The organism is Caballeronia sordidicola, from assembly GCF_000729995.1.
GTDB lineage: Bacteria > Pseudomonadota > Gammaproteobacteria > Burkholderiales > Burkholderiaceae > Caballeronia > Caballeronia sordidicola_A.
In genome coordinates this window covers 1-81,124 of record NZ_JNFG01000034.1, presented here as the reverse complement: position 1 = coordinate 81,124, position 81,124 = coordinate 1, and the positions used below count along the sequence as shown (strand labels likewise).

Annotated in this window: 57 protein-coding genes, 1 tRNA gene and 7 pseudogenes; 34 read left to right on the top strand and 31 right to left on the bottom strand. The window is 58.2% G+C overall.

Going from position 1 to position 81,124, the window contains the following annotated elements; genetic code table 11:
* Positions 1-216: 216 nt before the first annotated feature.
* Both FH08_RS0127680 and FH08_RS52050 read right to left on the bottom strand, forming a co-directional pair.
* A pseudogene (locus tag FH08_RS0127680) lies at positions 217-918 on the bottom strand (polysaccharide biosynthesis protein); the annotation flags it as partial.
* A gap of 2,136 nt (positions 919-3,054) precedes the next feature.
* Positions 3,055-3,270: a hypothetical protein gene (locus FH08_RS52050; RefSeq protein ID WP_152602935.1), complete on the bottom strand. Its 216-nt coding sequence runs from the start codon at positions 3,268-3,270 to the stop codon at positions 3,055-3,057.
* Between the two features lie 592 nt (positions 3,271-3,862).
* On the opposite strand from FH08_RS52050, the gene FH08_RS0127665 reads away from it, so the two are divergent.
* The 5 genes from FH08_RS0127665 (at position 3,863) to FH08_RS0127645 (ending at position 10,580) form a co-directional block, all read left to right on the top strand.
* Complete coding sequence (locus tag FH08_RS0127665; protein ID WP_235210519.1) at positions 3,863-4,456, top strand: transposase; 594 nt, start codon at positions 3,863-3,865, stop codon at positions 4,454-4,456.
* A 796-nt stretch (positions 4,457-5,252) separates the two neighbouring features.
* A complete protein-coding gene (locus FH08_RS0127660) occupies positions 5,253-7,220 on the top strand; it encodes an acid phosphatase (RefSeq protein ID WP_031361462.1) in 1,968 nt (655 codons plus the stop codon).
* A gap of 543 nt (positions 7,221-7,763) precedes the next feature.
* Positions 7,764-8,447 carry an N-acetylmuramoyl-L-alanine amidase family protein gene (locus FH08_RS0127655; protein ID WP_035567266.1) on the top strand — a complete coding sequence of 228 codons (684 nt, stop codon included), beginning with the start codon at positions 7,764-7,766 and terminating at the stop codon, positions 8,445-8,447.
* A gap of 57 nt (positions 8,448-8,504) precedes the next feature.
* On the top strand, positions 8,505-8,882 hold the full coding sequence (locus tag FH08_RS0127650) for a lysozyme inhibitor LprI family protein (RefSeq protein ID WP_031361460.1): 378 nt from the start codon (positions 8,505-8,507) through the stop codon (positions 8,880-8,882).
* Positions 8,883-9,365: 483 nt separating this feature from the next.
* Complete coding sequence (locus FH08_RS0127645; protein WP_051888592.1) at positions 9,366-10,580, top strand: MFS transporter; 1,215 nt, start codon at positions 9,366-9,368, stop codon at positions 10,578-10,580.
* Between the two features lie 352 nt (positions 10,581-10,932).
* Here FH08_RS0127645 and FH08_RS0127640 read toward each other — a convergent pair whose 3' ends face one another.
* A complete protein-coding gene (locus tag FH08_RS0127640; protein ID WP_031361458.1) occupies positions 10,933-11,904 on the bottom strand; it encodes a quinone oxidoreductase family protein in 972 nt (323 codons plus the stop codon).
* 92 nt (positions 11,905-11,996) lie between these two features.
* Here FH08_RS0127640 and FH08_RS0127635 point away from each other — a divergent pair, with 92 nt between their 5' ends.
* Positions 11,997-12,851, top strand: coding sequence for a LysR family transcriptional regulator (locus FH08_RS0127635; protein ID WP_031361457.1), 855 nt, complete (start codon positions 11,997-11,999; stop codon positions 12,849-12,851).
* 381 nt (positions 12,852-13,232) lie between these two features.
* Here FH08_RS0127635 and FH08_RS0127630 read toward each other — a convergent pair whose 3' ends face one another.
* A complete protein-coding gene (locus FH08_RS0127630) occupies positions 13,233-13,682 on the bottom strand; it encodes a type II 3-dehydroquinate dehydratase (RefSeq protein ID WP_031361456.1) in 450 nt (149 codons plus the stop codon).
* A gap of 24 nt (positions 13,683-13,706) precedes the next feature.
* Positions 13,707-15,074, bottom strand: a complete 1,368-nt coding sequence (locus FH08_RS0127625; protein WP_031361455.1) for an MFS transporter — start codon at positions 15,072-15,074, stop codon at positions 13,707-13,709.
* A 241-nt stretch (positions 15,075-15,315) separates the two neighbouring features.
* On the opposite strand from FH08_RS0127625, the gene FH08_RS0127620 reads away from it, so the two are divergent.
* On the top strand, positions 15,316-16,098 hold the full coding sequence (locus tag FH08_RS0127620; RefSeq protein WP_031361454.1) for an IclR family transcriptional regulator: 783 nt from the start codon (positions 15,316-15,318) through the stop codon (positions 16,096-16,098).
* Between the two features lie 621 nt (positions 16,099-16,719).
* Positions 16,720-18,366: an eCIS core domain-containing protein gene (locus FH08_RS49645; RefSeq protein WP_051888591.1), complete on the top strand. Its 1,647-nt coding sequence runs from the start codon at positions 16,720-16,722 to the stop codon at positions 18,364-18,366.
* An 11-nt stretch (positions 18,367-18,377) separates the two neighbouring features.
* On the opposite strand, the gene FH08_RS52040 is transcribed toward FH08_RS49645, so the two are convergent.
* The 4 genes from FH08_RS52040 to FH08_RS0127590 all read right to left on the bottom strand — a co-directional run bounded on the left by FH08_RS52040 (position 18,378) and on the right by FH08_RS0127590 (position 21,859).
* Positions 18,378-18,710: a hypothetical protein gene (locus FH08_RS52040; RefSeq protein ID WP_152602934.1), complete on the bottom strand. Its 333-nt coding sequence runs from the start codon at positions 18,708-18,710 to the stop codon at positions 18,378-18,380.
* Between the two features lie 377 nt (positions 18,711-19,087).
* Complete coding sequence (locus FH08_RS0127600; protein WP_031361450.1) at positions 19,088-20,143, bottom strand: Fic family protein; 1,056 nt, start codon at positions 20,141-20,143, stop codon at positions 19,088-19,090.
* Positions 20,144-20,716: 573 nt separating this feature from the next.
* Positions 20,717-21,022 (bottom strand): hypothetical protein, encoded by a 306-nt coding sequence (locus tag FH08_RS0127595; protein WP_051888590.1) that lies wholly within the window; start codon positions 21,020-21,022, stop codon positions 20,717-20,719.
* 519 nt (positions 21,023-21,541) lie between these two features.
* Positions 21,542-21,859, bottom strand: a complete 318-nt coding sequence (locus FH08_RS0127590; RefSeq protein ID WP_235210518.1) for a hypothetical protein — start codon at positions 21,857-21,859, stop codon at positions 21,542-21,544.
* Positions 21,860-22,663: 804 nt separating this feature from the next.
* Here FH08_RS0127590 and FH08_RS0127585 point away from each other — a divergent pair.
* The 5 genes from FH08_RS0127585 (at position 22,664) to FH08_RS0127560 (ending at position 33,166) form a co-directional block, all read left to right on the top strand.
* A complete protein-coding gene (locus tag FH08_RS0127585) occupies positions 22,664-25,327 on the top strand; it encodes a DEAD/DEAH box helicase (protein ID WP_031361447.1) in 2,664 nt (887 codons plus the stop codon).
* 19 nt (positions 25,328-25,346) lie between these two features.
* Complete coding sequence (locus FH08_RS0127580) at positions 25,347-26,366, top strand: hypothetical protein (protein ID WP_031361446.1); 1,020 nt, start codon at positions 25,347-25,349, stop codon at positions 26,364-26,366.
* A gap of 1,423 nt (positions 26,367-27,789) precedes the next feature.
* On the top strand, positions 27,790-28,710 hold the full coding sequence (locus FH08_RS0127570; protein ID WP_031361444.1) for a glutaminase: 921 nt from the start codon (positions 27,790-27,792) through the stop codon (positions 28,708-28,710).
* 748 nt (positions 28,711-29,458) lie between these two features.
* Positions 29,459-30,442 (top strand): hypothetical protein, encoded by a 984-nt coding sequence (locus FH08_RS0127565; RefSeq protein ID WP_031361443.1) that lies wholly within the window; start codon positions 29,459-29,461, stop codon positions 30,440-30,442.
* 1,164 nt (positions 30,443-31,606) lie between these two features.
* Positions 31,607-33,166 (top strand): FAD-dependent monooxygenase, encoded by a 1,560-nt coding sequence (locus FH08_RS0127560; RefSeq protein ID WP_031361442.1) that lies wholly within the window; start codon positions 31,607-31,609, stop codon positions 33,164-33,166.
* Positions 33,167-33,380: 214 nt separating this feature from the next.
* On the opposite strand, the gene FH08_RS0127555 is transcribed toward FH08_RS0127560, so the two are convergent.
* On the bottom strand, positions 33,381-34,046 hold the full coding sequence (locus FH08_RS0127555; RefSeq protein ID WP_051888589.1) for a cysteine hydrolase family protein: 666 nt from the start codon (positions 34,044-34,046) through the stop codon (positions 33,381-33,383).
* A gap of 438 nt (positions 34,047-34,484) precedes the next feature.
* Between FH08_RS0127555 and FH08_RS0127550 the strand changes: the two genes are divergently transcribed.
* Entirely contained in the window at positions 34,485-34,706 is a 222-nt protein-coding gene (locus FH08_RS0127550) for an arylamine N-acetyltransferase (protein WP_031361440.1), read from the top strand.
* A 47-nt stretch (positions 34,707-34,753) separates the two neighbouring features.
* Here FH08_RS0127550 and FH08_RS54040 read toward each other — a convergent pair whose 3' ends face one another.
* Positions 34,754-34,885 carry a hypothetical protein gene (locus FH08_RS54040; protein WP_268810835.1) on the bottom strand — a complete coding sequence of 44 codons (132 nt, stop codon included), beginning with the start codon at positions 34,883-34,885 and terminating at the stop codon, positions 34,754-34,756.
* A gap of 535 nt (positions 34,886-35,420) precedes the next feature.
* Here FH08_RS54040 and FH08_RS0127540 point away from each other — a divergent pair.
* From FH08_RS0127540 to FH08_RS0127515, 6 genes and pseudogenes are all read left to right on the top strand, one after another.
* Entirely contained in the window at positions 35,421-36,050 is a 630-nt protein-coding gene (locus FH08_RS0127540) for a glutathione S-transferase family protein (RefSeq protein ID WP_031361439.1), read from the top strand.
* Positions 36,051-36,096: 46 nt separating this feature from the next.
* Positions 36,097-36,732 (top strand): glutathione S-transferase family protein, encoded by a 636-nt coding sequence (locus tag FH08_RS0127535; protein WP_031361438.1) that lies wholly within the window; start codon positions 36,097-36,099, stop codon positions 36,730-36,732.
* 620 nt (positions 36,733-37,352) lie between these two features.
* A complete protein-coding gene (locus FH08_RS0127530) occupies positions 37,353-40,976 on the top strand; it encodes an adenylate/guanylate cyclase domain-containing protein (RefSeq protein ID WP_031361437.1) in 3,624 nt (1,207 codons plus the stop codon).
* A gap of 72 nt (positions 40,977-41,048) precedes the next feature.
* Entirely contained in the window at positions 41,049-41,306 is a 258-nt protein-coding gene (locus tag FH08_RS0127525) for a DUF4242 domain-containing protein (protein WP_031361436.1), read from the top strand.
* A 549-nt stretch (positions 41,307-41,855) separates the two neighbouring features.
* Positions 41,856-42,228 (top strand): annotated as a pseudogene (locus tag FH08_RS48650) (YciI family protein).
* A 542-nt stretch (positions 42,229-42,770) separates the two neighbouring features.
* Positions 42,771-44,252 (top strand): EAL domain-containing protein, encoded by a 1,482-nt coding sequence (locus FH08_RS0127515; RefSeq protein WP_235210517.1) that lies wholly within the window; start codon positions 42,771-42,773, stop codon positions 44,250-44,252.
* 98 nt (positions 44,253-44,350) lie between these two features.
* Here the strand turns inward: FH08_RS0127515 and FH08_RS0127510 are convergent, their stop codons facing one another.
* Positions 44,351-46,090, bottom strand: coding sequence for an IS1634 family transposase (locus FH08_RS0127510; protein WP_031361434.1), 1,740 nt, complete (start codon positions 46,088-46,090; stop codon positions 44,351-44,353).
* Positions 46,091-46,879: 789 nt separating this feature from the next.
* Here FH08_RS0127510 and FH08_RS52665 point away from each other — a divergent pair.
* The 4 genes from FH08_RS52665 to FH08_RS52660 all read left to right on the top strand — a co-directional run bounded on the left by FH08_RS52665 (position 46,880) and on the right by FH08_RS52660 (position 49,931).
* Positions 46,880-47,044 (top strand): hypothetical protein, encoded by a 165-nt coding sequence (locus FH08_RS52665; RefSeq protein ID WP_160172511.1) that lies wholly within the window; start codon positions 46,880-46,882, stop codon positions 47,042-47,044.
* Between the two features lie 850 nt (positions 47,045-47,894).
* Entirely contained in the window at positions 47,895-48,497 is a 603-nt protein-coding gene (locus FH08_RS0127495; RefSeq protein WP_031361432.1) for a TetR/AcrR family transcriptional regulator, read from the top strand.
* Between the two features lie 227 nt (positions 48,498-48,724).
* Complete coding sequence (locus tag FH08_RS0127490) at positions 48,725-49,591, top strand: SDR family NAD(P)-dependent oxidoreductase (RefSeq protein WP_031361431.1); 867 nt, start codon at positions 48,725-48,727, stop codon at positions 49,589-49,591.
* Between the two features lie 184 nt (positions 49,592-49,775).
* The gene (locus tag FH08_RS52660; protein ID WP_160172510.1) at positions 49,776-49,931 is read left to right on the top strand and encodes a hypothetical protein; all 156 of its coding nucleotides are present in this window, start codon (positions 49,776-49,778) and stop codon (positions 49,929-49,931) included.
* 183 nt (positions 49,932-50,114) lie between these two features.
* Here the strand turns inward: FH08_RS52660 and FH08_RS0127485 are convergent, their stop codons facing one another.
* From FH08_RS0127485 to FH08_RS0127470, 4 genes are all read right to left on the bottom strand, one after another.
* Complete coding sequence (locus FH08_RS0127485) at positions 50,115-51,011, bottom strand: Fic family protein (RefSeq protein ID WP_051888588.1); 897 nt, start codon at positions 51,009-51,011, stop codon at positions 50,115-50,117.
* Positions 50,995-51,354 (bottom strand): antitoxin VbhA family protein, encoded by a 360-nt coding sequence (locus FH08_RS0127480; RefSeq protein WP_235210516.1) that lies wholly within the window; start codon positions 51,352-51,354, stop codon positions 50,995-50,997. Before FH08_RS0127480 ends, FH08_RS0127485 begins: the two co-directional genes overlap by 17 nt.
* Positions 51,355-52,875: 1,521 nt before the next feature.
* Positions 52,876-53,256 carry a type II toxin-antitoxin system VapC family toxin gene (locus FH08_RS0127475; RefSeq protein ID WP_031361428.1) on the bottom strand — a complete coding sequence of 127 codons (381 nt, stop codon included), beginning with the start codon at positions 53,254-53,256 and terminating at the stop codon, positions 52,876-52,878.
* Complete coding sequence (locus tag FH08_RS0127470; protein ID WP_031361427.1) at positions 53,240-53,494, bottom strand: type II toxin-antitoxin system Phd/YefM family antitoxin; 255 nt, start codon at positions 53,492-53,494, stop codon at positions 53,240-53,242. The genes FH08_RS0127475 and FH08_RS0127470 overlap by 17 nt, the downstream gene beginning before the upstream one ends.
* Positions 53,495-53,929: 435 nt before the next feature.
* Between FH08_RS0127470 and FH08_RS53570 the strand changes: the two genes are divergently transcribed.
* On the top strand, positions 53,930-54,814 hold the full coding sequence (locus tag FH08_RS53570; RefSeq protein ID WP_051888587.1) for an SEC-C metal-binding domain-containing protein: 885 nt from the start codon (positions 53,930-53,932) through the stop codon (positions 54,812-54,814).
* A 121-nt stretch (positions 54,815-54,935) separates the two neighbouring features.
* Here the strand turns inward: FH08_RS53570 and FH08_RS0127460 are convergent, their stop codons facing one another.
* Both FH08_RS0127460 and FH08_RS0127455 read right to left on the bottom strand, forming a co-directional pair.
* The gene (locus tag FH08_RS0127460; protein ID WP_031361425.1) at positions 54,936-55,277 is read right to left on the bottom strand and encodes a DHCW motif cupin fold protein; all 342 of its coding nucleotides are present in this window, start codon (positions 55,275-55,277) and stop codon (positions 54,936-54,938) included.
* Between the two features lie 493 nt (positions 55,278-55,770).
* Entirely contained in the window at positions 55,771-56,631 is an 861-nt protein-coding gene (locus FH08_RS0127455) for an ornithine carbamoyltransferase (protein ID WP_063771235.1), read from the bottom strand.
* Between the two features lie 248 nt (positions 56,632-56,879).
* Here FH08_RS0127455 and FH08_RS54445 point away from each other — a divergent pair, with 248 nt between their 5' ends.
* Together FH08_RS54445 and FH08_RS0127445 are read left to right on the top strand one after the other, a co-directional pair.
* Positions 56,880-57,401: a DUF3592 domain-containing protein gene (locus FH08_RS54445; RefSeq protein WP_075583387.1), complete on the top strand. Its 522-nt coding sequence runs from the start codon at positions 56,880-56,882 to the stop codon at positions 57,399-57,401.
* A gap of 1,394 nt (positions 57,402-58,795) precedes the next feature.
* A complete protein-coding gene (locus FH08_RS0127445) occupies positions 58,796-60,604 on the top strand; it encodes a hypothetical protein (protein ID WP_031361422.1) in 1,809 nt (602 codons plus the stop codon).
* 494 nt (positions 60,605-61,098) lie between these two features.
* On the opposite strand, the gene FH08_RS0127440 is transcribed toward FH08_RS0127445, so the two are convergent.
* Positions 61,099-61,650 carry a shikimate kinase gene (locus tag FH08_RS0127440; protein ID WP_031361421.1) on the bottom strand — a complete coding sequence of 184 codons (552 nt, stop codon included), beginning with the start codon at positions 61,648-61,650 and terminating at the stop codon, positions 61,099-61,101.
* Positions 61,651-62,447: 797 nt separating this feature from the next.
* Positions 62,448-63,704 (bottom strand): hypothetical protein, encoded by a 1,257-nt coding sequence (locus FH08_RS0127430; RefSeq protein ID WP_031361419.1) that lies wholly within the window; start codon positions 63,702-63,704, stop codon positions 62,448-62,450.
* 81 nt (positions 63,705-63,785) lie between these two features.
* On the opposite strand from FH08_RS0127430, the gene FH08_RS52655 reads away from it, so the two are divergent.
* Positions 63,786-64,292: a hypothetical protein gene (locus FH08_RS52655; protein ID WP_160172509.1), complete on the top strand. Its 507-nt coding sequence runs from the start codon at positions 63,786-63,788 to the stop codon at positions 64,290-64,292.
* A gap of 221 nt (positions 64,293-64,513) precedes the next feature.
* Here FH08_RS52655 and FH08_RS0127410 read toward each other — a convergent pair whose 3' ends face one another.
* From FH08_RS0127410 to FH08_RS0127360, 8 genes and pseudogenes are all read right to left on the bottom strand, one after another.
* On the bottom strand, positions 64,514-65,389 hold the full coding sequence (locus FH08_RS0127410; RefSeq protein WP_035567251.1) for a GNAT family N-acetyltransferase: 876 nt from the start codon (positions 65,387-65,389) through the stop codon (positions 64,514-64,516).
* A gap of 65 nt (positions 65,390-65,454) precedes the next feature.
* A pseudogene (locus FH08_RS48640) lies at positions 65,455-65,866 on the bottom strand (helix-turn-helix domain-containing protein).
* Between the two features lie 446 nt (positions 65,867-66,312).
* A pseudogene (locus tag FH08_RS0127395) lies at positions 66,313-66,750 on the bottom strand (Lrp/AsnC family transcriptional regulator); the annotation flags it as partial.
* Positions 66,749-67,450: pseudogene (locus tag FH08_RS48635) on the bottom strand (IS4 family transposase); the annotation flags it as partial. The pseudogenes FH08_RS48635 and FH08_RS0127395, both read right to left, overlap by 2 nt.
* Positions 67,451-67,485: 35 nt before the next feature.
* Positions 67,486-68,928, bottom strand: a complete 1,443-nt coding sequence (locus FH08_RS0127385; RefSeq protein ID WP_031361415.1) for an ISKra4 family transposase — start codon at positions 68,926-68,928, stop codon at positions 67,486-67,488.
* Between the two features lie 302 nt (positions 68,929-69,230).
* Positions 69,231-72,161 (bottom strand): tetratricopeptide repeat protein, encoded by a 2,931-nt coding sequence (locus FH08_RS0127375; RefSeq protein ID WP_051888586.1) that lies wholly within the window; start codon positions 72,159-72,161, stop codon positions 69,231-69,233.
* Positions 72,158-73,732, bottom strand: a complete 1,575-nt coding sequence (locus FH08_RS0127370) for a tetratricopeptide repeat protein (RefSeq protein ID WP_031361412.1) — start codon at positions 73,730-73,732, stop codon at positions 72,158-72,160. Before FH08_RS0127370 ends, FH08_RS0127375 begins: the two co-directional genes overlap by 4 nt.
* 284 nt (positions 73,733-74,016) lie before the next feature.
* Entirely contained in the window at positions 74,017-74,526 is a 510-nt protein-coding gene (locus tag FH08_RS0127360; RefSeq protein WP_031361410.1) for a hypothetical protein, read from the bottom strand.
* 545 nt (positions 74,527-75,071) lie between these two features.
* Here FH08_RS0127360 and FH08_RS0127355 point away from each other — a divergent pair.
* From FH08_RS0127355 to FH08_RS0127345, 3 genes are all read left to right on the top strand, one after another.
* Positions 75,072-75,944: a 3-hydroxyacyl-CoA dehydrogenase gene (locus tag FH08_RS0127355; protein WP_235210515.1), complete on the top strand. Its 873-nt coding sequence runs from the start codon at positions 75,072-75,074 to the stop codon at positions 75,942-75,944.
* 21 nt (positions 75,945-75,965) lie between these two features.
* Entirely contained in the window at positions 75,966-76,919 is a 954-nt protein-coding gene (locus tag FH08_RS0127350) for a 3-hydroxyacyl-CoA dehydrogenase NAD-binding domain-containing protein (RefSeq protein ID WP_031361408.1), read from the top strand.
* A gap of 100 nt (positions 76,920-77,019) precedes the next feature.
* The gene (locus FH08_RS0127345; RefSeq protein ID WP_051888584.1) at positions 77,020-78,528 is read left to right on the top strand and encodes a CoA transferase; all 1,509 of its coding nucleotides are present in this window, start codon (positions 77,020-77,022) and stop codon (positions 78,526-78,528) included.
* 291 nt (positions 78,529-78,819) lie between these two features.
* Here FH08_RS0127345 and FH08_RS48630 read toward each other — a convergent pair.
* From FH08_RS48630 to FH08_RS0127325, 3 genes and pseudogenes are all read right to left on the bottom strand, one after another.
* Positions 78,820-79,212: pseudogene (locus FH08_RS48630) on the bottom strand (integrase); the annotation flags it as partial.
* A gap of 8 nt (positions 79,213-79,220) precedes the next feature.
* The gene (locus tag FH08_RS52025) at positions 79,221-79,541 is read right to left on the bottom strand and encodes an Arm DNA-binding domain-containing protein (protein ID WP_160172508.1); all 321 of its coding nucleotides are present in this window, start codon (positions 79,539-79,541) and stop codon (positions 79,221-79,223) included.
* Positions 79,542-79,651: 110 nt separating this feature from the next.
* Positions 79,652-79,728, bottom strand: a tRNA-Met gene (locus FH08_RS0127325).
* 168 nt (positions 79,729-79,896) lie between these two features.
* Here FH08_RS0127325 and FH08_RS0127320 point away from each other — a divergent pair.
* From FH08_RS0127320 to FH08_RS54440, 3 genes and pseudogenes are all read left to right on the top strand, one after another.
* A complete protein-coding gene (locus FH08_RS0127320; RefSeq protein ID WP_051888583.1) occupies positions 79,897-80,286 on the top strand; it encodes a hypothetical protein in 390 nt (129 codons plus the stop codon).
* Positions 80,279-80,810, top strand: a pseudogene (locus FH08_RS48625) (tyrosine-type recombinase/integrase); the annotation flags it as partial. The gene FH08_RS0127320 and the pseudogene FH08_RS48625, both read left to right, overlap by 8 nt.
* Before the next feature lie 37 nt (positions 80,811-80,847).
* Positions 80,848-80,904: a hypothetical protein gene (locus FH08_RS54440; protein ID WP_419178026.1), complete on the top strand. Its 57-nt coding sequence runs from the start codon at positions 80,848-80,850 to the stop codon at positions 80,902-80,904.
* Positions 80,905-81,124: the final 220 nt, after the last annotated feature.

Sequence of the window (81,124 nt, the reverse complement as noted above, 5' to 3'; positions counted from 1 at the left end):
CCGCATAGAAAATCTCTTGCCTGAGTCTGAGCACGGTCAGGCGACGCAGCGCCTTTGACCGGTGTTGAGGGCAACCTGCTCTTATCCAAATAGCTATCCACTTTTTTACGAGTCGCCCGACAAGCGACGGGAATTCCCGGGAGACGCCATCTGATCGTGGGGCTCGCAGCGGCGGTAATTGACTAACAGACGCAGCGCATCAGCGGCTGAGTACCTTCAACCATTTCGAACCGACTGAATGCTCTGCAACTTCGGCGGCATGGTCGTCTGATACTCCGGTACCCAGCGACGCAGGTCACGCCGCACCTCTTCGTCAGCCAGCACGCGATGCTGCATTAGCCACGGCAGCAGTTCATCGAGGAAGTGATCCGGCACTTCGCGCGCCCGTGCGATTCGCAGCTTCGGATGCGGCGTACGTGTGGTCGTTTCATCGTCAGCAAGCAACTCTTCGTACAGCTTCTCGCCCGGCCGCAAGCCCGTGAACACGATCCGGATCTGCTCCTCCGAGAATCCGTACAAGCGGATCAAATCGCGCGCCAGATCCACGATCCTCACCGGCTCACCCATATCCAGGATAAAGATCTCGCCGCCCCGGCCCATGCTCGACGCCTGCAACACCAGTTGCGCGGCCTCGGGAATCGTCATGAAGAAGCGCGTGATCTCCGGATGCGTGACCGTCACCGGGCCGCCCTTCGCAATCTGCTGCTGGAACTTCGGGATCACGCTGCCCGCGCTGCCCAGCACATTACCAAATCTCACCGTCTCGAACTGCGTGCGTGGAGAGGTCTGCTGCAACGCCTGACACGCCATCTCGGCCAGGCGCTTGCTCGCGCCCATCACGTTGGTCGGGTTAACGGCTTTATCGGTGGAGATCAGCACGAAATGGCTGACCTGATGACGGATCGCCGCGCGCGCCACTGTGGGCGAAGGCTGCGACATCGCCGAACCGATCATCACAATCAGCGCGCCGCTAGCAACCTCATTGGAAATCCGCATCAGAGCGGGCGAGCTCACCAACACTTACATGGCGCGATATAGCCCGATCACGCGGACCACTACTGCGTAAGCGGGCAACACCCACATCAGCGCTAGAAGTGCGCTAAGCGAGAAGTCAGCGGCATGGCCCCATCACACCCGACGGCATAAGCTGGCGACCACTCAGACATCGAACTCAATGAACTGACTGACAACTACGAAGCTTCATACCAAATCATTTGTGTGAACCTTTGATGTGCCCCAAAAAACGAACGGCATTTCGCAAGGGTAAAACATTCGCCGACGCAAGGCTTAAGCGTTGCCGAGCTTTCATCTGGCGAAAGCGAACTCCTCATGAAGGATTACTGAAGGCTACGGAACACCACATTATGCTCGGCACCATCGATTCTCAATTACATATGGCGAAAGCAAGCGATAAAGGAGCGCGGCTCGAACGTTAGTGATCGCGTAGGCACGATCGCCGCATGCTAGATTTCGTGCAAATAAATAGGCACAAAAAACCCGCTCGGGCGCCCGACTACGGGACTACATGACGTCATTCACTTATACAACGTGTCGCGTGGAATAGGGAATGATCCGGCCGTGGCGGTAGAGTAGGGATAACTCGAAACTCCATTTACAAAAAACGATATTCTCTAATACAGTGAAGTAGCTAAAGTTACTCGTGCTCAATATAAAAATTCGACTGGAATTCTTCCCTTCTACCAAGAATATCCTCAGCGATCGATTTTCTTCGCACTCGCCAACCCTCTCCTCCTCTGGTCAGCGTCGTCAACCGCAACGAAGGGTTGACGCTTGCTGCCACAAACGAAATTACGATATCTTTACCGACGGACATGAGCACCTGAAAGCAATAATCTGAATTTCAATCGATGCTAGTGTCGGTGAGATTAAATTATTATTACAGATAATTTAATTTCCTCTAAGCTTCAGGCACGCCATAAAAAAAGATTTGCAATTTATAATGATCACAGGGCAAACCTTCTAATCTCGATGCCGAATATAAGACACACCGAATTCTAGATAGATGACTCATCATGCAACCATATGGTGACCAAATCATAATCTTGTGGAAACTGAGTGGCGTTGCACACTATGTTCGAACTTCTTCCCACGAGCTTGCCATGGCTCTACCGCAATGAGAACAGTTAGATCGAATTCGGTGCCATTTTATTGACTGATTTTTATCGTTTTGGTTCTCATCAAACTTAGCAAGTCAATCTACTGTCCGTCCAGATTTTAATAATTAAAAGTACATTCAACGTGGAGTTTTGACATTTCTTTACGTAAAGTTCACCATAAAAGTTCGATGATTTCTGCATTTTTGCTCTTGATTATATTTACGCATCTTTACTCCTCGACAAGCATTCCAAGTCGGATCGAACGCTGCCGCATTCAATATTGTGGTGAATTTTGATTTAAATAATTCTGATGAGACAGCCTTACTGCAGCCCGCAGGTCCAAAACCACTACAATCTAGCACTCTCACTTTTTTGATGAATCGATTGATTCTTGTTATTATTGGAGACGATCCGCAGGAAGCGAAGCCAACGGAATGCCCTTGCTCCAGCGATTTCTCATAAGCGATATTATGCGAAAAACCTACGAAGATACAGCGATCGATCTTGATTACCCTAGTCGTTTCAAATTCGCATTTTCTTCGCTTCTTAGAGATCGCTCATAGTTACTGATGCTAATAAACATGCTGCCGTCTCCATGAAGATAAGTCGAGCTCTGTCCAGTTCTAATCCCATAGATGACATTTTATACTCCACGCAACGCGCAGCATTTGTGCGGCGCACGAATTTAATAAAAACTTCAGACTTTCACGAATTCCTATTGTTTGTGAGGGTGTTGTTTTCCTCTCTTGAACGAAGAGAGGACCGATTTGGGCAGCCGACGCAACCGCCTTAGCCGCGCACCCGCTTTGCAGAGAAGAGAATAGCGCTTTAGCGAAGCATGTCCAAAGGGTCAACAGTTGCAGCGTGATAATCAATTAAGCGAGAAAATAGATCAGTTCTATATCTGAAGGTGGGCAGCCGATCCGCGGTGGACAGGTTACTCGCTCTGCACATTCTCGGGCCGGTCGCTCACGCCCTCCACCACTGTCACCATCGATACCGGTATGATGAAAACGTGGTCCCGCGCAGATGGAACAAACCAGGCGCGCTGCTTAGTCCCATGCATTTTCAGTTCGGGCAACTCAGTGACATGCATGAAGCAGCGCACATCGTGCCCTGCTGCAACCGCATTTTCCAAGACCTCGCCCAGCAATCGGTCCTCGGCCTCTAACGCGCGTTTGAGAAACTTTATCTTCGCAACCGTATTACGCTTTGTCCGATCGCCTGAAAGAGCGAGTCGCCTTTTGAACGTCAGTACAAAAACGTTTGTTAGTTTTGCGATGGTCGCTTCACCGAAGTAGACCCGCTCCGCCCGAAAGCCGGATGGTAAGCAAACACTGGCAAACAGACGATCCAGAAGGTTCCCTTTGTTCCTTTTCGGGTGATCTGCAACGGAACCCGCTGGCGCAGCATGTCCGTCATTGTCAGATAGCTGTTCTTCTCCTGGCTAACGACGAATTCGGCGGGTTGCTCGGGTGCGCGGATTTGGTCAGGCGACAGGCGTGCTACGTCGGACGCAACGGCATGACCCGCCAGTAGTGCGCTGCCTACGGCACGGAGGCAAGATGTGAGCGTTCTGGCGAGCATGGAAGCAGACGGTAGACTGAGCCAATGAGATCGCGGACCTTTTGCGCTGTTGACGTGTGCGCTTCGGGTTGCGCGAGCACTCCCACGGCACATGTCCATACGAATGCTTACTCCTTTGGGACTCAGTTTCGTTGTCTGCACCGCAACCAATGGCACTTATGGCGCAGACTGCGCCGTCGCGTCAGTACGGCACGCGAATCACGAGCAATCAGGTCAAGAAACTGGACCAGGCCGCTGTCCACCAGCTGCATCTCCCATACGACGTAGCGCTCGCGGTCCGCGCGAACGTCGCGGTCATCACGACGCTCTCGGCACAGATCGCCATCGTGGAAAAGCGTCTTCAAGAAGAAGTCGCGCCACGTCCCGACTACGCCCTGCTGAGCACGGTGCCCGGCATTGGCCAAACGCTTGCCACCGTGATCGTACTGGAAACCGGCACCATCGAACGTTTCGCCAGCGCTGGCAACTTCGCCTCGTACGCGCGGTGCGTGGACAGCCAGCGCATGAGCAACGGCAAGAAGAAGGGCGAAGGCAACACCAGGAATGGAAATCCCTACCTGTGCTGGGCATTCATCGAAGCGGCCAACTTCGCGATGCACTTTAGCGCCGAAGCCAGGCAGTTCTACGAGCGCAAGAAAGCCAGGACGAATCCGATAATCGCGCGCAAGGCACTGGCGCACAAACTGGCGCGTGCGTGTTTCCACATGCTGAAGGAGCGAAAGCCATTTGATGTGACCCGCTGCTTCGCATAAGCGTTACGACGGCGACCGGCAAGCCCTGATCGTCGACTGCCGAGAAGCCACCGAGATTGAATGGGATGCCGTGCCGCCGTCCCCGATGTGCAGCAAAGCGGATCGCCTGCAACGCGAGCCAGGCCTGGATCGGTGCCGGACGTTTGGCAACCACGAGTATTGTGCGAATCCGATGGACGCGTTGCGGCACCAATGTTCTTCTGGGGTGGCAGAGCCACCAGGGCGACAGGCAACCGATGTACGCCGATCGCTTGATCCTGATGGGTGTCTGGCGCGATCCGTCGCAGCCATGAATCGAAGAAACGGGTGCGCTCGGCTACTGCATTCGGTCAGTGGAATCGAAATCGGCTGCTCAGGCAGTCGAGGGTATTGTTCGCTCATTTGACACCGGGCCCGCTAATGGGTGTCGACGATTCTTATACCGTCGTCGATGGTCAGCTTGTGGCCGGTTCGCGCCGATGGCGATTGTCTGGCGGTCTCCACTGACTCAGGCGCGCCAAGATGACGTCAAGGAGTAACTTGGGTGGCGAGCACGCAGTTGATAATCGCAATGGTGACAGTTCCGACGCGGTCTGCGGACGCCTCGTCGATGTTCGCATTAGTAGCTCTTGCAACGTCGCAACCTCAAGCCATGTTCCGGGATCGGCCGTAGCATCCAGTTTGACGCTCGCTTACCTTCCCGCATCAAGCACCACATTTCGCCCGAAGCAATAATTTGCCGTCAAGGTAATGAAAGCTTCATGCTGCCTCCATAAACTGCGCGCTTCCTTACCTACCCTTATCGGGAACGCTCGCCATGTCGTCATCGCAGATACGCACCATCCGCTTCCTCTTTGCCGCCCCCAGCATCGCGCTTTTGCTGGGTGCGTGTGGTGGCAATTCCGACAATGGCAACAACGCACCCGCCACGGTCTCGGCGGTTCCAGCGCCGCCCGCTGACCCGGGTTTCGTCGATAGCGCGCGGGTCCTGGCTTCGGTCGCCGCCTTTGTCGATAACGCGGCCACCAACCAACGTGGCGACGCACGCTACGCCACGATGGCGACGAACGCCGGCGTGCGCGTGCTCAACGGCTTCCGCACGTTGTGGCAACCGCTTACCGATATCGTGGATGCCGGCGTCTCTGCGCCGGCTGTCGGGAGTTTTCCGGCGGTTGTGGCATCGACCTGGACGGGGATCCCGACTGACGGCACGCCGAACGGCACCGCACTGAATTCGAGCTTGCTTGATGCCAATATCCAGCACGTCGTCGCGGCGACCACGCAACGCACAGACGCACAGGAACAAGCCGCCTATTACGACGACCGGCGCGGCAAGGGCTACAGCGTGTCGGACGGTATGGGCCCGCTCACCAATGCGTGGCGCAGCGCCGCACAGCAAACTACGAGCATCACCAGCATTCCGGCGAACGCGGTCACCACCGCCTACAACGACACCGGCAATAACACCGGCGTGGGAGGCACGGCGAACCCGCAGTTCGGTTCGGTTGTCGATTTCATCAACGCGATGGGCAACAATGGTTCGACTGAACCGGCCAAGCGTTTCTACAAATATGCCCGGCCGTTTCGTTGGAGCAGCAGCGTAGTCGTCGTGCCGACGCTCGTGCCTGCCGAAAGCACGACGCCGGCGACCGATGGCGGCTTTCCGAGCGGCCACTCGGCCGAAGCCATGCGCGATGCACTGGCGATGGCCTACGCGCTGCCCGAGCGCTATCAGGAGATGCTCAGTCGCGCTCTGGAGCTCGGCGAGAACCGTATCTTCGCTGGCATGCACTCGCCGCTCGATGTCATCGGCGGACGGATCCTGGCGGAAGCGGTGGTCGCCGCAAACCTCTCTGACAGCACAAACGCGACGCTCAAGCAAACAGCCGTGACGCAGACGCACAGCGCGCTGTATACGCTGACCAATACCGATGCCACGACGTTTCGCGCGCTGGCCGAATCCGGTACCGCGGCCACCGACCGCTTCGCCGACTACCCGACCAACAAGGCGAACTACACGCGGCGCCTGACCTTCGGGTTCGGCTCGACCGCAACGACCACTTCGGCTGCCGTAGTCCCGAAGGGCGCAGAGGTGCTGCTCGAAACCCGTCTTCCGTACTTGAGCGCCGATCAGCGTCGCGTAGTGCTCAAGACAACCGCGCTCACATCGGGCTTCCCTGTTCTCGACGACGCGGAAGGCTGGGGTCGCCTCAACCTGTTTGCTGCAGCGGACGGTTACGGCTCGTTTTCGGGCAACGTCGTTGTATCGATGGACGCATCGCTCGGCGGCTTCAGCGCGATCGATACGTGGCGCAACGACATAGCAGGCGCTGGCAAGCTGACGTTTAACGGCACCGGCTTGCTCACGCTCGCTGGATCGAATGCGTACAGCGGCGGCACGCAGTTACAGGGCGGAACGCTCGTCGCCGGTTCGACGAATGCGTTCGGTGTGGGCGACGTGTATGTCAGTGGCGGCACGGTTGCGGTGAACGCTGCCTCGCGCGTGACGATCGGTGGCAAGTTCACACAGCTCGCCGCCGGCGCGCTCGAGATCGATCGCGGTAACGGCGACCAGGGAAGGCTCGCAGTGAGCGGGCAGACTTCAATTGTCGGCGGGACGCTGCATGTAAAGCTCGCCGCAGGCTTCACGCCGAAAGTGGGTGACACAATCGCGCTCGTGGATTGCAACGGCTTGCAGGGGCGCTTTACGACGATTACAGTCGACGGCTTCAAGGCGACAGCGTTTTATAGTGCCACGGGTATACAACTTCACTTGGACGCGTGAGCGGTCGTAGCGGAATCAACATATCGAGTCAGCGGCGCTTCACAAAATGAACGCAGCCGCTGACGTGCCATTGACCTTCGCGGCAGCCTGGCACGCGGATGCGCAGGTCAAGTCCGCATTCAGGAAAACTGCCCAAGCTTCGGCACAGACCGGTGAGTGCCGTTAGGCGGCGAGCAGCTCTTGTCGACCCAGTTGAGACGATCAGCAGTTCCGATAGCGGACGTTCCCACTGCACATTCCGTCGTATCCGCTGTGCGATCGATTCTGTTGCTCCGAGCTCTCTTGCAGAGCTAAGCAATCGAATCGGCCGGTTGCAACCTCAGTGGTGCCATCAAGCACGCGACCTTCTCTGGAGCTTTGTAGGCGGAATTTCCGCCGGCTGCATGCTGGTTCTCGATGCTGGTTCTCGATTTTGCCTCAAAGGCCGGATTTCGCTACACTGCATGCCAAAATGTCAGCCGCATTCAGGTGCAACGCATTTTGGATACGCATCTCCGCTCTGCTCGATGACGGTCTATCAACCAACACCGCCGGCAAAATACAATGCTCAGAGTGCTGACTTCGACAATTATCCCATTTGCTTTCGTGTTGTGCGCCTCGCCTTGCCACGCAGACTGGGTCATCGTGGATGCGGGTCACACGCCTGCTCGTCCAGGTGCAACGGGGGCAAGCGGCAGGGTCGAGCATCTTTACAACCTGGATCTGAGCGCGGCAGTTGCGCGGGATCTTCAGGCCGACGGTGATCGCGTTTCACGCACCGGCGCCGACAATCGCGAAATCGCATTAGCCGATAGACCTAATGCCGAACCGGGCGCGAACCTGTTCGTTTCAATTCACCATGACTCGCTGCAGCAGGCGTGGATCGACGCGGGACGACGTCGTGAGTTCAAGGGCTACTCGATTTTCGTGTCCATGCTGAACCCGCATTATCAACAAAGCCTCGCCTGCGCAAAGGCGATTGGTGAGAAGCTGCTCGCTGCTGGCGAAACGCCCTCTCTTTATCACGCGACACCGATCAAGGGCGAAAACCGGCCGCTCATTGACCGGCGACTCGGCATTCACCGTTTCGACGATCTGATCGTGCTCAAGACGGCCCCAATGCCGGCTGTGCTCGTTGAAGCGGGTGTTATTGCCAATCCCGACGAGGAACCGCGCCTCCAGAACCCCGCAACGATTGCGAAGATCGCAAATGCAATTTCGGAAGGGGTCGTGGCTTGTGAGCCGTGACGTGCAGGAATATCTCTGCTCAGCCAAGAATTTCAACCAAGAGAAGTGAGCGCGAAGATGAAGAAAATTGCAATTGTCCTGATGGCGGTCGGTATCCCCCTCGGCGCACACGCTGCGGGCTGTGCCAAGCCCCGTAACGCTTTCGATCAGGTCTACTGTGCGGGCAACCTGTTCTCGCAGGCTGACCGCGACTTGAATCAGGAATACACGGGCCTGCGCAAGCATCTCAATCCAACGCAACAGAGCTCGCTGAAGAGTGGCCAGCTCGCCTGGATCAAGCAGCGCGACGATCAATGCAGCGAAGAGAAGCCGACCGGCTTCTTCGTCAATCTGGACTGCGCGGTCGACCTGACCCAGAAACGCATGGCATTCCTGCAGGAACGCGAACGTGAGTGCACCAGCACCGGCTGCGTCGAGTCAAAGCTCCGAGAGTAAGACTGCGCGAGGGACGTCGCAACGCACGGGGGCCCGTTTTCCCGCCATTGAGGCGCAAGGTTTCTATCATAGCGTCGCGGAAATCGCGCAAACGTCCGTTGACGGGAGGTCACTGCGGACGTCCCTTTATGGCCGGACAGCGTCCGATTACTGTCCTGGCAATCACCTCTCACACCTCAGTCTGCTCGGCCATCTCAAGCGCGTCGTCAACCTCGATACCGGGATATCGGACGGTACGTTCAAGCCTATTGACCGCAGTCAATAGGCTTGACTCTCTCCCGCACAGGACTATCTCCGGTGTTCACTGCTGGCCCTAGTCCGTCGTGGGCTCGACGCGTAACTGTGCAGAAGCAATTCGGCTCGACTGTACATTTCATTCCGGTTTTTCTGCAAACAGAATGCCTGAAATCCGTCGAAAGCGACGGATGTGAAAGTCGATAGGCTCTTGTATCGGTAAGAAACCTGCCACCGGACGCTAAGTTTATGGACACACCTGCTGATCAGCTTGCGTCCTCGCTTGACGCCGCTGCATTCATCCCATTTCTCCTCGCGAGCATCGCGCTCGCAGCCGCATACGGTGCAAGCTTTCTACTTGCCGACCATCTGCGTTATAGCGGACTTGATCCCGCAATGGCAGGTGCAGTCATCTCGACCGGCATCGTGACGATGATCGTTAGTTCTCTTTTCGCGGGATGGGCGGCGCAGCGGATCGGCCTAATGTCGACTATCGTCGCTGCTGCCGTCGTCATGTCTTTTTCGATGCTCGCGTTCAGCTTCGCACAAGTCGATTTGCGGATCACGTTCGTCGGTGGTCTGTTGTTGGGGTTGGGATGGTCCGCGTTTTATATCCTCGCGCCAATTCAAATCATTCATCACCTGAAGCCTGCCGCACGCATCAAATACTTAACCTTCCTGTCAGGCGGTCAAATGGCCGGACTGGGTCTCGCTTCACCTATCGGCCATTTCATAGCGAGCCGCTTTGGTTCGTTCTCGGGCGTGTATATTGGATTGGCGTGTGCCTGTTTGATCGCGGCGATTGCATTCTACGCAGTCCGAGATCGGATGAAGAAGACGCCACGCCTATCGGGAGCTTCAACAGGCCTGACGCCCGCGCTGGTCTCATCGATTTTACGAGACGTCACTTGGATGCCGATCGTAATGATTGGGCTTGCCGCTTGCGCCTTCTCTGCGCTGTCAACCTTTCAGACGGCCTATGCAGAGTCACGGCATCTCTCACCAGATCTTTTTTTTGTGACCTTCACATTGACGACAGTCGTTGCGCGGTTCACGCTTGCACCGACGATCAGCAGGTTACCCGTTCGAAGGTTGGCCTTCGCGCTTTTCAGCGCGACGCTTTCAGCGCTGGCGCTTTTCCTCTTCAATCGAGGAAGTGAAATCCTATATGTGATCAGCACGATCATCTTCGCAATCGGCTACGGGCTCAGCTATTCCACTCTGAACGGTATGGCTGTCAATCTGGCTGGCGAGCGGGCATTGTCCGCACCGGCGACTTCACAAGTCTTCACGATCGCTTACTTCACGGGCGTGTTTGGGTTTCCGTACGTCGCTGGAATGTTGGTAACCCATGGCGGCGTAAATTTAATGATCAGCGTAACCATTGCCATCATCGTTATCAACTTGCTGATGCTCGCAAACTCTATTCTTCGCGCCACTAACGCGCAGATCAAAGTGCGCTGACATGTACCGTGGCATCCAGCAGGGTACTCCACGGCTGTACTACGGTGATTCTTTTTATCAACCGGAGAGCGTTAATGCGATCGCTGACGGGACTCTGACAGCCGGCGTCGACACGTGAGCGGAGCGCAGTCGCCGCTGGAAGACGCGAAGATGGGGCCTCTGTATGGCTGCGCCTGTTTGGATGGCCGAACCCAGTCCGACGTTGAACTGGCGGAGCGGGCCGCCATTGATCGGTCCGCGTTGGGCAGAAGTCGACCCTCTAGAGTGCCACTCGGCTTTCTCCACAGGAGACGCTCGTCGCTACAGACAAATTCGGAAAAACACCCCAACTCACCGTAAATGGAAATGCCACTCATGGGATCAATAACAAACTGCCGGACGTGCGGCCGCCCTCGAGGTTAGCTTGTGCTAAAGCCGCTTCAGACAGCAAATATTCGCCGCCAATCTCAGCGACAACACCGGCTTGCATTGCCGTGATAAGTGCCTTGGATGCGACGGAATAAGTGTCCAGGTCTGCTGAATAGGCCATGATGCTTGGGCGAGCGAGCGACAGTGAGCGACGAGGCCCCAATTGATCGACACTGATCGGCGGTATCGGCCCAGCAGCTTGTCCTATGCTCGCGACTGTACCGAAGGAGCGAACACAAGCAAGCGTCTTTGAGAGCATGCTGCCGCCGATGCCATCAACCGCAAAATCAACACCGTGACTACCGGTCAGGGTGGCGACCTGGGACACGATATCGGCGTCTCGTCCGACAATCACATGATCGGCACCATGCATTTTGGCGATATGTGCCTTCTCGGCTGATCCAGTTGTGCCTATCACCGTTGCACCAAGATGTTTGGCCCACCGGACCAACATCACACCGAGACCGCCGGCTGCGGCATGAATGAAAATGGTGCTTTCTGAGCTGACGGGGTAAGTGCGCGTTAGCAGCATATGTGCGGTCAATCCTTTAAGCATAGAGGCTGCTGCAACGCGCAAGCTGATGTCGTTTGGTAAGAGAATCACTCGTGTTCGTGGTAGCAGCCGTGTCGCAGCATAGGCGCCAACCGGCGCGCCTGCGTAGGCGATACGATCGCCAATTGCGATATCTACAACCCCCTCTCCCACGGCTTCGACTATCCCCGCACCTTCGACACCAAGGACCGCCGGCAGCGGAAGTGGATACAAGCCGGTGCGGTGATAGATGTCGATGAAGTTGACCCCAACTGCCTCGTGCCGGATACGAACTTCGTCCGGTCCGGGGGGCTGTGGTTCGCAGAAAACGACTTCCAGTTGGTCTACGCCGCCAACACCTGTCATTCTGATCATCCGATCCATTGCGTTTCTCCGTCAAATTCAACGCATTTTCAATCAATGCCGCTTGCTTGAAAATTCCCTAAGATTTGCCATCGTATGTGCAAAAATTAACAATGGCAGACTGGGAAAATCTTCGGCATTTTGCAGCGCTGGCACAAGCGGGTACCTTGTCTGGTGCGGCTCGGCAGCTTCACGTCGAACATGCGACCGTCGCTCGCCGCATTGCCGCACTCGAAGCGGAACTCAACCTCAAGCTAATAGATCGGCGTGGCCGTAAGCTGTCGCTTACTGTTGACGGCGAGCGCATTGCGGCGTTGGTTGAGGGTATGGAGAGGGGTGCTCAAGCGATCGACCGCGCGGCGGAAGGTTCACGCTCTGAACTGGCGGGCAGTGTCACTATTAGCGCGCCACCGACCTTCGCGGCAGCAATGTTGGCACGGCCGCTTGTAAAAATGCGCAAGCAACATCCCGGTATCAAGATTTGCATTCTGGGCGAAACGCGCAGCGCCTCACTGGATCGTAGGGAAGCAGATATAGCCATCCGGCTCAGCCGCCCTACCGATGAGGATCTCAATGTCGTGAAGCTCACCGAGCTTTCATTCCAGTTGTACGGCAGCGCTGCGTATCTCAACCAAACGTCACCGGAGGACTGGGTCTTTATCGGATACGGCGAGAGCATGGACGTGACGGCTCAACAAGCTGCCCTGATCAAGCAGATGGGAGCACGATCGATCTGCTTTCGGGCGAGCACGCTTGAAATTCAGCACGCGTTAGTGCGTGAAAGCGGGGGCGTGGCGATGCTGCCGGATTTTATGGCAGGAAATGATTCAACTCTCGTGCTGGCAGCGTCCGACCAACAATTAGTGATGAGAGATGTTTGGCTCGTCTTACATCCAGATATGAAAGGTTCGGCCGTTATCCGCGCTGTCGTCAACGCTATTCTCGAAGATTTCCACGTGACGCTATGAATTAAAGTCACGACAATGCAGAACTCTCCACCCTACATCGACGTACCTTGCGAGGTAGTGGTGTAACAAATTCGCCGTCGAGCCATTGTCGATAATCTAGTCGACAGTGTCGAAGGTCGGCTTCCGGGCCGGCTTGTGCCGAACGCGGTCGGCCGAAGCCGACCCTGTATAGCGGCCACACGCCGGCCGAAAAGGTACGTCTGCTACGGTGCTAGCAGCAGACATTTGTTTGTACCTCGCACATTGCGACTCCAAAACTGTCGCGACATCTCAGAGCTCGCTGCTGCCGGTCTCGCGCATCCCTGAACAACGAAAAATGAGATATTTCGACGCTGTCCAGACATACTTCAAGCGCGATTAAGAACGCGCCCTAGCGCCGAGCTACGCTTGTACGCGCTGGGTGGCGCCTGCGACCGCGCGAACGGCGAGCAAGTATCCATCGACACCTAGGCCGCATATCACACCGCGCGCCGCCAGCGAGATCAGCGAATGTCTATACTGTTCGTCCCGCTGATGGATGTTGGTGATGTGCACCTCGATCACCGGCTGGCGAATCAGCTTGACTGCATCCAGCACCGGTATCGATGCAAACGAAAACCCGGCTGGGTTGATGACGACTGCCGCCTCCTTTTCGAAGGCCTCCTGCAGCCAGTCGACCATCACCCCTTCGTGGTTCGTCTGGCGGAAGTCGCAGTCAAGGCCAAGCTCGGCCGCAAGGGCCTCAGTACGCTCTTTCACCTGCGCCAAGGTCGTCGTACCGTACAAGTGCGGCTCACGCTTGCCGAGCATGTTCAGGTTCGAACCGTTCAAGACATAAACAAGTGGTTTCATTTGCATTGCCTGCTTTTCAGTCATTCAGTGAGATTGGGATTGCGTGGAAGCGTGCACCGATGAACCCATGACTTCTCCGGCAGAGTCGACCCGGTTCATGTCGATACCCAGCGTTTCGGGCGCGGTCAGAATTGCGGCCAGAGAAATGACGTTGAACGTGACGCACACCGCGACGACGCCCCAAGGCGAGCCATTGCAAAGAGCGAAGAGCCAGACTGCAAGAACAGGCATGGGACCGCCCGCGATCAGATTGGCGCCGGTGTAGGCCAGCGCCGAGCCTGAGTAGCGCACATTGGTTGGGAATGCTTCGGCGAACGCAACCGGTTGGATGCCGCTCTGGAATTGCGTGAAGCCGAGAAAGAAGCCCATTGCTGCCAGCATAGGCACAAAGCTCTTTGTATCGAGAATCTGAAAGTACACGAACAACATGAGCAAGGTGGCGATCGAGCCAATCGCAAGCGCTTTCCTACGACCGATCCGGTCGCTCAGCATGCCACCGGCCAGCGCGCCGACGATCGCGCACACATTCGCGCCCATCAACAGCAGGAAGCCCGTCTGCTTCGGCACGCCCAGCGTTTTCGTCACATAACTCAACGAGAACACAACGATCAGATAGAAGATCGCCGCGGGGCCGCAGAAGAACAGCATCCACCGGAGCACCGTTCGCCAGTGGAGGCGCAGAGCATCGCGCAGCGGACTGCCCACTCGGACGACTTCGGTTTTACGGAGCGCGACGAACGCAGGCGTCTCACTGACTCGCAGCCGGATGTAGATACCGACAATCACGAGAATGAAGCTCAGAATGAACGGAATGCGCCAGCCGTACTCGTCGAATGCCTGCGTGGACATCGCCGATGAAAGAGCAAGCAGTACGCCGTTGGCCATGATCTGGCTGAGCGGTGAACACAGTCCGAGAAGGCCCGAGTATTTGCCACGACGATCGGCACTCGCGTGCTCGATCGCCATCAACTGCGCCCCCGTCGATTCGCCACCCAGCGCGAAACCCTGCAAGATGCGAAGGGAAACGAGCAATATCGGCGCCCATACGCCGATGCTCGCATAGGTTGGCAGCAAGCCCATCAACATCGAGCAGACACCCATGATGGTGACGGTACCGAGCATCAGGTTACGCCGCCCCAGCTTGTCGCCAAGGTAACCACAAATGATGGCGCCCAGCGGTCTCGCCGCGAGGCCGACACCGAACGTGGCGAGCGATGCCAGCAACGCCGAAGTCGAATCCATCGACGGGAAAAAAAGCTTGGGCAGCACGGTGGCCGCCAGTGCGCCGTATAACGTGAAGTCAAACCATTCGAGTGCGGTTCCGATGGCCGCCGCGGTCACTGCGCGCGTGCGCATCGCCTGCTGCGCGGGGAGGTGCGATTGCTGATCCATGTTGTCTCCGTATTGTGTCCGTGCGCAAACCTGTGTCGGCGTCACGTCGCGGCGAACCTTGAGATATCGAGCCGCGCGTGGTCCGTCTTTTGTCATGCGTCTCATGCGATGGATTCGATGACGCATCCGGCTAGACGGCTTACTGGGCAGATTAACAGCGCTGCTGGGACAGTGTTCCAGGCTGGAATCTCATCCCATATCGTGCAATCATGGATGCTTGATCTAGCAGAAAAGGGTCTCCATGCCGGGCGTGACCGAAAGAACACTGGCGGTGCTGGAATTTCTCGCGACACAAATGGAAGGCACGCCGCTCGCGTTAATCTCGGATCAACTTGATATCCCTCGAAGTGCCTGCCATCGCCTGCTCGTCGATCTCAAGCAGTGCGGCTATGTACGTCAGTTACGCGAGCACGGCGACTATGTGCTGACCACGAAACTCGCCGGGCTGGGTCTCGGTTATCTAGCGACCTCCGGCATCATCGATATTGCGCAGACCCTGCTCGACCGTCTGGCTGAAACATCCGGAGAACTTGTACGGCTCGCGATTGTGGACGGAGACAGGCTGACGTGGATTGCGAAGGCGCAGGGCGCGCTGAAGGGGCTGCGATACGACCCGGACATGGGGATGGACACCATTCTGTCCTGCAGCGCGACCGGCCACGCCTGGATGATGACAATGACCGATGAGCGTGCGCTCGAGCTGGTGACGCGCCAGGGGTTCGGGCAACCGAAAGAGTACGGACCCAACGCACCGACTACTGTGAAGGCGCTGCTAGGGTTCGTCGATACCGCGCGCGCCCGTGGCTATGCAACGATTTATGAAGTGTTCGCGCCGGGGATGACGGCGATGGCCGCTCCGGTTCAACGACGAGGCTATCCTGCGATAGGGGTCATCAGCATTGCTGGGCCAGCCGTTAGATTGACGGAAAAGCGCATGGCCACACTCGGCCTTGCGCTTGTGGCGGCGGCAAACGAACTCGCGGCTGCAAGCCTGGCATCTCCGCTATTAAGTCGGATGCGCTAGTGTTTCGCGCGACCGGAACCCATTTGTTCGAATACGAGGGCTGCCCTATGGATCATCAACGGACACTCACCAATACTCTCGATTGTCCCTAAGTGGCTGAGCCCAGTCCGACGTTGAACCGGCGGAGTGGGCCGCCGTTGATCGGTCCGCGTCGGGCAGAGGTCGACCCATTGCGGAAGTAGCCTGGCCCGGATTGAGCGACCTAAAGCGGACATTGACAAGCGGATTCAAAGTAGCGGACACGTCGAGGATCGCAGTGCGGGCTACCGAGGGGCAACAAACGCGCCAGCGCCGTGCTACGCAGCACCGCTTGCCCCTCCAAACACAGCGCCAACGTACGGCAACCAAGTGTTTACCCTATCAATCACAAGGCTGTGTGAAATCCTCCACCCGAGCAGAACGGCAAAGTCGCGGTCAGCGGTTGGTTGCAGGCCACACGAATCACAAAGCTAGAGTCAAACACCGCATGCGGCGCGCGAGGCGTGCAGCGGATGAAGCGGGTTATCGCTGAATTGCATAGCGGCCGGTGATTGCCTTATATTTGGGGTCTTGATTCGACCAAGAGGGGTTGACTGTCGCCCAGCGTATATAAGTCGAACCGTAGCGGTGCAGGAGGCAGGCATGCGATCTTTTGCCAGACCCGAGTCGAAGCCCGTCCAATCGAAGCGCGACGCAGCGCCGGCGCGGACCTTCGCCCCACGCTCGGTCCATGAAACCCTCGCCACCCCAGGCCGCTCGCTCGACCCCGCCTCCCAGCAAAAGTTTGGCGCCGCGTTCGACTTCGACTTCAGCCGCGTCCGCATTCATGATGATTCGCGCAGCGCGCGCTCCGCGGATGACGTCGGTGCACGCGGCTATACTGTTGGGGAACACGTTGTCATGGGCCGCGAAAGCAATGCCCGCACGCTCCCGCATGAACTGGCGCACGTTGCGCAACAACCTACCGCGAGCCGTATTCCACCGCATTTGCCCATGGGCGATGCGCACTCCCCCGAAGAAGCCACCGCGCGCTACGCATCAGACGTGGTGACGGCCGGTGGACACATGCGCGTGCCACCCACCTATGGTGTCGTTGCCCTCCAGCGCGACCCCAAGCCCGGTGATCCGCCCGCACGGACCGGCGACGACAAAGGCGAAACGAAAAAAGAAGACCCGCCCGATCCCACAGCGTGGCTCACGCTCCAAGCGCAGGGTCTGCTTCAGTACTCGCGCGTCTATACCATTCCCAAGCCGCCGCCTTGGATGCTGGGCGCGCAACTCGCCGCGAACATCCAATTCCACGGAGCTCCCAACAGTACCGGATTTGAACTCGCGCTGGTGGGCCAGTACGGAAGAATCATGACCTGGAAAAGCAGCGCTACGGCCGCCGGAGACCAATGGTCCGGCGCGCTGCAGCCCTCGTATCTGTTTATCAACACCGGCGGCACTCAGCTTTCTTTGTTCGGCCAGGGCGGATTCGCCTCCACCTCCTCCAGCGATCCCAGTCTCGTGGGCAAGCAGTTCAGTCTGCTGGCCGGCCTTCAGGCAACGCGGGATATCGTGCCGTTGGGGCCGCTGAAGTTGCAAGTCGTGGCGTCCTTGGCTGGCGGTGGGGCGTGGTCAAAAGGACCCGCGGATGATCAATATTCCCGCTCTGGCACGTGGCAGGTGAACGTCGGATTCCAGCTCTCTTGGGACGCGGTGAAGCGCAAATCAGCCCCGCCTCCGGAAAGGGTGGAAGTGAAGCTACCCGACGAGGTGAAGTTGACTGTCGAAGATCCCAAGAAAACCGACGATCAACAGAAGCGCACTGAGGAAGCCAGGAAGACCGCAGATCAACCGGAGAACAAACCCGCCGACAAGCCCGCGATTCCGCCTCCGCCTTCGGACGCCACGTTTTTCTTCGTCAAGGATCGCCCGGCGCGCGGTCTGGGGAACGACAAAGGCGTTTTGGTGAGTGGAGATCTCAAAGGCCTCAAAGCGCAAATCGAAAAAGCGCTCGCGGCTGATCCTACCTTGAAGATCTCCATCTCTGGAGCCGCCTCCATTGAGGGACCAAACCCTGACTACAATCGCGATCTTGGATCGCGCCGCGCCGAATGGCTGCGGCAGCAATTGAACGTGCCCGTGGCCCGCGTTGCCGATCCCGAACCAAATTTGCTGGCAGGCGCTTGCGCCGATAGCGGCGGATTAATCAGCTTCGGTTCCACGAAAGCGGCCAACACCACCGACGAATCCAGACGCGCCGTGGACCGCTTCGCCGTGGTGCACTTCCACCACGGCAAGTAGACTGTGTTGGCTTACTTCGCCGGTGCCGGCGCTGGCGACGGCACAACCAGGTGCAGACGAACCTCTGCAACCAGCTGTTTTCCGAGTTTGTGACGCAGCTCAAGGCTATGTTTTGGCCAGCCTATACGCGCACCCAGCGCCTCGGGGAGCTGTATGAGTCCAGGCTCTTTGCGCAGGTAGAGGACGGCCGCGGCGACAAGGCCCGGTGGATGGACGACCAGAAGTTCCTGCCGCTGGGTGACGGACAGGGTCCACCCGAAATACGACAACTGGCGCCGGCGCAGCAAGGTGCCGAGCGCGTGCTCAGAAGCTGACAGCGGGCGGTTCGAATCAGCTGAATTCATCGCGTTACCGTACCCCAAAGCTGCCGGTCACGACCGGCCGAAATTGGCCGACTTCTGCCCTACGCTTGGAGCTTATGCGCACCCAGAGGCGCCATTGCCGCGGCATCTGCTCCGACGAGAATTACTTCCCTTCGATTCCCAGCTTTTCTCTGAGATCAAGAATGAGTGATGCGGCCGGATTTGAATTCCTGTCGAACCTGTTAGCTTCGGCACCCTCTTCTGTCACAAACTTGCCAAGTGAGATAACGGCGTCAGTCGCCGAGGCAACCGCAGCCACCGGCGGAATCAGGAGCGCCGCACCCTTCGAGGCCACACCCATGAACGGAAAAAACTTCTTGGACTGGGATCACAATCAGGAAGCATCCTTCCGAGCCGAATCATTTCATGCCAATGCCATACCACGCGCCACGCCCGCTGCCCTGCGGTTCCAGATGTTGTCTTTCGACCAGGTCGCGGAAGTGTTGCTTCAAGGTGTTGCGACTGCTACCGGTCAGCTTGATGGCCTCGGCCATGGTGATGCGCCCATGCTCGCGAGCGAACTCGACGATCTGTAAGGACAGTTCGGGTAGCGGTGCCAGCACGATTTTCTCGCGTTCGACTTTCTTCTCGAGCCGTCGCACCTGTTCGGCAAGTGTGCGAAGGAAAAACATCAGCCACGGTTGCCAGTTGGGAGCATCGCTGCGGATGGTTCCCTGCGTCTGGCGTAAGGCCAGATAGTAGCCTTCCTTGTTCGCCTCGATGACGCTTTCCAGCGAGCTATACGGCACATAGGCGTAGCCGGCCTGAAGCAGCAGCAAGGTCGTCAGCACGCGACTGAGCCGCCCATTCCCATCCTGGAACGGATGGATTTCCAGAAACACGACCACAAAAATGGAAACGATCAGCAGCGGGTGCAGGCGCGCTTTCGCGCGCTCATCGCTGACCCACGACACCAGTTCGGTCATCAGGCGCGGCGTGTCGAAAGGGGAGGCCGTTTCAAAGACGATGCCGATCTGTCTGCCATTTTCGTCAAAGGCGGCCACACTGTTGGTATTGGTCTTGTAGAGGCCCCTGTGCCGTTCGTCCTTCAGACTGTACTGGAGCAGGATGTGATGCAGCTGCTTGATGTGGTTCTCGTTGAAGGGGATGTCCTGCCACGAACTAAACATCAGGTCCATGACCTCGGCATACCCCGCCACTTCCTGCTCGTCTCTCGTTTCGAACTTCTGGATGGCCAGGTTCGACAGCAGTTGTTCGACCTCCCGGTCGGTGAGCTTGCTGCCCTCGATGCGGGTCGACGAGCCGATGCTCTCGATGGTCGCCACCCGTCGCAGGGACGACAACCGGTCTGGCGCAAGCGTGCCCAATGCACGCCATGCGCCTTTGAATTCGTCGATCCGGGCTATTAGGCCCAAGATCTCTGGTGTGATCTGAAGGGTGTCGGTTTTAAACATCAACCAATCTTACACCCATTTACACCCATTTCTGTAGTGCGGAATGGGCGTAAATGGGTGTGAGAATGGATCGACGGCAACGTCCTCCGCCCGTCACTGTTTCAGATGCCTCTCCAGAGCATGAAGCAAGACTACGGCTATATCGAAAACCGTCCAACTTCCCATAACATCTCTATCTGGCCTCGACAACATGTGTTGTATGTAACCGCCAGACCGTCCAGCGCGAGTTCACGACTGACGGCCAGCCGGCGGCCATCAAGCAATGCGTTGCGCCACGTCAGGCCGCGCTACAGCCGAACAGCCGGAACCTGTCTGATCGCCTTGACGGGCCGTGTCGACCCTCTCCGGCCGTTGGAGCCAGCGCGACGTGAACGGCGGCTTCCGAGGTCCAGCGGTCATTCGTGCACGTGTGCTGCCCGTCCAGTCATCGGCCGCCGTTCGGGTAACCACGAATTTTATCGCTCGCGAGTGGCGGCTTACGCGACGACCATATGATTTGCTCGCTTTCGACCCATCTCCGACACTCGAGAATCGAAAACTGGATACCGTAGTGCCGCCCCTTTGAGTGACCGCTTACAGGTGTCGGCACTGTCGTTGGCCCAACGCAGTCTGATCTATGACGCGCGCCAAAGCGCGTGACGGAACCCATTGGCCTCCCTGTGCAATGAATCGGGAGGTTGCGTCGACGACCGTCTGGTTGCTGTCATCATCGAACACGGCAAAGACAGGTGCGACGGCCGACTCCACGAGGGCAAATTGCTGCTTTTCGAATCTAGTCGGGTCGATGCGGCCTTCGTCATCGAAAGTGAGAATGGAAAACGTGTTCCGAACGACGCGCACCGGGTTTCTGGCCACAAGCTCGACCACGACGCTGGCCATTCGCGCTCGTTGCCCCGCAAAAACGGGCAGACAGTGGCTTGCCGGATCTCGCAGCATCCGGTCGAACTTAGTGCTTGACAGCCGCCAGAGGGTATCGTCACGAGCGATCAGAAACGTTCGGCAAGAAAAACCCATGGTTCTGCCCCTTGCATTAACGGTGATGCTCACCACGCTCGGCAAGATCCCACAACGTGCCTTCCCAGCAGGAGATTCGCCCCTGTACCTTACACCGCGGGCATGACCAGGCTTCGTGTCGTCTCGGTCGATGTCCGGCTCCGCTAGACCTTTCCTCCACGTGAAGCACGTTGCAGTCATCGCGCTCGTGGAGTCGAAGTCATTCGCGGAGGCGATCACGGTTGCGTGGAACCACGCCACGGGCTTGGCCGCGCCCCGCTGAGGGCCACACGCGACCTTCTCGTCCAGAAAGTGTCCTGCGTTAATGAATGCATGACTAAGGTCGGAATGAGGCGAGTAAGGAACGCCTTAACGCGAGGATGGAAGCGCTTGCCTCTTGACGTCTCACTGGATGATCTCGCCGCTCCACCGATCACGGTTGGCCCAGAACGAACACTGCGTGCATTTTTCGCCTTCCGGGTAGTCAATGCCTTCCTCATGCGGGCAGCCGATGATGCGATCGACGGCCACCACCGATTTGGCACCATGATGATCGATGAATCGAACGATTGCTTCGGTGACTTCTGGATCGATTCTCGCATCGGTTGTTTCGCAGAACCACCGCTCAACAGGGTCCGCGTCAGCACCTTCGTGCGCGACGATGCAAACAGAGACCTTCGTCGCTCTCGTGTCGTCTGGCCCGTAGAAGGCAACCGTTGCCACCGGATAGCCACAGAAGCCTTTGCCACGTTTTTTCGCAAACTTGCCCCGTTACCACTGAGCCTTGAATGTCATGACCCCTCCCTCGCATTCCTTGCCGGGTGACGTAAGCGGCGTCACCGAAGTACACAAAGCGTCCCACTTTTCTACGCCTTCACCGTCCGCCCGACAAGCGGGTTCGGGAAGTAATGGCTGCGTGGGCCGAGCAAGGGGGCGTTTGAAGCATAGGCGCGAGCGACCGCGATGGAGTGACTCACACCGGTCGGTGATCGGCGGTGTCCGCCATGAAGGGACGTCCAAAGGAGCAGCGTTGAACGTCTGTAGGTCGGTCCAACGAGACACTCTGCCATTTAGTCGTTTGTAACAAACGCGCCAACTGATTTTCGCCGCGCGGGCGGGAGCCGCCATCGGCACCCCACCTCGTATGACTCAGGTTTTGGTACCCTTTCATGGTGGGTCGTGTTTCTTTTGGCAGAATTCGGAGATTCGCGGGGACGGCCTTGAAGGTTGGCCAGCCGGCGGTAGAGCCGGGGCGAACTTCCGTGAGTTAATACGCAGCAATCAGGTTGTCCTACAGCAGATGAAAAGAAAGTTCGCGAGACATTCCCAACACAGCTGCCGCACCTACCCTGGCTGCTTGGCTCACCCCACAATTCGATCGGATCAGGCGCAAACGGAACTTCGCCCAGTTCGCTCTGGGCCGGTGGGCCTGCTGGTTGATTGCGAAACCGCTTTCCGTGAAAACAGGCGGCTGCAGCGCTTGCTGCGACAGCCCGACGGGGACGGGCGTTCTTGACTGCTCCCGATATGTTCGCGCCACACCTGACGCCCGGTGGTCACCTGCTCGCGGTGCCCGAGGACGCCGCGCCACTATTGGCGGATGAAGTACGACTGCGGCTAGGCAGTTCTTTTGCGCTTGGCACGGGGCATGCCCTACTGCATCTGGGAACGGTCGAAATCGGCCGCATTTTGCCACCCGCATGGGCCTGGTGGCGTGATTTTGCCGCGCGCTACGTCACTGCCTTGTGCGCCACTCCCGAAGGCGGCGAGATCGCAGTCGTCACGCCTGCTACCGAGGATTTCGATGCTCTGATTGCCAATGCGCCGCCGATGACAGGCGGGGAGTATCTAACGCCAGATGTGCTGGTCACACTGTGGGGCGAGATCGATACCGCCTTGCACGAGGAACTGGCTACCGAAAAAGTCTCGCTTCAGGATTTCCTCAAGTCTCGCCACCCTGCCTGGAATCTTGTCGGCCGCGTGCATTTCAACCTCGCTGAGAACCGCAAGGACCCGGAGTCACCGTTCGCTTTTCTTGCGACTTACACCTCGCGCCTGTCGGCCCATGGCAAAGCGCAACACCAGCCGCTGTCGCAAGCACTCGCGGAATTTTCGGATGCCAGGAGCCGGGCGCAGCTCTTGTCGCTCCTACTGCCGGTGCAGCGCGCCGCGCAAGACTGCGATTGGCTTCGCGACATGGTGGATACCGGCGAGATATACCATCCGCTGCGCTGGACGCCGGTTGATGCCTGCCGCTTTCTCAAAGACCTGCCCAAACTTGAAACCGCCGGGATTGTCGTTCGCATGCCAGGCGTCTGGCAGGCGGGCCGTCCGGCTCGTCCCGTTGTGAAAGCCAGCGTCGGCGCACGACCGCCTTCGCTCCTGGGTAAGGAGGCGTTGCTCGATTTCAGCATGGAGATGTCCCTCGACGGCGAGCATCTCAGCGCCTCCGAGATCAGGGATCTGCTCAAAGGCGCCGACGGCTTGCAACTCATCCGTGGTCGCTGGGTCGAGGTGGACCAAAAAAGGCTCGCTCGCCTCCTGAAGCGATTCGAGGCTATGGAAAAGGCGGCGAAAGCCGGTCTGCCCTTTAACGAGGCCCTGCGTCTTCTGGCGGGTGTTTCGCTGGACGATAGCGGCGACCCCGCTGATCGCGACTGGTCGCAGCTTGTTGCCGGGCCTTGGCTGGCCGATATCCTGCAGGAGTTGCGTCAGCCGGAAGGGTTGGCGCAGATCAGCCCGGGCGCCGAACTCAAGGCGAGCCTGCGGCCTTACCAGCAGGCTGGCGTGCGGTGGTTGTATCTGCTCACCCGGCTCGGCCTGGGCGCTTGCCTGGCAGACGATATGGGCCTGGGAAAGACCATGCAGGTACTCTCCCTGCTGCTGGTGCTCAAGCGCGAAAGCACCGAGGCGCGACCCAGCCTGCTGGTCGCTCCAGCATCGCTGCTGGACAACTGGGCGGCGGAGGCCGAGCGTTTTGCCCCCGGCCTGGCGTTGATGATTGCCCATCCATCGGCTATGCCGGCGGCCGATTTGCGCGCGCTCGATGCCGCGCGCCTTGCGGACATCGATCTCGTCATCACCAGCTTTGGCACGCTTGTTCGCCAGCCGGTACTTGCGACCATCCAATGGCGCGTTGCCATTGTTGATGAAGCGCAGGCGATCAAGAATCCCAGCGCCAAGCAAACGCGACAGGTCAAGCAGCTCCAGGCACAATCGCGCATCGCGCTTACCGGAACACCCGTGGAAAACCGTCTGTCCGATCTCTGGTCTATTTTCGATTTCACCCACCCCGGTTTGCTGGGCTCGGACAAAGTTTTCACCAACTTTACCAAGCGGCTGGCAAAGGCCGAGCACTTTGGCCCGCTGCGTGCGCTCGTACGGCCGTATATCCTGCGCCGCCTGAAGACCGACAAGCGGGTCATCGACGACCTTCCGGACAAGACCGAACTAAAGGCCTGGTGTCATCTGAGCCCGAGCCAGGCGGCGCTTTACCAGCGGGCGGTGAAGGACCTGGCCGCCGCGCTTGACGACGCCGAAGGCATCAGCCGCAAGGGTGTGGTGCTGAGCTTTCTGATGCGCTTCAAACAGATATGCAACCATCCCTCGCAATGGCTGGGCGACGCGGCGTGGAAGGCGGAAGACAGCGGCAAGTTCGCCCGCCTGCGCCAACTCGTCGAAGTGATCGCCGCCAAGCAGGAAAAGGTGCTGGTATTCACCCAGTTCCGCGAGACCACCGAGCCGCTGGCGGCATTCCTGGGCTCAATCTTTGGTCGCGAAGGTCTGGTGCTTCATGGTGGCACCCCGGTAGCCAAGCGCCGCGAACTGGTCAAGCGATTCCAGGAAGACGAGTTGATTCCCTTCTTCGTGCTCTCGCTAAAGGCGGGTGGGACGGGGTTGAATCTCACCGCCGCTTCCCACGTGATCCACTACGACCGCTGGTGGAATCCGGCCGTGGAAAATCAGGCGACCGACCGTGCGTTTCGTATTGGTCAGCAGAGGAACGTCCTGGTGCATAAGTTTATCTGCCGTGGCACGATTGAGGACCGTATCGACCAGTTGATCGAAGCGAAACAACAATTGGTGAAGGATGTGCTGGAGGGCGGCGCAGAACTCCTGCTCACCGAGATGAGCGATCGCGAATTGCTCGATCTCGTGAAGCTCGACGTTCACGCCGCGCAAGAAAACTGATCGTCAAGAGGCAAGCGCAATGGATGATTGGGGGTGGAAGCCGTATGTCTCGGTCGCCGCGCGCAAGAAAAAGGCCGAACTGGCCGCTGCCAAGGCGAAGAAGGCGGGTGCGGTGCTGTCACCCATCGCGTCGTATCGCGGCGCCATCGCCAAGACCTTTTGGGGCAAGGCCTGGTGTGACAATCTGGAACGCTACAGCGACTATGCCAACCGCCTGCCTCGCGGCCGTACCTATGTGCGCAATGGTTCCGTGATCGACCTCCAGATTACGGCGGGCGAAGTGCGAGCGCAGGTGATGGGTTCGCGCCTCTACACGGTCGCCATGACCGTGGCGGCGTGTCCGGAAAAGCAATGGCGAGCAATCGAAGCCGATTGCTCGGGGTCGATCGATTCGATCGTCGAACTCTTGCAGGGCAAGCTCTCGACGGCCGTGATGGAGCGCATCTGCAAACCTGGTATCGGTCTTTTTCCGGCGCCCAAGGAAATAACGTTCAATTGCAGTTGCCCGGACTGGGCGTCGATGTGCAAGCACGTTGCTGCCGTGCTCTACGGTGTCGGCGCACGGCTCGACCAACAGCCGGAATTCCTCTTCGCCTTGCGCCGGGTCGATGCCAACGATCTCATCCGTCAGGTCGGTACCGGTCTGCCTGAATCGAGAAAACGCCCGGCTACCGGCAAGGTGCTCGACGACGCGTTGGTGGCCGATGTTTTTGGCATCGAGATGGCCGAAGCTTACCCACCGGCCAAGCTTGCTGCCGGACGAAACAAGCCGTCGACAGGTAAGGTGACAGCGAAGAAGGCGGCCAAGCCGGCTATCTCGACAACCCGGAAGCCACCCGCGAGCGCGAAGACTGCGGCAGCGGACAATAAAGTGGTAACGAAGAAATTGCCAGTCAAGCCATCTGCTGGGCCACGTAAATCAACGTCTGGCAACGACGTTGCCGGTAAAGCAAAGGTGGCAAACTCGCCTGCAACGTCGAAGGAGCCTGCAACAAGGACGCGTGCCAGTGCTCGAGCGGTGAAGGGTAAGTCCCGCTGAACCCCGATTCCATCTCGCATGGCACGCAGGAAGCGAGTGACGTTGAGGAATGAAATTCTTTTCAGCGGGAAACCTCCGGCGTCTGGTGAGGTCTCCGGATCATCTTGAACGTTAGTGGACGTATCCGGTGCGGGATTTCACAGACCAGATTGAACCTCTTGAGCATTCGAGTTCGACCTTAACGTCGCGTTGAAGATGCCGGATGATTGACGGGATTTTCAATACTTGAACGGCCGCTTCGTGAACGTTGCGAACGGCCGGAATTGCCGACGACCCCGACTGACATCTTCTGCGCACGAAGGTCCGTTGTCTGGGCGGAACCGACGTTCAAATGTCCGCGCGAAGGCATGAGTCAACGTCCGAAGATGGCCGCTATGCGCCGGCCCTGTAAGAGCCGGTCTTCAGCGCATCGCTGCACCTTTGCCAAATGTGCCCGACGAGCGGGCTTTGGTAGTTCAGCGTCAACTCGTTCGTAAATAGCGTAAGCGCATCCGATTGACGCACTGCGTGTGAAGCGGCCAAGTGCTCGCGGGACAACTTTAGTGCCATTTGTCCAAGCATCAGCCGGTCAAGCCAGCTCGCCGACAACATGTTCCTAGCCAGCCAGATGCGTGCCGATTCGACGACGTAGTCGACGCGCCATGTTTTCGTCAATGCGTGCGATGCGAGCGCACTCGACACTAAATAGCAAAGTAGGTGGGTTCGCGCCGCTGGGCTAATCGACTGTCTTGGGCGTGGCATGTTTGATTCAGACTCCAGCGAAGGTGACGCGAAAAGGTAGGCGCATTTTATCGGCACTCGCACGTGCGATCCACGACGACGTGCGCAACAATGACGACCAAGAACTGAATTTATCGTCCCATCCCCCGCATTAAAGTTGTCAACTTGCGTTCGTTCTAGACCATGAATCCCGCTCGCAAGGTGGTTATGATGGTCAATCTGTCGAGTAGCTTCGAGCCGCTCACGTTGCCGCGTCCGCGAGGCGCGCACCGATACGATGGTTTCAGTCCGAAACTGGGGCGACGGTTGACGCTATGCAAGCGCCCCCCTTTTAGCCAGATTCACATGTCCGCTTTAGCGCGGCGAACTATATACGAGACGTTGCCTTTCAAACTGATGTGCGCCCCGACGCGTCTTGCCACCGGAGCTGCGCTGGCGCGGTGTGAGGCCAAGCTAGGCACCGAACTGCCGTCCGTTTCTGAAGACCTTTGCATCGGGCACGGTGGCGGCCAGCGCCCTGGAGGTCACCGGACTGATGCTGAGCAGTTCGCTGGCGCGTCTGGCAACGTCATTGCTTAACCGACAACCTCCCCGCCTTGTCCGGAGTCCGCTACAACGCGGGCTTTTTCGTTTCCACACCCGCTGCGCACGCTCTCTGAAGTATCATCGCAAGCCCACTGATTGACGTTCCGACCCATCCGCCATGACTCAAAACTATCAAGCGATCCTCGAACGGATTCATCGCGAGATCGAACCATGGCGCACCGCGGGTCGCGTTGCCGACTACATTCCCGAACTGGCAAAAGTCCCAGCCAACAGCTTCGGCATGGCGATCGCCACACCGGCCGGCGAAGTCTTCCGTACGGGCCAAGCCGACACTCGGTTTTCGATCCAAAGTATTTCGAAGCTATTCGCCTGCACGATGGCTTTCCGGCTGCTCGGAGATGAACTCTGGGAACGCGTCGGCCGCGAACCGTCCGGGACACCGTTCAATTCGCTGGTGCAACTCGAAGCCGAGCGGGGTAAGCCGCGTAATCCGTTCATCAACGCTGGCGCGCTGGTCGTCACCGACGTACTGTGCCGACGCTTCGTCAAGGCCGAGACCGCTCTGGTTGAGTTTCTGCGGCGGCTAACCGGGGAGGCAACAATCGACTACGATTTGCGCGTCGCACAGTCCGAACTGCGGCATGCAGATCGCAACCAAGCTATGGCGCATTTCATCGCGAGCTTTGGCAATATGGAAATGCCTGTCCATGCGGTAGTTGACGCGTATTGCCGGCAATGTGCGATCTCGATGAGTTGCGTCGAACTGGCGAAGGCTGCCCTGTTCCTGAGTAATGGCGGCGTCGTACCATCGACCGGGGAGCGCATCCTCGACAGCAGTTCGACCAAGCGTCTGTCTGCGCTGATGTTGACCTGCGGCACTTACGACGCTGCAGGCGACTTCGTCTTTCGCGTCGGCTTGCCAGCTAAGAGTGGCGTCGGCGGCGGCATCGTCGCGGTGCTGCCGGGTGAAATGGCGGTCTGCGTGTGGTCGCCCGGCCTCGACGCGAACGGCAACTCACTTGCCGGCGCGAAGTCACTGGAAACGTTGACCACACTTACCGGGCAGTCCATCTTTTAATACCGCCGTGGCGGATAGCCTTCGCGGTTTATCTTCACATAGCGCTGAAGCGAGCAGTGCCGAATATTTTCTCCGGCTGGAGTCGACCCACAGCTGCCGTTCGGACTGACGCAGCCTCAACGACCGCCTCCAAGGTATAGCGGTCATTCGGGCCGTCGTTTCCTCTGGCGAGCGATCGGCCGTCGCGGTTGGTCACAGAGTCCAGCCAGCGGCCCACCGATCTACGATCAGGCCGTCAGCTTCGAAAAAAAATTTCTAGACAACTGCGGAGGAGAACGATAAAAGACCGGACAATGCATGCGGCAATGCGTCCGTTGCTAAATCGCCGTCGCGCGAATGCACAGCAGGCTACGCCGGCTGTCTGTCCTCACCGCGGCACCGGTGCGCCAGCAACGTTCGGTGCCGGACACCCACACGAAGCCAACATATCGTCATTCCACAACGGCAGTCAGCCACGGCACGAGGAACGATGCGCTTTCCGCGGGTTACTTCGCCGCGGCGTGGCCTCCAATTATCCTCTGGTAGGTAGCGTTGGGATGTTCGGGCGGCCGCCTCGCATTCTGGCATTTACTTTCTCTGATTTCTCGCCTTTCATTGACTACAGCGATCTGCTCTGCGCGCGAACGAGAAACGCACCTATGGGATTCGCGGAATCCGGCACGTTTTGAAGTGACCGTGGCGTTAAGCGTCCATTTGGGCACGGCATGTATGCTTTGCCTCAGGTATCGTTGTTAGGAGAATCACGAAAATGAACATGCTTTCTTGGTTCTCATGCAAGTCGACCGATAGTCAATATAAAGCCTCGACCAATGGTGTGAACGACAAACGGTTTTTAAGCAGAATTCGAATCCTGCAAGAACTTCGCGAGTTTCTGCTTTACAGTGGAATAGCAATCCCGGAGCGATCGTCTCGTGTGGCGGTGCAGGCAGGCCGCCGCACGTACCATAAGAAAGGTGACGACCCCGATCCCACCGAAGTCGCGGACGTTGAGGCAGCACTTGAAATTTTGCTCTCCCTCTTGAGGGGACCGTTACGTAAAAAGTTTCTCCTTACCCAGTTCCCGAGATGGATGTCAATCTTAGCGGTTGCATGTCTCGCGCTGATAATAACGAGCCTTCTATTCTTAGTGCAACCGAAAGAATGGACGCTCTTACTCCCTCACGCCTTAATCCCGCTTCACCTCGTTGCATACTTAATATGGTTACCATCGATGGGAGCACTCGGCGCGATCTCGTTCGTTTCAATGAACGTCCTATCGGTCCAAGAGGATGTGACTTTCGACCTTACTAGCACCCGATTGCTGACTGTTCGATTCATTATTGGGGCACTGTTCGGCTTGGTGATGTCCTTGCCTTTTGGCCATGAAAAATTTGTTGCGTTTGGCGAAGAGCTCGTGCACTCGCGCGCCTTGTCCAATACAGACGCATTTGAACAGGCGCTCTTTCTCCTGCTGCCTTTCCTGTTGGGCTTCAGTACAACTTTGGTGATTTTTATCCTTAACCGTTTAGTCGATGGCGTTCAGACTCTCTTTGGCCTCCAGCAGGAAAAAAACTCCCGCCCGTCTGGCCCTTCACCCGAGTCCCAATGCCAAATGTTGCGAGTTGGAGGGAGAAAAGTCACTCGTGTCAGCACGCGACATGTCTACTTACAGCCGCGGAACGAGTTCTGGCCGTCAGCCGGGGCAAGCAGCCCACCCGGATCTCCTCCGGATCCGATCCGCCCGCCTCCGTAAACGCTAGCGGCGAGGATAGCGGAGCGCCCGGCACTATCTACGCACTTGAGACGTCAATGCATGGACAGCAGTAATCGGAGTTGGGCAGGCAAAACTATCAAGCATACCGGCAAGTAATTCCGTCAATCGGAAAGCTGCCGTTAAGGTCCGCTCTGACACTCGCAGATTCTTAAAATGAAAAGTGGAAAAACACCGCGCCGCGCGGTGCCTATATGACCGCCATTGAACACGGCGGTTATTATGAATCAGTGGAAATACCCGATCCGTCGAGTGCGGCTATCCGGTAGATACAATAGGCTAACGGCGTCTGAAGATGTCGATAGACTCAGGGTCCTATTGAAAGCAACCGGCAATATGGTCATGCGATTTTTAAGTGTGCGTGTAGAAGCGTTGAAACTATATCGCGTGCGGGCTTTGCGCTCCAGTGTCAGGTCATCGTATCTGACTCTCGGACAAGTCAACCGAGCGATCTTCGGTTTCCACCGCAAAAGTCGACGAAATGCGGATTTCAACAATGCTTACAATAAACGCTGTCCCCGCGTGCAACTGACTTCAATCAAAACAGTTGATGAGCGCTAAAACGAAAGAGACTGCTTTGAGAGACAATCCGACGACGAAATAGACGCAACGAAGGTCCGGTGTCTTGGTGGAACCGACGTTCGAATGGCCGTCATGGTGTGCGAGCGAGTGGAGGAAGATGGCCGGTCCCTGCCTGCCGGCGATGGACGGCACGCGACCCTTAAGGGTCGATCGTCAACGAACGCATCCGATGTCCGCTTGCAATATACAAAGGCCATTGGGTTCTCGGATCCGTCCGGCAGTTCAGCCAGTGGGTTGCAGCGGATCAATGCCGGGATCGCGGCGACCCGGACGTTGGCATCCTCACGCTGCCTTATGATCCGCAAACCGCTGATAAGCCCGATCACACCGACTGCCCGCCGCCCCCTGTTGCCGTCTCATCGTCACGATGCTATAAAGCTGTGTCGGAAAAGGCAGACTTGGTTTGGTAAGCCCAAGTCCTTTCGGTAACGAAAGCTCTGGTCTTTGGCCTCGCGCACGAAATCCCCACGACGAACATTTGACGCTGCATAGGCGTCTGAACGTTCGTCCGTGTGGATCTCAACCGAGAAACGCTCCGGTCGGACTTCGACACAGGAGTGGTTCATGCGCACACATCATTCAGATATCTACGACGTTGTAGTTGTCGGGGCTGGTCCGGTCGGCCTGTTCCTCGCCTGCGAGTTGCGCCTGTTTGACATCTCGGTCCTGGTGCTGGAGCAAGCCGAAAGCCCGCATTCCCCTTTAAAGCGCCTTCCATTCGGCATGCGCGGCCTCTCGGCGCTTACCCTGGACGCGCTGTATCGCCGTGGGCTGCTGGACGAGGTAGTCGCGGTGCAGCGTGAAAGCGATGCCGCAGGCAAGACAGCGAGCACCCCGCATTGGATGGGACAGCAGCGCCGACCGGCCGGCCATTTCGCTGGCATCCAGTTCTATCACGACAATATCGACATCTCGAAGTGGCCGTATCGCCTGCCAAGCCCGGCCGGCACCAGCATGGCGGTCACACTGGAAACACTCGAAACCGTCTTGGCCAACCGCGCCATTGCGATGGGGGCCAAGATCCGGCGCGGCTTAAGCATCGACGCAATTCATGCTTCAGACGACGAGGTGAGCGTTCACGCGGGCGGCCAAACTTTTGCTGGACAGTGGCTTGTCGGTTGCGATGGTGGCCGCAGCGCTGTACGCAAGGCAGGGGCGTTCGAATTCGTTGGCACCGATCCCGAGTTCACCGGGTATTCCGTCGAAGTCGATATGGCTAACCCCGAGGCACTTCGACCCGGCCGGCACTACACGCCGACCGGTATGTTCACCTATTCGCGGCCCGGCACCATCGCGATGGTGGAATTTGATGGCGGCGCCTTTCACCGAATCCACCCAATCACGCTTGCGCACGTGCAAGCGGTGTTGCGCCGGGTGTCCGGCGCGGATATCACCCTGACGAAACTTCAGCTCGCTACCACCTGGACGGATCGCGCTTTCCAGATGACAACCTACCGCAAAGGGCGCGTGCTTTTAGCGGGCGATGCTGCGCACATCCATTCTCCATTGGGCGGTCAAGGGCTCAATCTGGGGCTAGGAGACGCGATGAACTTGGGTTGGAAGCTGGCATCGACTATCCGCGGCGACGCGCCGGCCGATCTCCTCGACAGCTATCAGCGAGAGCGGCATCCGGCGGGGGCAGACGTTCTCGACTGGTCGCGCGCGCAGGTTGCACTTATGCGCCCCACGCAAAGCACGCGCGCGCTGGCAGCAGTCATCCGTGATCTGATCGAAGCCCGCGATGGCGCAACATATTTTGCTGAGCGTGTGTGGGGCGTATCGCTGCGCTACGACCTTGGCAGCGATCATATACTGGCCGGCCGCAGCGCGCCTGATTTCGAGCTGATCGACGGAACTAAGGTCGGCAGCCTTTTGCGCGATGGCAAGGGCCTGTTCCTGCAGTTCGACCCGAGCGCGTCGCTTCAGGCGCTTGCAAGCGTTTGGCGAGAGCAGGTTACCTATGTCGCAACCGATGCCAAGGAACGGCTAGGGTTAAGCGCTGTACTACTGCGTCCTGACGGATTCGTCGCTTGGGTGAGTGAAGCCACTCCTTGCGCCGAGGAATTTGCCGAGGCCTTGACGCGATGGTTCGGCGAATCCAGAAATGCGGTCGAATCCGCTTAATCGATAGCGTCATCGAGATGGCCGCTTTACCTGATACATCAGCCGTTTGGATGTCGCTTCGATCGTCCGAGCGGATGTCCCTTCATGGCCGCAAGCCGTTGCCGCGGATGGTGAGCGTCTCCTATCTGATCCCACTGCGGCCCCTCCCGGTGGGTGATGGGGCCGGCAGCCCATGGCCCAAAGCCGATCTTGCTGGCGCGACCGAGCGAGTCGCTCAGGCTGCGCGCGAGGGAAACTCCCCTGAGGGACCGCCGCTCACCACTCGGGCAGCCATATCGGCTACCGGCATCACATGGGCCGTCGACATCGCGAGTATGACGAGGGTCGCATGATGAATCTCTGCATTCGGCATCGAGCCGAAGCCGCGATCCGGATAATCGAACGTTGCCGTTGCGTCCGAGAGAAACACGACCCGATAGTTGCGAAACATCGCGTCGGGTGCCGTCGCATGACAGCAATTCTCAGTCGTCGTTCCCGAAATGATGACTGTGTCGACACGCCATTCCCGAAGGATGATATCGAGATCAGTGCAAAAGAAGGCGCTGTAGCGGTGCTTCTTGATCACATGTTCACCAGCCGCCGGAGCGAGCTCGGAGTAAATGTCCGCCCCCGGCGTGCCATCGACCATCGCATCGCGATTGGCGACCACCGGATGCAAGTCGTCGAACAGCCCCATATCGCAGCCGTCGCGGCGGTGCACATGGGCCGTATAGATCACTCGAATTCCAGCATCGCGGCATATCTTGAGGGCTTTCGCGAGCTTCGGCACCATGGCGCGGGCAGCCGACACCTCTATCGGCGCCCCACTGGCGACAAAATCATTTTGCATGTCCACCACGATCATGGCGGTCTTGATCGGGTCGAAGGTGTCGACTAGCATCGTCTTGCCTCCTCTGCTTGGGCGGGATCTATTTCTAGCGTTTCGCCCGTGTCCGAACGAAGATTAGCAGGGTAATAGGCGCAAACATAGGTCGCCGGCAGGTAGTCGGGCACGAGGAGCGCAACCGCTCGAACGACCGGAAACGGCGCATCCTTCTCGTTCCCGCGCATGTCTGGGAAGGTCGGCTTACCCCAAGGGAAAGCGGGCACTCCGTTTCGGCGGCGGGAACCATCCAAAATGCCCCAAGGCAGACCTTTCACGAGGATCTCCCCATAATTTCCCGATCCTGACTGACAAGCGCAGGGGCAGTGGACGGCGTGCCAATCAGGTCAATGCCGGGATCGAGCTGCGGGTGGCCTGGGACAAGCTGTGCGCGACCCGACTCGTCTTGCCGGGCGGAACGGGCGATGAGAAACTCCCACATCGGGAAGGTGGCGCATGTTAGTCGACAACTTCGATCTTGACGCGTATCACCACCGCATCGGCTATGCCGGGCCGCCCGAGCCGACATTGCCGGTACTGCGTTCAGTCGTTGCCGGCCATGCAACGACGATAGCGTTCGAGAACATCGACGTGTTCCGCGAACGCGGTGTGCGCATCGACGTCGTCTCGCTTCAGGACAAACTCGTGCTGCGGGGGCGCGGCGGATATCGCCATTAGCGCAAGCTGTGGACATGATTAGCATAATTAACGAACATCAACAGCTATTAGCGGTTATGAAGGGCTTCAACATCAAGCGCTCGATGATCGGCGAAATATGCAGTCGCATCGAGCTCGATCTCACCGACCAGCATGGCAAGTGCGAAGAGGGTATCGTCCTCAGGATATTCATCTGCCATTCTTCGCCGTGCCTGTCGGGCGTTGGACGCATGGCGGAGTTGCAGGCTTCCACAACATCGTTACGGAGCATGACGTCACGGCTATCGTCGAAGGGTCATCGCGCCAAGTGAAAGGCGCGAAACGCGGAGGCCCGAGCGGCCCAAGGTACTGTATTCCATGTCCATCTCCCGTTACTTTAAAGCTGCTCTGGTTGGCATATTCACGCCTGGAGCAGCGAACCGTCGCGGTATTGCGATTGTGTAAGCAGAAGATAAAGCAGTGGACAGCCGGGTCACAGAGCCCTGCGGTCAAATGAGAAATGACGTGATGTCATCGAAGTCACGGTCGAATGTCCTGACCGCATTGTGCCTATAGGAGTCAACAAGGGATTCTCAGCAATGGTACGGGGTACCGAATATCAGATTCAGTACTGCCGCGGCTTGGGACATGGGTCAGCGCAACTTCAGTCGAGACCGCAGCAGATGGCTGACTCTGGACGTTCGTGTATCGTTGACATGTTCCGCGAAATGCGGTGTTTCAACGGGGATGCTTCGAATGCTTACGATCTGGGGCCGAGCGAATTCGGTCAATGTGCAGAAGGTGCTGTGGTGCTGCGACGAACTTGGCTTGCCTTTCGAACGCATCGACGCGGGCCTGCAGTTCGGCCGAAACGGCGAGGCCGAGTATCTCGCGATGAATCCCACCGGCCGCATCCCGACCCTGGTCGATAGCGACTTCATGCTCTGGGAATCGAATTCGATTATCCGTTATCTCGCCATGGAGTACGGGCAAGGCGCCGCGCTGTACCCGGCCGATCCCAAACAGCGTGCGAGCGTCGATCGCTGGCTTGACTGGACACTTTCTACCTTGCAACCGGCAGAGAGGCCGGTCTTCTGGGGCTACGTGCGTACGCCCGCGGCCCAACGCGACATGACTAGCCTCAAAGCCGACGCGGGCACTTTGGCTCGCTTGTGGCACATTATCGACAGGCAGTTGCAAGGCCGCGAATTTCTTGAGACCGATGACTTCACGCTGGCCGATCTGGTGCTCGGCGCTTACGCGCGCCGCTGGTACGGTATCGAGGAAGAACTCGATCGGCCCACGCTGCCAAATGTTGAACGCTGGTATCGGCGCATTAGTACGCGTGCAGGATTTCACCGATACGTCGGCGTGCCGCTGAGTTGAACCGGGCGCCGCCATCGGCGCAATCTTTCACGAGGCACCGATTCCCATGACCATTACCCTGCATACCTGGAACACGCCGAACGGCCGCAAGATCAGCGTCGCGCTCGAAGAGATGGAAGTGCCCTATACCGTCAAGCCCGTGAATATATCGAAGGACGAGCAACACAGACCCGATTTCCTGCGCATCAGCCCGAACAACCGGATCCCGGCAATTGTCGATTTCGATGGACCCGACGGTCAACCGATCAGTGTCTTCGAATCCGGCGCGATCCTGCTCTACCTCGGCGAAAAGACAGGCAAGTTCCTGCCCCCTCGCTTGCGCGAGCGTGTGCCGGTCATCGAATGGCTGATGTGGCAGATGGGTGGCTTCGGACCAATGCCGGGACAGGTACATCACTTCCGCATGGTCGAGTCGGAGGCCGATCGGCGCTACGGGCTCAAGCGCTATTCAGAGGAAACGAGCCGCCTCTATGGCGTGCTGGACCGGCGGCTCGCGGATGTGGAATTCGTGGCCGGCGATCTCTCCGTCGCGGATTTCGCGGTGCTCGGCTGGGCATGGCGACACGAGCGCCACCAGATCTCACTTGATGACTTCCCGAACGTCAAACGTTGGTATGAGACCCTGTTTGCACGCCCCGGCGTGCAACGCGGTTTTGCCGTCAAGCTGGACGACGCGGTGTGAATTGAGCGACTAGCGGGTTCGAATCTGAGTTTGTTTGGACCGCCGAAGTACGCTTGCCGATCGCCATAGTGATCGCACGCATGAATTCGATGAGCGGCAGAAGTCGACCCTCAACAGTCGGTCGTCACCGCGCGCTTGCAATGGCCGCTTGCGAAGTACAACGGCCGTTCCTTTTCTGATTCGGCGGGCGGGTTGTCGGCCGAAGCCGCCGTTCGCTCTACCGATCTTATGAGCGTCCGCGAACGTCCGCTCCAGAAGAAGTCGAACGCTCACTTTCAACCCATGTGAGCCGATCGCGCAGTATCCGTGATCGGCCGCTTCGGGCCAACTTGAGTCGATCGCAGACGTCGTTCTGACTGGGGAAGCGCTCCGATCGGGGATTGCGCACTGCGTGCGAGTGCCCTGGACAAGTTGCGCCACCTCGCGGATCATAATCGTATAGGTGACCGGAGGCGAGTCGAAGGCTGACTGCTGAAACAGTGCGTCGAGCAACGTGCCGCGAGGTTGCCCCGACACACCTGGCCGTCCAGCACCGCGAGCCCTGGCAGGCAAAAAGCCGCGATGGAGTAGATCGAGACGACACGCCCGGGTGGTGTAGTGGTTCGACAAGAGATCACGCGATGGCCGACGATCTGACGAAATGGCTGGTGCAGGTTGGGCTCGGTGGGCACGCCGCGACGTTCGCTTCGCAAGGGATCGACTGGGATGTGCTTGGCGACCTCTCGGAACAGGACTTAAGAGAGCTTGGTCTGCCTCTGGGCGACCGGAAGCGGCTGCTGAAAGCGCTTGCGGCGCTGACCGACGCACGGACTCCATCGCGCAAACGCGAATTAGAGCCGCAGGAACAGCCTCCGGCGTCTGCGGCCGGAGCCTTAGAGGCTGAGAGGCGACAGCTCACCGTGATGTTCGTCGACTTGGTCGACTCGACGCCGCTCGCAGAGCGGTTCGATCCCGAGGACATGCGACGCGTGCTAGGGGTCTTCCACCAAGCCTGCGCAAGCGCGATCGAAGCCCATGAAGGCCATATCGCGCAGTATATCGGTGACGGACTACTCGTCTATTTCGGCTACCCCCACGCGCATGAAGACGATGCTGTGCGCGCCGTACTCGCTGGCCTCGCTGTCATCTCAGCGCTTCATCAGGCTAATGATCGTATCGAAGCCGAGGATGGCGTGCGGCTGCACGTGCGTATCGGAATCGAGACGGGCCTGGTCATCGCCGGCGAAATTGGCGCCGGATCCTCGTTGGATCACCACGCGGTCGTCGGAGAGTCCCCAATCGTCGCTGCAAGGCTACAATCTCTGGCTCCGCCCGACGCGATCGTCGTCGGCCCAGCCACGGAGCGGTTGATCGAAGGATCGTTTTTGCTTGAAAGCCTCGGCTGGCGCGAGTTGAAGGGTGTCTCTGGTCCTGTTCACGTCCATCGCGTGCTGGTGCAGACCGATGCTGTAGACCGCTTCGAAATCAGGGCGGCCCACGGGATGACGCCACTCATCGGCCGAACGGCCGAGCTCGACATGCTTCGGCAGCGCTGGAAACAGGGCGCCGACGGCGAAATGCGCTGCGTGCTGTTGATCGGTGAGCCGGGGATCGGAAAATCTCGCATGCTGCGGGCGTTACGCGACAGCATCAGTGCAGACGCGCATGAGGTCGTTTCGTTCCACTGTTCCTCGTATTATCGCGACAGCCCGTTCTGGCCGGTGTTACAACGGCTGCAGCGCGCCTTTGGCCTGGATCCCAAGGCGCTCACCGCTTCCGATGTCGAACGGCTGGAGACCGGGCTCGGCACGCTCGGCGTCGATATCGAGGAGACGATCCTCGTGCTCACGACCTTGCTCGGGATTCCGACGGCCCAACGGTATCCGGGGATTGACGCTTCCTCCCCTTCCTTCAAACGGCGAACCCTGGAAGTGCTCGTCGCCATGATCGAAAAGATGACGCATCTTCAGCCGGTTCTTGTCATCGTCGAAGACGTGCATTGGATCGATCCGTCGTCGCTGGAGTTCGTGCGGCTGATGCTGGAGCAACTGGTGGCGGATCGGCTGCTGGTGCTGCTCACGGCGCGGCCCGAGTTCAAGCCGGGGTGGACTTACCCTCATCTCGTGCAGGTCAATCTTGATCGGCTTTCGCGACGGGACTGCATCGCGATGATCGAACGGCTGACCGATGGCAAGCTGCTGCCTCGCTTGGTGCTGGAGCAGATCGTCGGCAAGACGGATGGCGTGCCGCTGTTCGTTGAAGAGCTGACGAAGGCCGTGCTCCAAGGCGAATTGTTGCACGATGCGGGCAGAAGCTACGAATTGAAAAGAGCGCCGCATGCAATTGCGATTCCGGACACGCTGCAGGGCTCGCTGCTGTCGCGGCTCGATCGACTGGAGCCGGGGGTCAAGGAGACCGCGCAAATTGCGGCGACAGTCGGGCGGGAATTCGGTCGCAGGCTCCTCGCTCTGATCGCCTCCAAACCCGAGAACGAGCTGCAGGGAACGCTCGATCGCCTGATTGCTGCAGAAATTATTCTGCCAGCCTCCGGTGCGCCCGCGGACGGGGGCGCGTATGTGTTCCGTCACGCGCTGATCCAGGAAATCGCATACCAGTCCCTGTTGCTTGCGCGTCGCCGTCAGTACCACGGCCTCATTGCCGCTGCGCTTGAGCAATATTATCCGGAAATCGTCGAGCGGCAGCCGGAGTTGATCGCCCAGAATCTCGCTGCCGCTGACCTGCCGGATCGCGCGATCAACTTTTGGCAGCGTGCCGGCGAACGGGCGCTTGCGTGCGCAGCCTGCGAAGAGGCGATCGCCCATGCGCAGCGCGGGCTTCAATCGGCAGAAAGTCTCGTCTGCGGTGACCACTATCGGGCCACCCGTACGTTGCCTCTGCTTCTGATCCGAGGCGGGGCGGAGCACAGACTAGGCCGCCGGGATGCGATTGAAACCTTTCGGCAGGCCGCTCAGTTGGCTCGGGTGGAGAAGCTATCGTCGCATCTGGTACAGGCGGCGTTGGGGTTCGACACTGCGGAGACTTTTCTCGCAGACTCCGGAGAGGCATCGATTGCCCTGTTGGAAGAGGCGCTCGCTTCGATCGGCAGCGGAGAAACAGTTGAGCGTAGTCGTCTATTGAGCCGGCTGGTTCGCACCCTTCACATGACCGGTGCATTCCAACGAGGAGGCGAAATCGCGGGCCAGGCTGTCGCACTCGCGAGACGCCTGGGTGATCGACCAAGCTTGTTCGACTCCTTGGCGTGCGAGTTGATGCATGTCGGCGCCCGCCATATACCGGCGTCGAAATTCCCGGAGCGTCAAGGCGTGTTGGAGGAACTCATCCGGATCGCCGAGGAACTCGATGATGCGCATTCCATTGGTCACGCCTGCGCTCGACGTCTCACCGGCTACCTCGAGATCGGAGACGTCGAACGCTTTGAGGAAGCTCTGGAAAGGTATCAACAAGTTGCCGTGAGTGGACAACACTTTGTGGACAAGTGGTGTGTGACCGGTGCGCAGGCGATGCAGGCCATCCTCGTCGGTGACTTCGCGCTGGCAGAGCGCAAGGCGCAAGAATCTCTGGAGATGGCGGAGAGCGTCGACGCGAAGTTCGCGGCGGGCGTCTACGGCATGCAGATGTTCACTATACGCCGCGAACAAGGCCGGCTCGCTGAGGTCGCGCCGCTGCTCAAGCGGTTTGTCGACGAGCATTCGCAGAACGCGACCTGGCGGCCGGGCCTGATGTTGGTCGCCAGCGATCTCGGCTTCGAGGCGCAAGCCCGCCACTATCTCGATCACCTGGCGGAATCGGAATCTGACATTCCCGTGGACAGCATGCGGCTCGTCACGTTGACCTACCTTGCGGAAGTTGCTACGCGGCTCCGCGAAACCGGGCATGCCGAGCGCATATATGCGTTTCTTCTGCCTTTCCGGGATCAAGTAGTCACCGTTCCTGCTGTCACCCTGTGCTGCGGATCCGCGGCACGGTATCTCGGCATGCTCGCCAGTGCCCTTGGCGATTGGACTGCTGCCGAAGAGCATTTCGAATACGCCTTGCGCATGGATGAGCGCTTGCGAGCCTGGCCATGGTTGGCGCATAGCCAGCACGAATTCGCTCTCATGCTGTCGGCCCGCGATCGCAATGGAGACCGCGCACGCGCGGCAGTCCTGCTCGCCAGCGCGGCTGCAACAGCGAAAGAGCTAAAGATGTTCGCCCTGCTGGAGCGTATCGGCGGCACCGCGGGTAGCTCAGGGCCTAGGAATTGACACGCGGGTATTGCATACTCAGTGTTGCCTAGCCGGAAGTGCAGCACGACAGCGCGACTACAGGAGGACCCCATGTCACGTTTCCTGATTGAACGAAACTTCGCCGAGCAGCTCGAGCTGACCGGCGAAGATGTAGAACTTGTCAAACGGGTCAACGACGAGGAAGGCGTCAAATGGCTCTACTCCTTCCTCAGCGCAGATAAGAAGAAGACCTATTGCCTGTTCGAGGCGCCAAACGCCGAAACCATCCGCGCTGCCGCACGTCGCTCGAACCTGCCGGCCGATCTGATCGTCGAAGTCAGCGATTTGCGGCCAGAAATGTTCAATTAACGGCGGTGATCAGCCCGCGCTAATCGAGTCGCTGATCGACATTCCGTCGATGTAGGGGGCGCTTCAGAAAAACGGACAATAAAGCGCGTTAGTAAAAAGTGAGCGTCGGAAACTGTTTTTTTAGGTTCGTTCAACGCCTTCCCTCATCCTCAGGACTGCGGACACCAGCGACGCGCGCGAGCAGGCGTTGAACAAACCAAACAGAAGTGGGCGTTTCAATTTCGGATAGCGGACTTTCGCGGAGGCCCAGACTTACAGCCTCGCGAACGGCAGCTTTGGCCGAGGACTTGCCAGATCGAACCTGTATCTCAATGGCCGGTACCTGACCGTAGCCGACGTTCGAATGTCCACCTGAGAGCGCCGGCGAATGGCCGCAGCTTGGCCGAACGAGGTCCAATGGCGAACCAGAGAGCTGTTCCGCCGAAGATCGATCCGCATCGGGCACATGTCGACGCAAAGCGGAGAGGCCCGCTGAAAACTCTTCTAGAAAATTGTCGATTTTCGACCATCTGTCTCGTCGTCAGTGTATCCCCACCGAAAGGAGATCCCATGAAATACGTCGGCTTAGCCTACTTTACCCCTGAAAAATTCGCGGCGGTGGCGCCGGAGGACGTCAAGAAATTGGTGGCCCAATGCCCCGCGTTGGACGAGAAGATGCGGGCTACCGGCAAGGTTCTCGTTTCCGCGTCGCTTGGCGATCTGGACAGCTGGAGGACTCTCCGCCCAAGCAACGGTAAGACTCAAGTCAACCGATGGGCCTTACACCGAGGCGAAGGAAGTCGTGGGCGGGCTGTTCATCATCGAGGCAGATAGCAGTGACGAGGCGTTGCGCATCGCGTCCATGCACCCAGCCGCCACGCTGGGCGAAGAAGGCGGATGGGCCGTCGAGCTGATCCCCCTGGATTTCTACCTGGAACGATGACAGCCTGGACGCCTGTCACAAGTATCCGTTGGCGGTCCATTCTCCGCAAACGCCTTCACGGCATTGTGAGTCATCGCGGAGCTCGATTTCTGGCCGAGTGGCGGCGCCTGTAATCGACCCGCTCCGGTCCTTCGACGCTGCGTGGTGTCAATAGCCGGTATCGCACCCCAAACGGTCGTCCTTTCGGTCGGCGTCACCGCAGGTCCTTTCGGGATCTCTCGACGCCGGCAAGACGACCCTGCTCAATCACGTCAGGGCTTCCTCTCCTGGCCTTTGATCGGGCAATCGGACGCCGCAAACCATCCCAGGCCACCAAAGCATAGGTCACTTAACTTGCCGGCGAAGAACAAGTATGATGAATGAGCAACGTTTGCGCCTCGTCCTATGTCCCGCACGATATTTTCGAAGTGTTTAAGCTCAAACTCGCTTGGCAATTCCCGTCTTTCTTTCCCGATCGTAGCGCGGTCTGGGGACACGGCGTCGTGCGCAATCTTGCAGGAGCGAGTGCGCTTATCGGCGGCGTTTGCGTGATGCTTTCCGCAGTGGCGCTCGGCGAGCATTACGCGGACGGTGCGATCCGCTTCCGCGAACGACTCGTCGCCGGCGACATGGTCGAATCGGTCGAGCGCATCCTGCATCATGTGATATCAAGTCAGCGCGAGCCGCTCGACCGGCTGGCGGGCCAGCCCTGTGAAACCGTGGCGAAGCAGCTCGCCGAATTGAAGACATACGTCCGCTACGTGCGCGGTGTCAACCTCGTTGAGAATGGACGCCTCTATTGCTCTTCTGCGTTGGGGCTGATGAACGTACCGTTGTCGGCCTACATCTCCACCACGCAACGCGATCTCGGCATCAGTCTGATCCATGGCACCCCTTACCAGCCTGCCATCCCGGTACTGCCAGTCTTTCGCTCGACTGGGCATGGCACTGGCCTGCTGTACGTCATCGAAGCCCCTTACGTCGCAGATATTCTGGCGCACGGCCTGCGCTATGGCGCAAGCAAGGTGACGCTGTCTGTCACCGGATCCGGTGCGATCGACGAGCACGACGTATTTTCCGCCGCCGGCGTCGCCGCGGCGCCGCGCTCCGGCACGCAGGTGGAATCGGCCGGTTTCCCCTTCTCCGTGACGGTGACGGCATCGCCCGCTTTTGCATCGCAGATGCGCTGGAAGTACCGCGTGATCTGTTGCGGGACCGGGGTGCTGCTGGCTCTTCTAATTGCCGCCGCCTACCTGCTTGCCTTCGCGCCGCGGCGATTGTTGCTGTCCGCCGTCCGGCAAGGGCTCAGGACCGGTCAGCTCTACGTGGTGTATCAACCGGTCGTCGATATCGCGAGCCGCCATATCGTAGGCGCCGAAGCCTTGCTCCGCTGGAGTCACCCTCGCTGGGGGCCGATCAGTCCCGCTGCGTTCATGGCGGAGGTTGAATCGAGCAACCTCCTCGCCGACGTCACCCGGTTTGTGCTGCAACGGGCCACGGCCGATATCTGTGGGCCGACCGACAGCGCGCCGTTCCGGCTCGCTGTCAACGTAGCGCCGATGGACCTTGAACGCAAAGGGTTCGTGTCGGAGGTGCTGGCGCTCACTGAACGACTGCCCGAATCGACGATTCTCGTGCTTGAAGTCACTGAGCGTTTCCTGCTGGCTCGGCATCCCCGTGTTCGGAAAATCTTCGAGACCCTGCGAGAACACGGTGTGCGCTTCGCACTTGACGACTTTGGCACGGAGCACAGCAACCTCGATCTGCTCGGCAGATTCCCGTTCGATTTCGTAAAGATCGACAGGCAGTTCATCGAGCAAGTTGACAAGGGCGGTGCGAGCCTTATTGAAGGGATCGCCGCCGTGGCAGGACACTATGGCATGCAGGTGATCGCCGAAGGTGTCGAAACGGAAGCGCAGCACGACGCGCTGCGCAGGCTGGGGATTCCCTACGGTCAGGGCTATCTGTACCGACGGCCCGTCACCGCCAACGAATTTTTTAGTGTTCGACCGGAAGTGATATTTGCCGCGGATTCAGTGAAATGACGCGGCGAGACGGCACAAGGGTCCTTAGCCCGAACTTTGACTCGATCGCGAACATAAGCTATTGATTTCACGCTGTTATGCGTGCGAGCACGGGATGGCTACTGGGTACAAGCGGGGCTGACGTTCAGAAGGCGGAAGGCCTTTTCTTGAATGGGCGTGGGCCGAGTGGTCATGATGATCTTGGCGTTTGGATTGAGTGGCGTGTGGCAGACGTTGTACGTGAGCGTAGCCAGATCGTCGAGTAACGTGCGAAAGCTGTGGACCGGCAAGCCATCCTCGGTGAGCTTGGAGGCGTCCTTGGCTTTCGCCTGTTGCGAACGTTGCGCCTTGGCCACTGGCGAAGGCCGGGCCGCCCGCGCTTGCTCGATGTATTCATCGTCAAACAACATCGGCTTTAACTTCTCGCGCATGTGCCACTCGACGTAGTAAGCGAGCATGCACAGAAAGACATGCGCGCGCACGCGTTGGGCATTCCAATGGAATACCGGACGGACCTGCAAATCGACCGTCTTCAGCGAACGGAAGGCCCGCTCCACGACCGCCAAACCTTTGTAGGCTGTCACGACTGCCTCGGCTGAGAGCGAGGTTGCCGGCAAACTCGTACGCACTACATACAGACCGTCAAGCGCGGCCTCCTGCTGGATCTGCTCGGTCTTGCGCAGCCAGCTCAAGCTCGAGTCGGTGATGTTCAACTCGAAGTGCTTGGCCATCTTGAAGTGATCGATGATCCGGCCCACGCGCAAGGCAATCGCCTCGATGCCCTTGAGCCGGTTGCGCACGCGCGTGGTCGCTTCGGCAATCTGGGTCAATTCCTGTTCGGTGGCCTGCAATAGCGCCTCGCGTTTGCGGGTGCGCTCCTCGGCCAACAGCGGATTACGGCACACCACCAGGCGCTCGCCGGGGAACGCTTCACTCGTCACCTCGAGCAGGTTGCGCTCATCGAACAGCGAGGGCTGGAACGGCCCCTTCTCGCGCGCGAGCGCGGCCATCTGCGGGGCGCGCAGGCTGCTCACCCAGTCCAGCCCGGCCGGGCGCAAGAGCGTATCGATACGGGCTTGCGTGAGCATGCCCCGGTCGCCCACCCAGGCGAGCTTGTCGATCCCGTAGCGCTCTTTGAGCTTCGCGACCTGGGGCGCCACGGTAGCCGGATCGGCGGTGTTGCCGGCGAAGACTTCGACTGCGACCGGGACGCCCTCAGACGTGCAGATCAGACCGAACACGATCTGGGGATCGTCGCGCTTGCCATCGCGGCTGTAGCCGCGGGCCGCGAGCTCGCAACGGCGTCCGGTCACCCACGTGGAAGTGAGGTCGTAGAGCACCAGCGTAGCGCCGCCTAGATGCTGCCTGGCAAGCCGCTTCTCGATGCCCTCTTGAGCCTCGCCCAACCAGTCGAGGGCGGCATAGACTTGCTCGAGCTCGACGTCCACGAGGCCAAGCAGGCGCGACAGCGAGTGGGTCGCGCTCTCGTCACGCAACATGCGATGGGTGGCAAGCTTGGAGGCGGGCGACACGACCCGCGCCACCAGCAGCGCCATGATCACGCAGCGCAGCGCAGTGGGCGCGGCGGTGAACCACTGCTCGGCACCGCAGGCACGCGCCGCGCCGAGCACGGCGGCCACATGCCCGTGCGGCAGACTGCGTTCGATCACGAAGGCTTCATCGACTGAGGACACGGCGACGCCACCGCGTAGCAGGACCTTCAATCCTTCGATCACCTCAGTGGGCAGCGACGACAGGTTCGCGAGGGTGCGCTTCTTGACCTTGTTGCCGTCGCGATAGGACTCGCGCAGCAGGATCGCGGGCGGCGAGTTGCGGTTGGGGACGTGTTCGATATACATGAACACTAAGTAAAGCATATTTAACAGAAAAAACAAGGATAAAACATGCATTTACATGGCTACATTTACCTTTCAAAAATAGCCGAAACCCAATGCTAACGGAGGTTTCGGCTGATTGATGGGGAAAAGTTCGGCTTAGCATTCGCTCCGAGGCCCGCTTCAATTCACTGTCCGGGTGGCGTTTGAAGGCGGCCTTTCTAAATCGAGCACTTCGGTAAGGCTCGCGTTTGCCGCTCGAGTACTATCCCGTTCCGGGCCCGCGTTTCCCTACCCATACATCCCGCCGAGGAGAGAGGCAACGCCGCGTGGCTGAATGACTGTTCTCAGAAGCAAAGGCGCCGCTCCAACGACACCGCGAGGATGAAGGCGAGTGTCCCTTCATGGCCGGGCCGAGACGGTCATCGAACTGCGCTGCGGCCACGGCATGCGCGGGCGCGCTTGACCTGATCCGACGATCCCTCGGGATAGGTGCGACCGCCTCCCGTGGTTCGATCTTCTCGCACCTGTCGCCGTGTTCCATGCCGTCGCCGCAGGAAGCTCGTCTGTCAGAGTGTGCGGAGATGACTTGAGCCCGCCCTGGCACGTCCTCGGCGCGGAGCGGTGCGGTGCAACGGGGTAACATTCATCTCGGGGATGGGCGTTGCTGCCGTCGCGATATGCTTGGAGGCTCTATAACTGGTGACGACGCTGCTCGCCGAGTGCGAGATATGACTATCGTGCTCGACGCTCTCACGTCCCGGATGAACACGGGGGGGCGCGGCGGGAAACCTCGTAAAAATTGCCGCCGATATGAACGAACTGATGAATTTGATGGGGGTATTGCTTGCGCTGAATGCGGTGGACTACCACGTGTTGAACGTCGCCAGAAAACTACTTGAGGCCAATGAACTCAAGGTGGCACTAGACCGGCTGCGTAGCATCCTCGTGTGGCGCTTGGCCGACAACCATATCTGACTCCCCCCCAATGGGGATTGTGTCGTCAGCGCGCCCTGCATTGCATCCGTCCGCGACGAGCCGCCCCATGCCTGTCGGCAATCGGCGGCACGCGACCCACATCCGCCGGTCCTCGCTGGCCGCGTTAAGGTCTCTAACCAAAGGGGAGCAGTCATTCAACGTTTCGTGCTACCCGTTCGACGCTCCGCCACGGAGACATCTCGCTTTACGACGTTGGTTTGGAGTGGTTGCAGACGTCTGCCTTCATGCCAGTAGGCCATCGCCGAAAGAAAAACTGTCGGCCTGATTCAAAGGGACAGAAATACGTCGAACAAACCTTTCGTCATAGCAGCAAGGAACAGAGGGTTGGTAGTGATCCCACCTGCTCTGCCCTTGAAACCCCAACTTCCCCTATTGAACGCTCCGGCTTTGTGCGAGATCAACGTCGTTGCATCCTCGCATTTTCCATAGTATTATGATCGTAATTTAATGATGGCAGCAACATGACTGACCGTGCGACATCGAGCCAACTACGGCCGTAATGCTGGAGATCCAGCACTGACGACGCAGAGTGAACACGAAGCCGCGAAAGCTCAGAACGCGTGAGCGATGCTGCACGGTAGTCTTCGTCGGCGACGTGTCGCACCATCCGATGAAAATCTATCAACCGGCCGGAAACAGCCGGATTTGCATCGGCCTCGAAGCGGCCATGATGTTGCGCTTGCGTGTCGTCGACCATTCCGCAAAGCAAGACTCTCTGATGCTTACAGCGCAATTCGGTGCGCCGCACGCTGGTCGGATTCGCAACAGTAGAGAGGGGGGTCGTTTGACTATTGACGGCAACTTCGCCAAATAGGGATCAAGGAAGTTCATGCGCTACGCAAAAGGGCATAAAGACGATACACATAGTCATATCGTCAACGTCGCTTCACGCCTCTTCCGTGAAGAAGGAATTGAGAAAGTAGGCGTCGCCGCCGTGATGCAGCGGGCTGGTCTGACCGTGGGTGGGTTCTACAGCCACTTCACGTCGAAGGAAGAGTTAGTCGGAGAAGCTATTGGAAGCGCTGCTGACGAAACCCTGCACCGCATCTTCGGCAATTCGAACGGCTGCAGTAATCCCAGCCTGAATTCGATCGTCGAGCGCTATTTGAGCGTTGAACATCGAGACAATCCAGGTACGGGTTGTGTTGTGGCAGCGCTCGCATCGGAACTGAAGAATCGCCCGGAAAATACCCGTCTGACGGTTACCAGAAAGACCGCTGAGGCTATCCAGTGTGTCGCGAATAGTCTTTCTGCAAAGGCCGGGGCCAAGACACGCCTGAGGGTCGCGGGTTCCATCTGGGCCGTGATGGTCGGGACCTTGCAACTTTCCCGCATCGTTCCAGATAACGAATTGTCCACACAGTTTCTGAAAGATGGCGTTGCAAACGCGCTAAAACTCGCCGCTGAGATTGAAAAACCGAATGCAACGTAATTGCCGAAACGCGCAAGCCCGGCAACCATCAACCTCAAGAGTGATCGACATGGGTATTCAAGGCAAAACCGTACTCGTGACTGGCGCCAATCGCGGCATAAGTGCAGAGAAAGCCGCCTGCTTTTTAACGTGAATTAGCGCGTTGCATATGCACGCGCCAAATTTTTTATATGCATCGTTGGTTGCCCCACCGGGCGCCTGATGCCAATGTCGAAAGGAGAAATGCGATGACAACAATTCTGGTGACCGGCGCAACCGGGGACACGGGGCGTCCGACCGTGAGGGAACTACTTAAGAAGGGCGCTAAGGTTCGCGCCCTCGCTCGTCGGGAGGACGCTCGCTCGCAGGAACTGGCCAGTCTGGGCGCCGAAATCGTCTTTGGGGATATCACGAGCCTGCGCGATATGCGGCGGGCTATGGACGGCGTCGATCGCGCTTATTTCTGCTTTCCCATTGCCGAAGGTCTTGTGGAAGCGGCCGTCATCTTCGCGCAAGTAGCGAAGGAGCAGGCGGTCGAACACATCGTCAACCTGTCGCACAAGCAATCCAGGCCCGCAGCGCGCAGCAAGGTGACCCAGAACCATTGGCTTTCGGAACAGGTGTTTGAATGGTCAGGCATCCCGACGACGAACCTGCGCGTCACCTTCTTCGCCGAATGGCTGCTCTACATCTCGGCGTTCATCCAACGCGGCCGCTACATCGTGCCCTTCAACAAGAATGGCCGCTTCGCTCCGCTGGCTGCGGCCGACACCGCGAAGATCATCGCCAACATCCTGGTGAAGCCGGAAGGCCATGCCGGGCACGCCTACCAGCTCCACGGGCCGAAGGAATATAGTCACGAGGAGTTGGCAGCAGAGGTGGGGCGGGTGCTCGGGATCGAACTGCCCTTCGAGCAGCTTACCGTATCGGCCTTTCTGGACCTCGCGGGGCTCGGGGATCACACGGTTTTGCGGCGGCACTTCGAGGCTGCGGAGATCGACCAGCAAGAGGGTTTGATCGCAGGTCTCGATGATATCGGAACAAAGATTATTGGCGGCCCGCTTATGACCGTAGAGGCTTTCGTCAACGCAAATCGGGCGCGCTTCGTCCGTTAGACGCAAATGTCATTCGGCACAAGCTGAAATTCCGTGCGATTGGGGCGGACTCGTTATCAGAAGATAAGTCAACTTTGCAGATCGCGGCAGTCCGGAACTCATTTTCCGGTGCTGCGATCGCCCGGCCTAATATGCGAGAGATTTATTGTTGCATGTAACTCACAGTGTCACCTGAAACTCGGCAATGACCGATGAAGTGGTATCCGATTTTGACGAGGTGAAGGCCGGTTACAGAGCAAACCTGACACCTGAACGTCTGGCCAACAATGCATGTGAATGGCGGGTCGTGGCCGGTTTGCGACGATGCTTTCCTGCTGATTCTGGTAGCCAAGATACCTAGCCAAATAGGCGGAGGCCAATTTACATTGGGTTTCGCCGTTGTTGGCTATGCAGTGTCAAGATAGCCAATTGACGTGTACTCATCTTTGCTATGTGATCCAGCATGCAGGGATTCATGACAAGTGCTTAACCCGGTTATCCCTTCCACTGCATCTCAACCCCTAGTTTCACCGCGATCGTATCGCTACGCAAAGTTGCGTGTCTCACCTTCGTCTAACCGATCCGTTATTTTTTTCTTCGCGCTTCGCATGGCCTGTTCTTGTGCGTTCGTGTCCGTCGCCAGAGCTTGTTTGAAATGGGTCGCTACAGCGTGCAACATCTGGTAGGCGTCGACCAGTTCCGGGTGATCCTGCAGCGCGTCATGTTCCCGCAATTGTTCGAAGGCAATGGCCCGTAACGGCCTCACGGCATCGGTGAGAAGCTGAGGTAGTGTCCGATTTCCATCGAGCATCAACATGCCTGTTTTGATCGCAATGCGCGTGTTGTCATCCTGCAGGTGTGGCTCCGCAAGTGCATTTACGCTCAGGTCCCGCGCGATGTACAGGACATCGCGGCCGCCCTCGCCTTTGTTGAATCGCTCCCAATCAATGTTGTATCCGGCCTCGCGCGCGAGTTGCCTGGTGAACGTACGTAACGTTCGGCTGTTGCCATCGCTGAATGGGTGAAGATAGTCGAGCTCGACATAGAGCTTCGCGATTGCGTCTGTAAAGCCTTTAGTTTTCAGCTTGCCGAGCTTGGCAGGATCTGCGCTTTGCAGCGCGGTATCGAGACGAGTTTGTGCGGAGGCGTCCATGCTCGAATACGCGACGAAAAACGTCTGCTTTTTCGCCACCGACAAGCCGCGATTCTTGTACCAGTCCTTGCCTGCCGGTGAGGCGGGTCGATACTGCCCGGGCGTTATGTCCGTGAGGCCGGCGCCGGGCAGATCCTGAAAGATGCGGCGATTGATTTCCTTCAGATGCGCAGCGTCAAACTGACCTTGAACCGGGTTCAGCTCCAGCTCAACGATGCGCGGAAAGGTCAGGTCCGCTTCGAGTTGATCTCGTTGCTCTTTGGTTAGGGTCTTACTTGTCCCGTGCATGCTCACGGGGGCCTTTGACGAACGCCGCCAAGTCGCTATCACCATTTATAAATTGAGCCGCGGACGCTTCGAGCGCATCGCTCGCCTGCAATCCTTCGAGGCCGATGGAGGCGCGCGCAAAGCTTACCGCTTGCTCGCGACGTCGCCGCTCTGTGGGACTGATCGCAACCTTCGCGGGCGACTCCGGTTCGCCCCGCTGTTTGCTGTTACTCTGCTCGACGTAGGCACGCATAAAATCGCGCAATACTTGCGAAGCAGGGCGATGATCGAGCAATACGCTTTCATGAAAGCTCTCGCGCAAGTTTTCTTCGACGCGAAAGGCCATCGTCACTTCTTTGGGCATTCTGACCCCCTTTCGAATAACTCAAGTTGCCGTACGACAAGCCTTCATTTTACGCGCTATACAATGTATGAGCAATGTATAGCAGCTCGTGGATTGGCCTGCCACACCTGAACAACGAATATCTCCGCTAGCCGGGTTCACCGCCGCGCTCAGTAGGTTGTTTCAATCGGATCAGCAATAGCGTTCGCCCTTCCCTCTGCGTCGCGCAGCAACTGTTTCATCTGCGCCAGGCGATTTTGGATTTCGGGAGTCAGGACGCGGGAAGGAACAGGCTTCAGTGCAGAACGTCCGGAGCCCGCGCTTGGGGCAAGACGTTCGCGTCGAGGCGCAGCGAATGCCTCCTGGTCGTAAGCGGTGGCCACGCGGATTTTGCCGGCATTCAGGGCGGCGACAAAGGCTGGCTTCCAGGCTCCTGCTGCAAGGCGCGGAGCACACTTGTCAAAGAGTGCAGTTAAAACCGGAGGCAGCGCTAGGCAACACGTTGGCAGCGATCGTCACGTTTCCGCTGTGCAGAGTATTGCAGTGGTTCCGGCATTTCCCGCATTTTTAGATCCCCGTTTAGCACGGCTTTGTTGATGCTCGATGGCAGATCAATCAAAAATAGACACGTGGCGCAACCACTGGATTTCGGAACAGCGCCGACTCAACGTAACAAGCTTCGACTGAGTGATCGTCGAAAGTCGATGTAGAACGATCTCAAGGGGCATTGATCCGCCGATTGTTAGCGATCTCGGCAGCTGTGTCGAACATCTCAAAATGGCCGGACCCTTGCCTGTCCGCGATCGGCGGCACGCGACCCACTCCCGGCATTCGACCCGGCGCCGTCACAACGGCAGTTCCCAAGGGGGCAGCGGTCATTCAACTCTTCGAGTCCACCGTCAAGATTGTTGCGGACATGCGCGCCGGATTGCCTTCTACGCTCGACGAATGGCCGCCTCCACGTGTAGTCAATGCCCGAAGTCCCCGACCTGACCGCTCGCTGTGGATCCCGCCTGCCGGTTCCGATAGCTTGCCAGCGAAGTAAGAACGAACTGGGCGCATCAACATCAATATACCGCAGGCATGCCGGGCGGACGATGCTTGAAGTTGACAAGGACGATATGTCTGCGGCGGCTGGGAAGCGAATACACGGCCGCGCCCAGCGCACTGCCAAGCCTCGCGACCAATTGGTAAGGGAGTATTGAGAGCGCGCAGCAAAGCGACAACGAGCAGATGACCGACTTGTCCCACGACTTGCTCCTGTCTGGTGATCAGCTGTGCGATGAGGGAACACTCCCGTTCGCCGACCACAAAAGTTAGTCAGGCAAAGTAGTAACGCTCAAAGGCTCGTTAGCTAAGCGAAGCCGACGTTCGAATGTCAGCATTAAAGCTCAGGTCAACCGCCGGAGATGGCGGCCGATCGCAGTCTCAAGGTCGCAGGATTTCGGCGTTTTCCGAGGCGTCAGGCGAGCCCCGGAAAGTGCCGAGCGCGGGACTCGCAACACCGGGTACGAGCGAGGCCCTTGCCGCGTAACGCACGCGTTAAACTACCGTGACCAGCGGGCTATAACCACGCAGCAAGGTATCTGCGGTCAGGAATTCCATATTCTCGTAAAGCGCTTGACCGATCAGTAAGCGGTCGAACGGGTCTTTGTGCAGCGGGGGCAGCGAGCACGAGGCAACCGCGTGTGCCGACACCACCGGCAGCTCACGAAACCCGGTCCGCTCGATCATCGAAGCAAAGCGAGCAACGTCTAAAACAAGCTTGCCAGCAACAACTTTCACCGATAGTTCCCACGTACTCGCCGCGCTCACAAACACCTCATCCGCATCAACGATGTGCTTGCGCATCTGACGCGTGAGCTTCTTGCCGTCGCCCTGCACCGCCCACAGGAAGATGTGGGAATCAAGAAGCAGACGCACCAGCCGCCCCCTCAAATAGCGCGATTTCTTCGTCAGTCATCGGATCGTAGAAGCCGGGCTTGATCTCGATCTCGTCTTTCATGAGACCAAACTGAATCTTGCGCTTTTGCTTTTGCAGGGGCACGAGCCGCGCCATCGGCGTGCCGGCCTTCGCGATGATGATCTCTTCGCCAGCGGCGGCCTGATCGACCAGCTTAGAAAAATTCGTCTTAGCGTCGTGGATATTGACGGTTTGCATGACTGCTCCTAACGGACTAACTTGGTTATGTTAGTCCACCTGGTCCACAAATACAATCTATCGTGGTGGCTTTTGGCGGTTGGCGCCTCGCCTCAGAAAATAGTGGCGTCGCTGGTGCAGTCACCGGTCCGTGTGGACCCAGCCTCGCAAATCGCCCACGCGGCAATGGCTGAAACGACCCGGAGCGGACTGACGGCGTAACCGAAAGCGGCCAGTCAAACTGGTGTACCTCGTATAATTCGGGCATAGACTGGGATCCCTTTTGTGTTGCGAACAAAAGGAGGACTTCATCCTCAGCCTCACTACGCTCGGACGCTTCTCAGGTGCCTGCGTCGGCCTCACTATGACGCCGCGCCCGGACGTGCTGTTAATAGCGCCAACGGTCTGCCACCGCCGCTCAGCTTTCCACCCACTAGGAACCGTCCTCTATCCGTCATGACGAACGCTACGCAAACTTCGTACTTTCAGTTGCTTGATCGACTCGCTAATTTTGGCGAAACCCTGTGCCGTTCACGCTGCGGTCCAGAAACATGGCACGAATATCTGCAAGCTGGCTTTGATCAATCTCACGTGCCAGATTTGATCCGGATCCTGAACGACCCGACAGTGTACGGATCGGAATTTAACGACACTGCGATGGCTCCGATTCATGCATGGCGGATTCTCGCCGAGCTGAAAGCCACCGAAGCAGTTCCGACGCTCATATCCATGCTGCATCGAATTGATGACGACGATGACGGGTGGATCGGAGAAGAGTTTCCGAATGTGTTCAGCAAGATTGGCACCGTCTCGCTCGAACCACTCGAGTCGTATGCACGCAATCCTCGAAAGAGGGAATTCGCTCGAATCTGCACATTCCGGGCTATTTCTCAGATTGGGGTCGATCATCCGGCACAAAGGGCAAAATGCGTCGAAACCCTGACCGATATACTTCAAGCCTACGAGATAAACGATCTGAGTATCAACGCCTTTCTCATTTCGGCGCTATCTGATCTGAACGCAATGGAATCTTTCGATGTAGTCCGCGCAGCATACGAAAAGGATCGCGTGGAACTGCGTATTCAGGGGGATGTCGATCTCGCCGAATACTATTTCAGGACTCGTCCCGAGGACCGAACATTCGCCGGTATGATGGCAGAGGAAAGACTTCACAAACTCCGCCAATGGTCGACATCTCATCCATTCGAGCCTGCAAAAATCGTGGAGAAATCTCGGCCCATCGTTTCCGGCCCTAAGATTGGAAGAAACGATCCGTGCCGCTGCGGAAGCGGGAGGAAGTACAAGAAGTGCTGCGGGCCCGCTGAAACAGCGCTGCACTGAAGCGCGCTCAACAGCGACTTTGCGGAAAGACCGACTTGCGCCAAAAGGACTCTGCCGACCCGTTAGAAACGGCTGCTCTGCCTGCAAGCGGACGTACACATTCGGGCCAGAACGCCGCAGCTTAGTCAACAACGAAGAGCTTGGCGCCAGTTTTGGTATAGGACTGATGTGGCTCCGCGTTGTCGCCCACTTGGTAGCTCATGCCCGCTGTCAAAACGAATTTCCGTCCATCTTCAAGCGTTGTTTCCAGTTCGCCTTCCATGCAAAAGAGAATATGACCTTTTTGGCACCAATGGTCCGCGAGGTAGCCCGGGGTATATTCCACCATCCGCACACGGACTTGATTCGGCTTCTCCCCAAAAAACCGCGTGCGCCAATAAGCTACGCCGGTTTCTCCCTGGTGCTCTGTTCTGTCGACTTCCACCCAGTTGGTTGTGCCGAACGCAAATGCATCCATTTTCATTCTGTCGCTTCCTGTACGAATCGGGTTTTCCGTCTGCTGGTCAATCTGCTGTTGCACCCTGCGCGCTCTTTGCCTATCTCATTGGCGTGAGGCACTAAAGACGTGTACGCGATTGCCGAGCTGATTGTCAACAAACTAGGGGCAATGGCGAATGTCGCTTGATGGCCGACCACTGCCTGTCGGCGATCGGCGGCACGCGACCCGTCGGTCGCGAATGACGGGTTCCAGAGTCGGGCGTTACGCTCATGTGTCTCATCCGGCATAGCGAGTTCCTCTCGTCAACATGTGTGAACGGCGGTCGAAATCCGCCACTAAACGGCGGCAGGTGTTTTCCAGGAACGATTTTTGAGCACCGCGCGAGCCAAAAGTCTCGTAGCGGGGTCAAGGGCAAGCGCAGCTTGGCGAAGCGAATCCTTGACGCCGCGAAGGGACAAAAAACTGGTCCGTGGGTGCGACCTCGGTCGCGCCCATAAAAGCGCGTTCTCGCCGCCGTTTAATGGCGGTTTTGCATCGCCGCTAACAACATGGAAGCCTCATTGTCTGCGGAGACGGATTGTCGACTATCCTGCGCAACGTACTGAAGAATCGCTGCCTGAACTGCCGAAAGCAACGCCTTTTGTTCATAACCTACAAAGCCTTCGTACGTTAACGGATCGAAAGAGATTTCTCTCCCGAGCGCGAATGGCGGGGTGGGCAACAGTTTTGGATTACCCATTTGGGCAAGGTGTTCTTGAGTTAGGCTCGAACCCGATGCATCAACACCCTTCAGCCATCCATCCGTAATGACTATGTCCGCTGTGACGCCGGGCGACTCTAAAAAAGTCACATTGGGCTTCACCTCATGAAAGCGAGGTTGACAGATATGAACCACATCTAGCCCAAGCACCACAGCGAGTTCATGCCACGAACGAAACACGTTTGTGGGCGGTCCCCAGAGACAAATTCGTACGCGCTCGATTGGCGATAAGGCAGTATCGATGAAGTAGGCATCGGCGAGAACCTCGCATGGGTGTCCTTCACTCGACATTGCATTGATAACGGGACGCCGAGAGGTTGCGGCGAATTCGGCGAGGCGGGCATGATTTGACTCCCGGATTACGTAGAAATCGTAGAGCGGATCGAGATACCCAGCGAGATCGCGCGCACGCTCCTCTGTCTTCAGCAAATTCGGAAGTTCAATGAACTCCAGACCAAGCGCACGGAACGCGTGAATGAAGGTTGAGCGGGTACGAATTCCATTCCCCTCGAACGACCATGCAACAGTTCCTGAGACAGGACTGCTCGGAGTATCGACAAGACGCCAGATCGACCGCACATCGACGGAAGAGAGTTCACTCAGGTTGATCAAATCCATGCGGAGACCGTGATTTGGCGGAAGCCCCGATTGTCAACCATCTAGGTGACTGTGTCGAACGTCTCTAACTGGCCGAACCCGGTCCGACATTGAACTGGCGGAGTGGGCCGCCATTGATCGGTCCGCGTCGGGCAGAAGTCGACCCGAAGCGGGCATCCGAATGTATTCTTAGCGGACATTCGTAGGGCAGCTCGAAACGAACCGGTGGCCCTACAATCCATCAATATATATTCAGGCGCGATCGAACAATGGCAGCAACTTCACCCGCACGCCCAGTAGACGTCAGAAGGCTTTTCGCCGTGTTCCTGATCTTCGCCGGAGTCATCGCTTGTATCCCTCCAATTTTTTGGGGCGAGCAAATCTTGGCCGCGCATCTGGCTGCGACTTGGCCCACTGCTCACGGTACTGTCGTCGTTTCGAAAACGGACAGATGCAGAGGCCATGACGGCTTTCGACCCGATGTGCGTTACACATACACGGTGGCGGGAACGATCTACACAGGATACAGAATTGCCTTTGGTCCTAATAGTTGCGTGTCAGACGCGCGGGCCACAGATATAGCAGCGCGTTACCCGATTGGCAGCGTCTCAATATGGTTCGATCCGAGAGATCCCGAATCAGCTGCACTCCAGGTCAACGACGTACTGCGCGAAACATGGTCCAGCATTTATTGGGGGGTTTCCGGGAGCATTGTTTCCTTGCTATTGGGAGTCTGGTGTTTGCGTTTGGCAGTGAGAGCCGAGCAACGATGGAAAGCACAGGGCCTCTAGCGCATCAAGCTCGGAAAAATCAGGATCGCCACTAGAATCTCTGCGACGAACACGAGAAGCGCACCATCTGAAAGGCATGAGAGATAGGTATCGCCTAGTCCACGGTGCCCCCTTCTCAACACAAATCCGAGCGCAGCTCCGCTTATGCCATATCGGGAAACGGTGGGTCGGCCGAGGCTTTCATATTCTTGTAAATGTTTCTTTTCGAGGCGATTGAAGAGTGCCGAAACAATCGACATCCATGTAATCCCAAGAATGAAGAGTGCGAGTAATACTGTTTCCCGAGACTGATTATGCATATTTTTGCCTTTCTGGCACCTGCCAAACAGAGGCGTTGAAAAATCGTTGCTGCTACGCGTTCAGCGCGCTGTCTGATAATAATTGTCCACGATCTTGGCCACCGTGTCGAATGACCGTTCATGGCCGAACCCGGGCCGACGCGGCCGGCGCAGGTCGATCCACTTCGGCCCTTCAGGTCGGCCGAAACCCCACGTTCGGTATGTCAAGGTTCATCATATGACTTGCACACTATCCTAGGCACTTGAGGTGTTCCGTACCGTGACCAAATCTGACATCTTTGCTGCGGCGACCGCTTTTGTGGACTGGACACGTCCATGGACTTTTTATGACTCGGTGATGGCGCCGCCCGCACTTACAGCGTCTGATCGCGCCGTCATAGAAAAGATTTGGCTAGAGGTATGCGGGGCCAGTCACTGGCAACATACCGACCTCAGTCAAAGCTGCGCAACCGCCGATCACGCGCTTTCGATTGCTTTTCCATGGGTGCCTAAGCAGGTACGTGCACAGTTCGTGCGTGCAGCTGCGTATGAATGGAGGTGATCGACTTCACCTTCCCTTGTCGACCCGTAAGCGACGTCTGAGCTGCTCTATTGCGGATATTCCGAAATCGCGCGCAACGATCCATACCCTACTCAACCAGCGCGGTTCGAACTACTCGACGATGACCGGTGTAAATCGCGTAAAAGCGCGAACAGCCGTCTGCTCCCGAGGGCAGGACGCGACGGACGTTCAGTTAAGTCGGTACATCGGCCGGCGACGACCAGGGTGTGGCCATATTGTCCATAACACTGCTCTCAAAAAAACCGTAGGCCTTAAGGATCTCCGCATGAGGTTACGCAAAGACATTAATCCGAAATCAATGCATATTTGATGGATATCAATAAATTGCAAGGATTGGCTAGTGCTGGTCCATTGAAAGTAGCGTGACGAAGGCCATTCAATTTGAAGACTTGTGTCAACAACATATTTCGAGGTAGCCTCATCTCGGCTGCCAGCATGATCTGTCAATTTATAAAATACGCCCGCTTCAGTGGCCATTCTTTGTGTAGAGAAAAGTATCCATTAAAAATTAAATTTACAATAGGGGATTTGACATGCGCAACATCAGCTTCATCTCGATTATTCGTTACGTGAAGTTTGCTTTCGCATATATGCTAATTTTCCAGATTTCAGGCTGCGCTACCAAAATTACTGCCTTTAGGGGATTAGATCCACAAGCACTTGAATGTCAGCGATATGCGGGCAATGCCTACTCGACCGAGATTCAGGAGAAGCTTACCGAAAACAAAAATCTGACAGAAAGTGAAATGCTTGGGAACGCTACCGGTTGTTACGAACAGCACGACAAACTTATGCTCGGGAATACCTCGAATTCTATCAAGTATCGATTAAATTTCCTTGAGTTCAGGGAAGATGGTGGGCTGAGGGATCCCGGCCAGTGGAAAGCCATACAGGATGCCATCGCCGGGACGCCCGGGCCCAAGTACGTTGTAATGTTTGTCCACGGTTGGCGCCATGATGCGCGACCTGATGACTCAAACGTGCGCGCGTTCCGCACGATGCTTGCGTACTCGGCACGACATCTGTATGAACGGCAGTCGGAATATGGCGAAGATGCACAGGTCATTGGCATCTACGTTGGGTGGCCAGGCAACGCATGGCGATGGAACTGGATTGACAATCTGCAGGTGCCTACATGGCTGACGTTCGAGTCCCGTAAAAGAGAGAGCGAGGATCTGGCACCGTACGTGTCGGATTACATTCACCGGATAAGACACGACCTTGATGCAAACAGTGGTCCGGAAAATCGCAACAGGTTTTTAATTGTCGGCCACAGTCTTGGCGGCAACCTTCTGATCAATGCACTCAAGGAGGAATACGAAAACCTGATTCCACCAGAAACAAAAAATAAACCTATTCCACCAGTACATGGCGTTTCAGATTTGACTGTTTTGCTTAATCCCGCAAGTGATTTTGAGAACTGGAAAGAAATTCAGGCCAATGAATATGAAAAATCTGGCTATCATATACCGCCAAAATATGAATCTTTTGAACATAATGACACGCAATTTTTCTCTTCTGACCAGAAGCCGATATTAATGTCGCTCACGGGGACATGCGACTGGGAAGTCGTTCAAAAAGTTGATCCACAACATGATAAGGAAAAAGATGGCCCGTTTGACTGTGACACGGCTACCCGCTGGGCATTCTCTATTGCACAGATTCTTACCCTGCATATCGGCTCCGACCAATACCGGGCGATCGGCCATGTTCGCGCTTATCGTGGCATAGATGGTTCCGGTGTCCCCAACCAAGACTATGGCACAACTCACGAACTGGAAGTAGGCAACCGCAGCACGGCGAAACAGAGTCCCTCGTTGGCATCAACTGAAACTGGCGACGACGTCAAAGAAAGGGCAACCTCTACCGACAAGAAGAAATTCGCGCCTTTATATCTTGAAGCAGCAACGCACCCTGATCAGCCGAAATGTCCTCTTGGAAATTACTGGTTAGACAAAGACCAGTCAGTTATGTCCAAGCCTGACGAGGGTGGAATGGAATGGGGAAGGGAGTGGGATAGTGATGAAACGTATGGTATTCCCATTCCCACCTCCCCGGGAGCAGTCCCCCTTCAAATGCGCCAAGGAACATTTAGGCAGAAATTCCGGCACGATGGTTATGATGGATGCAAAAACGAGCCGACTGAATGTGTCGGCAAAACGTATAACACACTTGGTCCGGCACACGACCCCTTCTGGAATGTTGCCAGCCATGAGTCCATTATCCCGGATCACGATGCCGTGTTTAGCCCGCCACTATTGTGCCTGCTGGATCAGATCGTTCTTGACCCGATCGTTGGTGGCCCGCAGTCTACTTCTCGGGTAGTGACGTCAGGAAAATGAGGCGTCACTGCGTCACCGATAAAGATCCTGCCGTCCCGCTCGGTCGCACCGGGACGGTATGTCGAACTGTTGCTGACCGTTTGTGGGCTGATGATGACCATCGACGCTTTGATAAACCCTGGGCACAACTGGAAGACGTTTGTTACGGACGGCGCTCTGGATTTTGCGAATGTAGCAGCGACGCTATTGCTATTCGTGGGACCAGCCAACGCTTGGTTTGGCAGTATCTCCACTCCGTCAGCCTGGGAAAGTAAGCCCTGTGCCCGCCTTGATACCTGAGGGCGGCACGTCGATTGTCAGCGATCTGGACACCAGCACCGAATGACCGTAATTGGCCGCGTCCCGCCCGACGCATTTGGCGCGTGTCGATCCTGTAACGACGTTCAGCTTCTCCGAAGCGGACATTCGCGCCCATCTAGCTGAATTCTATCCAGCAAACAGGCCATCCGCATGGGTGCTCGCCCACTTCGACGTTCAGCGCAATCATGTTTGTATTACGACGCGGAACGTTTGGCGACGCCGGCCATCTCGAGTTGCATCAGGAGCTTGTTGACCAGCCCGTCGACCGACGGCCGGCCGGTTTCGATGACGAAATGTGCGCATTCGCGATACAGCGGATCGCGCACCTCGTAGAGGGCTTCAAGGCGCGCCTTGGGATCGGCGGACTGCAACAGCGGGCGATTCTTGTCGCGCCCTACGCGCAGCCACAGGTCGTGGGGATTGGCGCGCAGATAGATGACGAAGCCGCGCTTTTGCAGCACTTCGCGGTTTTCAGGCCGCAACACGGCGCCGCCGCCCGTCGCCAGCACGATGTTCTCGCGGCCGGTCAGATCGGTGATCACGTGGGCCTCCCGCTCGCGAAAGCCGGCTTCGCCTTCGAGTTCGAAGATCGCGGGGATGCGCGCACCCGAGCGCGCCTCGATTTCATGGTCGGAATCGAAAAACGGGCGTGCCAGTCGGCGCGCGAGCGGCCGGCCCACGGTGGTCTTGCCTGCTCCCATGAGCCCGACAAAGAATACATTGGCGTGCGTGTCCCGTGCTTGCAACGGTGTCCTCTGGCTATTCCAGTAAGATTGGTGTCGCAACTCACGAACCCCTGCAGTTCGACGAATTGCTTTACGCGGTCGAGGCTGCCCAACTCCTCGCCCAACATCAACGACAGTTCTAATGCGACTTCCCGCGCGAATCGCCTTCCGTCCTCTCCGTGTATTCGGCTCCGAGTTTTCCTCGGACCAGAGTTCGAGCCGACTTACCGGAAAGAAATAACAAATCACCTCAGCGAGTTGCATTCCGATAATTCGCAGCAGGCGTACTTGCCTTAAGGCAGTTGCTTAGAAACTCGTCAAGTTTTTTGTCTGCATTCGTATTTCATAAAAATTAGAAATTTGCAAAAGTACATGCGAATTCTGCCGTTATAGGGCGTAGTTGCTTATATCAACTTCTCGGAAGCATACGTTGATATGTTCGAAGCAAATCATAAGTAAGAGGCAATCGTTGATCCTGTGGTCATGTTCTTTCGGTTCATAAGAGAGTTCCAAGAAAACACATCGCATATCGCTTGTGGTTTGCTGCCTTACGCCGTGAGCATAAGCAGTGCATGCCTCGCAACGCGCGACGCTAACGCGGAGATTGTTGACGATCTAGACGGTTCCGTCGAGCGTCCCTTCATGGCCGACAGTCGCCGATGACCGCGCGCATCGATCGCCGCAGGTCTCGCTTTTACGCAGGTAGCATAAATCGACCCACGGCAATCGTTCAGATTTCTCCAAAGCGGCCGTTGAACGCACGGTGCAACCAGATGGCGCAGCAGGAGTGACTCGTCTGGTAGACGGTTTTATTGGTGCTATTCACGCCCCTGCAGCTGCGTGACGACCATGTCTCGCTCCTTTTTGAGAAAGGTCAGTAGCCTCTCTTTTATGGCCGCCAGATCACGATATTGCGGCTGCCGCGAAAATTTGCTTCTATCATCTAGTGCGCTTGGGTCAAAGAATTCGGTCAGCTGATTGGCGCGCTCCCGAAAGGCCCGCATGGCATGGAAATCATCTTTTTTGAATGGCTCTCGCAGGTGGAGATACTTAGGCCCAAGATTTATCAGACTCACAAGCTTGTTGCTATGGCTCGCATCGCGAATGCCAAAACTGGTTTCCGTCGGCATTGGTCTGGAATCGTACCCGCTGTCCTGCAATCCATGCAGCAGATAGAGCCCGACATCGACCCCTTCCGGGCTGCCCATATTCTCGCTGCGAATCAGACCCTCCAACGCCTCTATGCTCAGCAGTGGCTTTTCAGGCGTCACGACTCGCCGGTCTTCGCGGATGCCCCCTGTTGACTGGACGGTTTCTTCCCTGATTTGCACCTTGGCCAGCTCTGGCTGGGCTTCGACCGTAACTTCGATGACATGCCGCCCAATTTCCTTCGTCTTTACCCTCAGCCGGGGAACATATAGCTTTTGCTTGCTAGCTGTGAGGTACACGTCGAGTTCCAATAATCCAAAGTGGAAAGGTGCCCCGCTGCCCGCGTTGATCCAGTCTGCGATCGCGTCAACGCTGACGTGAATGCCGTCACCCGCAATGAGGTACAGGACCTCGCCGCTGCGCAGATGCTTCTCAACGGCATTCGAGTAGGCGTGCTCGTCGTCGACACCGAGATGCTCGACCGCAAATTCGATCAGCGTTTGGTTTGCCGCCAATTGTCGGCTGGCTTGGGACGACTTTCGGACAACATTCTCGATATCTCGCAAACTCATCGCTCCGAGTGTCAGCCCATACTGAAAGATCTGACCCACAACTTCGCGCACGGCTTCCGGATTGCGCCAGAGCTTCATTTCCACAACTGCGAAGTGACCATCATCGGTCAGGAAAAGGTTGTCGATCCAACCGGACTTCTCGCCCGGAAAAGACAGCGGAATTTCCATCCCAAGTGAAACCAAGCGTCTCGCAGAAGGAAAGAACTCACGGTACGGTATCAGACTTGGACTGGCGTCAACAGCACGCTGGAGGTCTTCCTCGGTAAGCTTTAGACCATCTGGCCGACGTTTGCTAATGAGTGTGAGCTCAATGGGCACACCGTTATTGTCGAAGAGACTTGGCGTTCCGGACATGGTTTCACGAGTATAAGTAGGACGAAATTGCGTCTGATGCACAGATCGGCGCGAAGAGCTCGAGATTACCGATGGATCGTCATGTCGGCTGCTACCAGCAATATCAAAATGAGCGGTTCCGCACAATGGCCGAACTTTGCAAGACAGCATCGGCGCGGTTGTTTTGAACCTTCGGCGACACATTCTCCCGTTCGAACGCAGATCGACCTTGTTAGTGGCCGACAGCAATCGATATCTCCGGGCTCGAAATCAATCGAATTTGTGAGCGATTTTCACGCGCTTACCGAACGGCCGGTTGTGGCCGACAGGAGGCGCTCGCAGCCGGATCCTCGATTGGTTCCACATCGCGATGAAGTTCAAGACGGCGCAGCGTTCCGTGTTCGGCAGCAAGATGATCGCCTCGCTGGAACCGGAGTGAACGGCGGTCGAAATCTGCCACTAAACGGCGGCGAGGGTTTTCTGGGAACAGTTCTTGAGCAATGCGTGGGCGAAAAGTCTCGTAGTTTCACACGGGAACGCTCGCGTTTGGGGATTAGCCGGGACGAGATCCCGAACGCGCCGAACGATGCGGGGAAGCGCTACTCGTAGGAACCAGCGTTTTCTCATCGCACCCTCAACACCGGTAAAGCCGGCGCCAACGATCACCACATCCGCGCTGCCGTTCGGAGGACCTTCGGCCGCTCCAAGGAACTGGGGTGCGGTATCAAGCCAGTAGGGTTTAAGTTTCATGAATAGTATTTCCAGATGGTGATGAGGAGTCGCCTACAGCGCACGCTTTCATTTCACAATAGATTGGTTGTACCTCGACGCTATCCAAGCGACTGGTTGGCGAGTGGGAATACCCGTTCGCCGGAGTGATGCAGCGAACGCTGGCCCCGAGACATTGAAACTACTTGATCGACCTTGATCAGCCCCGCTATCTCCAGCCAAGTCGAGAGTCCACTATGCTCAGTCACGTCAACCCGCACGAACTCGCCGGTCAATCGAGATGCTGCGTCTCGAATCAGAGCCTTGGCATCGGCAGCGCCATCGGCAACGACGGGTCCAATAACGTATCCCCGGCCGAAGCGACGGCTACACGCATAGCCACGCACCACACCCGACCGGTTGACTACCGTAAACCTCCCCACGCTAGACAACGCAGCGAGTAACTCACGGCGGCTAAAACCGATCGCACGCTCGTCGAGGCTGGCGATCGCCTCGAAGTCATCCTGGTGTGCGACATCGATCTTCACCTCTGGTGCCGGAGGCATAACCTCATTTAAAACCCCTTGATGCTGGTGGATTCGTCCATCGGGAATAAAACCGAGCCGGCCATATAGTCGATAGCCCTCGCGTGTCGAGTTCAAGAAGACTGTGCGGCCATCGGTTTGCCGCAGCAGATCCAGCACAAGCTGCTGGCCGAATCCACGGCCTTGCAAGGCCGGTGACACGATAATCATCCCAAATGTGGCATGGACGTCCCCAAAGGGCCACCACATGGCGGTCGCTACTACACTCCCCGCGTCCTCGATTACTGCAGCCTTGCCGAGGGCGAAAGCAAACTGCCAGTCTTCCAGTCGATACGGCCATTCCAATGCAGCCGAGAGTTCAACCGCCGCTGTGAGATGGCGGTCCTCAAATTCAAGCAGGGAAAAACCGTTCCCTAAGACTGTTGGTCCGGCTGCCGGTAAAGACGTTGACATTCACCCTCCTACGTAATGCAGACCGACCTATTCGGACTGCTACTCCAACTGGATCTACAGATTTTCTACTGGTAGCGGCAGGCGAGCGCGGGCGACAGCATCAAGCGTGCGTCCAGAACCAGCACGTGTGTTGCCCGGGAGCGCAGCCACTTTCGAGCGCGCACGCTTGAGAACGCAGTTAGGGTCATGCCGCAAAACTGCTTGAAGTGGCGCGCAAGATGGCTTTGATCGAAAAATCCGACTTCGGCGGCGACCCTCGAACCGGGCAGCCCTGCGAGTAACAAAGTTTGCGCACGCTGGATTCGCAAGCCGCGTAAATACCGGTATGGTGATGAGCCCAATTGTTGCCGGAACAAAAGAAGCGAAGCGCGGAACGCTGAGTGCCGACAGTTCGGTGAGTTGCGCGAGTATCACGGGCTCATCAAAATGTGCTTCTAAAAATGCACGTGCTTCGCTAAGCAGAATAGGGGACTGCATGGCTGCGTCACGACTAGTTGCGTAGTTGATCCCACCGCGAGGCGCTGGAACGAACAGGGTTTCGGGTGGAACCGGCGTGCTGCCTTTACCGCCGAATGCCGAGTCACGCAGCGTCTTCACACTCGTGAGCAATGCGACCATCAGAGTGTCGGCTACAGCCGCCCGGCGCGCACCGCCATCGGCGAAAATAGGGAGGGTCTTGCGCCCGGCCTCGGCCATGCGCATTGGACATGCGCTCATGCTTTTATCACCTCCTCCGTCTGCATCCTATTAAGTTCGGCCAGCGAATGGTGACAGAGATTTTCGGCCCCGGAAGGTAGTTTCTTCGTGGAAGCGCGAGTGGCATTACATAATCCATCATACGCACCGAACAGCGCGCCCGAAACGCGCAGAGCTCCGCAATATCCGCGAACCGCTTCATCGACCATCGTCGCTTGCAGCAAGGCTCACCCCGCAGCAAAGAGGGTCTCGAGACGATAGTGCGTCTTGACGATCGGCGAATTAATGATCACGTAGCTGAAGTACTTCTCGATCCCGATGTTGCGCTCCAGCAGCCCCTCCATTACGCTCTGGTAGTGGATGACGTTGCGCGTGACGAACTTGAGCAGATAGTCGTAGCCGCCCGTCGCGTGGTGGCACTCCATGATCTCATCGACGCCGCGAATGGCCTCGATGAAGCGTACAAAGTCTTCGCGACGATGGTCTGCGAGCGTGATCTTGGTGAACACTACCTGGAAGTCACCGAGCTTCTCGATCCGGATCAGGGCGCCGTAGCCCGCAACGAACCCAGCCTTCTCGAGCCGCTTGAGGCGCGTGAGGCACGGGCTCGCCGAGAGTCCGACCGCATCGGCCAGATCCACATTGGTAATGCGGCCGCGCTTCTGCGATCAACGCGCCCCATATTTCTTGATGCACCCCTTGGACGGTGCGACTGCGCAAGGTCAACTGCGAACCCAGCATCGATTGCTTGATCTCCCGGAAACTGGTTTCGATCTGCCGGCGGCGCTCGTAGCAGGCAACGATATCTGCGGGTTTGAAGCGCCGGCGGTCCCCTAGCGAAGTCAGCAACACACGTTCGCGCCCGCGCGTGTCGATGGTGCGGATCGCCCGCGCATACCAGAATTCGGGCAAAGCCGCGCACTTCTTGCGCGCCTGCGGCGAGACGCGCATGCGCATCGTCCGCGGTACCTGAGATCACGTCCCAGCAGGTATTGGATTTGGCTGGAATCAGGAAGTGGCGATTGCGTGCTCCCATCGTCAGGCCACACAGAATCTCAGCGGCCAGAAAGCCCTTATCGAACACAGTCAGCGAGACTTCCGGTATCTGCGGCAGCAGGCTTTTGGCGTACACCCTTTCGTTGGTGTCGTAGCGACCGAAATTAATATCGGCGCCAGATGCGTCGGAATCGAGGTGAGCGTCACTGCGCGCACCTGCGGATAACTGGCCACCTTGCCGCTGGCGTAACCTTGTGCGCCGAAGTGCTCGCGGTTGGCCGGGCTGTCGGCCGTGCGCAACGTGGTGCCGTCCATCGCCCACAGGCTCAAGCCCTTGAACGCATGGTGAGCCGCGTCCTGCGTCGTCCAGGTGTCAAAGAGTGCAGTTAAAACCGGAGGCAGCGCTACGCAACACGTTGGCAGCGATCGTCACGTTTCTGCTCTACGGGGAATTGCAGTGGTTCCGGCATTTCCCGCATTTTTAGATCCCCGTTTAGCGCGGCGACCCGAACCTGAACGAGCAGGTGCGCGCCCTTATTGGTCCAGCGCATCTGCCGCTTCTTCGCACAGCGCAAGCTCACGACTTCATTGACCGCCGATTCCGCGATACTGCTGCTGATTGGCATGCCGCGACGATAGCGCCATCCGTAGTTGACCAGGTATTGGCCATTGGATTCCAGGTACCAATACGTCCCGCGAAGATTCCACCACAACGCCATGTGCGCCGAGTCTTCCGGTAAGAGTCCGAACATGTCATGGATGCGCTTGAGTCTTTCGACGGCTTTGGAACCTTTGCCGTGCCATGTCAGCCATTTCGCCGACGCGATTTCGTCTTGTACAGGGTGCCCGTTTGGCGCCAACAGGTGAGGAAATTTTTGTGCCGATTGCTCGATCGAGCGAAATTTCATGGCAATGTGAAACCAATCCAAAATCCGATTCAACGGCCTCCTGGATCCATCGACGGCTTTCTCAAATTCGCCTGCGCCGTCATAGACGATTGTGATTTTCTGATCATTCGCGACGCCTTGCACCGAGAGAAAATGATCAAGTCGGGTCGCGGCCGACGTGACCTCCCGATTGACGTATCCATAAACTTTGCAACGGCCATCGTCGCGAACCGCACGGCCGACGATGATGTTCACGTGTCGCCCGTTAGGCGGTGGGCGCTTCGAAGGGTAATACTGCCAGAGCTTGGCTTCATCCTGTTCTTTACGAGATGGCCGGTGGCGCAGCCATGCAGAATCCACCGCAAGAGCGGCTATCTGGACGTTGCTATCGGTCGGCGGATAGTCTCGTTCACCGCGAATCGCGCTTTCGGCGTGATCGTCGAGTTCTTGGCCGACCGTCCATACGCGATTCCTCAATCCTGAGGTGGAGATCGTTTGATCGACCGGCAAAATCTCTTTCAGCAACGTCGTTGCCACCGCATAGGGAAGATGCGCTGCCCACTTGACTTGCAAGCATTCGAGCTCAGGACTGACCCGCAGCGGCATCGCTAATGCGAGCGGACTGAACGATTTTGCGCTTTGGTCTTGAACGCACTTGCAGACGCGCAGCTGCGGGCTGTCGATCGTTACTTTGCCGAAAACCGTTCGGTATCGGATCGCATGGGTCGCTTTGATCGATAATGCCCTGCCGCACTGTGGGCAATTCAGGGAGGCCGAAACAACAACACGAGTCTGTGCGCAGACCAATGCACGCTGCGCCTCGTGTACCAGACTTCTGCCTTCCGTCAAGTTTAAGCCCAGTTGCTTGAGATCGCCGTCGAGCCGTTCAAATTCAGCCAATCGTATTGCCTCGCCGCCGCCAACGCCGTCGTCAATTCGCGCCTCGATTATCATACGCATGACAGCCTCCGCAATTGATCGTGAGGCAACAAATATATCGCTACTCTGCCTTACCGCCTGCCTCCGGTTTTAACTGCACTCTTTGACAACGGCCGCTATTTCCAATATGCCAACCTTCTCACCGGCGCATCTGGGATCACGCCGGAGTTCGCACCGCGCGATGCGCCTTGGAACGAACGCTATTTTCATGTAGAGGATCCTGACAGGCACGAAATCAGCTTCGCCCCCGGCCATTGAGTTGAGCGCGCGATGGGGCGACAACATTGGAGAAAAGGCTTTGGCATTTCAGCTCCAGACGCATTTCAGTTAGACGCCATCGAGACTGTGCGAACTGGAACAGTCGCCAGCAAATTAGCTGCCAATCGATGAGCGCGCTCTTGTTCGCCTGCTGTCAGCCCCGCACCAACGAGTTCTTCGACAACCCGAGCCGCATCCGCATAGACACGCAAGCCGCGTTCGACCGCAAAGCTGGTCTGCGCGCGCAGAAGCCACGCGTCGCCCAGCGCTTTGTCACGCATCACGCCATCGCCCGTCAGATAGCGCATACCGGTTTCGTACTGCTGCAATGGGCTACCAAGCAATGCGTCGTTCAGAGACGACAGCGCATCCCACGCTGCGTCGCCGTCCTCTCGCGTGGCAGACGTTCGCTGCCTGCCACTAGTACCCGGCGTCACCTCATCGATGGCGATGGCAAGCCAGTACGCCGAGCGCTCGTCAAGCGACGAGATATTCCCCGCGGCCTGCGCACGCAACGCCAGCGCGATCGCCGCTGTTTCGGATCCCAACGCAGCGGCTTTGCGATACCAGCTTAGCGCCAGCGCCTCGTCGTACGGTACACCGATGCCTGTCTCGTACAAATTCGCAAGCTCGCTGGCTGCCTCGCCCGAGCCGGCCGCCGCTGCTTTCTCGAACCAGTTACGTGCAGCAACAACGTCCCGTGGAACGCCGCGTCCAGCCAAATAGGCCTTGCCCTGCAACGCCATCGCATCGGAACTGGTGACCGCCGCCCGGCTCGCCCACATGAACGCTTCCTGATCGTCCTGTTGGGCGCCGAGCCCCGTGAACAGATGCCTCGCAAGAGAGTCTTGCGCCGAGGCGTTGCCCTGCGCCGCCGAACGTCGGAGCCAGTAAACAGCCGCTCCGAAGTCGGCCGTTACGCCGCGGCCCCGGTCGTACGAATCGGCGAGGATTGACTCATAGACCGGATCATTCGTACTCGCGAGCCGCCACTGCCAGTAAACGCGGTCACGTGCTGCCTCGTCGCGGCCGTTCACGATACCAACTGCCAACTGACGGATCGCGAGCGTGTCGCCCGCGTGCGCGGCGGCCGAGCACCAGCGTTGTGCCGCGTCTGCGTTCTGTGCGACGCCCGAGCCGTTCGCGTAAGCAAGGCACAGCACGCGCTGCGACACCAGGTCGTTCAATTCCGCACCGCGCGTAAACCATTTGACCGCCGTCACCTGATCGGGCGTCGCGCCGACGTTTTTGGCGTAGAAATCGCCCATCGCGGAATAAGCAGGACCAAACTTCAGCGCGACGGCCTTGACCAGCCATTCCTTCCCGGTATCCCTGTCGGCCGACGACGGACGCTTGAGCAGATACAACCCGAGCATCGTCTGCGCCTGCGCATCACCTGCGCTTGCGGCGCGCTTGAGATATTGCTCGCCGAGCGCTTCGTCGCGCGGTACGCCGTTACCGTACAAGTACTGCCAGCCCGCCGCGCGCTCCCCTTCGACATTCCCGGTATCCGCCGCCTTGCGGAACCAGGTTAGCGCCTGCGCTTTATCGACCGGTTCACCATCGCCGGCGAATAACATCCTGCCGACCATCATCGCAGACGGCGCATAACCACGCTCTGCGCCGGTTCGAGCGAACCGGTAAGCGAGCATACGGTCCTTCGGAACGCCGAGCCCGGAATAGGCCATTGATGCAAGATTGAACGATGCAACCCCGAGCCCTTGAGCAGACGCCCGTTGGTACCATTGATTCGCCTCGACCAGATTCTTCGGCTCACCTTCTCCATGCTGCAGCATGGTGCCGAGATCGTTTTGCGCAGATGCGAGACCCGACTGAGCAGCACCGCGCATCCAGCCGATTGCAGTAGTTAGGTCGATCGGACCGCCAAGCCCCATTCGATACGCGACCGCCAAATCGAACTGCGCAATCGTGTCGCCGTCGAGCGCCGCTTTCCGGTGCCATGCACGCGCACGCACAGGGTCGCGTGAGATGCCGACGCCGCCCGCATACAATTCTCCGAGACGGCGCTGTGCGTAGACTGACCCGTGTTGCGCGGCCATCGACATCAACGCAAAACCGCGTTGTGTATCACGCGGGACGCCCGTCCCGGTCAGATACAGATCAGCGAGCACGGCTCGCGCCTGGACATGATTCTGCATAGCCGCCGCGTTGAGCCACCCTGCAGCGTTGTGAGCGTCCTGCGAGACACCCGAACCGCGCAGCAAGGCAATGCCCAGCAGAAACTCCGCATCGGGGTCGCCGTGCAACGCTCCCTGAATGAACCACGCGACGCCGCCGGGCAGGTCCTGAGGCAGGCCCGGCCGGCCACTGAACAGCAGCCGGCCCGCGTTGGCCGCGCCGCGGGCGTAGCCATTCCCGGTAGCCCGCGCAAACTCCGTGTACGCCGATATGAAGTCGACCGGGCCACCCTCGCCGTTGTAGTCCATCAGGCCAAGCGTGGCGGCCGCGGGGCCATCGCCGTTGTTTGCCGCGAGAGTCAACCAGCGGCGGGCGGTCGCATAGTCCTTCGGCACACGCTGACCGTCGTGGTAGAGCGAGCCAACGACGCGCTGCGCTACCGGCGAACCATCCACCGCGGTCTGCTTCAGAACCGCGAGACCCGCATCGTTGGGCCGCATCGCAAATCCGAACAACATCAGTTGCCCATAGACCACGCGCGCGTCGAGATTGCCAGCGGCAGCCTCCGCACCGCACGACGCAAGCAGTTGCGCCGTCGTCGCAAGCGGTGGTGCCGCCCATTCCTGGCCCGCGGAGAATCGCAGGACGCATGGTGTCGTCGGATCGCTGAACGCGATGGTCGGCACGGTCCCAACCGATTGCGTCGCATGAGCGGCGCCTCGATCCACGGGCGGCATCGCCTCGGCCGCGATTGGCGCGAGCGTCGCCGACGTCAGCGCGAGCGACACGAAGAACGAACGCAATGCCGATTGCCGCAGCGGCGAACGATGAATCCGATCAGCGAAATCTGGCCTCACACACCGCCTCGCTTGGCCATCATCCACTCGTTGGTCCCGTAAGGCTGCAGGTCGTTCAAGCGTGCCGCGTAAGCGCGCGCCGCAGCGTCGTTGTGTTTCACGTAACGCTCATAGCCTGCCGCCATGAACCACGTCTCGGCGAGTGCGTTCTGTATAGCGACGGGATCCCTGATCGAGATGACCTGGAGGTACACCTGATCGATCGTGACACGGCCTTGCACATACAGCAGCAGCGAGCGGCGATAATTTCCAAAGACCGGCTGTGAAGCGCGCCGGATGTAGTCTTCGAAAAAGGCGTTGGCGGGTGCCGCAGCCGCGCTTCTTGCACGAACGTACAGATAAAGCGATGCCATGTAATCCTGATCGAATGCCCCCGAGCCCCTGGCAGTATCGGCCAGCGCCTCGATCGCGTCGGCCCAGTTCTCCTGTTGCATGTAGGCCAGCGCCGCCGAACCCGAGACCTCAACATAATTGCGGTATATCGCTGACGGGGTCGCTGACATTGCAGCCTCGTCACGCGCCTGTTTACGCATCGGTGCCGCAAGCGCGATGGCAGCGTCGATGCGATTCAGACCAACCAGCGTCGTAACTTTCGACTGTCTATAGCTGGTCGTATCCGGTGCGAGTGCGATCGCTTCATCGATCGCCGTCAGCGCCTCCGCATTCCGGTCGAGCCCGTCGGAGAAGATCGAAATATTGCTGTAAGCCTCTACTTTTGCATCCGTCGTCGCGGCTGACTTTAGCGCCTGCCGTGCACTCTCCAGTTGTTGCGCAGCGCTAGCGCGCAGCGGATTGGTATCGCCGAACGGATGACGTCGCTCGCTTGCGGGGTCGATACCTAGCGCGGTCAGTTTTGCACGCGTGGGCACGTCGATGTTTCGATCGATCTCCCAGCGCGCGAACTGCACATAGTCCGCCCGCGCACCTGTGGTGTCGCCGGTTGCCTCACGTTCGATAGCGCGTCTGCGATAGACATCCGCGAGTGCCGGTTCTAGCGGGATGCCTTCCGTGAACGCATCGATGGCTTCCTGATGACGCCCCATAGCAGCGAGCGTGGAACCGAGTTCCTGATAGTAGGGCATGCCAAGCACACGATCCATGTCGTGCGCAACCTCATGTGCATCTCGGACCCGGTTTAACGTCGCGAGACTCTCATCGTTGCGTTTGTTGCTTCGATACAGGCGCGAGGCCAACAGCAGTTGTAAATCGGTCGGCTTCGGCATCAGTTCGATCGCGGCAAGTTGCGTGTCGAGTGCGGCACGGTCATCGTGAAGTGCCATTTCGAGGAACGTCAACTGTTGCAGCACCCCCACTCGCAAGGCAATCGGCAGGCTGTGCGAAGCCAGACAGTCGTTTGCGACCCGGGCCGCATCCGCGATATGGCCGGCGGCTGTTTCAACAGAGATGCGCTGACAGGTAGCAAGCACGTCCGGCGGTAAATAGGCACTGCTCGCGGACTGCGGACCGGCCGTTGTGCTTATTGCCCGTTGAGGTGCGGAGTTGTGCGCACATGCGCTCAAGCACAATGCGGCAAACGCGGCGGCTGCGCGACGACTTACGTTGTTCTTCATTGAGTGTTCGAGTGATAGAGTGGGCGGCGCTCGCTCAATAATTTTGCGCCACAGCACCAATATCGGCAGACAAATGAAGAACTTGATGGTTGGAACATTCAAGCCGATGAATCACACTCCCGCGCCGTTCCATACTTTCGTGCCGAATGAACCAGACCGGTTCATATCCGATAATCTAGCCGAGATCGACGCTCGAGATAATGAATCGATTACCTTTCCTGTGCGGTCGAATTTGGCGGTCAACTCCGCGCGGTCCCGCGTCAATTTTCGGCCAAAATCGTAACTCACGAATGACCATCTGACACGAAGCCGCAACTCGAGAAAAGGCGATCCGATGCGCGGTTTCCCACAGTAACCATCGCGCAACAATCCGAATAACCCAGCACCGCCAGCGACCGGACTGCTGCGTCTAATAGCGTGTTCGCGTCGCCACTTAGCTTGTACTCTGGCGCAGTTGCTACGACGGCGATGACCGGGCACCCATAAGGCTTGTAGTCGCTTACAAGGCATACCGACCGAAGCGTCCCATAATCGACGAAGTTCCACGACGCCGCACAGACCCAATCGCCGTAGCGGCCGTCCAGGATGGCCTCCACTTTTTGAACGTATTGCATTTCGCTCTGTCCCGCGTCATCAATCGTTCCGCGAAACGCTTCAAAAAGCAGTGTGCCTAATATTTCAGCATCCCTTCGATCGACCTCGCGCATATCTGGCGGTGCTTGGCCGGGCGACGGATGGCTGGGAAGGATGCGTCGCCAAAGCCGCGCGGTTCGCCTCCCCGCTTCTTGCGACATGCCTGAATGCCTCCTTCCCGGCGTGAAAAAGATCGCGTGATTGTCGGCGATTCAGAATTAGACGTCCACCGTCCATAGCTGGCCGAGGTCGACCCGAATCGGACCTACGACACTTCGTGTCAGCGATGGCCGGTTTCAAAGGTCAAACGGTCATCACGCAACAACATGCCTCTAATGGGTACGGAACGCCAGGCGTATTCCAGCTTTATGTAATAGCCGCCATTCGCGCCGCCAACTACCATCAGAAAGTTGGTTCTGTAAACGTCTCTTGGCTTCGGTATCCGAGGTAGTTCTTTTCGGCACGACGAGCACGAAAATGAACAAACCCACGGCTCTTCTACAGAGGCTCTAGCCGCGACCAAAAGGAATTTCGCGCCGGAGTCGTCGGCCCCAACGCCAACGCAAGTTGCGAAACTGTCGCACGCTCCCGGCTACCGGGCGGTACACAGTCGCGCCCGGCATCCAGTCTCTCTTCCAACGGCAATGACACGAAAGGACACACGATGACTTCGCCCCGAACCAGCGGAACGAATATTTCCGCGGACGTGACCCGCTCCGGCCGATTGTTTTTCCTCGAACTGAGCGGTGGCCGCATTCACTCGATCAATCCCGACGGATCCGACCTCAAGACGATTGTCGCGGATTGCCGCCTCCCCGACGGCATCGTCGTGGACGTGGATGCCAGTCATATCTACTGGACCAACATGGGTTCGATCGGCCTCCATGACGGCTCGATCGAACGTGCCGACCTGGAGGGCAAGAATCGCGTGATCATCGTCCCGCAAGGCGTCACGCACACACCGAAGCAGATTCATCTCGACAAGGAAAATGGCAAGCTCTATTGGTGCGATCGAGAGGGCATGCGCGTGATGCGCGCCAACCTCGACGGCTCTCAAGTCGACACGCTGGTCGCGACCGGGCAGAGCGACCAGCACCGTCTCGACCAGACCCGGTGGTGCGTCGGAATCACGATCGATCCGAAGCACAAGAAGCTCTACTGGACGCAAAAAGGTCCGGACAACGCCGGCCTGGGCCGCATCTTCCGCGCCAACATCGACCTCCCGCAGGGCGAAGGCCCGACAAACCGCTCCGACATCGAGGTGCTGTTCGACCGGCTGCCCGAGCCCATCGACCTCGAGCTCGACCTCACGAAGCGTGTTCTCTACTGGACCGACCGCGGCGATCCTCCGCGCGGCAACTCCGTCAATCGCACGCCGATCGACGGACCGGCGACGTCTGAAATCCTCGTTACGCACCTGATGGAGGCAATCGGCATCGCACTCGACATTCCTGGAAATCGGATGTTCGTCACGGACCTCGGCGGCTCCGTCTATTCCGCCGATCTCGATGGAAAAAACCCGCGCAACTTCCTTTTCGCCCAAGGCAACCTCACCGGCATCGCCTATGCCGAAGTCTGACCCACGTATTGGAGACATGACATGACTGATACCAAGAGCAAGCCCATTCGCCGCATCGCCATTATCGGCACCGGCGTGATCGGTGCCAGCTGGACCGCGCTGTTTCTCGCCAAGGGGCTGAAGGTCGTTGCGACGGACATCGCCCCGAATGCCGAAGCCCCGCTCAGGGCGTTCGTGGAAGCTGCGTGGCCGGCGCTCACGAGATTGGGCCTGGCGCCCGGTGCGTCGCAAGCGAACCTGACGTTCACGCCCGTGCTCGCACAAGCGCTCGAGGATGTGGACCTCGTCCAGGAAAACGGCCCCGAGCGGCTCGAATTCAAGCAGGATCTCTATCGGCAACTCGATGAGCTGCTGCCCCCTCACGTGATCATCGCGTCGAGCACATCGACCCTGCCCATGAGCAGCATCCAGGTGGGCGCCGTGCTGCATCCGGAGCGCTGCGTCGTCGGCCATCCGTTCAATCCGCCGCATCTGATTCCGCTGGTCGAGATCGTCGGCGGGACCAAGACCTCGGAAGAGACGATCCAGCGCGCCATGGAGTTCTATACGTCGATCGGGAAACAGGCGGTGCGCCTGAACAAGGAATTGCGGGGCCACGTCGCCAACCGTCTGCAGTTCGCGGTGGCGCGCGAGGTCTATTACCTGGTGTCAGAGGGTGTGCTGAGCGCCGCCGACGTCGACACCGCCCTCTCCTGGGGGCCGGGCCTGCGCTGGGGCTTGATGGGCAACATGATGCTCAATCACCTCGGCGGCGGCCCGGGTGGCATCGAACACTTCTTCCATCAGTTCGCCGGCCCGATGACGGCTGGGTGGAAGGAACTGGGCTCGCCGGAGCTGACGCCGGAAGTGCAGAAGAAGCTCATCGATGGCGTTCATGCCGAAGTCGGATCGCGGTCCATCGAGGAGCTGGAGGCAGAGCGCGACGAGTTGCTGCTCGGCCTCATCGAGCTGCGCACCAAAGGAAAGGCGCGTTAAAGGTACGGATAGGTACGGATGCGGCCGCTCCACGCGTGGCCGCGGCTCGCGTGAACTGATCGCGGGCAGTTGACACTCCCTTATCGAAAAAATCTCCCAAATGAAAGACTCGACCAATCTTGCAATCGAAAGCGGGCCGGATCGGCTCACCGGAATCATTCAATCGAATCTCGGGAATCCGGCGCGGAGCGCGGATATCGACCTGCACGGCGCGCTCAATGACGTACTGAAAGACGTCGGGTTATCGACGGCGGACAGCGGTGGCAAAATCACTTTCCACGGCCGCGATCCGATCATTCCCGCGCTCTTCCGGTTCGGCTCATTGTCCGCGATCGCCCTGGCCGCCAAGGCCGTCGGCGTCGCTGCACTATGGCGACTGCGGACCGGCGAGGAACAGGACATCGAAGTGGACGTTCGTAAAGCGTTGCGGCGCTTCGCGGGGTTCTTCGATCTGAAATGGGAGACGCTCAATGGACGTCCTCCAGCCCTCAAGATCGATACCAATCTCTTTCGCGAAACCCGAGACGGACGGCACGTTGTGCCCCTGAACATCTATCCCAAGCTGGCTGCCCGCGAGCTTAGCCTGCTCCGGTGCGACTCCAGCCCGGAAGCCGTGCGCAACGCCATTCTGCAATGGCGTGCGGACGACCTGGAGAATGCGGCGGCGGAAGCCGGGATTGTCATCGCGAAGGTGCGCACGTTCGAGGAATTCCGCAAGGAGCTTCAGTACACCGAGGTCCTCTCGAGAATGTCGCTGATCAACGTGGAAAAGATCGGCGAAAGCGAGCCAATCCCTTTCAGGAAAGAGGGCACCAGTCCGCTGGACGGCATTCGCGCACTTGGGATGGGGCACGTGATTGCCGGAGCGGCCATCGGGCGAGACCTCGCTTTGCACGGGGCCGATGTTCTCAACATCTGGCGGCCGTTCGACGACAGCGAGATCGAGGCGTTCGCGTGGGACACTCAGGTCGGGATGCGCTCGACGATCCTGGACTACTCGACGGAGGATCGCGCGAAATTCGATCTCCTGCTGAAGGATGCCGATGTCTTCTTCGCCAACAAGCGTCCGGGCTATCTGGAACGCCATGGTCTCGAGGCCGAGGAGCTCTGCGGCAGGAAGCCTGGGTTGATCCATGCCAGTGTCCTGCTTCACGGTGCCAAGGGCCCCTGGAAGTATCGTCCCGGATTCGATGAAATTGGCGCGGCCGTCTCGGGGCTGTTCGCCGTCGAAGGTACGCTCGCGCGTCCGAAATCGCCGCCGATCATCCCCATTGTCGACAACGTGGTGGGCTGGCTCGGCACGGTCGGCGTACTCGCGGCGCTGCGCCGGCGTGCGGTTGAGGGTGGCAGCTATCGAGTCACCGTTTCTCTGACGCGAACCGTGCTGTGGCTGTTCTCGCTCGGCATCTTCGACAGGGACTATGCACAGGCGACCGCCGGATCTACCGACGAGCACGCCTACGTCGCCCCCGATCTGTTCACTGCAGAGACCCCGCTGGGCACGTATCAAGGCATGACCGACCAGGTGTTCTTGTCGAAGACTCCCGGGGCCTTCAGGACGGTGCTCGTGCCACGGGGTTCGAGCAAGCCCGAATGGCTGGCGCGGTGAAGGTGCGCGATCTGCAGTTCTGCGAAATCAGATAGGGGCGCGACTGCGTTACCGTTGATGTTGATCAGCTTCCTGCAAGCAAAGAATGCCATTCCGTCTCTGCCGTTGCGATTGAAACGGTGGGGGCCGCCGCGCACCCATGCAAAGACCGATGAAGCAACGTTCATCGTCGCGAATTGAGTGGCCGCTTTCTGGGGTGGATCCGACGTCTGAATTTCCGAGCAACGGTGCGTGCGAATGACGCTTCATGGCCGGCTAGAGACAGTCTATTTATTATGTACTACGATTAAATTACACGCGGATCCGCTGGCCCTCGTCCAGACTGATGTCGTTGTGACGCCGGTCATAGAGCTGCGTGGTGCGCGTCGATGCATGGTTTGCCATCGCCGCGGCATTCTCCAGCGTGCCGCCGTCTTTCAGATAGGCGTTTGATGCCGGTCGCGCGAAACGTATGGTCGCCGATCTTTGTATCAATGCCGGCTGCCGGCACCCGGCGCCGCACCCTCGCATACGCGTTCGCCTGCGGCAGTGACCTACCCGTAAGTTGCCCCCGGTGCCGCACCCGATCGTGCGGAGCAGCGGGCCTTTCGGATCGGCGCTGATGCCGGTGCCGTCGAGATACGCGTGCAGGTACGCCTCGAGCGTGTGATGACAGGGCATCTCGTGACGCTTGCCCTCTTTGTCGGGCGGCCTCAGCGTTCGTGGTGTGCAACTGGATCAATGCCGGCAGCAAGGAGGTTGCGAGTTTTGTCACGCTGCTGACGGGCAGCTTCAAGGCTGACGCGAGGATAATCGCCGTACAACAGACATTTGGCATTGCTGCCCACGCGGTATTTGAAGCGCCACCACTTCCTGCCATCCGGATGAATCAGCAAATCAAGACCCTGTCCGTCTGGGAGTCGCCGGGTTACGGTTCCCGGCTGTTCGTCACGAATGACGGCCTCACAGAGGCGGTCGCGGACTTTCCGCGCCGTTTTGTCTGTAACGGAAAGTTGTGTCTTCAACGGGGTCACAATCGGTTCCTTGATCAGTTCGTAGCGTGGCCGGCTGCGGCGGCTGCAACGCCCCAAAATAGCAAGGCAAAAAGGCCCGTCAGGCGTTCACCTTGACGGGCTTCATATGTTGGTTGCGGGGATAGGATTTGAACCTATGACCTTCGGGTTATGAGCCCGACGAGCTGCCAGACTGCTCCACCCCGCGGCGCGGAGTGTACTGGGGTTGTCGGTTCCGGTCAACAGGACTCAGACCTGCCAGCGCCGCAGGTGATTGGGTGTTGGCGGAGTCCGCCTGACCTCTCACCGTGAGCGCGGATCAGACCGCCCAATCTATATCTGATAATGTCCTTTAAAACATATATCAGGAGCTGCCATGCCGACTCCGGACACCCTCCGTTTGACCCTGGTGCGCGCACCCGACGATGAGGCGTCCTTCAGTCCGGGATACCAGGCAGAGCTGCGGCAGTTCTACAGCCTTGCCCGTGCCGAGGGTGGAAAGATAAGCGCGGTCACCTTCACGACGGACAAGCCGGACGGGGGCGACGGCTTCGTCGGGGAATTTTTAGTCCCCTTCGCCTCCATCGCCGGGTCAACGCTTGGCGCAGCAGCCAGCGCCTGGCTGCAAGGTCGAGCTGGGCGCACGTTGCGCCTGAAAATGGGTGACACGGAAGTTGAGGCAAACTGTCCCAGCGAACTGTACGGGCTCTTGAGCCTGACCATGGCGGTAGCGGAACGTCTTGAGAAGCCGAACGATCATGTCTGATATCGGGCTCGTTGTCCGATCTCCGGCGCCATTGCCCGCGTTGATCACCTATGCCGGCGAGCGGGCCGGTGTGCGCTTTTTGGAGTTCTTTGCCTCAGCAATCCGCGACCCACACACGCGCCAAGCTTATGCGCACGCGGCGAGCAAGTTTCTCGCCTGGTGCGCGCAGGCCGGCGTGATCTCGATTACTGCTTTACAGCCGTTGCACGTGGCGGGCTGGATCGAGTTTCAGACGCACCGCTCGTCGGCGCCGACCGTCAAGCAGCACTTGGCCGCCAATCGTCACCTGTTCGGCTGGCTCGTGACCGGCCAAGTCGTGCCGCACAATCCGGCTGCATCGGTACGCGGGCCCAGTCACACGACCCCGCAAAGGAAAAACGCCGGTGCTCGACGCAACCGAGGCACGGCAGGTGCTCGATAGCATCGATGTCGGCACGCCGATCGGCCTCAGCGATCGGGCGTTGATTGCGCTGATGGTGTTTTCCTTCGCGCGGGTGGGCGCTGCGCTCGCAATGCGCGTCGAGGGAGATTGAACCTCGCGACATCACGTCCGTAGAACAATTGCACGAAAGGCTGATGACGCAGTTGAGATTTCCCGGCTGGTATGGGAAAAACTGAAACGCGCTCTGGGATGCTATCGTCGCACTTGCGGGCATGCCGCTCGTTCTTCGTTTGAACATATATGAGCGCATTCCCCTTCCTAGTCCGGCCGGTTCGCTTGCGAACCCATAGGCGAAGCCGAGCGGATCAGGAGGGGGTCAAGCGAACGGTTTTGTTTTCGCATTCTTCGCGGCCGATTTGCGGGCGTGCTCCTCAGTGCCTTGCGCATCTACGTAAG

What these genes read in the sequence shown, in the direction of transcription:
- FH08_RS0127470 (WP_031361427.1), bottom strand. Translation starts at nt 53,494, where the DNA reads ATGCAAACCGTCAATATCCACGACGCTAAGACGAATTTTTCTAAGCTG.
- FH08_RS52660 (WP_160172510.1), top strand. Translation starts at nt 49,776, where the DNA reads ATGACCGATGAAGTGGTATCCGATTTTGACGAGGTGAAGGCCGGTTAC.
- FH08_RS0127625 (WP_031361455.1), bottom strand. Translation starts at nt 15,074, where the DNA reads ATGGATCAGCAATCGCACCTCCCCGCGCAGCAGGCGATGCGCACGCGC.
- FH08_RS0127665 (WP_235210519.1), top strand. Translation starts at nt 3,863, where the DNA reads ATGGCGCAGACTGCGCCGTCGCGTCAGTACGGCACGCGAATCACGAGC.
- FH08_RS0127350 (WP_031361408.1), top strand. Translation starts at nt 75,966, where the DNA reads ATGACTGATACCAAGAGCAAGCCCATTCGCCGCATCGCCATTATCGGC.
- FH08_RS0127485 (WP_051888588.1), bottom strand. Translation starts at nt 51,011, where the DNA reads ATGCACGGGACAAGTAAGACCCTAACCAAAGAGCAACGAGATCAACTC.
- FH08_RS54445 (WP_075583387.1), top strand. Translation starts at nt 56,880, where the DNA reads ATGGCAGCAACTTCACCCGCACGCCCAGTAGACGTCAGAAGGCTTTTC.
- FH08_RS0127385 (WP_031361415.1), bottom strand. Translation starts at nt 68,928, where the DNA reads ATGCGTATGATAATCGAGGCGCGAATTGACGACGGCGTTGGCGGCGGC.
- FH08_RS0127525 (WP_031361436.1), top strand. Translation starts at nt 41,049, where the DNA reads ATGTCACGTTTCCTGATTGAACGAAACTTCGCCGAGCAGCTCGAGCTG.
- FH08_RS0127510 (WP_031361434.1), bottom strand. Translation starts at nt 46,090, where the DNA reads ATGTATATCGAACACGTCCCCAACCGCAACTCGCCGCCCGCGATCCTG.
- FH08_RS0127565 (WP_031361443.1), top strand. Translation starts at nt 29,459, where the DNA reads ATGAACATGCTTTCTTGGTTCTCATGCAAGTCGACCGATAGTCAATAT.
- FH08_RS52655 (WP_160172509.1), top strand. Translation starts at nt 63,786, where the DNA reads ATGTCGGCTGCTACCAGCAATATCAAAATGAGCGGTTCCGCACAATGG.
- FH08_RS54040 (WP_268810835.1), bottom strand. Translation starts at nt 34,885, where the DNA reads ATGGCAGATGAATATCCTGAGGACGATACCCTCTTCGCACTTGCCATG.
- FH08_RS0127345 (WP_051888584.1), top strand. Translation starts at nt 77,020, where the DNA reads ATGAAAGACTCGACCAATCTTGCAATCGAAAGCGGGCCGGATCGGCTC.
- FH08_RS0127600 (WP_031361450.1), bottom strand. Translation starts at nt 20,143, where the DNA reads ATGTTTAAAACCGACACCCTTCAGATCACACCAGAGATCTTGGGCCTA.
- FH08_RS0127460 (WP_031361425.1), bottom strand. Translation starts at nt 55,277, where the DNA reads ATGAAAATGGATGCATTTGCGTTCGGCACAACCAACTGGGTGGAAGTC.
- FH08_RS0127360 (WP_031361410.1), bottom strand. Translation starts at nt 74,526, where the DNA reads ATGTCGCAAGAAGCGGGGAGGCGAACCGCGCGGCTTTGGCGACGCATC.
- FH08_RS0127585 (WP_031361447.1), top strand. Translation starts at nt 22,664, where the DNA reads ATGTTCGCGCCACACCTGACGCCCGGTGGTCACCTGCTCGCGGTGCCC.
- FH08_RS0127530 (WP_031361437.1), top strand. Translation starts at nt 37,353, where the DNA reads ATGGCCGACGATCTGACGAAATGGCTGGTGCAGGTTGGGCTCGGTGGG.
- FH08_RS0127445 (WP_031361422.1), top strand. Translation starts at nt 58,796, where the DNA reads ATGCGCAACATCAGCTTCATCTCGATTATTCGTTACGTGAAGTTTGCT.
- FH08_RS0127480 (WP_235210516.1), bottom strand. Translation starts at nt 51,354, where the DNA reads ATGCCCAAAGAAGTGACGATGGCCTTTCGCGTCGAAGAAAACTTGCGC.
- FH08_RS49645 (WP_051888591.1), top strand. Translation starts at nt 16,720, where the DNA reads ATGCGATCTTTTGCCAGACCCGAGTCGAAGCCCGTCCAATCGAAGCGC.
- FH08_RS0127595 (WP_051888590.1), bottom strand. Translation starts at nt 21,022, where the DNA reads ATGGCCAGCGTCGTGGTCGAGCTTGTGGCCAGAAACCCGGTGCGCGTC.
- FH08_RS0127490 (WP_031361431.1), top strand. Translation starts at nt 48,725, where the DNA reads ATGACAACAATTCTGGTGACCGGCGCAACCGGGGACACGGGGCGTCCG.
- FH08_RS0127550 (WP_031361440.1), top strand. Translation starts at nt 34,485, where the DNA reads ATGTTAGTCGACAACTTCGATCTTGACGCGTATCACCACCGCATCGGC.
- FH08_RS0127370 (WP_031361412.1), bottom strand. Translation starts at nt 73,732, where the DNA reads ATGAAGAACAACGTAAGTCGTCGCGCAGCCGCCGCGTTTGCCGCATTG.
- FH08_RS0127560 (WP_031361442.1), top strand. Translation starts at nt 31,607, where the DNA reads ATGCGCACACATCATTCAGATATCTACGACGTTGTAGTTGTCGGGGCT.
- FH08_RS0127660 (WP_031361462.1), top strand. Translation starts at nt 5,253, where the DNA reads ATGTCGTCATCGCAGATACGCACCATCCGCTTCCTCTTTGCCGCCCCC.
- FH08_RS53570 (WP_051888587.1), top strand. Translation starts at nt 53,930, where the DNA reads ATGACGAACGCTACGCAAACTTCGTACTTTCAGTTGCTTGATCGACTC.
- FH08_RS0127410 (WP_035567251.1), bottom strand. Translation starts at nt 65,389, where the DNA reads ATGTCAACGTCTTTACCGGCAGCCGGACCAACAGTCTTAGGGAACGGT.
- FH08_RS0127495 (WP_031361432.1), top strand. Translation starts at nt 47,895, where the DNA reads ATGCGCTACGCAAAAGGGCATAAAGACGATACACATAGTCATATCGTC.
- FH08_RS0127430 (WP_031361419.1), bottom strand. Translation starts at nt 63,704, where the DNA reads ATGTCCGGAACGCCAAGTCTCTTCGACAATAACGGTGTGCCCATTGAG.
- FH08_RS0127650 (WP_031361460.1), top strand. Translation starts at nt 8,505, where the DNA reads ATGAAGAAAATTGCAATTGTCCTGATGGCGGTCGGTATCCCCCTCGGC.
- FH08_RS0127635 (WP_031361457.1), top strand. Translation starts at nt 11,997, where the DNA reads ATGGCAGACTGGGAAAATCTTCGGCATTTTGCAGCGCTGGCACAAGCG.
- FH08_RS0127555 (WP_051888589.1), bottom strand. Translation starts at nt 34,046, where the DNA reads ATGCTAGTCGACACCTTCGACCCGATCAAGACCGCCATGATCGTGGTG.
- FH08_RS0127320 (WP_051888583.1), top strand. Translation starts at nt 79,897, where the DNA reads ATGCCGACTCCGGACACCCTCCGTTTGACCCTGGTGCGCGCACCCGAC.
- FH08_RS0127640 (WP_031361458.1), bottom strand. Translation starts at nt 11,904, where the DNA reads ATGGATCGGATGATCAGAATGACAGGTGTTGGCGGCGTAGACCAACTG.
- FH08_RS52040 (WP_152602934.1), bottom strand. Translation starts at nt 18,710, where the DNA reads ATGAATTCAGCTGATTCGAACCGCCCGCTGTCAGCTTCTGAGCACGCG.
- FH08_RS0127455 (WP_063771235.1), bottom strand. Translation starts at nt 56,631, where the DNA reads ATGGATTTGATCAACCTGAGTGAACTCTCTTCCGTCGATGTGCGGTCG.
- FH08_RS0127535 (WP_031361438.1), top strand. Translation starts at nt 36,097, where the DNA reads ATGACCATTACCCTGCATACCTGGAACACGCCGAACGGCCGCAAGATC.
- FH08_RS52665 (WP_160172511.1), top strand. Translation starts at nt 46,880, where the DNA reads ATGAACGAACTGATGAATTTGATGGGGGTATTGCTTGCGCTGAATGCG.
- FH08_RS0127655 (WP_035567266.1), top strand. Translation starts at nt 7,764, where the DNA reads ATGCTCAGAGTGCTGACTTCGACAATTATCCCATTTGCTTTCGTGTTG.
- FH08_RS0127645 (WP_051888592.1), top strand. Translation starts at nt 9,366, where the DNA reads ATGGACACACCTGCTGATCAGCTTGCGTCCTCGCTTGACGCCGCTGCA.
- FH08_RS0127540 (WP_031361439.1), top strand. Translation starts at nt 35,421, where the DNA reads ATGCTTACGATCTGGGGCCGAGCGAATTCGGTCAATGTGCAGAAGGTG.
- FH08_RS0127580 (WP_031361446.1), top strand. Translation starts at nt 25,347, where the DNA reads ATGGATGATTGGGGGTGGAAGCCGTATGTCTCGGTCGCCGCGCGCAAG.
- FH08_RS0127620 (WP_031361454.1), top strand. Translation starts at nt 15,316, where the DNA reads ATGCCGGGCGTGACCGAAAGAACACTGGCGGTGCTGGAATTTCTCGCG.
- FH08_RS0127630 (WP_031361456.1), bottom strand. Translation starts at nt 13,682, where the DNA reads ATGAAACCACTTGTTTATGTCTTGAACGGTTCGAACCTGAACATGCTC.
- FH08_RS0127570 (WP_031361444.1), top strand. Translation starts at nt 27,790, where the DNA reads ATGACTCAAAACTATCAAGCGATCCTCGAACGGATTCATCGCGAGATC.